General features: G+C 59.7%; 70 protein-coding genes and 6 pseudogenes (1 of these 76 running past the window's edge). 50 read left to right on the top strand and 26 right to left on the bottom strand.

Features of this window, described 5'->3' with window-relative positions:
* Together D3M70_RS32990 and ydcS are read right to left on the bottom strand one after the other, a co-directional pair.
* A partial coding sequence (locus D3M70_RS32990) for an ATP-binding cassette domain-containing protein (RefSeq protein ID WP_256659785.1) occupies positions 1–246 on the bottom strand: 246 nt, incomplete at its 3' end.
* 198 nt (positions 247–444) lie between these two features.
* On the bottom strand, positions 445–1,596 hold the full coding sequence (gene ydcS / locus D3M70_RS09895; RefSeq protein WP_120125583.1) for a putative ABC transporter substrate-binding protein YdcS: 1,152 nt from the start codon (positions 1,594–1,596) through the stop codon (positions 445–447).
* Positions 1,597–1,952: 356 nt separating this feature from the next.
* Between ydcS and D3M70_RS32985 the strand changes: the two are divergent.
* From D3M70_RS32985 to D3M70_RS09855, 10 genes and pseudogenes are all read left to right on the top strand, one after another.
* A pseudogene (locus D3M70_RS32985) lies at positions 1,953–2,063 on the top strand (DUF533 domain-containing protein); the annotation flags it as partial.
* Position 2,064: 1 nt separating this feature from the next.
* A partial coding sequence (locus D3M70_RS09890) for a tellurite resistance TerB family protein (protein ID WP_256659784.1) occupies positions 2,065–2,646 on the top strand: 582 nt, incomplete at its 5' end.
* Positions 2,647–2,999: 353 nt separating this feature from the next.
* Entirely contained in the window at positions 3,000–4,622 is a 1,623-nt protein-coding gene (locus tag D3M70_RS09885; RefSeq protein WP_120125582.1) for a methyl-accepting chemotaxis protein, read from the top strand.
* A gap of 9 nt (positions 4,623–4,631) precedes the next feature.
* Positions 4,632–5,168: a chemotaxis protein CheW gene (locus D3M70_RS09880; RefSeq protein WP_120125581.1), complete on the top strand. Its 537-nt coding sequence runs from the start codon at positions 4,632–4,634 to the stop codon at positions 5,166–5,168.
* Positions 5,165–6,466 carry a protein-glutamate O-methyltransferase CheR gene (locus tag D3M70_RS09875; protein ID WP_120125580.1) on the top strand — a complete coding sequence of 434 codons (1,302 nt, stop codon included), beginning with the start codon at positions 5,165–5,167 and terminating at the stop codon, positions 6,464–6,466. Before D3M70_RS09880 ends, D3M70_RS09875 begins: the two co-directional genes overlap by 4 nt.
* Positions 6,463–7,146, top strand: coding sequence for a chemotaxis protein CheW (locus D3M70_RS09870; RefSeq protein ID WP_120125579.1), 684 nt, complete (start codon positions 6,463–6,465; stop codon positions 7,144–7,146). The genes D3M70_RS09875 and D3M70_RS09870 overlap by 4 nt, the downstream gene beginning before the upstream one ends.
* Positions 7,143–7,518 (top strand): annotated as a pseudogene (locus D3M70_RS34130) (Hpt domain-containing protein); the annotation flags it as partial. The gene D3M70_RS09870 and the pseudogene D3M70_RS34130, both read left to right, overlap by 4 nt.
* A gap of 182 nt (positions 7,519–7,700) precedes the next feature.
* Positions 7,701–9,536: pseudogene (locus D3M70_RS09865) on the top strand (hybrid sensor histidine kinase/response regulator); the annotation flags it as partial.
* Entirely contained in the window at positions 9,533–10,543 is a 1,011-nt protein-coding gene (locus D3M70_RS09860) for a chemotaxis response regulator protein-glutamate methylesterase (RefSeq protein ID WP_120125577.1), read from the top strand. The pseudogene D3M70_RS09865 and the gene D3M70_RS09860, both read left to right, overlap by 4 nt.
* A 45-nt stretch (positions 10,544–10,588) precedes the next feature.
* On the top strand, positions 10,589–11,593 hold the full coding sequence (locus D3M70_RS09855; RefSeq protein WP_120125576.1) for a PleD family two-component system response regulator: 1,005 nt from the start codon (positions 10,589–10,591) through the stop codon (positions 11,591–11,593).
* 34 nt (positions 11,594–11,627) lie between these two features.
* On the opposite strand, the gene D3M70_RS09850 is transcribed toward D3M70_RS09855, so the two are convergent.
* Positions 11,628–13,748, bottom strand: a complete 2,121-nt coding sequence (locus D3M70_RS09850; RefSeq protein ID WP_120125575.1) for a hypothetical protein — start codon at positions 13,746–13,748, stop codon at positions 11,628–11,630.
* A 259-nt stretch (positions 13,749–14,007) separates the two neighbouring features.
* Between D3M70_RS09850 and prfB the strand changes: the two genes are divergently transcribed.
* The 7 genes from prfB (at position 14,008) to D3M70_RS09815 (ending at position 21,040) form a co-directional block, all read left to right on the top strand.
* Positions 14,008–15,103, top strand: a protein-coding gene (gene prfB / locus D3M70_RS09845) for a peptide chain release factor 2 (protein WP_120125574.1) whose coding sequence is annotated in 2 segments (ribosomal slippage) — positions 14,008–14,079 and positions 14,081–15,103 — 1,095 coding nt in all. Because the reading frame shifts where the segments join, the coding sequence is not laid out codon by codon here.
* Between the two features lie 115 nt (positions 15,104–15,218).
* Positions 15,219–16,721 (top strand): lysine--tRNA ligase, encoded by a 1,503-nt coding sequence (gene lysS / locus D3M70_RS09840; RefSeq protein ID WP_120125573.1) that lies wholly within the window; start codon positions 15,219–15,221, stop codon positions 16,719–16,721.
* Positions 16,722–16,993: 272 nt separating this feature from the next.
* Positions 16,994–17,725, top strand: a complete 732-nt coding sequence (locus D3M70_RS09835; protein ID WP_120125734.1) for a TetR/AcrR family transcriptional regulator — start codon at positions 16,994–16,996, stop codon at positions 17,723–17,725.
* A 42-nt stretch (positions 17,726–17,767) separates the two neighbouring features.
* Entirely contained in the window at positions 17,768–18,325 is a 558-nt protein-coding gene (locus tag D3M70_RS09830) for a hypothetical protein (protein WP_120125572.1), read from the top strand.
* A 28-nt stretch (positions 18,326–18,353) separates the two neighbouring features.
* Positions 18,354–19,631 carry a flavohemoglobin expression-modulating QEGLA motif protein gene (locus tag D3M70_RS09825; RefSeq protein WP_120125571.1) on the top strand — a complete coding sequence of 426 codons (1,278 nt, stop codon included), beginning with the start codon at positions 18,354–18,356 and terminating at the stop codon, positions 19,629–19,631.
* A gap of 180 nt (positions 19,632–19,811) precedes the next feature.
* The gene (locus D3M70_RS09820; protein WP_120125733.1) at positions 19,812–20,717 is read left to right on the top strand and encodes an alpha/beta hydrolase; all 906 of its coding nucleotides are present in this window, start codon (positions 19,812–19,814) and stop codon (positions 20,715–20,717) included.
* Positions 20,714–21,040 (top strand): hypothetical protein, encoded by a 327-nt coding sequence (locus tag D3M70_RS09815; protein WP_081565816.1) that lies wholly within the window; start codon positions 20,714–20,716, stop codon positions 21,038–21,040. Before D3M70_RS09820 ends, D3M70_RS09815 begins: the two co-directional genes overlap by 4 nt.
* Before the next feature lie 230 nt (positions 21,041–21,270).
* Here D3M70_RS09815 and D3M70_RS31915 read toward each other — a convergent pair whose 3' ends face one another.
* The 5 genes from D3M70_RS31915 to D3M70_RS09790 all read right to left on the bottom strand — a co-directional run bounded on the left by D3M70_RS31915 (position 21,271) and on the right by D3M70_RS09790 (position 23,907).
* Entirely contained in the window at positions 21,271–21,570 is a 300-nt protein-coding gene (locus tag D3M70_RS31915) for a hypothetical protein (protein ID WP_165869768.1), read from the bottom strand.
* Positions 21,567–21,695, bottom strand: a complete 129-nt coding sequence (locus D3M70_RS32980) for a hypothetical protein (protein ID WP_256659783.1) — start codon at positions 21,693–21,695, stop codon at positions 21,567–21,569. The genes D3M70_RS31915 and D3M70_RS32980 overlap by 4 nt, the downstream gene beginning before the upstream one ends.
* Positions 21,696–22,026: 331 nt before the next feature.
* A complete protein-coding gene (locus D3M70_RS09800) occupies positions 22,027–22,809 on the bottom strand; it encodes an OmpA family protein (protein WP_120125570.1) in 783 nt (260 codons plus the stop codon).
* 48 nt (positions 22,810–22,857) lie between these two features.
* Positions 22,858–23,283, bottom strand: a complete 426-nt coding sequence (locus D3M70_RS09795) for a DUF4398 domain-containing protein (RefSeq protein ID WP_120125569.1) — start codon at positions 23,281–23,283, stop codon at positions 22,858–22,860.
* 279 nt (positions 23,284–23,562) lie between these two features.
* Positions 23,563–23,907, bottom strand: a complete 345-nt coding sequence (locus D3M70_RS09790; protein WP_120125568.1) for a pilin assembly protein — start codon at positions 23,905–23,907, stop codon at positions 23,563–23,565.
* A 235-nt stretch (positions 23,908–24,142) separates the two neighbouring features.
* Here D3M70_RS09790 and ppc point away from each other — a divergent pair, with 235 nt between their 5' ends.
* From ppc to D3M70_RS09760, 6 genes are all read left to right on the top strand, one after another.
* Positions 24,143–26,779, top strand: a complete 2,637-nt coding sequence (gene ppc, locus D3M70_RS09785; protein WP_120125567.1) for a phosphoenolpyruvate carboxylase — start codon at positions 24,143–24,145, stop codon at positions 26,777–26,779.
* A gap of 284 nt (positions 26,780–27,063) precedes the next feature.
* On the top strand, positions 27,064–27,711 hold the full coding sequence (gene adk, locus D3M70_RS09780) for an adenylate kinase (protein WP_081565821.1): 648 nt from the start codon (positions 27,064–27,066) through the stop codon (positions 27,709–27,711).
* Between the two features lie 116 nt (positions 27,712–27,827).
* Positions 27,828–28,502 carry a tRNA (adenosine(37)-N6)-threonylcarbamoyltransferase complex dimerization subunit type 1 TsaB gene (gene tsaB / locus D3M70_RS09775; protein ID WP_120125566.1) on the top strand — a complete coding sequence of 225 codons (675 nt, stop codon included), beginning with the start codon at positions 27,828–27,830 and terminating at the stop codon, positions 28,500–28,502.
* A 221-nt stretch (positions 28,503–28,723) separates the two neighbouring features.
* Positions 28,724–29,014 carry a hypothetical protein gene (locus tag D3M70_RS32975; RefSeq protein WP_120125565.1) on the top strand — a complete coding sequence of 97 codons (291 nt, stop codon included), beginning with the start codon at positions 28,724–28,726 and terminating at the stop codon, positions 29,012–29,014.
* A complete protein-coding gene (locus D3M70_RS09765; protein ID WP_120125564.1) occupies positions 29,011–29,883 on the top strand; it encodes a DUF72 domain-containing protein in 873 nt (290 codons plus the stop codon). The genes D3M70_RS32975 and D3M70_RS09765 overlap by 4 nt, the downstream gene beginning before the upstream one ends.
* 39 nt (positions 29,884–29,922) lie before the next feature.
* Entirely contained in the window at positions 29,923–30,621 is a 699-nt protein-coding gene (locus tag D3M70_RS09760; RefSeq protein ID WP_120125563.1) for an extensin family protein, read from the top strand.
* A 124-nt stretch (positions 30,622–30,745) separates the two neighbouring features.
* On the opposite strand, the gene D3M70_RS09755 is transcribed toward D3M70_RS09760, so the two are convergent.
* Positions 30,746–31,372, bottom strand: coding sequence for an energy transducer TonB (locus tag D3M70_RS09755; protein WP_120125562.1), 627 nt, complete (start codon positions 31,370–31,372; stop codon positions 30,746–30,748).
* Positions 31,373–31,470: 98 nt separating this feature from the next.
* On the opposite strand from D3M70_RS09755, the gene D3M70_RS09750 reads away from it, so the two are divergent.
* A complete protein-coding gene (locus D3M70_RS09750; RefSeq protein ID WP_120125561.1) occupies positions 31,471–32,253 on the top strand; it encodes a class I SAM-dependent methyltransferase in 783 nt (260 codons plus the stop codon).
* Between the two features lie 51 nt (positions 32,254–32,304).
* On the opposite strand, the gene D3M70_RS09745 is transcribed toward D3M70_RS09750, so the two are convergent.
* Complete coding sequence (locus D3M70_RS09745; RefSeq protein ID WP_120125560.1) at positions 32,305–32,964, bottom strand: TetR/AcrR family transcriptional regulator; 660 nt, start codon at positions 32,962–32,964, stop codon at positions 32,305–32,307.
* A gap of 91 nt (positions 32,965–33,055) precedes the next feature.
* On the opposite strand from D3M70_RS09745, the gene D3M70_RS09740 reads away from it, so the two are divergent.
* The 3 genes from D3M70_RS09740 (at position 33,056) to D3M70_RS09730 (ending at position 38,697) form a co-directional block, all read left to right on the top strand.
* Positions 33,056–34,156: an efflux RND transporter periplasmic adaptor subunit gene (locus tag D3M70_RS09740; protein ID WP_120125559.1), complete on the top strand. Its 1,101-nt coding sequence runs from the start codon at positions 33,056–33,058 to the stop codon at positions 34,154–34,156.
* A 5-nt stretch (positions 34,157–34,161) separates the two neighbouring features.
* Positions 34,162–37,236 (top strand): efflux RND transporter permease subunit, encoded by a 3,075-nt coding sequence (locus D3M70_RS09735; protein WP_120125558.1) that lies wholly within the window; start codon positions 34,162–34,164, stop codon positions 37,234–37,236.
* Positions 37,237–37,329: 93 nt separating this feature from the next.
* Positions 37,330–38,697 carry a Fic family protein gene (locus D3M70_RS09730; RefSeq protein WP_120125557.1) on the top strand — a complete coding sequence of 456 codons (1,368 nt, stop codon included), beginning with the start codon at positions 37,330–37,332 and terminating at the stop codon, positions 38,695–38,697.
* Between the two features lie 132 nt (positions 38,698–38,829).
* Here D3M70_RS09730 and D3M70_RS09725 read toward each other — a convergent pair whose 3' ends face one another.
* The 7 genes and pseudogenes from D3M70_RS09725 to D3M70_RS09695 form a co-directional block, all read right to left on the bottom strand.
* A complete protein-coding gene (locus tag D3M70_RS09725; RefSeq protein ID WP_120125556.1) occupies positions 38,830–39,519 on the bottom strand; it encodes a DUF4197 domain-containing protein in 690 nt (229 codons plus the stop codon).
* Between the two features lie 37 nt (positions 39,520–39,556).
* Positions 39,557–39,955 (bottom strand): YbaY family lipoprotein, encoded by a 399-nt coding sequence (locus tag D3M70_RS09720; protein WP_120125555.1) that lies wholly within the window; start codon positions 39,953–39,955, stop codon positions 39,557–39,559.
* Positions 39,956–40,106: 151 nt separating this feature from the next.
* Positions 40,107–42,599: a glycerol-3-phosphate 1-O-acyltransferase PlsB gene (gene plsB / locus D3M70_RS09715; protein ID WP_120125554.1), complete on the bottom strand. Its 2,493-nt coding sequence runs from the start codon at positions 42,597–42,599 to the stop codon at positions 40,107–40,109.
* A 181-nt stretch (positions 42,600–42,780) separates the two neighbouring features.
* Positions 42,781–43,083, bottom strand: a pseudogene (locus D3M70_RS09710) (hypothetical protein); the annotation flags it as partial.
* Positions 43,084–43,172: 89 nt separating this feature from the next.
* Positions 43,173–43,982, bottom strand: a complete 810-nt coding sequence (locus D3M70_RS09705; protein ID WP_120125553.1) for a putative RNA methyltransferase — start codon at positions 43,980–43,982, stop codon at positions 43,173–43,175.
* Positions 43,982–45,133 (bottom strand): succinyl-diaminopimelate desuccinylase, encoded by a 1,152-nt coding sequence (gene dapE, locus D3M70_RS09700; protein WP_120125552.1) that lies wholly within the window; start codon positions 45,131–45,133, stop codon positions 43,982–43,984. Before dapE ends, D3M70_RS09705 begins: the two co-directional genes overlap by 1 nt.
* A gap of 98 nt (positions 45,134–45,231) precedes the next feature.
* Complete coding sequence (locus tag D3M70_RS09695; RefSeq protein ID WP_120125551.1) at positions 45,232–47,820, bottom strand: glycosyltransferase family 2 protein; 2,589 nt, start codon at positions 47,818–47,820, stop codon at positions 45,232–45,234.
* 356 nt (positions 47,821–48,176) lie between these two features.
* On the opposite strand from D3M70_RS09695, the gene tcdA reads away from it, so the two are divergent.
* Positions 48,177–49,001, top strand: coding sequence for a tRNA cyclic N6-threonylcarbamoyladenosine(37) synthase TcdA (tcdA, locus tag D3M70_RS09690; protein ID WP_165869767.1), 825 nt, complete (start codon positions 48,177–48,179; stop codon positions 48,999–49,001).
* Between the two features lie 90 nt (positions 49,002–49,091).
* Here the strand turns inward: tcdA and D3M70_RS09685 are convergent, their stop codons facing one another.
* From D3M70_RS09685 to D3M70_RS09670, 4 genes are all read right to left on the bottom strand, one after another.
* Positions 49,092–49,493 carry a SufE family protein gene (locus D3M70_RS09685; RefSeq protein ID WP_375232943.1) on the bottom strand — a complete coding sequence of 134 codons (402 nt, stop codon included), beginning with the start codon at positions 49,491–49,493 and terminating at the stop codon, positions 49,092–49,094.
* Between the two features lie 2 nt (positions 49,494–49,495).
* Positions 49,496–50,701, bottom strand: a complete 1,206-nt coding sequence (locus D3M70_RS09680; RefSeq protein WP_120125548.1) for an aminotransferase class V-fold PLP-dependent enzyme — start codon at positions 50,699–50,701, stop codon at positions 49,496–49,498.
* 65 nt (positions 50,702–50,766) lie between these two features.
* Positions 50,767–51,801 carry a 2,3,4,5-tetrahydropyridine-2,6-dicarboxylate N-succinyltransferase gene (gene dapD / locus D3M70_RS09675; protein WP_120125547.1) on the bottom strand — a complete coding sequence of 345 codons (1,035 nt, stop codon included), beginning with the start codon at positions 51,799–51,801 and terminating at the stop codon, positions 50,767–50,769.
* A 36-nt stretch (positions 51,802–51,837) separates the two neighbouring features.
* A complete protein-coding gene (locus tag D3M70_RS09670; protein WP_256659782.1) occupies positions 51,838–52,194 on the bottom strand; it encodes an ArsC family reductase in 357 nt (118 codons plus the stop codon).
* Between the two features lie 235 nt (positions 52,195–52,429).
* Between D3M70_RS09670 and D3M70_RS09665 the strand changes: the two genes are divergently transcribed.
* Positions 52,430–54,076: a Na+/H+ antiporter gene (locus D3M70_RS09665; protein ID WP_120125545.1), complete on the top strand. Its 1,647-nt coding sequence runs from the start codon at positions 52,430–52,432 to the stop codon at positions 54,074–54,076.
* Positions 54,077–54,158: 82 nt separating this feature from the next.
* Here the strand turns inward: D3M70_RS09665 and D3M70_RS09660 are convergent, their stop codons facing one another.
* From D3M70_RS09660 to map, 5 genes are all read right to left on the bottom strand, one after another.
* Positions 54,159–54,854 carry a M12 family metallopeptidase gene (locus tag D3M70_RS09660; protein WP_256659781.1) on the bottom strand — a complete coding sequence of 232 codons (696 nt, stop codon included), beginning with the start codon at positions 54,852–54,854 and terminating at the stop codon, positions 54,159–54,161.
* Positions 54,855–54,875: 21 nt separating this feature from the next.
* Entirely contained in the window at positions 54,876–55,046 is a 171-nt protein-coding gene (locus D3M70_RS32970; RefSeq protein ID WP_256659780.1) for a hypothetical protein, read from the bottom strand.
* Positions 55,047–55,174: 128 nt separating this feature from the next.
* Positions 55,175–56,371, bottom strand: coding sequence for a succinyldiaminopimelate transaminase (dapC, locus tag D3M70_RS09655; RefSeq protein ID WP_120125544.1), 1,197 nt, complete (start codon positions 56,369–56,371; stop codon positions 55,175–55,177).
* Between the two features lie 82 nt (positions 56,372–56,453).
* The gene (locus D3M70_RS09650; RefSeq protein ID WP_120125543.1) at positions 56,454–59,153 is read right to left on the bottom strand and encodes a [protein-PII] uridylyltransferase; all 2,700 of its coding nucleotides are present in this window, start codon (positions 59,151–59,153) and stop codon (positions 56,454–56,456) included.
* Between the two features lie 51 nt (positions 59,154–59,204).
* Positions 59,205–59,987 carry a type I methionyl aminopeptidase gene (gene map / locus D3M70_RS09645; RefSeq protein ID WP_120125542.1) on the bottom strand — a complete coding sequence of 261 codons (783 nt, stop codon included), beginning with the start codon at positions 59,985–59,987 and terminating at the stop codon, positions 59,205–59,207.
* A gap of 339 nt (positions 59,988–60,326) precedes the next feature.
* On the opposite strand from map, the pseudogene rpsB (D3M70_RS32965) reads away from it, so the two are divergent.
* The 21 genes and pseudogenes from rpsB (D3M70_RS32965) to kdsA all read left to right on the top strand — a co-directional run.
* Positions 60,327–60,653, top strand: a pseudogene (gene rpsB, locus D3M70_RS32965) (30S ribosomal protein S2); the annotation flags it as partial.
* Between the two features lies 1 nt (position 60,654).
* Positions 60,655–61,024: pseudogene (gene rpsB, locus D3M70_RS32960) on the top strand (30S ribosomal protein S2); the annotation flags it as partial.
* Positions 61,025–61,212: 188 nt separating this feature from the next.
* The gene (tsf, locus tag D3M70_RS09635; protein WP_120125541.1) at positions 61,213–62,076 is read left to right on the top strand and encodes a translation elongation factor Ts; all 864 of its coding nucleotides are present in this window, start codon (positions 61,213–61,215) and stop codon (positions 62,074–62,076) included.
* A 201-nt stretch (positions 62,077–62,277) separates the two neighbouring features.
* Positions 62,278–63,021, top strand: a complete 744-nt coding sequence (pyrH, locus tag D3M70_RS09630) for a UMP kinase (RefSeq protein WP_081565853.1) — start codon at positions 62,278–62,280, stop codon at positions 63,019–63,021.
* Complete coding sequence (gene frr / locus D3M70_RS09625; RefSeq protein WP_120125540.1) at positions 63,018–63,575, top strand: ribosome recycling factor; 558 nt, start codon at positions 63,018–63,020, stop codon at positions 63,573–63,575. The genes pyrH and frr overlap by 4 nt, the downstream gene beginning before the upstream one ends.
* Positions 63,576–63,592: 17 nt before the next feature.
* Complete coding sequence (gene uppS / locus D3M70_RS09620; RefSeq protein WP_120125539.1) at positions 63,593–64,348, top strand: polyprenyl diphosphate synthase; 756 nt, start codon at positions 63,593–63,595, stop codon at positions 64,346–64,348.
* Positions 64,348–65,166 (top strand): phosphatidate cytidylyltransferase, encoded by an 819-nt coding sequence (locus D3M70_RS09615; protein ID WP_120125538.1) that lies wholly within the window; start codon positions 64,348–64,350, stop codon positions 65,164–65,166. The genes uppS and D3M70_RS09615 overlap by 1 nt, the downstream gene beginning before the upstream one ends.
* The gene (gene ispC / locus D3M70_RS09610; RefSeq protein WP_120125537.1) at positions 65,163–66,353 is read left to right on the top strand and encodes a 1-deoxy-D-xylulose-5-phosphate reductoisomerase; all 1,191 of its coding nucleotides are present in this window, start codon (positions 65,163–65,165) and stop codon (positions 66,351–66,353) included. Before D3M70_RS09615 ends, ispC begins: the two co-directional genes overlap by 4 nt.
* Positions 66,354–66,446: 93 nt before the next feature.
* Positions 66,447–67,799, top strand: coding sequence for a sigma E protease regulator RseP (rseP, locus tag D3M70_RS09605; protein ID WP_120125536.1), 1,353 nt, complete (start codon positions 66,447–66,449; stop codon positions 67,797–67,799).
* A gap of 75 nt (positions 67,800–67,874) precedes the next feature.
* Positions 67,875–70,265 carry an outer membrane protein assembly factor BamA gene (gene bamA, locus D3M70_RS09600; protein WP_120125535.1) on the top strand — a complete coding sequence of 797 codons (2,391 nt, stop codon included), beginning with the start codon at positions 67,875–67,877 and terminating at the stop codon, positions 70,263–70,265.
* Between the two features lie 45 nt (positions 70,266–70,310).
* Positions 70,311–70,814 carry an OmpH family outer membrane protein gene (locus D3M70_RS09595; protein ID WP_062383122.1) on the top strand — a complete coding sequence of 168 codons (504 nt, stop codon included), beginning with the start codon at positions 70,311–70,313 and terminating at the stop codon, positions 70,812–70,814.
* Between the two features lie 4 nt (positions 70,815–70,818).
* Positions 70,819–71,874 carry a UDP-3-O-(3-hydroxymyristoyl)glucosamine N-acyltransferase gene (lpxD, locus tag D3M70_RS09590; RefSeq protein WP_120125534.1) on the top strand — a complete coding sequence of 352 codons (1,056 nt, stop codon included), beginning with the start codon at positions 70,819–70,821 and terminating at the stop codon, positions 71,872–71,874.
* Positions 71,875–71,986: 112 nt separating this feature from the next.
* On the top strand, positions 71,987–72,427 hold the full coding sequence (gene fabZ, locus D3M70_RS09585; RefSeq protein ID WP_120125533.1) for a 3-hydroxyacyl-ACP dehydratase FabZ: 441 nt from the start codon (positions 71,987–71,989) through the stop codon (positions 72,425–72,427).
* The gene (lpxA, locus tag D3M70_RS09580; protein WP_120125532.1) at positions 72,424–73,200 is read left to right on the top strand and encodes an acyl-ACP--UDP-N-acetylglucosamine O-acyltransferase; all 777 of its coding nucleotides are present in this window, start codon (positions 72,424–72,426) and stop codon (positions 73,198–73,200) included. Before fabZ ends, lpxA begins: the two co-directional genes overlap by 4 nt.
* A 2-nt stretch (positions 73,201–73,202) precedes the next feature.
* The gene (gene lpxB / locus D3M70_RS09575) at positions 73,203–74,339 is read left to right on the top strand and encodes a lipid-A-disaccharide synthase (RefSeq protein ID WP_120125531.1); all 1,137 of its coding nucleotides are present in this window, start codon (positions 73,203–73,205) and stop codon (positions 74,337–74,339) included.
* An 11-nt stretch (positions 74,340–74,350) separates the two neighbouring features.
* On the top strand, positions 74,351–74,992 hold the full coding sequence (gene rnhB, locus D3M70_RS09570) for a ribonuclease HII (RefSeq protein ID WP_120125530.1): 642 nt from the start codon (positions 74,351–74,353) through the stop codon (positions 74,990–74,992).
* Between the two features lie 71 nt (positions 74,993–75,063).
* Positions 75,064–78,585: a DNA polymerase III subunit alpha gene (dnaE, locus tag D3M70_RS09565; protein WP_120125529.1), complete on the top strand. Its 3,522-nt coding sequence runs from the start codon at positions 75,064–75,066 to the stop codon at positions 78,583–78,585.
* Positions 78,586–78,697: 112 nt separating this feature from the next.
* A complete protein-coding gene (gene accA, locus D3M70_RS09560) occupies positions 78,698–79,645 on the top strand; it encodes an acetyl-CoA carboxylase carboxyl transferase subunit alpha (RefSeq protein WP_120125528.1) in 948 nt (315 codons plus the stop codon).
* 65 nt (positions 79,646–79,710) lie between these two features.
* Positions 79,711–81,045, top strand: a complete 1,335-nt coding sequence (tilS, locus tag D3M70_RS09555) for a tRNA lysidine(34) synthetase TilS (protein ID WP_120125527.1) — start codon at positions 79,711–79,713, stop codon at positions 81,043–81,045.
* A 268-nt stretch (positions 81,046–81,313) separates the two neighbouring features.
* The gene (locus tag D3M70_RS09545; protein ID WP_120125525.1) at positions 81,314–82,945 is read left to right on the top strand and encodes a CTP synthase; all 1,632 of its coding nucleotides are present in this window, start codon (positions 81,314–81,316) and stop codon (positions 82,943–82,945) included.
* A gap of 15 nt (positions 82,946–82,960) precedes the next feature.
* Positions 82,961–83,064 carry the beginning of a 3-deoxy-8-phosphooctulonate synthase gene (gene kdsA / locus D3M70_RS09540; RefSeq protein ID WP_120125524.1) on the top strand. Its footprint extends 742 nt past the window's final position, so 104 of the gene's 846 nt are visible here — the first part of the coding sequence; the start codon lies at positions 82,961–82,963; the stop codon falls past the right edge of the window.

The following is an 83,064-nucleotide window of genomic DNA, read 5'->3' as shown; positions in this document are numbered from 1 at the left end:
GAACACGGTGTTCACATCGCGCGGATACGGCGGCAGGCCAGCGGCTTCTTCGCCATGAATGCGGATCGAACCAGCGCTGGGTTGCTCGAAGCCCGCGATCAGGCGCAGGCAAGTGGTCTTGCCCGAACCCGAAGGGCCGAGCATGGAAAAGAACTCGCCGTCCTTGATGTCGATGGAAACCCGGTCGACGGCCTTCACTTCGCCGAACTGGCGGGAAACGTGGGTGAACTGGACTGCAAGGGTCATGGTGAAAACCTCATTTGAAAGCGAACGCCGTCGCAGCGGGCTCGCCGGGTGACGCTGAATGCACAACTCAGATGTAGGAAGTCCCGGTAGGAGCGCGCTTGCCCGCGATGGCGATCCGTCTGTGACTTTGGCTGTGCTTGACACACCGCCATCGCGGGCAAGCGCGCTCCTACGGGTTATGCGGAACCCCGGAAGGCCTTAACGCCCACCCATGATCGCGATGTAGTCCTGGGTCCAGCGGCTGTACGGCACGTACTTGCCGCCCTCGGCCTGTGGGGTTTTCCAGAAAGCGATCTTGTCGAACAGGTCGAAACCGTTGGTGGCGCAACCCTCGGCACCCAGCAGATCACTGGATTTGCAGGCTTGGGGCACAACGGGCAGCGAACCGAACCAGGCGGCTACGTCGCCCTGGACTTTCGGTTGCAGCGACCAGTCCATCCACTTGTAGGCGCAGTTGGGGTGCTTGGCGTCGGCGTGCAGCATGGTGGTGTCGGCCCACCCGGTCGCGCCTTCCTGCGGGATGGTCGACGCTACGGGCTGTTTGTCGGCGACCAGGCCGTTGACCATGTAACCCCACGAACTGGACGCGGCGACACCTTCGTTTTTCACGTCGCTCATCTGCACGGTCGCGTCATGCCAGTAGCGGTGCACGAGAGGATGCTGAGCGCGCAACAGATCGAGCACGGCCTGGTACTGGGTTTCGGTGAGCTGGTAAGGATCTTCGATCTTCAGTTCAGGCTTGGCGGTCTTCAGATAAAGCGCTGCGTCGGCGATGTAGATCGGGCCATCATAGGCCTGCACGCGGCCCTTGTTCGGCTTGCCGTCCGGCAGGTCCTGCGGCTCGAACACCACGCTCCAGCTCACGGGCGGCGTCTTGAACACGTTGGTGTTGTACATCAACACGTTCGGACCCCACTGATAGGGCGTGCCGTAAGTCTGCTTGTTCACCGTGTACCAAGGGCCGTCCTTGAGGCGAGGGTCGAGGGTTTTCCAGTTGGGGATCAGATCGGTGTTGATCGGCTGCACACGCTTACCTGCCACCAGACGCAGCGATGCGTCGCCGGACGCCGTCACCAGGTCATAACCACCCTTGGTCATCAGACTGACCATCTCGTCGGAGGTGGCTGCTGTCTTGACGTTGACCTTGCAGCCGGTCTCCTTTTCGAAGCCGGTGACCCAGTCATACGCCTTGTCGCTTTCGCCCCGTTCGATGTAGCCCGGCCATGCCACGATATCCAGCTGGCCTTCGCCATCGCCCACAGCCTTCAGCGTTTCGGCCGCCTGCAAGGTGCCGCTGGCAAACAACGCGGTGATCACGGCGCTCAGGAGCGCGGTCTTTTGTACTGACATGGTGGGGTTCCCTCTTTTTCAAATTATGATCGGGGCAGTTTCGAACGGTGATCTGGTAAAGCGTGCTTCTTTCGCCTCAGAGCCTAGTGCCACACCCAGTTATCGACAAATTCTAAATGCTCAACGCAGCATTCGATTAATCGATGGCCCGCGCCCTGGGTGCGGTTGTTCCCGTGCAACCGGATCCACTCGCTCGGTTTGCTAGAATCAGGTGAGCGTATATCGTTTTTCTCGATGGTCTGCGAGGACCCATGATCGGCGCCGCAACATCTGGAAGCACACCTGAAAAGTGGTCGGGAGGACTTCGTCTTAACCTGCGGGTCGGATCGTTTATCCCGTTCTCAGGAGTTTTCCCAATGAATACCCGTGGCTTGCTCGATCAATTACTTAAATCCGGTCAGGACCTGCTGCAGAGCAAGACTGGCGGAGCAGGGCAATCAGGCTCTCAAGGTAATGCGGCACAAAGCNCTCGGTGGTTTCCTTTCAGGGGCCGGCGGCGGCGCACTGGCAGCGGGCGCCATGGGGTTACTGCTGGGCAATAAAAGTGCGCGAAAGATTGGCGGCAAGGCGCTGACTTACGGCGGGCTGGCAGCACTGGGCGTGCTGGCGTACAAGGCCTACGGTAACTGGCAGGCATACAAGGGGGAGGCGCCACAGACTGAGCCGCAGACCGTCGACCGCGTTCCCCCGGCGCAGGTCGAGCTGCACAGCGAAGCGATTCTGCGAGCCTTGGTGGCAGCAGCGAAAGCGGACGGACATGTCGATGTCAGCGAACGCCAACTGATAGAAGGCGAGTTCACCCGTCTGACAGGCGATCAGGACTTGCAGCAATGGCTGCATATCGAGCTGAACAAACCGCTGGACCCCGCCGAGGTTGCTCGATCCGCACGCACCCCGGAAATTGCCGCCGAAATGTACCTGGCCAGTGTAATGATGGTCGACGAAGAGCACTTCATGGAGCGCGCCTATCTGGATGAGCTGGCAAAACAACTGAAGATCGAACCGGGCCTGAAGCAGGAGCTGGAGAATCAGGTACGGCAGGTGCAGTGATCAGCCTGGGTCAGATGCTGCAATTTCTGACCATAGGTCGTACTGGTGGGGGGGGCTAGCTGGCGAACGCGGTGGACCCGATACCGCGATGACGACTCACCCACCGCTTTCGCCTGTGAGGCTTTTCCCATACCGAGTCGAATTCTTTGAATTCCTCGCCCATCAAGCAATCTTCCCAGATGCCGATAACGTGTCAGATATTTCTGATATATCTGCGCGTTATCGCGTTATCTATGTCGGAAACAGCCAGATTAATTGGTAAGGCACTAGGCTATACTCCGCTCGCTTCGGGCCGTCTGTCGGTCCGCTTCTTGAACCCGGTATTGCCGGTGTTGAACTCTTGAGGGCTGACTGTGAAGAACTGGACATTGCGTCAACGTATTTTGGCGAGCTTCGCTGTAATCATCGCCATCATGCTGCTGATGGTGGTTGTCGCTTTCAATCGGTTGCTGGTCATCGAGAAAAGCAGTGACGAAGTACGGCTCGATGCACTACCCGGCGTGTACTACAGCAGCACCGTGCGAGCTGCGTGGGTCGAAACCTACCTGCGGACCCAGCAATTGCTCGCCGAAGGTGAAGGGCGAAGCCTGACCAACGCCGAAGAAGACCAGTACAAAGAGTTCGAGGACCGGCTCCAGGCGCAGATCGCCAGCTACGAGAAAAGCATTTACGAGGAGTCCGATCGCCAGGATTTCACTCAGTTCCTGCAATTGCGCGAGCGTTATCAACTGGTCCTCAACGGTGTATTGGCGGCTTATCAAGGCGACAATTTTCCGCTGGCCAAGCGTATCTTCGCCGAGCAGGTCACGCCGGTGTGGTTCGAGGGCCGTAAAACCCTCAACGCCTTGAGCACCAAGAACAAAGTCATCGCCGACCGCGCCTCCGACGCCATTCATACGGCCGTCTCCAGCGCCAAGATCACCCTTGGCATCTCGCTGATTGTCGCCATTCTTGCCGCCGCTGCCTGCGGCCTGCTGTTGATGCGCACGATCCTGGCGCCGATGAACCGTATCGTGAGAATCCTTGAAACCATGCGTACCGGTGACTTGAGCAGCCGCCTGACGCTGGATCGCAATGACGAATTCGGCACGGTGCAGACCGGCTTCAACGACATGGTCACCGAGCTTGCCGCGCTGGTGTCTCAGGCTCAGCGATCCTCGGTTCAAGTCACGACTTCGGTGACCGAGATCGCCGCGACGTCCAAACAGCAACAGGCCACAGCCACCGAAACCGCCGCGACCACCACGGAAATCGGTGCCACCTCGCGGGAAATCGCCGCGACCTCACGCGACCTGGTGCGCACCATGAGCGAAGTCACCTCTGCCGCCGATCAGGCGTCGGTGCTTGCCGGTTCCGGCCAGCAGGGGTTGGCGCGCATGGAAGACACCATGCATTCGGTGATGGGTGCTGCCGATCTGGTCAACTCCAAGCTGGCGATCCTCAACGAGAAGGCCGGTAACATCAATCAGGTGGTGGTGACCATCGTCAAGGTCGCCGACCAGACCAATCTGCTGTCCCTGAACGCTGCCATCGAGGCAGAAAAAGCCGGTGAATACGGCCGTGGTTTTGCCGTGGTTGCCACCGAAGTGCGGCGCCTGGCCGATCAGACCGCCGTCGCCACCTACGACATCGAGCAGATGGTTCGCGAGATCCAGTCGGCGGTGTCGGCGGGTGTGATGGGCATGGACAAGTTCTCCGAAGAAGTGCGTCGCGGCATGTTCGAGGTGACCCAGGTGGGCGAGCAGCTTTCGCAGATCATTCATCAGGTTCAGGCGCTGGCGCCACGGGTGCTGATGGTCAACGAAGGCATGCAGGCCCAGGCTACCGGTGCCGAGCAGATCAACCAGGCGCTGGTGCAACTGGGCGACGCCAGCAGTCAGACCGTGGAATCCCTGCGTCAGGCCAGTTTCGCCATCGATGAGCTGAGTCAGGTGGCAGTGGGACTGCGCGGTGGCGTTTCGCGCTTCAAGGTCTGAGTCAGGGCCATGATCGAGCATTCAGCCAAACGCAGCGCCACGTTGGTGCCGAAGAACAAACTGTTTTTGCTGTTCCGGATTGGAACGGAGCGCTATGCGCTGGAGGCAACGGAAGTCGCTGAAGTGCTGCCCCGGTTGCTGCTCAAACCTATCGCCCATGCACCGCATTGGGTGGCGGGCGTTTTCGCCCATCGCGGGGTTGTCGTGCCGGTCATCGACCTCAGCGCCTTGACCTTCGGCCAGGTTGCCCAGGCCCGCACCAGCACGCGACTGGTGCTGGTGCATTACAGAGCCAGTGCCGCCCGAGCGCCGCAATGGCTCGGGCTGATTCTCGAACAGGCCACCGACACCCTGCGTTGCGCACCGAGCGAGTTCAAGGAATACGGACTCAATAACCGCGCCGCGCCGTACCTGGGGCCGGTGCGCGAAGACGAACTGGGCCTGCTGCAGTGGATCCGGGTCCAGGACCTGCTCAACGATTCGGTGCGCGAACTGCTGTTCCCGGAAAAGCCATTGAGCCTCGAGACATTTGAGGCGACGTCATGAGCGACGACGCGCGTTTTTTTGCATTCCTGAAAAACCGCATCGGTCTTGATGTGGCGTCGGTGGGCGCGGCCATCATCGAGCGTGCTGTCCGTCAGCGCTGCACCCTGTCCAAGTCCGCCGATCACGATGCCTATTGGCAATTGCTGCTGGGATCGCCTGACGAGCAGCAAGCGCTGATCGAGGCCGTGATCGTGCCCGAGACCTGGTTCTTCCGCTACCCGGAGTCCTTCGTCACCCTTGGCAAACTGGCAACGGCGCGTCTGGCGCAGCTCAATGGCGTACGCCCGCTGCGCATTCTCAGCCTCCCGTGCTCCACCGGCGAAGAGCCCTATTCGATCGCCATGGCCTTGTTCGACGCGGGCTTGCAGCCGCAGCAGTTCAAGGTCGAAGCCGTAGACATCAGTCCGCTGTCGCTCCAGCGTGCGCGCAACGGTGTATATGGCAAGAACTCGTTTCGCGGGGCCGATCTCGGGTTTCGCGAGCGGCACTTCAGCCAGGTCACCGAGGGCTATCGCGTCGAGGACCGGGTGCGCGAACGGGTCGGTTTCCAGGCCGGCAACCTGCTCGATCCGACCTTGCCCGTGGCCCAGTCCGCTTACGATTTCGTGTTCTGTCGCAATCTACTGATTTACTTCGATGTCGAGACCCAGAAACGCGGTTTCGAAGCACTCAAGCGCATGACCCGCGATGACGGCGTGCTGTTTATCGGGCCCGCTGAAGGCAGCCTGCTGGGGCGCATGGGCATGGCCTCCATCGGGATCGCTCAGTCATTCGCCTTCAGGCACCGCGCCGAACAGCCGCTCGAGCCTCTGTCTGTCGTGATGACAGCGCCGACACCCAGACCATTACCCGCCGAGCCGCTGCCGGGCGCCCGGCCGATGCCTTCACCCGGTCTTCGCCCCAGAAGCAGCGTTCGCCCGTTCGCCCCGTTGCCGCCGGCAACCCGCGCTGCGCTACCGCCGTCGCCTGCGGCGGGAGAAGCCGCGACACTGCTGGAAAGCATCAAGCGCCTGGCCAACGAGGGCAACAGCGTCGAGGCGAAAGCTGCGTGTGAGAAATACCTCAAGCACCATGAGCCGGTGGCCTCAGTGTTCTACTGGCAAGGTTTGCTGGCCGAGGTCGGGGGCGATGTCGCGGCGGCCCAAGGTTTCTACCGCAAGGCGTTGTACCTGCAGCCGCAACATCCCGAAGCGCTGGCGCAACTGGCCGCTTTGCTGGCGGCTCAAGGTGACAGCGCCGGTGCCCGCCGTTTGCAGGAACGCCCTGCTCGGGTGAACAAAGAAGGACGTAATCGATGACCGGCGTACACAGTGATTGGGTGAGCAGCGATGCCCAAGCCATCGACGATTGCTGGAACCGCATCGGCATCCATGGCGACCGGTCGTGCCCGTTGCTGGTCGAGCACATCCACTGTCGCAACTGCTCGGTTTACTCGGCCGCGGCCACGCGCTTGCTGGACCGCTACGCACTGGCTCAGGAGCAGCGAGTCTCGGTGCAGAGTGAGGAGCTGGCAAACGACGTCAAGACCCGCTCGATCGTGGTGTTCCGGCTCGGCGAGGAGTGGCTTGGCTTGCCCACCCGTTGTCTGGTCGAGGTGTCGCCGCTTCAAGCCATTCACTCCCTGCCTCATCAGCGATCCCGTGCGCTGCTCGGGGTGGCCAACGTGCGTGGTGCGCTGGTGGCTTGCCTGTCGTTCGTCGAACTGCTGGGGCTGGACGCCAGTGTTGCGCCGGCCAGCGCCGCGCGCGTCATCGCGCGCATGTTGATTGTCTCCGCCGAAGGTGGGCCGGTGGTAGTGCCGGTGGATGAAGTGGACGGCATCCATGCCATCGAAGCGCGCTTGCTGGACGCAGCGTCCATACCCGCGCAGAACACCAACGCCCGGTTCACTCGAGGCGTGGTGCAATGGAAAAATCGCAGCCTGCGTTTGCTCGATGAAGAACAACTGTTGTCCGCGGTCAACCGGAGCCTGACATGACGCCCGATCAGATGCGCGACGCCTCGTTGTTCGAACTCTTCACGCTGGAGGCCGAAGCGCAGACCCAAGTGCTGAGCGCGGGTTTATTGGCGCTCGAACGCAATCCGACGCAAGCCGACCAACTGGAAGCCTGCATGCGCGCCGCCCATTCGCTCAAGGGCGCAGCGCGCATCGTCGGAGTCGACGCGGGCGTCAGCGTGTCCCATGTCATGGAAGACTGTCTGGTCGAGGCCCAAGAGGGCCGTCTGCACCTCAAACCCGAGCACATCGACGCGCTGCTGATGGGCACCGACATGCTCATGCGCATTGCCACGCCGGGCGCGAGCAGCGTGGGGCAGGGGGATGTCGACGGCTACGTCGCGTTGATGAATGACCTGATCAAGCCCGGCGCCCGACCTGCCGCAGCGGCGCCGAATCTGGCACCGTCCATGGATGACCTGTTGCTGGCCAACGCGCAGTCATTGGTGGAGTCGGTGCAGTCCGCGCTCGGCCCCGCAGCGGGCAGCACATCCCTGGCCGAACAGCCATTTCCGGCTGACCTGTTATTGCCCGTGCCACCGACAACGCCGCCAGCGTCCGCCGAAAATGAAGATGCGCCAGCGCCCAAGCCCGAGCCCCGACAGGAACGTCGTGTGGCCGAAGGCGGTGAACGGGTGTTGCGGGTCACCGCCGAGCGTCTGAACAACCTGTTGGACCTGTCGAGTAAATCGCTGGTCGAGACCCAGCGCCTGAAGCCTTATCTGACCGCCATGCAGCGGGTCAAGCGTTCCCAGAGCGGCGCCAGCCGGGCGCTGGACAATCTTGAAGCGTTGCTCGACAGCAACGTCGATCCTGATGCGCAAAAAGCTCTAGAGGAAGCCCGCCGCCTGTTGAGCGAGGCTCAGCAGCTGGTGATTCAGCAGACCTCGGATCTGGACGAGTTCGGTTGGCAGGCCAGCCAGCGGGCGCAGTTGCTGTATGACACGGCCCTGGCCTGTCGCATGCGCCCGTTCGCCGATGTGCTGTCAGGGCAGGCGCGCATGGTGCGCGATCTCGGGCGTTCGCTGGGCAAGCAAGTGCGGCTCGAAATCGAAGGCGAGAAGACCCAGGTCGATCGCGACGTTCTGGAAAAACTCGAAGCACCGCTCACGCATTTGCTGCGCAACGCCGTCGATCACGGCATTGAATCCCCCGAGCAGCGAATCGCTGCGGGCAAGCCGGCAGAAGGCATGATTCAGCTCAAAGCGACACACCAGGCAGGTTTGCTGGTGGTGGGGCTGGTCGACGACGGCGCCGGTGTCGATCTCGAGCGTCTGCGTCGCAGCATCATCGCGCGCAAATTGTCCCCGGAAGAAACAGCGGCGCAGTTGAGCGAGGAAGAGCTGTTGAGCTTCTTGTTCCTGCCCGGCTTCAGCATGCGCGACACAGTCACCGAAGTGTCCGGTCGAGGCGTGGGGCTGGATGCGGTGCAGCATATGGTTCGACAACTGCGCGGCGGCGTCGAGCTTATGCAGCAAGCAGGTCTTGGCAGTCGTTTCCACATCGAGGTGCCGCTGACCCTGTCGGTGGTGCGCAGCCTGGTGGTGGAAGTGGGCGGCGAGGCCTATGCCTTCCCGCTGGCGCACATCGAACGGATGCGCGACGTGCAGGCCGACGAGATCGTGCAACTGGAAGGGCGTCAGCACTTCTGGCATGAAGAGCGGCACGTCGGGTTGGTAGCGGCCAGTCAGTTGCTCAATCGTCCGGCCAGCCAGAGCGGCGAGGATGTGCTCAAGGTCGTGGTCATTCGCGAGAAAGACGCTGTTTACGGCGTCGCGGTGGAGCGTTTCATCGGCGAGCGGACGCTGGTGGTGCTGCCGCTGGACCCGCGTCTGGGCAAGGTTCAGGATATCTCCGCCGGTGCGCTGCTCGACGACGGCTCGGCGGTGTTGATCATCGATGTCGAAGACATGCTGCGATCGGTGGAGAAGCTGCTCAATACGGGGCGTCTGGAACGTATCGATCGGCGCAATCGTCAGATGGACAGCCAGGCCCGCAAACGGGTTCTGGTGGTCGACGACTCATTGACCGTACGCGAACTGGAACGCAAGTTGCTGCTCTCCCGTGGCTACGAAGTGGCGGTGGCGGTGGACGGCATGGACGGCTGGAACGCGCTGCGTGCCGAGGACTTCGATTTGCTGATCACCGACATCGACATGCCGCGCATGGACGGTATCGAACTGGTGACTCTGTTGCGTCGCGACAGTCGTCTGCAGTCTCTGCCGGTGATGGTGGTGTCGTACAAGGATCGCGAAGAAGACCGTCGCCGGGGGCTGGATGCGGGCGCCGACTATTATCTGGCCAAGGCCAGTTTCCATGACGATGCGTTGCTCGACGCGGTCGTTGAGTTGATAGGAGATGCGCAAGGATGAAGATCGCCATCGTCAACGACATGCCCATGGCAGTCGAAGCATTGCGTCGTGCACTGGCTTTCGAGCCCGCGCATCAGGTGATGTGGGTGGCGAGCGACGGCCTGGAGGCGGTGCAACGCTGCGCCGAACTCACGCCGGACCTGATCCTGATGGATTTGATCATGCCGGTGATGGACGGGGTGGAGGCCACTCGACGTATCATGGCCGCCACGCCGTGCGCCATCGTGATTGTGACGGTGGATCGCGAGCAGAACGTGCATCGGGTGTTCGAGGCCATGGGCCACGGTGCGCTGGACGTCGTGGACACGCCGGCCATTGGCGCCGGCGACCCCAAGGATGCTGCCGCACCTTTGTTACGCAAGATACTTAATATAGGCTGGCTCATTGGTCAGCGTGACAGTCGCGTGCGCCCTGCGCCGCCGCCGTTGCGCGAAGCCGCCCAGCGTCAGGGACTGGTCGCCATCGGTTCGTCCGCAGGTGGCCCGGCAGCGCTGGAAGTGCTGCTCAAGGGGTTGCCGAAGCATTTCTCGGCAGCCATCGTGCTGGTTCAGCACGTGGATCAAGTGTTTGCCGCCGGGATGGCGCAGTGGTTGAGCAGTTCTTCGGGCCTGGACGTTCGACTGGCCCGTGACGGCGAGCCGCCGCAAAGCGGGGCCGTACTGCTGGCGGGGACCAATCATCATATTCGTCTGATGAAGAACGGCACCCTGGCGTATACCGCCGAGCCAGTGAACGAAATTTACAGGCCTTCTATCGATGTGTTCTTCGAGAGCGTGGCCAGCTATTGGAGCGGTGATGCAGTGGGCGTTCTGTTGACGGGGATGGGGCGCGATGGCGCACAGGGACTCAAGCTGATGCGCCAGCGGGGTTTCCTCACCATTGCCCAGAACCAGCAAAGCTGCGCGGTGTACGGTATGCCCAAAGCGGCCGCCGCTATCGACGCCGCCGTGGAAATTCGCTCGCTGGACACGATTGCACCTCGACTCATAGAGGTTTTCACCCAATGAATTTCCAGGTGATTTCACAGCCCGCCTGTGACCAGGAGAACCTGAATGCATGATTTGCAGCTGGACGATTTGAACGCCACGGATGAAAACGCTGCCATGGTGTTGCTGGTCGACGATCAGGCGATGATTGGCGAGGCAGTCCGGCGCGGGCTGGCGAATGAGGAAAACATTGATTTTCACTTTTGCGCCGACCCTCATCAGGCCATCGCCCAGGCGATCCAGATCAAGCCGACGGTGATTCTGCAGGACCTGGTGATGCCCGGTCTGGACGGTCTGACGCTGGTGCGCGAATACCGCAACAACCCGATCACTCGCGACATCCCGATCATTGTCCTCTCCACCAAGGAGGACCCGATGATCAAGAGCGCGGCCTTCGCGGCGGGTGCCAACGATTACCTGGTCAAACTGCCGGACAACATCGAACTGGTCGCGCGCATTCGCTACCACTCGCGTTCCTATATGACCTTGTTGCAGCGAGATGAAGCCTATCGCGCATTGCGTGTCAGTCAGCAGCAGTTGCTGGACACCAACTTGGTGTTGCAGCGCCTGATGAACTCCGACGGCCTGACCGGGCTGTCCAATCGCCGGCACTTCGACGAGTACCTGGAACTGGAATGGCGCCGCGCTATTCGTGAGCAGACCCAGCTGTCGCTGATGATGATCGACGTCGACTACTTCAAGGCCTACAACGACAACTTCGGCCATCTGGAGGGCGATGAAGCCCTGCGCCAAGTCGCCAAGGCCATTCGCGCCAGCAGCAGTCGTCCTTCGGATCTGCCGGCGCGATACGGCGGCGAAGAGTTCGCACTGGTGCTGCCCAATACGTCGCCGGGTGGCGCACGGCTGCTGGCGGAGAAACTGCGCCAGACCGTTGCCAGCATGAACATCCCGCACATCGCCCCAAGCGAAGGCGCCAGCCTGACGGTAAGCATCGGCCTGGCGACCATCGTCCCTCCGGTCGGCAGCCACAGCCGTCAGTTGATTCAGAGTGCGGATCAGGGCCTGTATGCGGCCAAACACAATGGCCGCAATCAGGTGGCGGTGGGGTAGGGCCGGACTAGCGTCCGGCCCCGGTGTTGCGGTTTTATGGTTGCTGTACGGCTTGGTCCGTGGCGCTGTAGCTGAAGGGGTTGCCATTGAACTTCGCCGGATCGAGCTTGATGACGGGTAACCACAACCCTCCCGTTCTGGCAGCATATTTCTGTTGATAAACCTTGGCTTCAGGCAGACCGGTTGCATTCAAATAGTAGAAAGCTTGCAGTGGCAACCGTGCAGGAACTCCAGTGGGCCAGATTTTGATCAGCAGCTCGTTCCAGGTGCTGTACATCACTGGCATCGGGTACTCGCGGGCTTTGAGACTTACCGCAAACTGCGCCGCATCCTGTGCACTCAGCGAGCACTGATGAGACGGATGTGTCAGTTTGCGGGTGTACGTGTTCCACCCTGCCAGGGTACCCGCGTTTACCCTGGCGCAGGTGCTGATGTCGACGAGGCTGGGCGCAGCCTTCCACGTTTCGACGTTACGTTGGTTTTCCCTGAGAAGAGCCCCTATGTCAGGCGTTGCGCCAAGCAGCTTCGCCAATTCCGGATCGGCGGCGAGCGGGCCGGTTTGGTCCTGGCTGTTCGTCAATCTTTCCACCAACGCATCATCGGCTTTGAGCCGGGCTGCCAATCCGGGATTAGCCGTTAGCGCATTGATCAACGCCTCGTTGGCTCTTGGCTGAAGTCCGCATCCATTCCCGGGCCTTCCCACCAGATCGGTCCAGGCATCATGAGGGTATGAACACAGATACTCGAAGTGTTTGCCTTGAGCAATTGCCTCCTCCTGAGTAAACAAGGCGAAACCGCTGTTTCGTGCAGGTAGCGAGACTTTTGAGTCTTTTCTCAAGTGCGAGAAGGAAATCGAACCTTTGCCGATCTGCGTGGGGCTTGGATCCCATGGGTCGTACGCTGCGTTTACCGTTCCTCGAGTGGTGACCCCATTGCAGTAATAGGACGGCTGGTTATTGGCGCATGATGCTGCGGTGTCGTTGTAACGGCGATTCAGGTCGTCGGCGATTTCTTCGCCTTTGGGCCGGGTATCGACGATTTCCAACGACAGCGCCGGTGATACGGCCAGATGCCCATCGCCTGTCCCGACGCTGGCGGTGACAGCGACCGTTTTGTCTTTTTCCAGCCGGACCTTGTCGTAAGGAATGGTGAATTCCAGCGGACGCGGGGTCTCGCCGATCGCAGGATGCGGTGTGTCATAAGCGGGGTCGCCCACCCAGCGGATGCCCACCGTATGCCCTGCCGCTATTCCGGGATAGGTGTAAGTCACTTTGAGGCCGTTGCCCATCAGGTTACGCAAATCGACGACTCCGTTCGCTGCGCCAGCGACGACAGGGGAGGTGCCTAACGTTCTCAAGATAACGTTGACCGGTGCCGGGTCAGAGGACTCACCCGCTTGTCCATCAAGCGTGACTTCGTAGCGCAGGTTCACGGGTGTGCCGAGGCTGGCTGCGACAGTCGCTTGTGGAATCGTGAACTCGAGCGGGTTGCCGTCCGGAGAGATTCGCAGCGGCGTATCGTATGAGGTCGTCCCTCGCCAAAGAACTTTGACGACCTGACCCTGGGCCATGGTGGGGTAATGCACACTGACCTTCAAATCTTCGGTGAGTGCGCCGATATCCACTTGATTATCCCCGATAGTGGGCAACGTAGGTTGGGGGTATTTCCCTGGCGCTGCGCCGCTGACCACCTTGAACGTCAGTGGCTGTGAGATCACCAGTGACTCGTTGGCTACGCCAACACTGGCGGTCACTACCGGCGACAGGTTGAGGTCCTTGACGACCGTGGCGTTGGGTATCTTGAATGTCACGGTCTTTTCCCCGCCTTTGACCGTGTGCACAGGGGCGCGGTACTGCTGAACGGCGCTGGTCCAATACAGGCCCATGGTGTGGCCGTCGGCGATTTCCGGATAGGTGACTTCAATGGTGGCGTCCGCTGCGCCTAATGTTTGCAGGTCCAGCTCATTATTGACAGCCTCGGCCAAAACAGGCGGCGGAGGCTTGGGTATGGCAAAGACGCTGCCCGCGCCGGAGAGCGCATTCGAGGGCGTGGCGCACTGGCAGGTGCAATTGCAGGTTTTCGTATCGGCTTGAACATTGGTTAACGCGCACAGAACTGCGAGTGCCGCGAGAATGAGCATTGGCAAGCGTGTCATGTGACCTCCATGTCGTTGGTCGTGATGTGTGGGTAATGACTCCTTGATTCAGTATGGGAACGCAGTTGTAATGCCCTATATTGATTCGCGATTGGGTCAATCGCGATTCGCTATGCGTGAAGTCGCCCGAGGGGCGGCGCTTGCCCCGATGGCTGGCCGTGAACTGATCAGGCCAGCGCTGCCCAACGGACTGCCACAGACGCTATGGCTGGGGTATACTCGCCGGCTTTGAAAATTTCGCCTGCGAGTGCTGCCCACCATGGAAATCAACCCGATCCTAAACAGCATCAAGGACCTGTCCGAGCGCTCCGAAGCCATTCGGGGGTATCTTTGACTACGATCACAAACATGATCGTCTGACCGAAGTAAACCGCGAGCTCGAAGATCCGGCTGTCTGGAACAACCCTTCGTACGCCCAGGAACTGGGCCGTGAACGCTCCCTGCTGGCGCAGATCGTCGACACCCTCGATGAAATGAGTTCCGGCCTGGCTGACGCCAGAGACTTGCTGGACATGGCCGTCGAAGAAGATGACGAAGGCGCGGTTGCCGATGTCGTCACGGAAGTCGACCGCCTGCGCGAGTCGCTGGAAAAACTCGAATTCCGCCGCATGTTCAGCGGTGAGATGGACCAAAACAACGCCTACCTCGATATCCAGGCCGGTTCCGGCGGTACCGAGGCGCAGGACTGGGCCAACATCCTGCTGCGCATGTACCTGCGCTGGGCCGACAAACGCGGCTTCGATGCGACCATCATGGAGCTGTCGGCCGGTGAAGTCGCCGGTATCAAGGGCGCTACCGTGCACATCAAGGGCGAATACGCCTTCGGCTGGCTGCGTACCGAAATCGGCGTGCACCGCCTGGTGCGCAAAAGCCCGTTCGACTCCGGCAACCGTCGCCACACCTCGTTCTCCGCGGTATTCGTGTCGCCGGAAATCGATGACAACATCGAAATCGACATCAATCCGGCAGACCTGCGCATCGACACCTATCGTTCATCCGGTGCCGGTGGTCAGCACGTAAACACCACTGACTCGGCAGTACGTATCACCCACGTACCGACCAACACCGTGGTCAGCTGCCAGAACGAACGTTCCCAGCACGCCAACAAAGACACCGCGATGAAAATGTTGCGGGCGCGTTTGTACGAGCAGGAAGTTCAGAAACGCAACGCGGCCTCGCAAGCGCTGGAGGACACCAAATCGGATATCGGCTGGGGTCACCAGATCCGCTCGTACGTGCTCGATGCCTCGCGCATCAAGGACCTGCGCACCAGCGTAGAACGCAGCGACTGCGACAAAGTGCTCGACGGCGACCTCGACGAATACCTGATCGCGAGCCTGAAACAAGGGCTGTAATCGCAACACCACTGTTGCCGGCCGGCGCGTCACCGTGGCGCAGCCGGCCTGCGATCCCCGTCGCCTGATTCAGGCTGGGCGGGGGTAACGAACCTGTGATGGAAAATCTAAAGACATGAGCGACCAACAACTCGACCCGCAAGCCCAGCAACAGGAAGAAAACGCCCTGATCGCCTTGCGCAAGGAAAAGCTTGCTGCCGAGCGCGCCAAGGGTAATGCCTTCCCGAACGACTTCCGCCGCGAGAACTACTGCAACGACCTGCAGAAGCAGTATGCGGACAAGACCAAGGAAGAACTGGCCGAGGCGGCGATTCCGGTCAAGGTTGCCGGTCGCATCATGCTCAACCGTGGTTCGTTCATGGTGATCCAGGACATGACCGGTCGCATCCAGGTCTACGTCAACCGCAAGACCCTGTCTGAAGATACCCTGGCCGCGGTCAAGACTTGGGACATGGGCGACATCATTGCCGCCGAAGGTACTCTGGCGCGTTCCGGCAAGGGCGACCTGTACGTCGAGATGACCTCCGTGCGCCTGCTGACCAAGTCACTGCGTCCGCTGCCGGACAAGCACCACGGCCTGACCGACACCGAGCAGCGTTATCGTCAGCGTTACGTAGACCTGATCGTCAACGAAGATGTGCGTCAGACTTTCCGCGTGCGCTCCCAGGTCATCGCGCACATTCGCAGCTTCCTGATGAAGCGTGACTTCCTGGAAGTCGAGACCCCGATGCTGCAGACCATTCCTGGCGGCGCGGCGGCCAAGCCTTTCGAAACCCACCACAACGCCCTGGACATGGAAATGTTCCTGCGTATCGCGCCTGAGCTCTACCTCAAGCGTCTGGTGGTTGGCGGTTTCGAGAAGGTGTTCGAGATCAACCGCAACTTCCGTAACGAAGGCGTTTCGACGCGTCACAACCCTGAATTCACCATGTTGGAGTTCTACCAGGCTTACGCCGACTACGAAGACAACATGGACCTGACCGAAGAGCTGTTCCGCGAACTGGCTCAGCTGGTTCTGGGCAGCACCGACGTGCCGTACGGCGACAAGGTGTTCCACTTCGGTGAGCCGTTCGCGCGTCTGTCGGTGTTCGACTCGATCCTCAAGTACAACCCTGAGTTGACCGCCGAGGACCTGAACGACATCGACAAGGCTCGCGCCATCGCCAAGAAAGCCGGCGCCAAGGTGCTGGGCTTCGAAGGTCTGGGCAAGCTGCAGGTGATGATTTTCGAAGAACTGGTCGAGCACAAGCTGGAGCAGCCGCACTTCATTACTCAGTACCCGTTCGAAGTGTCGCCGCTGGCCCGTCGCAACGACGACAACCCGAACGTCACCGACCGCTTCGAGCTGTTCATCGGTGGCCGTGAAATCGCCAACGCCTATTCCGAGTTGAACGACGCGGAAGACCAGGCCGAGCGCTTCATGGCTCAGGTGGCCGACAAGGACGCCGGCGACGACGAAGCCATGCACTACGACGCTGACTTCGTCCGTGCGCTGGAATACGGCATGCCGCCGACAGCGGGCGAGGGTATCGGTATCGACCGTCTGGTGATGCTGCTGACCAATTCGCCGTCGATCCGCGACGTCATCCTGTTCCCGCACATGCGGCCGCAAGCGTAAATGATGCAAAACAAGCCGCCTGAGCAGGGCGGCTTTTTTTTGTCCGTTGCCACCGACGACACCTGTAGGAGTGAGCTTGCTCGCGATAGCGGTCTTCCAGAGAACGCTGCATGGCCAGACACTCCGCTATCGCGAGCAAGCTCACTCCTACAGGGACGCGCGGTCTATTGTAGGAGCGAGCTTGTCCGCGACAGCGTCCGCGCAGGCACCGAGATTCCCTGAGCTACGCCCAATTCAATGACTCAAGAAAAGGAAAACCTGTCGTGAACCGCATGATCCCTCAAAAGGGAGCCGCTGGCCTTGCCACGGCAGTCGCACAGAGCGTTCAGTATCAAGGCCGCAAGGCGAGCCGACAGGGAAGCGAACAGCGCCGCCAGCAGATCCTCGACGCTGCCATGCGCATCCTCATCCGCGATGGCGTGCGTGCTGTGCGTCACCGTGCCGTGGCTGCCGAAGCGCAAGTGCCGCTATCCGCCACCACCTATTACTTCAAGGACATCGATGACTTGCTCACCGATGCCTTCGCCCAATACGTCGAACGCAGTGCGGCTTATATGGCCAAGTTGTGGACCAACACCGAAGCGCTGCTAAGGGAAATGGTTGCGCGCAACGATGGCAGCGCCGAAGCCCGTGCGCGTCTGGCCGATGAGATCGCACGCATGACCATGGAATACGTGCGCCATCAGCTGCAGACCCGTCGCGATCAGTTGATCGCCGAGCACGCGTTCCGCCTCGAAGCACTGATCAACCCACGCTTGGCGCCTTTGGTCAGTGCACATCAAGAGATACTGCTGCAGGGAAGTGCCCAGTTTCTCGAGGTGATGGGCTCTGCCCAGCCGCAACTGGATGCGCAAGTGTTGACGGGGATTATCGGCCGGATGGAATATCAGGGGCTGCTGGAGGGGCCGCGCCCCGAAGCAGACGAGGAAATGCTCGCTATTCTTACTCGCCAGATGCATCTGGTGCTGGGTACTGCCAGGCCGATGGCTGTGTGCACCGCATAATTTCAGGGCTCGATGTTCAAGGGCTCACGTTCAGGAGAAGCGATGAAAGTCTGGAGCGTCTTGCTCGCCTTGTCGTTCGCGCTGTTAAGCGGATGCCTGGTGACTTTCAAGGATCCGATTCCTACCAGCGATACCGCGCCGCCCAAGCTGCTCGGTACCTGGACCAGCAAGAACGCCTGGGGCGAACCGCTGGAGCTCGAGATCAGTCGCGCCGGCGCCAATCAGTACAAGGCGGTGAGCTACCGCAAGGGTGATCGCAAGAGTCGCGACGAATACACCTTCACCGTTTCCCGTCACGGCAGCCGCTGGTACCTGTCAGCGGCACTGCCGGAAAAGTACGGCGCCAACTACGTGATCGCCGGTTTCGACCTGGTGGACAACGACAATGCCGCCGACGAACTGGAGGTCTACGACCTGGACCTTGAACGCATCCAGCAACTGGTCGAGCAAAAGGTCTTCGACGGTCAGCCGATTGAAACCGAGAAGGGTGACGGCGTGCTGATCACCACCTCCATGGACAAGGTGTTCGCGTATCTGGACGACACCGCCAATTCCGACGTCTTTCTCAAGGCGGCTCAATATCAGCGCATGACCAAGTAGCGCTACCGGTTAATCAAAGGGGTACTGGGTGGACGATTACCAGCAGACCATTCGCGCGCTGTCCGACCGAATCGTGTTCGCGCAAACGCCGATCCGCGTACTCGACGCCGTGAAGTGGGACGACAGCATCCGCAAGAGTTTCCTTGCCGCCAAGGGCAAGCAGATGCCTGAAGTCGACAGGGCCTATTACGAGAGTCGCCCGCTGGGCTTTGACTCCGGGGCGTTGAAGCTGGAGTTCCAGAACATCGAGCGCGACATCACCCGGCAGTTGGGGCAATTCAACCCCGTTGGACAGATCATGCGCCGCATGTGCAAGGAATACCGCATGGTAATCCGCATGCTCGAGGCGCGGGGCACGCCGGACTTCGGGCTGATATCCCAGGAACTGTATGGCGCGGCATCCGATGCGTTTCATGCGGGGGATCCGACACTGGCCGATCTGGGTCTGATGTTGTCCGACTACCTGAACAACATCGCCGGGCGCGGAGACCTCAAGGATGAGCCCAAGACGCTGAACGCCAAAGATGCCGTCGCCATGCTGCAGAGCCGGCTCAATCGCACCTTTGGTGAGGCGGAAGAAACGATCCGCGTATTCGAGTCCGACGGAATCGTCGCCGACGCTGCGGCGGGCGCCGATTACATCAAGATTCGCAGTGACGCGATGTTCAACGAGCGGGATGTGCGCGCGCTCGAAGTGCATGAAGGTCTGGTGCACGTCGGGACCACGTTGAACGGTCAGAATCAGCCGATCTGCACGTTCCTCGCCAAAGGGCCGCCCTCGTCCACGGTGACCCAGGAAGGTCTGGCGATTCTCATGGAGGTCATCGGCTTCGCGTCCTATCCAAGCCGTCTGCGCAAACTCACCAATCGCACTCGCGCCATTCACATGGCCGAGGAGGGCGCCGATTTTCTGCAGGTGTTCGAGTTCTATCGCGAGCAGGGCTTTGGCATGCCGGAAAGTTACGGCAACGCGAGTCGCGTTTTCCGTGGCTCGGTGCCCAATGGGCTGCCGTTCACCAAGGATCTGTCCTATCTCAAGGGCTTCATCATGGTTTACAACTACATTCAGTTGGCCGTGAGAAAGGGCAAGCTGGAGCAGGTGCCTTTGCTGTTCTGCGGCAAGACCACACTCGAAGACATGCGCACCTTGCGGCAGTTGGTGGACGAGGGGCTGGTGGTGCCACCCAAATACCTGCCTGACCAGTTCCGGGACATGAACGCGTTGTCGGCGTGGATGTGCTTCTCCAACTTCCTCAATCATTTGAGCCTGGACCGGATCGAGGCGGATTACTCGAATATCCTCTGATCGCGCCAACTTCCCCAATCTGTAGGAGTGAGCTTGCTTGCGATGCGTTCTTCCCGATCAATGATGGTGTTTGCCGTACCGCCATCGCGAGCTCACGCCTGCAAGTGTCGTAACGTTCTGGAAAACTCGAATGAAAAGGGACATCGCTTGAAGCCTCTTCTCACATTGTTTCTGCTACTGATGCTCTCTGGATGCAGCGAATTGCTGTTCTACCCTGAGCGCGACGTGCCGCTGACCCCGGAAAAAGCCCATCTGGCCTACCGTGACATCACCCTCGTCGCCGCCGACGGCACCCGGCTCAATGCCTGGTTTCTGCCGGCAAAGGAGGGCGTGCCAGTCAAGGGAACGGTGCTGCACCTGCATGGCAACGGCGGCAACATGGCCTGGCATCTTGGCGGCAGTTGGTGGCTTCCTGAGAAGGGCTATCAGGTGTTGCTGCTGGACTATCGGGGTTACGGCCACTCTGAGGGCGACCCCAACCTCCCGGCGATTTACCAAGACATCGACGCAGCATTCGATTGGCTGAGCAAGTCGCCCGACGTGCAAGGCAAGCCCGTGGTGGTCTTGGGCCAGAGCATTGGCGGCGCCCTGGGCGTGCACTACCTGGCCGAGCACCCGCAACAGCGTTCGCGGGTCAAGGCCCTGGTGCTCGACGGCGTCCCGGCCAGTTACCGGGAAGTGGCGCGCTATACCCTCGGCACGTCCTGGTTGACATGGCCTTTCAAACGACCGTTGTCGTGGGTGATCCCCGACCGCGACAGCGCTATCAACGGCATCGCGCAACTCAAGGGCACGCCGATGCTGCTGTTCCAGAGCCTGGACGATACGCAGGTCCCGCTGTACAACGGCATCAGCCTGTATCAGGCCGCACCGCCGCCTCGGGTGTTGCAACTGACCCGCGGGCCTCACGTCCAGACCTTCGGCGACCCGACCTGGCGGGAGGTCATGGTCCGCTATCTGGACGACCCCCTGCATTTCAATGGCCTGCGGCGTTTGGCCGAGGTGCCCAATTATCCTGATCCTGATGCGAGCAAGAAACCTTCCTCTGCGCCATCGGAACACCCACCGGCAGAGAGTCCGCAATGAGTGACGAACGTAACGTGATCCCGCAGATTCTGACCGGGATCGGTTGTATTTTTCTGACGGTAGGGACCTTGTGGTACTACGGGTATCTGCATTTTGCCAAGCCGGAAGACGCGTTGCAGTTGAGTCAGTTCACGATGCTCAAGACGGTCCCGGGGGAGGATTACAAGGTCGCGCTGGAACCGGCACCGCAGGTGGCGCAGTGTGTCGAGGGGGTGATGGTGTTGTTCGATACCGAGCAGAAGGGGCTGACCGGGGTGTTGGTCAATGATCGCAAGCAGGCGGTGAGGTGCATGGGCCAAGAGACGCCTCAACAGGTGCAGTGAGGTTCTGGCTGCTTTTTTTGGGGGAGCTGAAGTTGTGGGTTTATCCGATATTGGTGGTGGTGCTGATGTTTTGGCTCTGGCTAACGCCAGATCTGTTTCGCCTTCGGCGAGTTACTTGAAAAGACACCAAGTAACCAAGTGTCCCTGCTCCTGGTTGGGTTCCTCCTTCGTCGGAATTCCCTCCCTCCGGCGACGCTCCGTGGGCCCGCGCCGAACGGACATCCATGTCCTTACGGCGCTCTCGCGGCATCCATGCCGCTCGGCCCACTGCGCGCCGCCTGCGTTCGGCCTGCACCCAAGTCGCGATTTTCTGGTGTCTGGACGATTGCGCGCTTAGAAGCAAAGGCAAAAGCAAAGGCAAAAGCAAAAGCAAAGGCAAAAGCAAAGGCAAAAGCAAAGGCAAAAGCAAAAGCAGGAGCGGGATCGGGCTGGGGTTTTCGATGCTCCCTGTAGCAGTCCGGCTTGCCGGCGGTGGCGATCTTGAAGACGTCACCGCCGGCAAGCCGGACTGCTACAGGTCCGATGCTCACAGCTCGTCGCGGGTGCGGGTGCGGGTGCGGGTGACCTTGATCTTCATGCGCAATAGTCCAGACACCACAAATCGCGACTTGGGTGCAGGCTGAACGCAGGCGGCGTGGAGTGGGCCGAGCGGCATGGATGCCGCGAGAGCCGCCCCCCGCCATGGATGGCGGATGGCGGCGGGCCCACGGAGCGTCGCCGGAGAGAGGGAATTCCGACGAAGGAGGAACCCAACCAGGAGCAAAGGCCCTTGGTTACTTGGGGCTTTTCCAAGTAACTCGCCGAAGGCGAAACAGATCTGGCGTTAGCCAGAACCAAAAACATCAGCGCCACCACAAATAACGGATCCTTACCCAATCCCTATCCATTCCCCCAAAAACCCCACCCACAAAAAAGCCCCATCTGATTAAACAGACAGGGCTTTTGTTTCAACGCGGCGGGCATGTCGCCTCACCGCTGATAGCCGATCACTGCATCGAAGAGCGCGGTGCGACCGGTTGGTTATCGTTGGAAATGGTCACTTCCACACGACGGTTCATGGCGCGGCCCGAAGCGCTGGCGTTGTCAGCGACCGGGTATTCCTTGCCATAACCCTGAGACACGACGCGGTCCATGCTGACGCCCATCTTCACCAGTGCCATGCGCACCGAGTTCGCACGACGTTCGGACAGCGACTGGTTATAGCTCGCCGAACCGGTGCTGTCGGTGTAACCCTCGACGATCACCTTGCGATCAGGGTTTTCCTGAAGGAACTGGGCCAGCTTGTTGACGTTGACCAGACCGCTGGATTTAAGCTCCGCCTTGTTCAGGTCGAACAGCACATCACCGAAAGTGACGAGGGTGCCGCGCTCGGTCTGCTTGGCGTTCAGGCTGTTCTGCAGCGCTTTGATCTGCGCATCGCGAGCATCCAGACGTGCCTGGGCACGTTGGGCAGAAGCGTTTTTCAGGTCGTTTTCAGCGGTCTTCAGATTGATGGTCTGCTTGGCCAGTTCAACACGCTGGTTGGTCAGGTAGGCCAGTTGATCGACTTTCTTCTCGTCGTCATGGTTGCGGAACGCGGCGTCTGCCTTGTCCAGCCATTCGCTGGCGTCCTTGGTTTCCAGAGCGGCAAGCTCAGTGGCTTTCGGATTGCTTTGCAGCGCGGAATAGTTGGTGCGGGCCTGTTCCAGGTTCACGTTAGGTTGCGAAGAGCAAGCGGCCAGACCAACGCTCAGGGCCAGCAGGGCAGGGATAAGTACTTGTTTACGCATAATAGTTTCGTCCTTTAAATCCAATGGCAATGCAGGAAATGCGGAGGGTTACTGGCCAGTCGGCTGGACTTGGCGCATGCCTTCTTCACGCAGTTCGTTGACGCCCTGACGTGCGTCCTGCACCGCTTTCTGTGCCTTGGCGGCCTGCGCTTTACGCTCGGCTACACGCGCATCCCATTCAGCCTGTTCGGCGTATTTACGGGCTTCGTCGTATTTCTTTTCCTGCATGGCAAGTTCGGCTTGCTTGAATTTGTCTTGGGCCGATTTCATTTCGACGGCAGCGTATTCGGTGCCGCCTGCAGTGACTGCTGCATTCACGGCAGATTGCGTGACCGCGTACTGCTCGCTTGGAGGATTGCCTGCGCAACCGGCGAGCAGGACGCTGGTGCCCAAGGCCAGCGCGGCCAGTTTAAGCCCGCGCAGGCCTTTGAACGTGGTTTTGGCAGTGCTGGTGTTCATGGTGGTCAACTCCATTTCGAAACTCCTGAAAACTAGATTGTTTCCACTTCAGTTTTCGGCCTGGCGGGTAGATGACGGGGTCAATCTCCGCTGCCATTTGTCGGCTTTTTCTGTAATGGCTAACTGCTCGGACATACGCGGTTTTTGAATAGTTCAGCGTTTTTTGTCCACCTGACTGGATGGTTTGTTACGCGTTGTAAATTTGACGCTGTGAAATTGGCGCGAAAAGAGACTCGCCGCCCCACATCCACGGGGCGGCGCCAAGCTCATTCAGATGCTGGCGCGACGTCGTTATCAGTGCTGCTGGCTGTCCTGCTGATCGGACAAATCCTGCAGAAAACGGCGAGACAGGGCGAGAAATCTGGGTGTCGGGCCGACGTCCTCGTAGAGGGGATCCCCTTCCTCATCCGTGGCGACGACATGTTGCCCCTGGATGTAAGGAAAACTGGCTTCCAGTTCTTCGAGCGCCGCGCCGATCAGTTCCCCTAGCAATTCTTCCGGCGAGCGTTTGGGGTACATTTCGGCAAGCGCAGCCAACCGGGCCGCGGCCTCGACATCCAGATGAACCGCATAGCCGGTCTTGGTCAGACGACCCTTGGCGGTCTGTTCCCATTGTTGCGCGAGTTCACGGATTTTCATAAAGACCTCTTCGTACACCCGCGTGATGGCGGGCTCAGGCGGATTTTTCGAACCCTCTTGGAGTTCGTTGATGAGACTAGCTTGCTCCCGGCAGATGTGAGGCAAAGGGTTGCGTAAGCGCATGAATTTGTCGCTCTATACACAGAGATAGAGGCAAAACTTACAAGGGCGTTCAGTTTCGGGTGATCGGACTGACTCAAGGCAGAACAAAAATAAGGCTGAAGGAGAGGGCTGGATGGCTGATATCGATGCACGATTGCGCGAGGACGTTCACCTGCTGGGTGAGCTGTTGGGCAACACCATTCGCGATCAGCACGGGGCTGATTTTCTCGAGAAGATCGAGCGTATCCGCAAGAGCGCCAAGGCCGGACGACACGGCACCACGCAAAGCACCGAACAGCTGAGTTCCAATCTGGAGGGCTTGGGCGAGGACGAATTGTTGCCCGTAGCGCGGGCCTTCAACCAGTTTCTCAACCTTGCCAACATCGCCGAGCAGTACCAACTGATCCATCGCCGTGATGACAGCAAGCCGCAACCGTTCGAGTCCCGTGTATTGCCTGAGTTGCTGGAGCGCCTCAAGCAGTCCGGGCAATCTCCAGAAGCTCTGGCCCGGCAACTGGGCAAACTGGAAATCGAACTGGTCCTGACGGCGCACCCCACCGAGGTTGCCCGCCGCACCCTGATCCAGAAGTACGACGCGATTGCCGCGCAACTGGCGGCCCTCGATCATCGCGACCTCAATCGTCTGGAGCGCGAACAGATAACAGAGCGTCTGCAGCGATTGATCGCCGAAGCGTGGCACACCGAAGAGATCCGCCGCATTCGACCCACGCCAGTGGACGAGGCGAAATGGGGTTTTGCGGTCATCGAAAACTCCCTCTGGCAGGCCATCCCCAACTATCTGCGCAAGGCCGACAAAGCCCTCCATGCTGCGACCGGTCTGCATTTGCCATTGGAAGCTGCGCCGATTCGCTTCGCTTCGTGGATGGGCGGCGACCGCGACGGCAACCCCAACGTGACCGCTGCCGTCACTCGCGAAGTGTTGTTGCTGGCGCGCTGGATGGCAGCGGACCTTTACCTGCGAGATGTCGATCAACTGGCCGCCGAGCTTTCCATGCAACAGGCCAGCCCTGCCTTGATGGCTGTCGCCGGAGACAGCGCCGAGCCCTATCGCAGCGTGCTGAAAAAACTCCGCGAACGCCTGCGAGCCACGCGCAACTGGGCCCACGCGTCGTTGAGCGTGACTCAGCCAGCGCCCGAGGGCGTGCTGCATAACAACCGCGATCTGCTGGAGCCGTTGCAGTTGTGTTTCCAGTCGCTGCATGAGTGCGGCATGGGTGTGATTGCCGATGGCCCGCTGCTCGATTGCCTGCGCCGCGCTGTTACCTTTGGCCTGTTTCTGGTCAAACTCGATGTGCGTCAGGATTCCACACGGCACAGTTCGGCCATGACCGAGATCACCGATTACCTGGGTCTGGGAAACTACAACGAATGGGATGAAGAGACGCGCATCGACTTCCTGCTGCGCGAATTGAGCAACAAGCGACCTCTGCTGCCAACGCATTTCAAACCCGCCGCTGATACGGCCGAGGTTCTGGCGACCTGCCGGGAAGTGGCCGCAGCGCCAGCTGCTTCGCTGGGTTCTTATGTGATTTCCATGGCGGGTGCTGCCTCCGACGTATTGGCTGTGCAACTGCTGCTCAAGGAAGCCGGATTGCAACGTCCGATGCGCGTGGTGCCGCTGTTCGAGACCCTGGCGGATCTGGACAACGCCGGGCCGGTGATCGACCACCTGCTCAGCTTGCCGGGATACCGCCTGCGGCTGCATGGCCCCCAGGAGGTGATGATCGGCTATTCCGATTCGGCCAAGGATGCAGGCACCACGGCGGCTGCCTGGGCGCAGTATCGGGCACAGGAAAAACTGGTGGACATCTGCCGCGCGCAGCAAGTCGAACTGCTGCTGTTTCACGGTCGTGGCGGTACGGTCGGACGCGGCGGCGGTCCCGCTCACGCCGCGATTCTGTCGCAACCACCAGGGTCGGTGGCCGGCCGTTTCCGCACCACTGAGCAAGGCGAGATGATCCGCTTCAAGTTCGGCCTTCCCGATATTGCCGAACAAAACCTCAACCTTTATCTGGCGGCGGTGCTGGAGGCGACTCTCCAGCCGCCGCCGATGCCTGAACCCGCCTGGCGCACGATGATGGATGAACTGGCGGCAGACGGCGTCACCGCCTACCGTGCCGTGGTGCGGGAAAACCCGGAGTTCGTGGAGTACTTCCGCCAGGCCACGCCCGAACAGGAGCTCGGCCGTTTGCCGCTGGGCAGTCGCCCGGCCAAACGGCGAGAGGGTGGCGTCGAAAGCCTGCGGGCGATTCCGTGGATCTTTGCCTGGACCCAGACGCGTCTGATGTTGCCGGCCTGGCTGGGCTGGGAAGACGCATTGAGCAAGGCGCTGACGCGAGGGCAGGGTGAACTGCTGGGGCAAATGCGCGAGCAATGGCCGTTTTTCCGCACACGCATCGACATGCTGGAGATGGTCCTGGCCAAGGCCGACAGCGATATCGCGCAGCTCTATGACGAACGTCTGGTCGAGCCGGGGTTGCAGCATTTGGGGGCGCATTTGCGCGACCTATTGTCGCAGGCGTGCGATGTGGTGCTCGGGCTGACCGGCCAGTCCCAACTGCTGGCCCACAGTCCGGAAACCCTGGAGTTCATCAGCTTGCGCAATACCTACCTCGATCCTCTTCATCTATTGCAGGCCGAACTGCTGGCGCGGTCGCGCAGTCAGGAGGTCAGTCTGGACAGTCCTTTGGTACAGGCGCTGCTGGTGTCTGTCGCAGGCATTGCCGCCGGCTTGCGCAATACCGGCTAAGGTGAAAAATCCCGCGAAGATGAGGGTGCAAGCCTTCATCTCGCGGTGCGTGGGGGATTGGCAACGACGCATCCCTCTAAAGTGGTGCGGGGTTCTACCAAAGTATTGATCGTTGGCAAGCTACTGGTTTTTCGCGGGTTGCTGCGACTTTTGGCGTCTTGTGCGGCATGAATCGGCTGTGTATCTTGATCAGCCTTTGGCCGTTGGGTCAGTTAAATTTTTAGCGATTGGCCCCATTTAGGCGAATCCGACGAAATCTCTATAAAAAATTGAGGAGCACAACAATGCGCGTGATTCTGCTGGGAGCTCCCGGGGCCGGTAAAGGTACTCAGGCAACGTTCATCACCAAGAAATTCGGCATTCCACAAATCTCCACCGGTGACATGCTGCGCGCAGCGGTCAAGGCGGGCACCGAGCTGGGTCTGAAAGCCAAGAGCGTCATGGACAGTGGCGGTCTGGTTTCCGATGACCTGATCATTGGCCTGATCAAGGATCGCCTGTCGCAGCCGGACTGCGCCAACGGTTGTCTGTTCGACGGCTTCCCGCGCACCATTCCTCAGGCTGAAGCGCTGAAGAATGCCGGTCTGGCGATCGATCATGTAGTCGAGATCAAGGTCGACGACGAAGAAATCGTCAAGCGTATTTCCGGCCGTCGTGTGCACGAAGGCTCGGGTCGCGTTTATCACACCGTTTTCAACCCGCCAAAGGTTGAAGGCAAAGACAACGAAACCGGTGAAGACCTCGTCCAGCGCAAGGACGATGTTGAAGAAACCGTTCGTCATCGCCTGTCGGTCTATCATGCGCAGACCGAGCCGCTGGTCAAGTTCTACCAGGAACTGCAAGCCAAAGACGGCACGCCAAAGTTCAGCAGCATTGCAGGCGTCGGCTCCGTTGAAGACATCACCGCCAAGGTGAACGCAGCACTGGACTGATCCTTCGATCAGCGCAGTGAACAACGGCCCGCTTGCGGGCCGTTGTTGTTTATAATGCCGCACGTTTGCGTACGACTCCTTACACCTCACTCTTTTGCATAACCGTGGAACCCCCGATGACGACCTTGCTGGCCCTGGACACCGCCACTGAAGCCTGCTCAGTCGCTTTGCTGCATGACGGCAAGGTGCTGACTCACTACGAGGTGATCCCGCGCCTGCACGCGCAGAAACTCCTGCCCATGATCAAGGACCTGCTGGCCGAGGCGGGCATTGGACTGTCAGCGCTGGACGCTATTGCCTTCGGTCGTGGGCCGGGTGCATTCACCGGCGTGCGTATTGCCATCGGGGTAGTGCAGGGGTTGGCGTTCGGTCTGGACCGCCCGGTGCTGCCGGTGTCCAATCTTGCAGTGTTGGCGCAGCGTGCGTATCGCGAGCACGGTGTCAATCAGGTTGCCGCAGCCATCGATGCGCGGATGGACGAGGTGTACTGGGGTTGCTATCGCCAGACCGCTGGTGAAATGAGGCTGGTGGGCGATGAAGCGGTTATGCCGCCGGAGCAGGCCGCATTGCCGGGCGACGCTTCGGGCGAGTGGTTCGGTGCGGGCACCGGTTGGGGCTATGCCGAGCGCATTGCGGTCATGTTGTCCGGTCAGGACGCCAGCATGCTGCCCCACGCTCAAGACTTGTTGACCCTGGGCACCTTCGCCTGGCATCGCGGCGAGGCCATCGTTGCCGATGATGCGCAGCCGGTTTATCTGCGCGATAAGGTGGCTACTCCCAAGGCACGTTAGTGGGCGCTGTCGATCCAGTTACTGAAGTACCGCTGCACTTCCCACACGCCCAATCTGCGACGCAAGTCACACCCATTACTACCGTTCGGCGACAAATCTGCATTTTCTGCCCGCTGGCTTTAAACGTTTTGCAATAACTGTGGTCTAGTTATCGTTCGCGTATTTGCTTAAGTGCGCAGCGTGAGACTAAATTGCCACTACAAGACGCCGAGTAAGCATCGATGCGGATTAATGGTCCTTCACAACGTTCGTACCCGATAAAGCGCAAGCCTCGTAAAGGCTCTGCGACGATTGATCATGCTTCCGAAGAGGTGATCGATGACGTTGAAGCAGTCCCTCAATCAGCTCGGCGGCAGACCGGCAGCACGGCGAACGTGCCTGCGCGTCAGCAAGACATCATTTTCCCTCGCGCCGTAAGTACTCGTGTGGCTCACGCGTTGAGCAGCTATCTGACGACATCCACGTTCGTCGACTGGGATCTTGAAGTCTCGGGGCTCGATCTTCACGTTTGAACGTCGCCAACCCGCCTTACTACATCGGTTGCCCGTCCTGGAGTGAAAACGCCTGGCGTCAGTCGCTGTACCCGCCCGACGCACGCAGCACTGATTTTCTCGAGCTCTACGCTCAAGTCTTCAATGCCGTCGAAGGCAACACCACCTTTTATGCCAGCCCCAAGGACACCACGGTGCAGCGTTGGGCGCAGGTCCTTCCCGAGCACTTTCGGTTTACCGCCAAGTTTCCCGGCGACATCACACACGCCGGGGATCTGCGCGAGCACCTGATCGCCGCCGAAAACTTCCTGCAACTGCTCGCTCCGCTCGGCGCGCGCGTTCAACCGCTGTGGCTGCAACTCCCGGCGACATTCACACCCAGTCGGCTGGGCGAGCTGGCGACGTTTATCGATGCGCTGGAAGGAAGAGCAGTAGCGGTCGAAGTGCGCAACATCGCGTTCTTCAACAAAGGCGAGGAAGAGCGAATGCTCAATCGTCTGTTGCTGGACCGTGGTGCAGAACGCATCTGCCTGGACTCAAGACCGTTGTTCAGCTGCATTTCTCGCGATCCGGCAGTCCTTCATGCGCAATCGAAGAAGCCGAAAGTGCCGCCCCGTCCAGCCGCACTCACCCAGTTTCCGCAGGTGCGCTTCATCGGGCGTCCAGAGCTGGACGCCAACGACAGCTTCGTCGAACAGTGGGCGCAGAAAGTCGCTGGCTGGATCGACGAGGGGCGCACACCCTATGTCTTTCTGCACACGCCGGACAACATCCAGGCGCCGGACCTTGCACGACGTTTCCATACGCAGTTGATGAAACTGCTGCCGGGGCTGCCTGAACTGCCCGAGCTCGATCGCGGGCCAGAAGTGGAGCAACTCGGGCTCTTGTGAGGTCGATAGGTGGACGCCTTCCAGTGAGCGGAAACCTTCATGCGCGGTTCTACCTTTATCCTTCTTCTGCTGCTGATCTGCGCCGGGATTGCCGTTTCGGTTTGGCGTGGCTGGATCGAGGTACCGGGTCGCTGGAATCCGTGGGCGCCGCTGGACGTGCGCGAAGCGCCCAACCTGCTGACCGCCTACAAACTCTCGCGTCTGCAGAATGATCCGTCACTCTGTGATCAGGCCCTGCAAACCTCGACCCTGCGTTACGCCCACCAGGCGGACAGCGGTCCGGACGCAAAATGCCCGTTGACCAACACGCTGCGTATTCAAGGCGGGGCGGTTGCGTTGAGCAGCAGCTTCCTGTCCAGTTGCCCGCTCGCCGTGGCCTACGCGCTGTTCGATATCCACGCGCTTCAGCCAGCGGCGCAGGAGGTGTTCGGGCAGAAGGTCACACAGATCGATCATCTGGGCAGCTTTGCCTGTCGCAACGTCTATAACCGCAGCGAGGGACGCCTCAGTCAGCACGCTTCGGCCAATGCGCTGGACATCGCAGGCTTTCGTCTTGCAGACGGGCGTCGGATTTCAGTGCTCAAGGACTGGAAGGATGACGGCGATGACGGGAGGTTTCTGAAGCTCGTCAGGGATGGGGCCTGCAGGCAATTCAATACGGTGCTCGGGCCGGACTACAACGCGGCCCACCGAAATCATTTCCATGTGGACATGGGGCGCTGGCGGGTGTGTCGATAGTTAACGGCCCCAAACCTGTAGGAGCGCGCTTGCCCGCGATGGCGTCTCGTCAGTCACCGCATGAGGAGGCAGATCCACAGCCATCGGGGGCAAGCGCGCTCCTACAATAGACAGTCAGTGCTGATTAAGCCGCGATACGCAGATTCTGCAAGACGATTGGCCTGGCCCAGCCATTGTCGAACGCCAGATGGCGCTGTTGTTCGGTCATCTCTTCGGCGCTGTAAGGCGTGGCAGGCTTGTCGGCCAGGTCCCATTCGAACTCGGCGATCGGCAGGAACAGAGGGCGAGGCTGAGGCCCTGGCCCCGGATCGACGCTGTCGTCATAAGGGTTGAGCACGGTTGGACGCACCCAACTGCTGTCGATTTCCAGGTTGCGCTGCTGCTCAATCATCTCGGCGGCGCTGAACGGCTCGGCGGGTTTGGCCAGATCCCATTCGAATTCGGCAATCGGCAGGAACAGTGGCTCAGGCGGAGCGATTTCCTTGTCCTGAACCGGGCATTCGCGCTGCTCGACGATCTTGCCCAGCGTCTGGGCGCCAGCGACAGGCTCGCCGGTCATGCTGTCCGTCGCTACCGCTGCGCTGTATTCAGGTATGGTGCCAGCGTTGTCATCGACCTGCTGAGCCATCGCACGGGCAAACGCGTCCTGCCAGAGCTGCGTGACGCCGCTCAGGGTTTCGGTATTGCGTACGCTGTAGTCACCTGCGTACGTCAAATAGCCTATCGAGGATGTTTGCTGAATGTCTGACATAAGCGCTCAGTACATGCCGTGGGTCTGGCAAAATGCCGGATACTTTCGTTATCGGCAGATGTTGCCAATCATTAAGAAATTTTGAGCGTGTGGAAACGATGAGCGAGCAACAGGCGGGTAGCCGCATCCGGGTCGAAACCTTGACTGCCGACGGCCAGCAAAAAGCCGCGCAATGGGCCGAGCGTCTGGGCCTGCCGCTGGAGGATGCCGAGGCGGATTTCGCCCTGCAAGTGAGCGATGATGGCTTGCAGCTACAACAGTTGGGGGATGACGTCCCGGGCCCTGTGCGAGTGGATTTCGTCGAAGGCAAAGCGGCACACAGAAGGTTGTTCGGCGGTGGCAGTGGGCAGATGATCGCCAAGGCCGTCGGCATAGCGCCCGGTGTTCGTCCCCGTGTTCTCGACGCTACGGCGGGGCTGGGCAAAGACGCCTTCGTGCTGGCGAGCCTGGGTTGCGAAATGAGCCTGATCGAGCGCCAGCCGATCATCGCGGCGCTGCTTGAGGACGGCCTGGCGCGTGGTGCTCAGGATCTGGATGTCGGTCCAATCATCGGTCAGATGCGGCTGCTGACCGGCAACTCCATCGAACTGATTCGCCAGTGGGAAGGCGAACCGCCGCAGGTCATTTACCTTGATCCGATGTTCCCCCATCGCGAGAAAACCGCGCTGGTGAAGAAGGAAATGCGCCTGTTCCGGCCCTTGGTGGGCGACGACATGGACGCCCCGGCGTTGCTTGAAGCTGCGTTGGCGCTGGCGACCCACCGCGTGGTGGTCAAACGCCCACGCAAGGCGCCGTGCATCGAAGGGGCAAAGCCCAGCTACGCGCTGGACGGCAAATCCAGTCGGTATGACATTTATCCGAAGAAGGCGCTGAAGGCGTAAGGCCGGCCGTATGTTGGCCAGTGGGAGCCAGCAAGCCGGCTGCCACAATGATCATTGGCCGCCGTCAGCTTTGTAAGCCTTCAAAAACAACCCCACCACCTCTTGAACGTGTCGCTCACCCGACTCGGCATCCGGCAGCTCTCCATTGCCGATCAGCAGGCGGAAATTGCACACGCCCTTGATCAGGCTCAAAAAGTGCCCCGCAGCACTGACCGGCGAATCGAAATGCAGCCCTTCGGTGTCGTTCACTGCGGTCAGAAACCGCTCCATTTCATGAAGGATGCGTTGGGGCCCCGCCTCGAAGAACACCTGTGACAGATGGGTGTCCTGAGTTCCCAGCGCAATCATCAGCCGATGCAAATCCAGCGACTCAGGGCTGTTGATCAGCGTTTGAAACCCTCTCGCAATACCCAGCAATACTTTTTCAACCGACGCATTGGGCACCCTGTCCACGAACAGTTCAGGAACTTGCTCTTCGCAGCGCGCCACGACGGCCGAGGAAAACAGCGTCTCTTTGTCATTGAAGTGGCTGTAAACCGTGAGCTTGGAAACCCCGGCCTCAGCGGCGACCGCGTCCATGCTGGTGCTGGCGTAGCCATTGCGCACAAAGAGGTTTTTTGCCGCATCCAAAATGGCCTGACGCTTGGCCAGATCCTTGGGGCGGCCCGGGCCGGTAGGCGAGGGCGCTTCGTTTAAATGATCTTCAGGCATATTCGTTTCATTAGTGGACTGTTCAGTTCGGTAATTTTTAATATACTCGCCAGTACAATTATTCCAAGCTCTCTTGCCAAGGTGCCTCACCATGTTTCGCGATGCCCTGTTCCTCGTCGTGCCTATCAGCCTGGTTTCGATACTGGCGGGTTGCGGTCAGGAAGTGTCCGTTCCGAGCACCGTGCGTCCGGCCATGGTAGTGCAACCGGTGCCGTCGTCCCAATCCATGGACAGTTACCCCGGTGAAGTTCGCGCGCGATTCGAGCCTGACCTGGCATTTCGTATTCCGGGCAAGGTCAGCAAGCGCCTGGTCGAGGAGGGGGAGCGGGTCAAGGCCAACCAGGCGTTGGCCGAACTCGATGCCCAGGATGTACGCCTTCAACTGGACGCCACTCGTGCACAGGTCGCTGCCGCCGAGGCGAACCTGCAGATGGTTCGCTCCGAACGTGATCGCTACAAGACGCTGATGGAACGGCAGATGGTCAGCAAATCCCAATACGACAACGCCGAAAATCTCTATCGCGCCGGTGAGGCTCGTCTCAGGCAGCTCAAGGCAGAGTTCACGGTCGCCGACAATCAGACCAGCTATGCCGTGCTTCGTGCGTCGCAGGACGGCGTAGTCGCCAAGCGCTTGGTGGAAGTGGGGCAAGTGGTCGCTGCCGGACAAACCGTTTTCACCCTCGCCGCCGATGGTGAGCGTGAAGTGTCGATCAGCCTCCCGGAGCAGAATTACGGGCGCTTCAAGATTGGCGACCCGGTGTCGGTCGAGCTGTGGACGCAACGCGAGCAGCGCTTTGCGGGTCGCATCCGTGAACTGTCCCCCGCCGCCGATCCTCGCTCACGTACCTTTGCTGCACGCATTGCCTTCGCAGGCGGCAAGGTGCCCGCCGAACTCGGCCAGAGCGCCCGAGTGTTCATTGCCTCTGAGCACAGCGTACCGCTGTCGGTGCCGCTTTCCGCCGTAACGGCCGAGAACGGCGCCACTTACGTCTGGCGTCTGCAAAGCGACAACACGCTCAAGCGCACGCCGGTCCAGATCGGCGCATACGGTCAGGAGTCGGTGCCGGTGCTCAGCGGTCTGCAAGCCAGCGACTGGGTGGTGGCCGCAGGTGTTCATGTGCTGCGTGAGGGCGAGCAGGTTCGTCCGGTCGATCGCAGCAATCGGGCGGTGAAACTGGCGGTTAAGGAGTAGGACCGATGCGTTTCAACCTTTCCGAATGGGCCCTGCGCAATCGGCAGATGGTCCTGTACTTGATGATTCTGCTGGCCGTCATTGGCGCGCTGTCCTACACCAAGTTGGGGCAAAGCGAAGACCCGCCCTTTACCTTCAAAGCCATGGTCATCCGCACGCTATGGCCGGGCGCCAGCGCTGAAGAGGTGGCGCGGCAGGTCACCGATCGCATCGAAAAGAAGCTGATGGAGACCGGTGATTACGAGCGCATCGTCTCGTTCTCACGACCCGGTGAATCTCAGGTGACGTTCATCGCACGCGATTCCCTGGTGTCCGCCAGGCTGCCGGAACTCTGGTATCAGATCCGCAAGAAGATCGGCGACATTCGTCAGACGCTTCCCGTTGGTGTGCAGGGTCCATTCTTCAACGATGAGTTCGGCACCACCTTTGGCAATATCTACGCGCTGACCGGCGAAGGGTTCGACTATGCCGTGCTCAAGGACTACGCCGACCGCATCCAGATTCAGCTCCAGCGAGTGAAGGACGTCGGCAAGGTCGAGCTGTTGGGCCTGCAGGACGAGAAGATCTGGATCGAGCTGTCCAACGTCAAGCTCGCCACGCTCGGACTGCCTCTGCAAGCTGTGCAGCAGGCGCTGGAAGCACAGAACGCCGTGGTGGCCGCGAGCTTCTTCGAGACGCCCAGCGAACGCGTTCAGCTTCGCGTCACGGGACGTTTTCAAACGGTCGACCAGATTCGTGCTTTCCCCATTCGCGTCGGCGACCGCACTTTCCGGATCAGCGATCTGGCGGACGTACGTCGAGGTTTCAACGACCCTCCCGCGCCGCGCATGCGTTTCATGGGCGAAGACGCAATCGGCCTTGCGGTGGCGATGAAGGACGGCGGCGATATCCTCGTGCTGGGCAAGGCGCTGGAAGGGGAGTTCGCCCGCTTACAGAACAACCTGCCGGCGGGGATGCAACTGCGCAAGGTCTCCGATCAGCCAGCGGCGGTGAAAACCAGCGTCGGCGAGTTCGTCCAGGTGCTCGCTGAAGCGCTGGGCATCGTGCTGCTGGTGAGCTTTTTCTCGCTGGGTGTGCGCACCGGGATGGTGGTGGCGCTGGCGATTCCGTTGGTGCTGGCCATGACATTCGCTTGCATGTATTACCTGGGCATCGGCCTGCACAAGATTTCCCTCGGTGCCCTGGTGTTGGCGCTGGGGCTGTTGGTGGACGACGCGATCATCGCCGTGGAGATGATGGCAATCAAAATGGAACAGGGTTACGACCGGCTCAAGGCCGCGAGTTTCGCCTGGACCAGCACCGCGCTCCCGATGCTCACCGGCACCCTCATCACGGCGGCAGGCTTTCTGCCCATTGCGACCGCGCAGTCGAGTACGGGTGAGTACACGCGCTCGATTTTCCAGGTGGTGACCATCGCCTTGCTGGCCTCGTGGGTGGCGGCGGTGGTGTTCGTGCCGTATCTGGGCGAGCGCCTGTTGCCGGATCTGGCGAAAATCCACGCCGCTCGGCACGGCTCAGGCCCTGATGCGCCAGACCCTTACGGCACACCGTTCTACAAGCGCGTACGGGGATTGGTTGGCTGGTGCGTGCGGCGGCGCAAGACGGTCATCGTCCTGACCATCGCCCTGTTCGTGTTGTCGATTGCCATGTTCCGTTTTGTGCCCCAGCAGTTTTTTCCTGCGTCGGGACGACTGGAGCTGATGGTCGATCTGAAGCTTGCCGAGGGCGCCTCACTGAGCAATACCACCGAGCAGGTCAAGCGCCTGGAAGCCATGATCAAAGACCACGCCGGCGTCGAAAACTATGTGGCTTACGTGGGCACTGGGTCCCCACGCTTTTACCTGCCGCTGGACCAGCAACTGCCCGCAGCCAGTTTCGCGCAGTTTGTGGTGTTGGCAAAAACCATCGAGGATCGGGAGGCATTGCGTATCTGGCTGATTCAAACGCTCGACGAGCAATTTCCGTCGTTGCGACCGCGTGTCACGCGTCTGGAAAACGGTCCTCCGGTAGGTTATCCGGTGCAGTTCAGGATCACCGGCGAGCACATCGACGCAGTGCGTGCGCTGGCCCGCAAGGTTGCAGCCAAGGTCAGGGAAAACCCCCATGTGGTCAACGTGCACCTGGATTGGGAGGAGCCGAGCAAAGTGGTCTACCTCAACGTCGATCAGGACCGCGCCAGGGCGTTGGGTGTGACGACTGCCGATTTGTCGCGCTTCCTGCAAAGCCAACTGACCGGCTCCAGCGTCAGCCAGTATCGAGAGGATGATGAACTGATCGAGATCCTCCTGCGCGGCACTGAGCAGGAACGGCATGAACTGGGCGGGCTCGCCAGCCTTTCGATTCCCACGGACAATGGCAGCAGCGTTGCACTGTCCCAGATCGCGACACTGGAATACGGTTTCGAGGAAGGCATCATCTGGCACCGGAATCGTTTGCCCAATGTGACCATTCGCGCCGATATCTATGGCAAGGAACAACCGGCCACGCTGGTCAATCAGATTCTCCCGACGCTGGACGGTGTGCGCGCCGAGTTGCCGGACGGCTACCTGCTGGAAGTCGGCGGGACCGTGGAAGACTCGACCCGAGGACAGAACTCGGTGAACGCAGGCGTGCCGCTGTTCATTGTCGTTGTGTTGACCTTGCTGATGATCCAGCTGCGCAGCTTTTCGCGCACCTTCATGGTGTTTCTCACCGCGCCCTTGGGGCTGATCGGCGTGACCCTGTTCCTGCTGATTTTTCGTCAGCCTTTCGGCTTCGTCGCCATGCTCGGCACCATCGCGCTATCGGGCATGATCATGCGCAATTCGGTGATTCTCGTGGACCAGATCGAACAGGATATCGCTGCGGGACTGGATCGCTGGCAGGCGATCATCGAGGCGACCGTGCGACGCTTCCGCCCGATCGTGCTGACGGCACTCGCGGCGGTGCTGGCGATGATCCCACTGTCGCGCAGCGTGTTCTTCGGGCCGATGGCGGTGGCGATCATGGGCGGCCTCATCGTCGCCACGGCACTGACGTTGCTGTTTTTGCCGGCGCTGTATGCGGCGTGGTTCAAGGTGAAGAAAGAGGAGGCGCTGTAGGCTTCGAGCCATGTCTCAAAATTGGATAATGTTGAGACATGTCTCGTCCGCTGGTGTATTGGTGTCTCAGTAATCACCAAAACTGAGACAGGCATGATCAAACCACCACCACGGCCCCTGCCGCCATGCGACGTGTTCCGCCAGTCTGCAGATAACCGTTTCTGGCAAGACCCCGCGCGCTATCTGGCGCTGCATACGCCGCTGGATCAGCACGGGCGCTATCTCCCTTACGACCAACTGCGCCACCGCTGGCCACCTGAACTCGATCCGCGCATCTGCTGGAGTCTGGTCAAGTCGGCGCGTTCGGCTCAGCAGTCGACGATTCTGATTTCAGAGGGCCCGACGTTCCGCTGCACCTATCTGCTGACGCCTCTGGCGCAGCGAGCGATTACGTGCGTTGACCGTCACACGACCATGGCCGCCCTGGAGCACATCAGCAGCCACATCGGCGAGAACGCCCATTTTCACTATCTGCTCAATGACCTGATCGAAGACGAAGCCATCAGCAGCAGCCAGTTGGAGGGCGCTGCGACGACGACCAAAGTTGCCAAGGACATGCTCAAACGCAATCGCCAACCGCGCACACCTGACGAGCGTATGATCATAGGCAATTTCAGACTGATGCAGTTCGCGTGGGAGAAGCGCACGGTGCCACTGAGTGTCGAACTCATTGCTGAACTGTACGCCGTAGGTGTCGGCGGGATTGACGACAGCAAGTACTCCCCCGGCATTTTCCGGCTGAACGATGACGTAGTGGTGCAGGACGGTGACGGCAACACGGTTCATGTACCGCCTCCGGCCGTGGGCCTGAAGGACCGGTTGCAGCGGTTGGCTGACTGGATCAACACGCCGCATCATGACCTGGAGCACGCTGACTATCTTCACCCGCTGATCAAGGCCATCGGTCTGCATTTCGCGGTGGGGTACGAGCACCCGTTTCGAGATGGCAACGGCCGAGTCGCACGTGCGCTTTTCTACTGGCATTTGTTCCGTCATGGCTTCTCTGCCTTTCGCTACATCGCGATAAGCGTTCTGTTGCGTAACGCGCCAATCAAATATGGAAGGTCGTATCTGCACAGTGAGATGGACGAAATGGATCTGACCTACTTCATCGACTATCAGTGTTCAATTGTCATGAGGGCGGTCAGCGATTTCCTGACCACCTACAAACAGACGGTGTCCGACGCTTTGAGTTTTGATCGTTGGCTGGAACAGTCAACGATGTTCGAAAAGCTTACCGATAAACAGAAAGCCATATTCCAGGTCGCGCTCAACGGCATTGACAAGGAGTTCACTGCGGTCAACGTCAAGGAGAACCTTGAGTGCTCTTACAACACGGCGTCAGCTGCGTTGAATGGTCTGGCGGCGCAGGGTGCCCTTGAAAAAAACAAGGTAGGCCGAGAGTGGGTGTTCACACTGCGCGACCGGCTGACACTTCGTCAGATGTTCCATGAGCAATAGGCGGGGTTGGTTGCCAGTGTTGCTTGGCCTCGTGGCCTGGCTGCACATCTGACTTCCAGGCCATGGCCCTGATAAAAAGCCCCGACGCCTAACAGCGCCGGGGCTTTTTCGTTTCAGGTGAACGGCGATGGATTACAGCGCCCCAAACACCTTCTTCGCCAGGCTTGTCGCCGCGGCGGCCGGGTTGGCGCGGATGCTTTCTTCCTGTTTGGCGATCATTTCGAACAGGCCATCGAGGGCTTTTTCGGTGACGTAACCTTCGACGTTCGCGTCCTTCGCGTCGACCACGCCAAGGGCTGCCGCTTGCCCTGCGAAAGCGTTGTATTTCTGTGCAAGGCCAACCTTGTCGGTGGCCTGTTTGACGATGGGCAGGAACCTGGCGCGGATCTGCTCGCGGCTGGATTTGTTCAGGTACTCGGTGGCAGAGTCCTTGCCGCCAGTCAGAATGCCCTTGGCGTCAGACACGCTCATCTTCTTCACCGCGTCGACCAGCAGCGCCTGGGCCTGTGGCACCGCAGCTTCGGCTGCCTGGTTCATGCTGGTTTCCAGTTGGTCCACCTGCGCACCCATGCCGAACTGCTTCATCTTGCTCGCGACCTTGCCGAGTTTGCCTGGCAGTTCGATGCGTACGTCCTTGTTGTTGCTGAAGCCTCCAGGCACGCCCAACTGCTTGACCGCGATCTGGGCGCCCTGTGTCAGGGCATCCTTCATACCGCCCGTGGCGTCCGATTGCGACAGGTCGTTCAGCGACAACGCGAAGGCACTGGCCGACAGCAGCAGGCCAGCACACAGGCCGGTGAACGAGAGAGAGCGAAGCAGCATGGATAACGTCCTTATGCGGAAATAGAAAAATCAGGGGCTAGCGCGCCGGGTTCAAACGAATCTTGACTGGCGGTTTTTCTTCCAGCGTCAGGTCCACGGTGTAGCGTTCGGTGCTGATCATCAGGAGTTCGCCATCGACTTCGATTCGCGCACTGACCGAATAGGTATGGCCCGGCTTGACCTGCTTCTGATCGTAGGTCAGGTGAAAGGGCAGCGGAACCTGGCCCTTGATCGGGCCTTTCTGACTGGCGAGGGTTTGGGCAGGCGCGTCGGCCAACGATACGTTCTGCAGGGTGACTTGCAAGGTGGCGGTTGGCGGCAGGGCCATGCGTTGCAAGTAGAACACCTCGCCATCGACGGTGCCGGGCGTGTTGTCCGGGGCGTGGGCGCAGGCGGCGAGGACCGTGGTCATGAGGGTCAGCAGTATGTGTTTCATCGTGTGTCTCCTTGTCGGACCGTGTTCAGGTCCGGGATGCATGAGGCGTCAGCTGCAGGAGTGAGCTTGCCCGGGATCGCGGTGCGTCAGTGCCCGCTGTAATGTCAGCCAGGTCCCATCGCAAGCTAGCTGACTCCTGCAACTATGGGAGTCAGGCATTCGGGCCCGTCTCTACGACCTCTTCATTGCGATGCAGTGCCACCTGGCGAATCGATAAACGTATTTCGGCAGGTAAAACCCGCTTGGCCGCGCCTTCAGCCAGTTCGCCTAACAGCTCGTGATACCCCAGCTTGCCGTTGTCGTCCTTGCGCAGCACACCCTGATCCAGCAGCGTTTGAATGAAGTGGCGGAACAGGCTCTTGTCGAAAAATTCCGGTGCATTCAAGCCATGCAGGATCGACAGGCGCTGAGCCATGATCGTGCACAGGTCTTCCAGCTCTTCCGCGGTGAGGGTGTGTTGGCCGCTGTTGAGCAGCAGCGAAATCGACATGTAGAAGCGCTGCAAGGTCTGGGCAATGGCCCGCGACAGCAGCGTCAACAGCACGAACTGGCGCGAGCTGGGTGCCGGACGCAGAAAGACGTCGTTCTCGAAGCGCAGCAGGCCGTGTTCGACGAGCGCCGCCAGCCATTGGTCGATCACCGCATCGAGTTCGTCCAGTGACCAGCGAATGAACAGCTCCGATTGCAGATACGGGTACAGCGCCCTGGCATAACGCAGGATCTGGTCGCGGCTCATGCGCGAGGAACTCTGGAAGAAACTCGCCAACAACGACGGCAGCGCGAAAATATGCAGCACGTTGTTGCGGTAATAGGTCATCAGAACGGCATTCTGCTCGTCCAGATACAAAATCTTGCCCAGCGCATCTTTCTGCTCGGACAACAAGTCCATGCCTTTCACGTGCTCGATCAACGCACGGCCATCGCCTTCCGGCAACGTGGTGTGCGGCGAGTAGGGCACGCTGCGCAGCAGGGTCAGATAAAGGTCCAGCACCCGCGCCAGGGCCTGATCGTCAAGCGCATGCTTGGGTGTGGACAGCAGTGCCAGCGCCACCAGGTTCACCGGGTTGATCGCCGCCGCTTCGTTCAGGTTTCGGGCAACCCGTTCGCCTAGCCGGTGGGTGGTCTCGTTGAGCCACGCCGGTTTGAATACCGGGCCCAGCGCCTGTGCGCGCCAGTCCGGTTGCTCATGGTCGAGGAAGTCCGCGAGTTTGATCGGCTCACCGAAGTTGACCGAGACCTGGCCGAAGCGTTGCTTGAGCGCCCCGATGACCTTGAAGATGTCGAAGATCGATTCCTTCTTCTTCGCTGCGCCGCGCAACTCGCCCAGATAGGTACGACCCTCCAGCACGCGCTCGTACCCGATATACACCGGCACGAAAACGATGGGCGTGCGTGAATTGCGCAGGAAACTGCGCAGGGTGATGGCGAGCATGCCGGTCTTGGGTTGCAGCATGCGACCGGTGCGCGAGCGTCCGCCTTCGACGAAGTACTCCACAGGGAAACCCTTGGTGAACAACGTGTGCAGGTACTCGTTGAACACTGCTGTGTAGAGCGGGTTGCCCTTGAAAGTGCGGCGCATGAAGAACGCACCGCCCCGGCGCAGCAGGCTGCCGATCACCGGCATGTTGAGATTGATGCCGGCGGCGATATGCGGCGGTGTCAGGCCGTTGCGGAACAGCAGATAGGACAGCAGCAGATAATCGATGTGACTGCGATGGCAGGGCACATAGATGATTTCGTTGCCCTGTGCGACGTTCTGCACCCCTTCGAGGTGGCTGACTTTGATCCCGTCGTAGATCTTGTTCCAGAACCAGCTCAGCACCACTTCCAGAAATCGGATCGCGGTGTAGGTGTAATCCGAGGCAATCTCGTTGCCATAGTGCAGGGCCTTTTCTCGGGCCTTGGCTTCGGGGATTTTCTCTCGGGCCGCTTCGTCGAGAATGGCCTGCTTCACCAGCGGATCGGCGAGAAGTCCCTTCACCAGATTGCGCCGGTGTGACAGGTCCGGGCCGATGGTGGCGGCCTTCAGATTGCGGAAATGCACCCGCAGCAGACGCTGAGCCATGCGTACGGTACGCTCGTAACCCTTGTTCTCGTCGACCAGCTCACGCAAGTGAATCGGCGCGGAAAACTGCACGCGGGTTTTGCGACCGAGAATCAGGATGGTGACGAATCGGCGCAGCCGCCCGGTGACGGCCCAACTGTCGGCGAACAGCAGTTTCCACGGGCTGTCTTCCTTGTCCGGCGATTGCCCCCAGAACACGCTCACCGGGATGATCTGCGCATCTTCGGCGGCGTTCTGAGTGACAGCGCCGACCAGACGTTCAAGGGTGGGCGGTGCGCCCCGTTTGTCCTGGCGGCCTAGCCAGTCGGGTTCCGGAGTCAGGTAGAAGAAGGCGGCAGGCTCTGCCAGATCACCGACGACCACCGGCAGTACGGGGCGTGGAAGGCCGGCCTTGCGGCATTCGGTGTCCAGGACCGCGAGATCGCTAAGGGAGGGATTCTGCAGCGCATAGAACACCGGGCGGCTGCGATCCAGATTGAGGGTGAACGACGATTGATTGATTGTCTCCGAGCGCACCCACAGGTACAGCAGGCGACGCACGGTGCCGAATACGAGACGGCGAAACGGGGAACGGGTCATACGAATTCTGCGCTAGGGGGACAACGCCCACGAAGCGGCCAGTTTGCCGGATATGGCGGGGATGGGCAAAGCGAGAGGGGAGCGGAGTACCGATCCGTTGCAGCCGGGCTTGCCCGCGGGGGCGATCTTGAGTGCGCCCCCGCCGGCAAGCCGTGCTGCTACGAGGTTTGGGTGTCGGGTATTACGACGTACGCCAGGTAATCTCTTCCTCACCGTCGGCACTGATGCGAATCCAGCGATCAGCGTCTTCGTCGCTTTCTTCCTCGACCCAGGTGCCCGGCGCACAGCGGACTTCGACGTTCATGGCGGCGAAGGCGGCGCGGGCGCAGGCGATGTCGTCTTCCCACGGGGTCTGGTCGCTGTCCAGACACAGGCTGTTCCACTTGCCCACGGCCTTGGGAATCCAGGTGACCGGAATGTTCCCGGCGGTGCACTTCCATGTCTGGCCTTTCTGTACCCATTCGCTGCAGGGACCGATGTCGGCNTAGATCTCGATATCGGGTTGGCGCATGGATGCCTCTTGAGTGTTCTGGAAAATCCATTCGCGGATTCAGTCGTTGTAAGTCTGAGCGGTCACTGCACAACGAAATAATCGTAGCGCATCGACACCGTGGTCTCGAACGGCTCTGCCTGTTCGATGACCTTTGTCCTGCGTTCGGCACTGGCGCGCCAGCCGTGGGGTGTCATAGCCAGCAGATTGGCGCGGGCCTGGCCGTCGACCAGCGTCAGCTTGAAGCGCAGTGTTTCGCTGTGTTGCAAGGTCATGCCTTCCGGGACCAGTGCCAGATGCTTGTCGTCAGCGTAATCACGAACTTCGTCGTACAGGCACTGACGCAATTCCATCAGGTGCTCGTTGGTCGGGCCGACGCGCATCAGGCCTCCGCCGGGGGAAAGCAAGCGCCTGGCCTCGGCCCAGTCCAGCGGGCTGAACACGCTGGCGATGAACTGGATGCTGGCGTCCGGCAGCGGCACGCGGGCCATGCTGGCGATCAACCAGGTCAATTGCGGATTGCGTTTGCAGGCACGCTTGACCGCTTCGCGGGAGATATCCAGCGCGTAACCGTCAGCGTGGGGCAGGGCCTGGGCGATCTGCGCGGTGTAATAACCCTCGCCACAACCGATATCCAGCCAGTGCGCAGGAGTACGTTCGGCGGCGAGTTCGGCCAGACGCTTTGCCACCGGGGCGTAATGCCCGGCATTGAGAAAGTCCCGGCGTGCCTCGACCATCGCCTGATTGTCGCCAGGGTCGCGGCTGTTCTTGTGCTGCACCGGCAGCAGGTTCAGGTAACCCTGACGGGCGCGGTCGAAGCGGTGGCCCACCGGGCACACCACACCGTTGTCCGCTGCGTCGAGCGGGGCTGAGCAGATCGGGCAGGTCAGCATCAGGCGAGCAACTTGACCAGCGTCTGGTAGTAGATCTCGGTCAACACGTCGAGATCGCTGGCCAGAATTCGCTCATTGACTTGGTGAATCGTGGCATTGACCGGGCCAAGCTCGACCACTTGTGTGCCCAGGGTTGCGATGAAACGACCATCCGAAGTACCGCCGCTGGTGGAAGCCTTGGTTTCGCGGCCGGTGACGTGCCTGATGCTGGCTGATACCGCGTCGAGCAGCGCGCCCGGTTCAGTCAGGAATGGCAGGCCCGACAGCGCCCATTCCACATGCCAGTCCAGCCCGTGCTTGTCGAGGATGTCGGCGACGCGCTTCTGCAGGCCTTCAACAGTGGATTCGGTGGAGAAGCGGAAGTTGAACACCGCTGTCAGATCACCCGGAATGACGTTGGTGGCGCCGGTGCCGGAATTCAGGTTGGAGATCTGGAAGCTGGTCGGCGGAAAGAATGCATTGCCTTCGTCCCAGTGTTCGGCGGCCAGCTCGGCCAGCGCTGGGGAGGCCAGGTGAATCGGGTTCTTCGCCAGATGCGGGTAAGCCACATGGCCCTGGACACCTTTGACTGTCAGGGTGGCGCCCAGAGACCCACGGCGCCCGTTCTTCACCACGTCACCGACCAGGGTTGTGCTCGAAGGCTCGCCGACGATGCACCAGTCCAGACGCTCCTTGCGCGCCGCCAGACGCTCGACCACCGCTTTTGTGCCGTGATGGGCCGGGCCTTCTTCATCGCTGGTGATCAGATACGCGATCTTGCCCTTGTGATTCGGGTACTCGGCGACGAAGCGCTCGGTGGCGATGATCATCGAGGCCAGGCTGCCTTTCATGTCGGCCGCGCCACGGCCACAGAGCATGCCGTTTTCATCGATCAGCGCGTCGAACGGGTCGTTCTGCCAGGCTTTCACGGGCCCTGTCGGCACCACATCGGTGTGACCGGCGAAGCACAACACCGGACCGTCCTGAGTACCGTGGGTCGCCCAGAAGTTATCCACATCCTCGATGCGCATCGGCTCCAGCATGAAACCGGCCTCGCCCAGGCGTTTCATCATCACGGCCTGGCAGTCAGCGTCAAGCGGCGTGACCGATGGGCGACGAATCAGGTCGCAGGCGAGTTGCAGGGTGGGCGAGAGGTCGGCTGGGGCTGTCATGGAAGGTCCGTAAGAGAAGCAGCGAGGCTAAAAAAGGGGGATATTCTAATGCAAAACGGCGACCCGAAGGCCGCCGTTTAGTACAGCGCACAATTGTTTCAGGCCGTGGCGGGCTCGGTCGACGCCTTGGGTTTGGGCAGCGACGACAGAAACGCCATGATCAGCGCGGCCAGATAGGGCAGCGACTGCACCAGCAACATGGTCACCCAGAAGCGCATGTCGTTGCTCGGCAAGCCTTGGACCAGGCAAATCCCCAACGCCGCGCCCCACAGCAACAGCATGATGAACAGCTCTTCACGCGCCTCGGAAATCGCTACCAGCAGGCCATGGCTGTCGGCGTTTTTCGGGGTGCGGAAGAACGGGATGCTGGTGGTGAAGAAACCGTACAGCACAGCCTTGGCGATGGTGTGCGACAGCGCCAGCCCCGCGAGCGCGGCGTAGAACGCATCCTTGAGGTTCACGCCCACGGCGCGACGGTACAGAAAGATGATCTTGCCAACCTTGAAGAAGAACAGCGCCAGCGGCGGGATCGCGAAAATCAGCAGCGGCGGATCGACCCGGTTGGGCACGATGATCATTGCCGACGACCACAGCAACGCACCCACGGTGAAGAAGATATTCATGCCATCGGCCACCCACGGCAACCAGCCCGCCAGAAAGTGATAACGCTGACCACGGGTCAGTTCAGTGTCCTTGCCGCGCAACAGGCTGGCCGCATGACGCTTGATGATCTGAATCGCGCCATAGGCCCAGCGGAAACGCTGCTTCTTGAAGTCGATGAAGGTGTCCGGCATCAGGCCCTTGCCGTAGCTGTTGTGGGCGTACGCCGCCGAATAACCCTTTTCGAACACGCGCAGGCCCAGTTCGGCATCTTCACAGATGCACCAGTCGGCCCAGCCCAGCTCCTCCAGTACCGAGCGGCGGGTCATGGTCATGGTGCCGTGTTGAATGATCGCGTCGCGGTCGTTGCGAGTGACCATGCCGATGTAAAAAAAGCCTTTGTACTCGGAATAGCACAGCTTCTTGAACGCGCTTTCGTGTTGGTCGCGGTAATCCTGCGGAGATTGCACCACCGCGATTTTCGGATCGGCGAAGTGCGGCACCATGTGCTTGAGCCAGTTGCGGTCGACGCAGTAGTCCGAGTCGATCACGGCGATGACCTCGGCGTCGGCTGCGGTGTGGGGAATCAGGTAGTTCAGCGCACCGCCCTTGAAGCCCGCCAGCGGCGCGACGTGGAAGAACTTGAAGCGCTCGCCGAGCAGCTCGCAGTGGGCCTTGACCGGTTCCCAGACCGCAGGGTCCTTGGTGTTGTTGTCGATCAGCAACACTTCGAAGTCCGGGTAATCCAGTGCGGCCAGCGCGTTGAGGGTCTGTTTGACCATCTCGGGCGGTTCGTTGTAGCAGGGCACATGCACCGATACTTTTGGCCTGTAGGCGGTGTCTGCTTCCACCGGCAGGAATTCGCGACGGCGCTTGTGCGTCCATACTGCTTCGGCCAGCTCATGGGCTTCGGTCAGCAGTACGATGAAAACCCCGAATGCGCCAAGTGCCAGCAAGCATCCTACGAGCAGGCTGAACCAGGTGCTGTATTGCTGACTGTAGTCGTAGCCGATCCACACCAGTACCGACCCGCAAAGAAAAGCAATGAATGTCAGAAAGGTACGACCGCGCTGGCGCAGGGCTGAGCCGTCGATCAGCAGCAGGGCCAGCGCCAGCATCGCCAATACTGCGGAACCGATGGCCAGCACGCGCCATTGAGGGATCGCGACGACCGGGCCTTCAAAGTTGAATTTCTGCTGCCGGGCCGCGTTGAATACGCCCCAGTAAGCACCCACTGAGCCTTCGTCGCTGGCCTTCCACGGTTGGTCGAAGGCTTCGATCACGAAGTAGTTGAAGCCTTGGCGGTTCAGCTTGTTGACCAGGGTGCGCAGGTAAATGGCCTGATCGGCCGGGGTCGCATCGGCACCGCCGCGCATATGGCCATTGCTCGGCCAGCCGACTTCCGACAGCAGCAGGGGCTTTTTCGGAAACATGCGCTTGAGCTCGCGCGCACGGTCGAAAACGAACTGCCCGGCCTTTTCCATCGGGATGTGCTCCCAATACGGCAGGATATGGGCGGCGATCAGGTCGACGTGCTTGCCCAACTCCGGATACTTTTCCCAGATGTGCCATTGTTCGGAGGTAGTGACGGGGACTTTCACCGCTGCGCGGACTCGGTCGAGGATGGCGATCAGGTCCTTGGGTTTGATTTCTTCGCGAAACAGCGCTTCGTTACCCACCACCACGCGGACTACGCTGCGCGTGGTGTTCGCCAGTTCGATGGCGGTGTTGATTTCACGTTCGTTACGCTCAAGGTCCGGGCTGATCCAGATGCCGAGGGTGACGCGCAGGCCAAATTCCTCGGCCAGTTTCGGGATGTCCTTGAGGCTGCCGTCCACCGAATAGATGCGGATGTTGTCAGTCTCTTTGCTCATCAGCTCCAGGTCCTGACGCATTTCATCGTCGGACGGATATTGATCCTTCTGCGGGTTCTGGCCGAGACGGAAAGGGGAGTAGGAAAAACCGGAGATTTGTTCGGGCCAGTTGGGGGCGGTGACCGGGCGGTTGATCAGCGCCCAGAAACCGGTGAACAGCGCGGCGATCGCCACGACGACAACCAGGTTAAGTCCAAATTTACGCGATGGCATAGGTACTTCAGGTTCCAAGAGGGGAACGGGGGAGAGGCCGACAGACGTCGGCCAGCACGACCTTTGGCAACCGACAAAGATTGAAGTTCTATTGCTGGAAAAATGTAGTCCGCTTCGCCTGTTAAAGTCGGTTGCTGTCCATTTTCTATAAGACCAAACGTCCCCTGTGGGCCGGCTTGCTGGCGAAAGCGGTCGACCAGCTACAAAAAATTCGCCTGACACACCGCCTTCGCCAGCGAGCCGGCTCCCACAAGAGGCGATCGTCATCCTGATTTTCTGACCAAAAACCTGCAACCAACAGCTGTCCCAAACTCAAGCACGGCCTATAATGCGCGCCGGTTTTTGGGGTATTGGTCATGAGCACAGAAGATCCGCGGTTTGCTGGGGTTGCCCGGCTGTACGGCGTCGAAGGCCTGGAGCGGTTGCGCGCCGCTCATGTGGCGGTGGTTGGCATCGGCGGCGTGGGTTCGTGGGCGGCCGAAGCCATGGCTCGCTGCGGCGTGGGCGAGATCTCGCTGTTCGACCTGGACGACGTCTGCGTCAGCAACAGCAACCGCCAGCTGCATGCCCTGACCAGTACCGTCGGTCGTCCCAAGGTCGAGGTCATGGCCGACCGTCTGCGGGAAATCAACCCGGATTGTGTCGTGCATGCCGTGGCCGATTTCGTCACTCGCGAAACCATGGCCGAGTACATCACCCCGAACATCGACTGCGTGCTCGACTGCATCGACAGCGTCAACGCCAAAGCAGCGCTGATTGCCTGGTGCAAGCGTCGCAAGATCCAGATCATCACCACTGGCGGCGCGGGCGGGCAAATCGACCCAACCCTGATTCAGGTCTGCGACCTCAACCGCACGTTCAACGACCCGCTGGCCTCGAAAGTGCGCTCGACCCTGCGCCGGGATTACGGCTTTTCGCGGACGGTCACACGTCACTACAGCGTGCCCTGCGTGTTTTCCACCGAACAGCTGCGCTACCCGAAACCGGATGGCAGCATCTGTCTGCAGAAGAGCTTTGTCGGCGATGGCGTGAAGCTTGACTGCGCTGGCGGGTTTGGCGCGGTGATGATGGTCACTGCGACCTTCGGCATGGTTGCGGCCACCAAGGCGGTGGAGAAGATCGTTGCTGGCGTTCGACGCCCGTCGGACAGGGTCAAGGCAAAAGAATCCGTTCAACCCTGATTCGGCTTTGCTGACTCTGTAGCAGTCCGGCTTGCCAGCGAGGCATATTCAGGATCCCTATCGCTGGCACGCCGGACTGCTACAGGGATTTCAGCTGTCTGCCAAACCACGCATCTTCTGCAGCACGGCATTAAGACCATTACTGCGCGACGGCGACAGCTGGCGGCTCAAGCCCAATTGCTTGAACCAGTCCGTCAGGTCGACCTGTTGCAGCTCCTGCGCCGACAGGCCGTTGACGCGCGTCAGCAGTAGCGCGACCAACCCGCGAATCAATCGCGCATCGCTGGCTGCTCGAAACTGCCAATGCCCGTCGATGACATCGCCCAGCAACCAGACCTTGCTTTCGCAACCATCCACCAAGTGATCATCGATTTTTTCTTCGTCGGTCATGGCCGGCAAACGTTCGCCCCACTGCATCAGCAGGCGTGCGCGCTGTTCCCAACTGAGCGAGGCGTTGAAGGTTTCCAGGGCGGTGCGAGCATCACCGGGCATGTTCACTGCAGCAACTCCAATGCCTGATCCAGCGCGTTGAAAAAACGCTTCAGATCGTCGGAGTCGTTATACAGCCCCAGTGACACGCGAATGGCACCGGACAAGCCCAGTCCGCTGATCAGCGGAATCGCGCAATGATGGCCCGCGCGCACGGCAATGCCTTGCTCGGTCAGCAAGTGCGCCAGATCTGCGTTGTGCACACCTTCGACCACGAAACTGGCCAGCGCCGCCTGCGGATTGCCCACCAGTTGCACGCCTTCGCGTAGCGTCAGTCCGGCACGCAGCTGCTCGTGCAACCGCGCTTCATGTTCGGCGGCGGCGACCTGGTTGACGCCGTTCAGGTAATCCAGCGTCGCGCCCAGCCCGATGACCCCGGAAACAGGCGGCGTTCCGGCCTCGAAACCCAGCGGGGCAGGGCGAAACGTTGCATCGTGATAACCGGCCTGAAGCACCATTTCGCCGCCGAACTGCCAATGGCGCAATTGTCCCAGTGCCTGATGCCGACCGAACAACACGCCAACACCGTCCGGGCCGTACAGCTTATGGCTGGAGAACACATAGAAATCGCAGCCCAACGCCTGCACATCGTGGCGGCCATGGACCACGCCCTGTGCGCCGTCAACGACCGTAAGCGCGCCTTGGGCTTTGGCCAGCGCAACCAGTTGCCTGACCGGTTGCCAGGTACCCAGCACGTTGGACAACTGACTGACCGCCAGTAGTCGTGTTCGCGAAGTGATCAGGTTGGCGGCTGCGTCGGTATCGATCACGCCTTGTGCAGTCAGCGGCAGTACGACCAGTTTCAGCTCGCAGCGTCGGGCCAGTTGTTGCCAAGGCAGCAGATTGGCGTGGTGTTCCAGCGCACTGATGACGATCTCGTCGCCCGCCTGAAACAGATGCTCCAGGCCATACGCCAGCAGATTGAATGCGGATGTGGCGCCGTGAGTGAACAGCACTTGCCCGGATGGGCCTGCGTGCAACCACTCGGCAGCCTTGTGGCGAGTGTCCTCGAACGCCTGCGTGGCCATGGCGCCGGGCAAGTGCTGGGCGCGATGTACGTTGGCTGCACCATTGGCGTAGTAATGCGCCAGTGCGTCGATCAGGGCTTGAGGTTTTTGCGCGGTGGCGGCGCTGTCCAGATAGGTCTGGCCTTGCCGTTCAAGGGCGTCGAGGGCAGGGAAGTCAGCGCGCCAGGGAGAATTGAGGGACATGACATTCAGGCTCTTTGAAGAGGGTTCGGGCCTTTTGGAGGGCCCGAATCCTTACGCGGCATCGATCAATTGTGAGCGTGCAGCGCTTCGTTCAGCTCGATGGCCGACTTGTGGGATTTGCATTCCACGGCGCCGGTTTGCGAGTTGCGACGGAACAGCAGGTCAGGCTGACCAGCCAGATCACGGGCCTTGAGGACCTTGACCAGCTCGTTCTTCTCATCGAGCAGCGCCACTTTGGTGCCTGCTGTGATGTACAGACCCGCTTCGACGGTGTTGCGGTCGCCCAACGGAATACCGATACCGGCGTTCGCGCCAATCAGGCAGCCTTCGCCGACCTTGATCACGATGTTTCCGCCACCGGACAGGGTGCCCATGGTCGAGCAGCCGCCGCCCAGGTCGGAGCCCTTGCCGACGAATACACCCGCCGATACGCGGCCTTCGATCATGCCCGGGCCTTCGGTGCCACCGTTGAAGTTGACGAAGCCTTCGTGCATGACCGTGGTGCCTTCGCCGATGTACGCGCCCAGACGCACGCGAGCGGTGTCGGCGATACGCACGCCGGCCGGCACAACGTAGTCGGTCATTTTCGGGAATTTGTCTACCGAGAACACTTCCAGCAGCTCACCTTTGAGGCGGGCTTCCAGCTGGCGCTCGGCCAGTTCACCGAGGTCGATCGCGCCCTGGCTGGTCCAGGCCACGTTCGGCAGGAGCGGGAACACACCGGCCAGGCTCAGGCCGTGTGGCTTGACCAGGCGATGAGACAGCAGGTGCAGCTTGAGGTACGCCTCAGGCGTGGAAGTCAGGGCGGCGTCTTCGGCCAGTACGGTGGCGACCAGCGGCTTGTGGCTCTCGGCCAGACGGGTCAGCAGCGCAGCTTGTGTGGCGTCGACCGGTTTCAGCGCTTCGGCCAGCTTCGACGCCAGATCGGTGTTGAAAGCGATGGCCTGGTTGCCACCGGTATAGCCCAGGATTGGCGCGACGGCTGCGACGATTTCAGCCGACGGGTTGAGCAGGGGCAGGGCGTAGAAAACTTCCAGCCAGGTGCCTTGACGGTTTTGAGTGCCAACGCCGAAGGCCAGGCTGAAGAGAGAAGTGGACATGCTGTTACCTCTTTAAACTTTAAATGGCTATCTCAATCAGGCGATAGCTGCTGCGTACAGTTCGGGTTTGAAGCCAATCAGGGTCTTGTCGCCGAGATCCAGCACGGGGCGCTTGATCATCGATGGCTGGGCGAGCATCAATTCGATCGCTTTATCCTGGTCGAGATCGGCTTTCTGCGATTCGTCCAGTTTGCGAAAGGTCGTGCCGGCGCGATTCAATACGGTCTGCCAGCCGTGCTCGTTGCACCACTGGGTCAAGTGTTCGCGGTCGATGCCCTGGGTTTTATAGTCATGGAAATCGTAGCTCACCGGTTTCTCGTCGAGCCAGGTGCGAGCCTTCTTCATCGTGTCACAGGCTTTGATCCCGTAAAGGTGCAACTTTTTATCTGCCATGAGCTTGCCTCCTTTTGGAGATGCGTAGAAAAACGGTGACGGATTATGCCACGTACAAACTGCTTGGGCGCGGGCCGAGGGTGTTTTGTAAAATGTCCAACGTATCAATTGCAGTGGCTAAGACGTATGTATGACGACCGGTCGCTAGCTTAAACCGCTAATATGGCACTTCGACGCTGCATGCGGGTCTGCTCCCAAGTGTCAGTCACACGTCGTTTGTTCGGGGAATTACGCAATGCAGACAGCCTATACCGTCCTTATCTTGTTGACGCTGGTAGGTGTCTCCCGATTGCTGGCCCGAGTCATCCCGTTGCCTTTGCCCTTGGTGCAGATTGCCGCAGGGGCGTTGCTGGCCGTGCCGACGCTGGGACTGCATGTCGCGCTGGACCCCGAACTGTTCCTTTTCCTGTTTCTTCCTCCGCTCTTGTTCTCCGACGGTTGGCGCATGCCCAAGCGTGATTTCTGGCGCTATCGCGGGCCAATTCTGACCATGGCTGTCGGGCTGGTGATTTTCACGGTGATCGGCGCCGGTTATTTCATTCACTGGTTATTGCCTTCTATTCCGTTGCCCGTCGCGTTCGCCCTGGCGGCTGTTCTTTCTCCGACGGACGCCGTTGCTGTATCTGCCATCGCTCAGGACCGTCTGCCAGCGCCAATCATGCGACTGCTGCAGGGCGAAGCGTTGATGAATGACGCTTCGGGCCTGGTCACGTTCAAATTCGCTCTGGCTGCGGCGATAACGGGGGTGTTCTCGCTTACCGATGCGAGCCTGACGTTCATCCTGGTTGCCTGTGGCGGTCTGGCCGTGGGCGTGATTCTGAGCTGGCTGGTAGGGCGCTTTCGCAGCTGGATGATTACCCGTGGCTGGGACGATCCTGCCACTCATGTGGTGTTCATGTTGCTGCTGCCCTTCGCCGCTTATGTGCTTGCCGAAAGGCTTGAGGTGTCCGGCATCCTGTCAGCGGTGGCGGCGGGGATGATGCAGAGCTGGGTGGATCTTCTGCCGCGCCAGACCAGTACCCGGTTGCTCAATCGCAGTGTCTGGACGCTGCTGGAATTTGCCTTCAATGGCTTGATCTTCCTGCTGCTGGGCCTCCAGTTGCCAGACATCATCAGTGCCGTCACTCATCACGAGGTGACGCTCTGGCCGACGTTGCTCTGGCGGTGCCTCGACGTGTTGGCAATTTTTGTGGTGCTGGCCGTGCTGCGCTACGTCTGGGTCCGCAGCGTCGGGGGCTTGATGATGCAAGTCCGGCGCTGGCGAGGTCATGGCGACGATACGCTGGCATTGTCGTCGCGTTCTTCGCTGCTACTGACCATTGGCGGCGTGCGCGGTGCGGTGACGCTGGCCGGTACCTTGTCGGTGCCGATGCTGATTTCCGCTGGCGTCGACTTTCCCGAGCGTGACCTGCTGATTTTCATTGCCGCCGGAGTGATTCTGCTGTCACTCGTATCGGCCAGTGTCTGTCTGCCTCTGTTGTTGCGGGGGCTGGTCAGCGAGCCGGATCTGCGGCTCAAGCGCGAAGTGCGAGACGCCTGGAAGCGCACCGCCGAGGCCGCGATCCAGACGCTGGAAAATCAGGAAATCCCGGGCGCTGCCGGCTCGACCGATGCGGCCCAGGCCGTGCTGGCGACGGAGGTGAAGTCGCACATCATGTCCGAGTACCGCCACCGTCTGGAGATATTCAACGATACCGCCGAAGCGCAGGCGCTTGCGTTCCAGATGGACCAGCTTGAAAAGCGCATGCGCATCAATGCCCTGCGCGCACAGCGGCTGGAGCTGTACCGACTGCACCGTCATGGCGAAATTGGCGATGACGTGCTGAGAATCGTGCTGGCAGAACTTGACCTCAACGAGGCCAATCTGGCCCCGTCGAAGTGAAGGGTTCAATTGCCAGAGCTTTCAGTCGGATTGGTGTGAGCCCTGGGATAAATCTGGCGAATCGTCTCTTTATTGCCTTGGCTCAGTTGGGAGTTCCAGCCGACCCCCCAATCGCCAACGTTAATGGCCCGCGTGAGTTCGGGCGTTCTCCATAAATAGTACTCATGAACGCCTTGTCCCTGGCGCTGAGGGTCTTGCCGGTGTTGTCTATCCTGAAGTCGCCGACCGTGAGTTTCTGGGGCACGTTGTAATGCATCACGGACTCGGGGTCGTACTCGGTATACGAGAAATCCGCAGCCTCATAACGGTCCAGAATGTTCTTGCGCACGAAGGCCTCGCTATGTCCGCTGGCCGCGTATTCCTTCAATACCTTTTGTTCGTTCCACGGAATGTTGGCATTCGGGTGCTGGTGTTCGTGTTCGGCCCCCAATGCATGACCGAATTCGTGCAGAACAATGCGTTCGAAGTCCGGGGCCAGAAAGGGGCGGATGTCGAACATTGCAAATGACCGCCCTTGCTGCTTGATCAGCTTCTGGGTATCGATCAGGCGGGTCAGGTCGAACCCCATCGTGGGCAGGTCCTGACGGTGGTACGCCAGCAGGATGTCGGTGCCGACCGCGCTCCAGTGGAGGTTCTGGTTGAGCGTGATCCTGATCTCGGCATCGCCCGTAGTCACCAGTTCGAACTTCAGGTTGGCATGGGGGAGCCAGCCTGAGGCAGCGTCGAAGAAGATCTGCTGCAGATGGGCAGGTGTTGGGCTTAGAAAACGGATCCTCAATGTTCTGCCACGCGCCCAGTATTAGGTGAACGAGGCTACGATGCGTGCAGTGCGGTCGGGGGGCTCCTGATGGTCTGTCAGGTAGCTGGGGGTTATTGCCGCGTTGGCCGGGTTTTCCTTGACTGCCACGTTAAACGCGGCTTGCAGATCAGGGTGGTGACTGGCATTGCAGAGGTGAAGCGCGGTTTTCAATGTCGGTATCCTTTCGTGAAAAGGTCGTGCCTGGGTAACAGGCGATCCTTGAGTTCACGAAAGGTTATGCGAGCTGTCCGTCAGGCAGGTGGTGCATAAATATTTTCCTGACGGATTTTCCGGTCGCTTCAGCGGTTTTCCACGAACCCTCGAATTCGCTTTGCCGCTTCTATGCACTCGGCCAGCGGTGCGACCAGTGCCATGCGCACACGGCCTGCTCCAGGGTTGAACCCCTCGACGTCCCGGGACAGGTACGAACCCGGAACTACAGTCACGTGCTCGGCAACGAACAGGTCGCGGCAGAATTTCGCATCGTCGCAGCCGACATTCGGCCACAGGTAGAAACCGCCGTCGGGGCTCTGTACGTCCATCACCGGCGAAAGGATGTTCAGGACTGCTTCGAATTTCTCGCGGTACAGGTCGCGGTTGGCGCGGACATGCGCCTCGTCATTCCACGCAGCGATACTGGCCAGCTGTGTCTGAACCGGCATCGCGCAACCGTGGTAGGTGCGGTACAGCAGGAACGCTTTGAGGATCTCCGCGTCGCCAGCAACGAAGCCGGAACGCAAGCCTGGCAGGTTCGAGCGCTTGGACAGGCTGTGGAAGACCACACAGCGTTTGAAGTCCTGGCGACCCAGTTCGGCGCAGGCGCTGAGCAGGCCTGGTGGTGGCGTGTCTTCGTCGAAGTACAGCTCGCTGTAACACTCGTCGGCGGCGATCACAAAGTCATGTTCGTCAGCCAGCGCGATGAGCTTCTTGAGTGTTTTGACCGGAATCAGTGCGCCGGTCGGATTGCCGGGTGAGCACAGGAACAGGATCTGACAACGCTTCCAGATATCAGCCGGGACCGCATCGAAGTCCGGATTGAAGCCATGTTCCGCCAGGCAGGGCAGATAATGAGGCTTGGCACCGGCCAGGAACGCCGCACCTTCGTAGATCTGGTAGAACGGGTTCGGGCTGATGACCAGGCCGTCATCGCTGCGATTGACCACGGTCTGGGTGAAGGCGAACAGTGCTTCGCGGGTGCCGTTGACCGGCAGCACGTTTTTGTTCGGATCCAGCCAGCCTTGGGGGACACTGAAACGGCGTTCGCACCAGTGGGCGATGGCTTCGCGTAGCGCAGGTATGCCTGCCGTAGTCGGATAGACCGCCATCTGATCGAGGTTGTCCGCCAGCGCTTTGGCCACGAAGTCAGGCGACTTGTGCTTCGGCTCGCCGATGGACAGGGCAATCGGCCGTTTGTCCGGGTTTGGTGTGACATCGCCGAGCAGGGCGCGAAGTTTTTCGAACGGGTAAGGCTGCAGCTGTTGCAAAGCGTTGTTCATGGGCAATCGGTCTCAGAGAGCGGGGCGCCTTCGGATAGGGATGGCGCCGTTTATCGAGTCTTCAGTCGGGGATCTGGAACGTTTAAATGCTGATGCGCAGCTCGCTGCCGGGTTCTACGTTGACGCTGAGCTGCTGCACGATCGCGTCCTGCAGACGGCTGCACAGTTGCGGGTCGGAAAGCGGCTGGTTGTTCTCGTCGGTCAGGAAGAACACGTCTTCCACGCGCTCGCCGAGGGTCGCAATCTTGGCGTTCTGCAACGAAAGGTCGAACTCCAGAAAGATCTTGCCGACGCGTGCCAGCAGGCCGGGGCGGTCCGGAGCGCTCAGTTCGAGCACGGTCACTGGACGTTGCGCATCGTTGGAAATCGTCACCACCGGCGCAAAGGCAAAGTGCTTGAGCTGGCGCGGTACGCGACGCTTGATGATGGTCGGGTAGTCATCAGGGTTGCGCAACGCTTCGGTCAGGCCATCGCGAATGGCTTTGATCCGTTCGGGATTCTCACCGATCGAACCGCCGTCGCTGTCGAGCACGATATAGGTGTCGAGGGTGAACTGGCTGGTGGAGGTGATGACTCGAGCGTCATGAATGTTCAGGTTCAACTGGTCCATCGCGGCAACGGTCACGGCGAAGAAATCATGCTGATCGGGCGCATAAATGAAGATCTGAGTGCCGCCTTCGAATTCGCGCTGCGTCGTTTCCTTGATCAATACCAACGGGCCGCCATCAGCCGGTTGCTGCAGGATCGCATCGCTGTGCCAAGCCACATCGCCAGCGGTATGGCGCAAGAAATAGTCGTCTCCCAGCTGCGACCACAGCTGCTCTACGTCGTCCGGGTCCGTGCCGCTGCGCACCAGAATATCCAGCGCGGCGCTTTGCGTGCGGCGAATCTGCTCTTCGCGATCGACCGGGTTCTCCAGACCGCGTTTGAGCGCGCGCTTGGTCTCGGTGTAGAGCTGACGCAACAGGCTCGCACGCCATGAATTCCAGAGCGTCGGGTTGGTGGCGTTGATATCGGCGATGGTCAGCACGTAGAGGTAATCCAGGTGCACTTCATCGCCAACGAACTGGGCGAAATCATGGATCACCTGTGGATCGGAAAGATCCTTGCGCTGAGCGGTGGTGGACATCACCAGGTGGTTCTGTACCAGCCAGACGATCAGTTGGGTATCCCAATGGGGCAGGTGATGGCGAATACCGAACGCTTCGGCGTCGACGGCACCCAGCTCCGAGTGATCGCCGCCACGACCCTTGCCGATGTCGTGGTACAGGCCGGCCAGATAAATCAGTTCGGGCTTGGGCAGCTTTGCCATGAGCTTGCTGGCGAGCGGGAATTTCTCCGACACCTGAGTGTACTGAAGCTTACGCAGATGTTTGATCAGGTTCAGCGTGTGGGCATCGACGGTATAGATGTGGAACAAGTCATGCTGCATCTGACCGACAATATGCCCGAACTCAGGGAGGTACAGGCCGAGAATGCCGTATCGGTTCATTCGCCGTAGATTGCGATGGATGCCGATCTCGCATTTGAACAGCTCGATGAACAGACTGGTGTTGCGGATATCGTTGCGGAAATCGTCGTTGATCAGGTGCCGATGCTCACGCAGCAGACGAATGGTGTCAGCGCGCACACCCTTGATTTCCGGTCGTTGCGCCATCAGCACGAAGATCTCCAGCATCGCGAAGGGCGTGCGCTTGAAGACATTCGGGTTGGTCGCTTCGATGTAACCGTCATGCAGCTGGAAGCGCGAGTTTATCGCTTCAGTGACGCTGCCTTGATCGTCGGCGAGAATCTCTTCCTCGAAGTGTTGAATGATCAGATCGCTCAGTTGGGCGATGCTCATGACCACGCGATAGTACTTCTGCATGAAGCGTTCTATGGCCAGTTTGGCGTCGCTGTCCTGATAACCCAGCAGGCGGGCGATGCTGGTCTGGTAGTCGAACAGCAAACGGTCTTCGGAGCGGCCGGCGAGCATGTGAAGGGCATAACGTACCTTCCACAAAAACTCCTGAGAGGAGGCCAGCAGCGCGTTTTCGCTTTCCAGCAAGAAACCTTGATCGGCCAGAGCGTGCAAGTTCAGGGTGCCGTATTGGCGGCGTGCGACCCAGAGAATCGTCTGGATATCACGCAGTCCGCCCGGTGAGCCTTTGACGTTAGGCTCAAGATTGTATTCATGGTCGAAATACTTGTGGTGACGGGTGTGCTGCTCGGCGCGTTTGGCGAGGAAGAACTCCTTGCTCGGCCACATTTCACGGGTGCTGGTCACGTCGAGCATGCGTTGACGCAGGTGCTCGGGGCCCGCAATCGTGCGGCTTTCCATCAGGTTGGTGATGACCGTCAGGTCCGCGCGCGCTTCGGTGGCGCATTCATCTACCGAGCGCACGCTCTGACCGACTTCCAGGCCGATGTCCCACAGCAGGGTCAGAAAGCGTTCGATGGAATCGCGGAAAACTTCATGGTCGGCGCTGTCCAGCAAGATCAGCAGGTCGATGTCCGAATAGGGGTGAAGCTCGCCGCGACCGTACCCGCCCACCGCCAGCAGTGCGATGTCAGCGTCTTCGCTCCAGTCGAACTGCTCCCAGGCCTGTTGCAGGATGTTGTCGACGAACCAGGCGCGGTCCTCGATCAGGCGACGAATTTCGCGACCCGACTTGAAACGCTCGTCAAGCACCTCTCGGGCCTGACGGATGGCTTTCTTGAAGGCGGCGATGGGGCTCGCCTTCAAGGCCAGTTCGGCCTGGAACTGGCCGCGATCAAACAAATCTGGGTCCACCTGCGGCATCGAACTGCTTTCCTTCTATCTATATCGGCCGGGTAAATGGCTGCGTCGCGATCAGGCCGAGGTGCGGGCGATGGTATCGTCGCTGCGCAGGGTGAAGATCTCGTAGCCTGAGGCGGTCACCAGGATGGTGTGCTCCCACTGTGCCGACAGCTTGCGATCCTTGGTGATGGCTGTCCAGCCGTCGCCGAGCAGGCGGGTGTCGGCCTTGCCCTGATTGATCATCGGTTCAATGGTGAAGGTCATGCCTTCCGTGAGCATCATGCCGGTGCCGGCCTTGCCATAGTGAAGGACCTGGGGTTCTTCGTGAAACACCTTGCCGATGCCGTGGCCGCAGTATTCGCGAACGACGGAAAAGCCGTTTTTCTCGGCGTGCTTCTGGATCACTTCACCGATATCACCCAGATGCGCGCCCGGCTTGACGATTTCGATGCCTTTATACATGCACTCCTGAGTGATCTTCGACAGCCGTTCTGCCCACTCTGGCACTTTGCCTACGTGGAACATCTTGCTGGTGTCGCCGTGGTAACCGTCCTTGATCACGGTGACGTCGATGTTCAGCACGTCGCCTTCCTTCAGGGGCTTCTCGTTCGGGATGCCGTGGCAGACGACATGATTGATCGACGTGCAGATCGATTTCGGGAAACCCTTGTAATTCAACGGAGCCGGAATGGCTTTCTGCTCGTTGACGATGTAGTCATGGCAGATACGGTCCAGCTCATCGGTGGTGACGCCAGGCTTGACGTACGCCCCGATCATCTCCAGTACCTCGGCGGCCAGGCGGCCGGCGATACGCATCTTCTCGATGTCTTCAGGGGTTTTGATGGTAACGGTCATACAAGGCTCTCTCGGCGCGGTCGGGCCGCAGCTAAACACGGAAAAAACGCGATTCTACCAGACCACCGCCGGGCCGGTTATCATCGCGTCCTCATACAGAAGCTGGCAGGCTACGCGGCCAGGTCGCGCCTAGGTCGTAAAAGCCTCGAAAAAACAGGATCTTATTCCGGGTTCCGTTATTCCGACTTTTGTGATATAAAATGCGCCGCTTTACGGGGTATGCCCCGCAAGCACTAACCCACACACGTGTCGACACGATGACCTGGGTGCCCTCGGCTCAAGCCGTTGGTTGGTCATTGGGATACGTGGAGGCCTAACCCGACTTATCAAGGAACTATCATGTCCCAAGTCAACATGCGCGATATGCTGAAGGCCGGTGTGCACTTCGGTCACCAAACCCGTTACTGGAATCCGAAAATGGGCAAGTACATTTTCGGCGCGCGTAACAAGATCCACATCATCAACCTTGAAAAAACCCTGCCTATGTTCAACGAAGCTCTGACTTTCGTTGAGCGCCTGGCTCAGGGCAAAAACAAGATTCTGTTCGTCGGCACCAAGCGTTCCGCTGGCAAGATCGTTGCTGAAGAAGCAGCACGTTGCGGTTCGCCGTACGTCGATCACCGCTGGTTGGGCGGCATGCTGACCAACTTCAAAACCATCCGTGCTNTACTTTCTCCAAGCTGACCAAGAAAGAGGCGCTGATGCGTTCTCGCGATCTGGAAAAGCTGGATCGTAGCCTGGGTGGTATCAAGGACATGGGCGGTCTGCCAGACGCGCTGTTCGTTATCGACGTTGATCACGAGCGCATCGCGATCACCGAAGCCAACAAGCTGGGTATCCCGGTCATCGGCGTTGTCGATACCAACAGCAGCCCGGAAGGCGTTGACTACATTATCCCAGGTAACGATGACGCCATTCGCGCCATCCAGCTGTACATGGGTTCGATGGCTGACGCTGTTATCCGTGGTCGCAACAATGTTGCTGGCGGCACCGACGTTTACGTTGAAGAAGCTCCAGCGGCATCGGTTGAAGGCTGAGTAGCAAACGCCTAGCGTTTACTCAGTACGCAAAAAGGGGGCTTGGCCCCCTTTTTGCCACCTCGAAAACCATCTGGCGTTGCCATCGATCTTATTGTCATGTGCAGCGGTCACCATGGATTTTCAAGAATTTGAACGCCCGCCCGGCGGGTGGAATGGTTGAAGACCTATCCAAGAGGATTTTGAAAATGGCAGAGATTACTGCAGCGTTGGTCAAAGAACTGCGCGAGCGTACCGGCGAAGGCATGATGGACTGCAAAAAGGCCTTGACCAAGGCTGGCGGCGACATCGAAAAAGCAATCGACGATATGCGTGCTTCGGGCGCAATCAAGGCAGCCAAGAAAGCAGGCAACATTGCTGCTGAAGGCGCCATCGCAATCAAGGACAACGGCAAGCGCGCTGTCCTGATCGAAGTCAACTCCCAGACCGACTTCCTGGCTCTGCAGGACGACTTCAAGAACTTCGTCGCTTCCAGCGTCGAAAAAGCTTTCGATCAGCAGGACGTCACTGTTGAGCAGTTGATCGAAGCTCAGGAAACCGAGCGTACCGCGCTGGTTGCCAAAGTAGGCGAAAACGTCAACATCCGTCGTCTGGCGCGTGTTGAAGGCGACGTGCTGGGTTCTTACCTGCACGGCAACAAGATTGGCGTTGTTGTGGCTCTGAAAGGCGGCGACGCTGAACTGGCCAAAGACATCGCCATGCACGTTGCTGCCAGCAACCCCGAGTTCCTGCTGCCTTCCGACGTTTCGGCCGAAGCGATCGAGCGCGAGAAGAATGTCTTCCTGCAACTGAACGAAGACAAGATCAAAGGCAAGCCTGCCGAAATCGCCGAGAAGATGGTTCAAGGCCGCATCACCAAGTTCCTGGCTGAAGCCAGCCTGGTAGAGCAAGCGTTCGTCAAGAACCCGGAAATCAAGGTCGGTGAACTGGCCAAGAAAGCCGGCGCTGAAATCGTTTCGTTCACCTACTTCAAAGTAGGCGAAGGCATCGAGAAGCCAGTCGACAACTTCGCTGAAGAAGTCGCTGCTCAAGTGGCTGCAAGCAAGCAATAAGACGGTTCTCCGACTGTCGCCCCAAAGAGGCTGCCCGCTCACGCGCGCAGCCTCTTTGTCAAAGCGGCAGGAGGAATTTGTTTTTTCCGGATGTGGCTCGCAAGGCTGCAATTCCCGGAGCGAGTAGCCTAGAGTTAGCGCAGGCTGAAAGCAGCTCGTAGCTCACAAGATTTTTTTTAAACGCCGCAGGAGAGATTCGCAATGGCTCAGCAGGGCAGTGGATATCAAGCTCGCTATAAACGCATTCTACTCAAGCTTAGCGGCGAGGCCCTGATGGGGTCGGAAGAGTTCGGCATTGACCCGAAAGTGCTGGATCGCATGGCGCTTGAAGTAGGTCAGCTGGTTGGAATCGGTGTCCAGGTCGGTCTGGTCATCGGCGGTGGCAACCTGTTCCGCGGCGCTGCCTTGAGTGCGGCCGGCATGGATCGGGTCACGGGTGATCACATGGGCATGCTGGCCACTGTGATGAATGCCCTGGCAATGCGTGACGCGCTCGAGCGTGCCAATATCTCGGCCATCGTGATGTCGGCAATCTCCATGGTGGGTGTGACCGACCACTATGATCGTCGCAAGGCCATGCGTCACTTGAATGCCAAAGAAGTCGTGATTTTTGCGGCGGGTACTGGCAATCCGTTCTTCACCACTGATTCGGCTGCCTGCTTGCGTGCGATTGAAATCGACGCCGACGTCGTACTGAAGGCAACCAAGGTCGATGGTGTGTACACTGCCGATCCATTCAAGGACCCGCATGCCGAGAAGTTCGATCATCTGACTTACGATGAAGTGCTGGATCGCAAGCTGGGCGTAATGGATCTGACGGCCATCTGCCTGTGCCGTGATCACAAGATGCCGCTGCGTGTCTTTAATATGAACAAGCCCGGTGCACTGCTGAATATCGTGCATGGCGGGGCTGAAGGAACTTTGATCGAGGAAGGTGCACAATGATCAATGAAATCAAGAAAGACGCTCAAGAGCGCATGCAGAAATCCATCGAATCCCTGAACCATGCGTTCGGTCAGATTCGTACCGGTAAGGCCCACCCCAGCATTCTGGGCAGCGTGATGGTGCCGTACTACGGCGCGGACACTTCCATTACCCAGGTAGCCAACATCACGGTTAAAGACTCGCGCACCCTGCAGGTCGTCGCGTTCGAGCGCAACATGCTTGGCGCGGTCGACAAGGCCATCCAGAGTGCGGGTCTGAATCTCAACCCGACCAATCTCGGCGAAATGCTGCTGATCTCCATGCCGGCGCTGACCGAAGAAACTCGCAAGGGCTTCACCAAGCAGGCGCGTAGCGCAGCTGAGGACGCTCGCGTTGCGGTGCGCAATATTCGCCGCGATGCACTGGGTGACCTCAAGAAGCTGGTCAAGGACAAAGAAATCAGCGAAGCCGAAGAGCGTCGTGGCACTGCTGACATCGATAAGCTGACCAAGGAATTCGAGGCCCAGATCACCAAGGCCACGGACGAAAAAGAAAAAGACCTGATGGCCGTATAAGGGGTCAGGAAGCTTTCATGGAAAAGACAAAGCTGGCTGTGCCGTCGTCGGTACCGCGTCATGTCGCGATCATCATGGATGGGAACAATCGCTGGGCAAAAAAGCGTCTGTTGCCGGGTGTGGCGGGTCACAAGGCTGGCGTGGATGCTGTTCGGGCGGTCATTGAGGTATGCGCCGAGGCCAAGGTCGAGGTGCTGACGCTGTTCGCCTTCTCCAGTGAGAACTGGCAGCGTCCCGCCGAAGAGGTCGGGGCGTTGATGGAGTTGTTCTTTACCGCCCTGCGCCGCGAGACCAAGCGGCTGAACGAGAATGGCATCAGCCTGCGGATTATCGGTGATCGGTCCCGGTTTCATCCCGAGCTGCAGGCTGCGATTCGCGAGGCGGAAGCACAGACTGCCGGTAACAGCCGCTTTGTTCTGCAAATCGCCGCCAACTACGGTGGTCAGTGGGATATCGCTCAGGCTGCGCAGCGGCTCGCCCGTGAAGTTCAGGCCGGGCATCTGCGTCCTGACGACATCACTCCGGAGTTGCTGCAGACCTGTCTGGCAACAGGCGATCTGCCTTTGCCTGATTTGTGTATCCGGACCGGTGGCGAGCATCGCATCAGCAATTTCCTGCTGTGGCAGCTGGCTTATGCCGAGCTGTACTTCTCCGACCTGTTCTGGCCGGACTTCAAACACGATGCCATGCGCAATGCGCTGGCCGATTTCGCTTCGCGCCAACGCCGCTTCGGGAAAACCAGCGAGCAGGTAGAAGCTGGAGCCCGTGCTTAATGCTCAAACAACGAATCATCACAGCGCTGATCCTGGCGCCGCTTGCTCTCTGCGGCTTCTTCCTGCTCGAGGGTGGCAGCTTCGCGCTGTTCATTGGGGCGGTGGTTGCGCTGGGAGCGTGGGAGTGGGCGCGTCTGGCGGGGCTTGAGGCCCAGTCTGTTCGCGTGTTCTACGCGGTCGTTGTCGCCGTACTGCTGTTTCTGCTTTATCTGTTGCCGGGTCTTGCACCGTGGGTTCTGGTGGCGGCCCTGATCTGGTGGCTGACGGCGACCTGGCTGGTTTTGACGTATCCGGAGTCCAGTGAACACTGGTCCAGCGTCATTTATAAGCTGGCGATCGGCCTTCTGATCCTGCTCCCGGCCTGGCAAGGGCTGGTGCTGATCAAGCTGTCTCCATCGGGTAACTGGCTGATTCTGGCCGTGATGATCCTGGTGTGGGGTGCAGATATCGGCGCTTATTTTTCCGGCAAGGCGTTCGGCAAACGCAAGCTGGCCCCTAAAGTCAGTCCGGGCAAGAGCTGGGAAGGGTTGTATGGCGGTCTGGCGACCTGTCTGCTGATAACTGCGGCAGTGGGTGCGTATCGCGGCTGGTCCTTCGGTGAAATTCTTTTTGCGCTGATCTGCGCCGCGATCGTGGTACTGATTTCCGTGGTGGGCGACCTCACCGAGAGCATGTTCAAGCGCAAATCCGGGGTAAAGGACAGCAGCAACCTGCTGCCCGGTCATGGTGGCGTGCTTGATCGCATCGACAGTCTGACGGCTGCGATTCCGGTTTTCGCTTTGCTGCTGTGGGCTGCAAAAGACTGGGGCGTGATGTGAGTAAGCCTCAACAGATTACCGTTCTGGGCGCTACCGGTTCGGTTGGCCTGAGCACGCTGGACGTTATCGGGCGTCATCCTTCGCGCTATCAGGTCTTTGCCTTGACCGGCTTTACTCGCCTGGCCGAGTTGTTGGCGCTGTGTGTGCGTCACACCCCGCAGTACGCCGTTGTGCCTACAACGGTCGCAGCGCGTCAGTTGCAGGATGACCTGCGCGCTGCCGGTCTCGACACCCGCGTTCTGGTGGGGGAGGGCGGTCTTTGCGAAGTCAGCGCGCACCCACAGGTCGATACCGTGCTCGCTGCCATCGTCGGTGCTGCCGGTCTGCGACCGACCCTGGCTGCGGTGGAGGCGGGCAAGAAGGTCCTGCTGGCCAACAAGGAAGCCCTGGTCATGTCGGGTGCCCTGTTCATGCAGGCCGTTCGTCGCAGCGGGACGGTGCTGCTTCCGCTGGACAGCGAGCACAACGCGATCTTTCAGTGCTTGCCTGGTCACTACGCCAACGGTCTGACTCAAGTCGGCGTACGGCGGATATTGCTGACGGCTTCGGGTGGGCCGTTTCGCGAGACGCCGATGGCGGACCTGGAGCATGTGTCCCCCGAACAGGCCTGCGCTCATCCCAACTGGTCCATGGGGCGCAAGATTTCCGTGGACTCGGCCAGCATGATGAACAAGGGCCTTGAACTGATCGAGGCCTGCTGGCTGTTCGACGCGCCGCCGTCCCGTATCGAGGTGGTGGTCCATCCGCAGAGTGTGATTCACTCGATGGTCGATTATGTCGATGGTTCGGTGCTGGCACAGTTGGGCAATCCGGATATGCGGACGCCTATCGCTCATGCGCTGGCCTGGCCAGAGCGGATCGATTCGGGCGTTGCGCCGCTGGACCTGTTCAGTATTGCGCGCCTGGATTTCCAGGCTCCAGACGAATTGCGCTTCCCTTGCCTGCGTCTGGCGCGGCAAGCTGCGGAAACCGGCGACAGTGCGCCGGCTGTGCTCAACGCGGCCAACGAGGTTGCGGTCGCGGCGTTTCTGGATCGGCGTATTCGTTATCCGGAGATCGCGAGTATGATCGACGAGGTGTTGAACCGGCAGCCCGTGGTCGCGGTAGGCGAGCTGGAAACGGTCTTTGAGGTTGATACCAGGGCGCGCGCGCTGGCTGAGCAATGGCTCAGCCGAAATGGGCGTTAAGCGGAAAATGCCAGGAAGCAGAGATACATCGATGTGGGCGAAGCGGCGTTCTTCACCTGCCCACAACGCAGAATCGGTACCCGGAGAACAGCGATGAGTGCGCTTTATATGATTGTCGGCACCCTGATTGCCCTGGGTGTGCTGGTGACCTTTCACGAGTTCGGTCACTTCTGGGTGGCCAGGCGTTGTGGCGTCAAGGTTTTGCGGTTCTCGGTCGGCTTCGGTATGCCGTTGTTGCGCTGGACGGATCGCAAGGGCACAGAGTATGTGGTCGCCGCCATTCCGCTGGGTGGCTACGTGAAAATGCTCGACGAGCGCGAGGGTGACGTGCCCGCGGAGTTGGCGCATGAGTCCTTCAACCGCAAGTCGGTTTATCAGCGCATCGCTATCGTTATTGCAGGGCCCGTCGCCAACTTTTTGCTGGCCATTGTATTTTTCTGGATACTTGCCATGTTGGGCAGCCAGCAAGTGCGCCCCGTCATTGGCGGCGTCGAGGCGGGCAGTATTGCCGAAAAGGCGGGCCTGACTTCCGGCCAGGAAATCGTATCGGTCGATGGTGAATCCACTACCGGCTGGGCTGCCGTCAATCTTCAGCTCGTGCGTCGACTGGGTGAAAGCGGCACCATTGCATTAAAGGTGCGCGAGCAAGGCTCGGACGTCGAAACGCCGCGCTCGCTGGCGCTAGATAACTGGCTCAAGGGCGCGGATGAGCCTGATCCGATCCGTTCGCTGGGCATTCGCCCCTGGCGCCCCGCGTTACCGCCTGTTCTTGCTGAGCTCGATCCGAAGGGGCCAGCACAGGCTGCGGGCCTGAAAGCGGGCGATCGGCTGTTGGCCCTTGATGGGCAGCCGCTCAATGACTGGCAGCAGGTGGTGGATTCGGTTCGTGTCCGTCCTGATGCAAAGATTTCCCTGAGTGTCGAGCGTGACGGTGCGACGATCGATGTGCCCGTTACCTTGATTGCCAAGGGTGAAGGGAAGGCTGCCACCGGGTATCTGGGTGCAGGCGTAAAAGGTGTCGACTGGCCACCTGAAATGCTTCGCGAAGTCAGTTATGGCCCGCTGGCCGCCGTGGGAGAGGGGGCACGACGCACATGGACCATGAGCGTGCTGACCTTCGATTCGCTGAAGAAAATGTTGTTCGGCGAGCTCTCGGTAAAAAACTTGAGCGGACCGATAACCATTGCTAAAGTGGCGGGCGCTTCGGCCCAGTCAGGTGTAGGTGACTTCTTGAATTTCCTTGCTTATCTGAGCATAAGCCTGGGGGTTCTCAATTTGCTGCCCATTCCAGTGTTGGACGGGGGGCACTTGCTGTTTTATCTGATCGAGTGGGCGCGTGGTCGTCCGCTGTCGGAAAAGGTACAGGGCTGGGGGGTTCAGATCGGGATAAGTCTGGTGGTCGGAGTCATGTTGCTCGCACTGGTCAACGATCTGGGACGACTGTAAAAGCTACGCTGAATTGTGAATCTGCCGCATTTTGCGGCAGTTTGTTTATTGCCAGTTGGAATAAGAAAGGACTTCATGAAACGTCTGCTGCTAACTGCGGTTCTTGCCGTACTGATGATCGCCGAAGTTCACGCCGAGTCCTTCACTATCTCCGATATCCGTGTCAACGGCCTGCAGCGGGTGTCCGCCGGCAGCGTCTTTGGTGCGCTGCCGTTGAACGTGGGTGAACAGGCCGATGACGCGCGTCTTGTCGACGCCACTCGCGCGCTGTTCAAAACCGGATTCTTCCAGGATATCCAGCTGGGCCGTGACGGTAATGTTCTGGTCATCTCTGTGGTCGAGCGCCCGTCTGTTTCGAGCATCGAGATCGAAGGTAACAAGGCGATCACCACTGAAGACCTGATGAAAGGTCTCAAGCAGTCGGGGCTGGCAGAAGGCGAGATTTTCCAGCGTGCAACCCTGGAAGGCGTTCGTAACGAGCTGCAGCGTCAGTACGTCGCTCAAGGCCGCTATTCGGCGGAAGTCGCCACTGAAGTCGTTCCACAGCCGCGTAACCGCGTGGGCCTGAAGATCAACATCAATGAAGGCGCGGTTGCCGCGATCCAGCACATCAACGTGGTGGGTAACTCGGTGTTCCCCGAGCAGGATCTGGTAGACCTCTTCGAACTGAAGACCACCAACTGGCTCTCCTTCTTCAAGAACGACGACAAGTACGCCCGCGAGAAACTCTCCGGCGACCTGGAACGTCTGCGTTCGTATTACCTTGATCGCGGCTATATCAACATGGATATCGCCTCGACCCAGGTGTCCATCACGCCTGACAAGAAAAGCGTGTACATCACCGTCAACATCCATGAAGGCGAGAAGTACAGCGTCAAGTCGGTCAAGCTGACTGGTGACCTCAAGGTCCCTGAAGATCAGATCAAGTCGCTGCTGCTGGTCAAGCCTGGTCAGATTTTCTCGCGCAAGGTCATGACCACCACGTCCGAGCTGATCACCCGTCGTCTGGGTAACGAGGGCTATACCTTCGCTAACGTCAACGGCGTGCCCACCCCGAACGATGAAGATCACACCGTAGACATCCTGTTCGCTGTCGATCCGGGCAAACGTGCCTACGTCAACCGCATCAACTTCCGTGGCAACACCAAGACCGCGGACGAAGTGCTGCGTCGCGAGATGCGTCAGATGGAGGGCGGTTGGGCTTCCACTTATCTGATCGACCAGTCCAAGACCCGTCTGGACCGTCTGGGCTTCTTCAAGGAAGTGAACGTCGAAACACCTGCGGTGCCGGGCACCGACGATCAGGTCGACGTCAACTATGCCGTGGAAGAGCAGGCATCCGGCTCGATCACCGCCAGCGTCGGTTTCGCACAGAGCGCCGGTCTGATCCTCGGCGGTTCCATCAGCCAGAACAACTTCCTGGGTACTGGTAACAAGGTCAGCATCGGTCTGACCAAGAGTGAATACCAGACCCGCTACAACTTCAGCTATGTCGATCCGTACTTCACGCCAGACGGTGTGAGCCTCGGCTACAGCGCTTTCTACCGCAAGACCAACTACGACGACCTCGACGTTGACGTGGCAAGCTACTCGGTGGACAGTCTGGGCGCCGGTATCAACATGGGCTACCCGATCAGCGAGACCTCGCGCCTGAACTTCGGTCTGTCTGTGCAGCAAGACGAATTGAGCACAGGGACCTATACCGTCGATGAAATTTTCGACTTCATCGACAAGGAAGGCGACAGCTTCACCAACTTCAAGGCGTCCGTTGGCTGGTCCGAGTCGACCCTGAACAAAGGTACGCTGCCAACCCGTGGTCACTCCCAGAGCCTGACGCTGGAAACCACGATTCCTGGCAGTGATCTGTCGTTCTACAAACTCGACTACCGCGGCCAGTTGTTCCACCCGATTACCAGTAACACCACGCTGCGTCTGCACTCCGAGCTGGGCTACGGTGACGGTTACGGTTCGACCTCCGGTCTGCCGTTCTACGAGAACTACTACGCCGGTGGTTTCAACTCGGTGCGTGGCTTCAAGGACAGCACGCTGGGCCCTCGCAGTACGCCTAGCCGTGGTGAGGGTAACCCGGGTGGCCGCCCGGGAACCCTGGCTGACCCGGATCAGGATCCGCTGCCGTTCGGTGGTAACGTGTTGATCACCGGTGGTGCCGAGATTCTGTTCCCGCTGCCGTTCATCAAGGATCAGCGCTCGCTGCGTACCTCCTTGTTCTGGGACGTCGGTAACGTTTTCAACACCAACTGCGACAATGCCAAGACCTCCCTCAGTGGTGAGAAGATCCAGTGCAACGGCCCTGAGCTCTCGGGTCTGGCAAGTTCCGTCGGTGTCGGCGTGACCTGGATCACTGCATTGGGCCCGCTGAGCTTCGCGTTGGCGATGCCGGTGAAGAAACCAGACAACGATACCGAAACCCAGGTCTTCCAATTCTCTCTCGGTCAGACCTTCTAAGGGTCTGATCACTGATAACGACAACGGATTTGTAGGAGTTACATTGTGCGCAAGTTGACCCAATTGGCATTGCTGGCCACGGTTCTGATCGCAGGCCCGGCATTTGCTGACATGAAAATCGCCGTTCTGAACTACCAGATGGCATTGCTCGAATCGGACGCTGCCAAGAAGTACGCAGTCGACGCCGAGAAGAAGTTCGGTCCCCAACTGACCAAGCTCAAGGCTCTGGAAAGCAGCGCCAAAGGGATTCAGGATCGCCTGGTAGCCGGTGGCGACAAGATGGCTCAGCCTGAGCGCGAGAAGCTGGAACTGGACTTCAAACAGAAAGCCCGTGACTTCCAGTTCCAGTCCAAGGAGCTGAACGAAGCCAAGGCCGTTGCTGACCGCGAGATGCTCAAGCAACTGAAGCCGAAGCTGGACTCGGCCGTTGAGGAAGTGATCAAGAAAGGCGGTTACGATCTGGTCTTCGAGCGCGGTGCCGTGATTGACGTCAAGCCACAGTATGACGTTACTCGCCAGGTCATCGAGCGCATGAACCAGCTGAAGTAACTTCATGACTGCGACTATCACACTCGGTCACCTGGCCGAGTTCCTGGGTGCCACGCTTCGTGGCCCGCAGGACAAGGAAATCACCGGACTCGCTACCTTGCAGGAAGCGGGTCCAGGTCAGGTCAGCTTTCTGGCCAATCCCCAGTATCGAAAGTTTCTCGCGAACACCCATGCCGCTGCCGTGCTGCTCAAGCCAGCAGACGCGGACGGTTACGCGGGAGATGCCCTGCTGGTCGCAGACCCCTACCTGGCCTACGCCCGCATTTCCCATCTGTTTGACCCCAAACCCAAGTCCGCTGCAGGCGTTCATCCGACTGCCGTTGTGGCCGAGGACGCTTTCGTCGACCCTGCCGCCAGCGTTGGCGCGTATGCGGTAATCGAGAGCGGGGCGCGGATCGCCGCAGGCGTGACCATCGGGGCTCATTGCTTCATTGGCGCACGCAGCGTGATCGGCGAGGGCGGCTGGCTTGCTCCTCGCGTAACGCTTTATCACGACGTCCGGATCGGGCAGCGTGTTGTGATTCAGTCCGGGGCAGTGCTCGGCGGTGAAGGCTTCGGCTTCGCCAACGAGAAGGGTGTCTGGCAGAAAATCGCTCAGATCGGTGGCGTGACGATTGGCGACGATGTGGAAATTGGTGTGAACACCGCCATCGACCGCGGTGCCATGGACGACACCCGTATTGGTAACGGCGTAAAACTCGATAACCAGATCCAGATCGCGCACAACGTGCAGGTGGGAGATCACACCGCCATGGCAGCCTGCGTAGGCATCTCCGGCAGCGCCAGGATTGGCAAGCATTGCATGCTTGCAGGCGGGGTCGGCCTGGTAGGGCACATCGAAATCTGTGATGGCGTGTTCATCACCGGCATGACCATGGTGACCCGTTCGATTACCGAGCCTGGTTCCTATTCTTCAGGGACTGCAATGCAGCCCGCGGCCGAATGGCGCAAGAGTGCGGCGCGTATACGCCAGCTCGATGACATGGCTCGGCGGCTGCAGCAGCTAGAAAAGATTGTCGAGGCAGTGACCTCAGGCGGTAAAGCGTCATCTGATGGCTGATACTTTTTTCTTATCAAGTGTGCAAAGCCGATAAACTGCCTCCTTGATTTGCTAGAGGAGTGCTGCGCATTCGTCGCGCACTCCCAATCTTTACTACAGGCTTCCTCTCGAAATGATGGACATCAACGAAATTCGCGAATATCTGCCCCACCGCTACCCGTTCCTGCTCGTGGACCGTGTGGTGGAGTTGGATGTTGAGAATAAGAGCATTCGTGCCTACAAGAATGTCAGCATCAATGAGCCCTTTTTCAACGGCCATTTTCCTGCGCATCCAATCATGCCAGGCGTGCTGATCATCGAAGCCATGGCGCAAGCCGCCGGCATCCTTGGCTTCAAAATGCTTGACGTGAAGCCTGCTGACGGCACTCTGTATTACTTCGTGGGCTCCGACAAGCTGCGCTTCCGTCAGCCAGTGCTGCCGGGCGACCAACTGATCCTTGAGGCGAAATTCATCAGCTGCAAGCGTCAGATCTGGAAGTTCGAATGCCAGGCCTCGGTAGACGGCAAGCCGGTCTGCTCCGCAGAAATCATCTGTGCGGAACGTAAACTATGAGTTTGATTGACTCTCGCGCAATCATCGATCCGACAGCCATCCTGGCTGACAATGTGGAGGTCGGCCCGTGGTCGATCGTCGGGCCCGGTGTGGAAATCGGCGAGGGTACGGTCATTGGTCCGCACGTGATTTTGCGCGGCCCGACCAAGATCGGCAGAAACAATCACATCTACCAGTTTTCATCGGTGGGTGAGGACACGCCTGACCTGAAATACAAAGGTGAGGCCACGCGTCTGGTCATCGGTGATAACAACGTGATCCGTGAAGGCGTCACGATTCACCGTGGCACCATTCAGGACCGTGCCGAGACCACGATTGGTGACAACAACCTCATCATGGCCTACGCCCACATCGGGCACGACAGCGTCATTGGCAATCACTGCATTCTGGTGAACAACACTGCTCTGGCCGGCCATGTTCATGTGGCTGACTGGGCGATTCTGTCGGGTTTCACCCTCGTTCATCAGTACTGCCACATTGGCGCCCACAGCTTTTCAGGCATGGGTACTGCGATCGGCAAGGACGTCCCGGCGTTCGTTACCGTTTTTGGCAACCCGGCTGAAGCCCGGAGCATGAATTTCGAGGGCATGCGTCGTCGCGGTTTTTCGGATGATGCGATCCACGCGCTGCGTCGTGCCTACAAGACGGTCTACCGTCAGGGACTCACGGTCGAGCAGGCGGTGGTCGAGCTGGCCGAACCTGCTGCACAGTTCCCGGAAGTCGCTCTGTTCCTTGATTCCATCCAGAACTCGACCCGCGGCATCACCCGCTAACCATGAGTGCCTTGCGTATAGCGCTGGTCGCCGGAGAAGCTTCCGGCGACATCCTGGGCTCCGGCCTGATGCGCGCCATCAGGGCCCGCCATCCTGACGCGCAGTTCATCGGCGTCGGCGGTCCGCTCATGGAAGCCGAGGGTATGTGCTCCTATTTCCCTATGGAGCGCTTGTCGGTCATGGGCCTGGTGGAAGTACTTGGGCGTCTCAAGGAACTGCTGGCGCGACGCAAGTTGTTGATCCAGACCTTGATCGATGAGAAGCCCGATGTGTTCATCGGCATCGATGCCCCTGATTTCACCCTCAATATCGAACTCAAACTGCGCCAGGCCGGGATCAAGACCGTTCACTACGTCAGCCCCTCCGTCTGGGCGTGGCGCCAGAAGCGTGTACTGAAGATTCGCGAAGGCTGCGATCTGATGCTCACACTGCTGCCGTTCGAGGCGCGGTTCTACGAAGAGAAGGGTGTGCCGGTGCGTTTCGTCGGGCATCCATTGGCTGACACCATTCCTCTTGAAGCTGACCGCATGGCGGCCCGTGCCGAGCTGGGTTTGGGCGAAGAGCCGGTCGTGGCGCTGATGCCTGGCAGTCGCGGCGGTGAAGTCGGACGCCTTGGCGCGCTGTTCTTCGATGCTGCGCAACGGCTGCTGGCCCAGCGCCCGAACATCCGTTTCGTGTTGCCGTGCGCCAGCCCGCAACGTCGCGTGCAGATCGAACAGTTATTGCAGGGGCGCGAGCTGCCACTGACGCTGCTCGACGGCCGCTCTCATGTCGCACTGGCGGCCTGCGATGCAGTCTTGATCGCGTCGGGCACGGCCACGCTGGAAGCCTTGCTCTACAAACGACCGATGGTGGTTGCCTATCGTCTGGCGCCGCTGACCTACTGGATACTCAAGCGGATGGTGAAGAGTCCGTACGTGTCGTTGCCGAACCTGTTGGCCCAGCGTTTGCTGGTCCCTGAGCTTCTGCAGGATGCGGCGACCGCCGAGGCCCTGGCCGATACTCTGCTGCCACTGCTGGACAATGGCGCGGAACAAACTGCCGGCTTCGATGAAATTCACCGAACCTTGCGTCGCGATGCATCCAATCAGGCGGCCGAAGCGGTTCTGAGCCTGATCGGTGCGTCGCCTTCACGATGAGTACGCAATCAATGCAAATGGGTCTGGACTTCAATCTGGTCGAGGATCTGGTCGCCGGTGTCGACGAAGTGGGTCGCGGTCCGCTGTGTGGTGCCGTGGTGACCGCAGCTGTGATCCTCGACCCGAAACGCCCCATTCTGGGTCTTAACGATTCGAAAAAGCTTACTGAAGCCAAGCGCGAGAAGCTGTTCGACGAAATTTGCGAAAAGGCCCTGTGCTGGCATATCGCGCGGGCGGAAGTAGAAGAGATCGACGAACTGAACATCTTGCACGCCACCATGCTGGCCATGAAACGTGCGGTGGAAGGTTTGCTCATTACGCCCAAACTCGCGTTGATCGACGGCAACCGCTGTCCTCAGTTGTCGGTGCCCAGCGCCCCGGTAATTCAGGGGGATGCGCAGGTGCCGGCCATTGCGGCCGCGTCGATTCTGGCGAAAGTCAGCCGAGATCGCGAGATGGCGGCGATGGAACTGATCTATCCCGGCTATGGCATCGGCGGTCATAAAGGCTATCCGACGCCTGTGCATCTGGAGGCGCTCGCCCGGTTGGGGCCAACGCCGATTCACCGTCGATCCTTCGCGCCTGTGCGTGCAGCGTACCAGGCGCGTGAAATGATGATTTCCACGTCCTTCACGTCGCTGCCGCTCAACTGATCTCGGGCTGATGTTTTCATGAGAGGCCGGTACAATCCGGCCTTCGTTTTCTGTGCGCTATAGGATCACCCATGCCGGCTTCTTTCGTTCATCTACGCCTGCACACCGAATACTCGCTGGTTGACGGCCTGGTCCGGGTCAAGCCGCTGGTCAAGGCGCTGGCGGGCATTAACATGCCCGCAGTGGCGGTGACCGATCAGCACAACCTGTGTTCGCTGGTGAAATTCTATAAAGCGTCCATGGGCGCCGGCATCAAGCCGATCTGTGGGGCGGACATCTGGCTGGCAGGACGCGATCGCGATGCGCCACTCAGCCGCATGAGCCTGCTGGTGATGAACCCTAAAGGCTATCTGAACCTCACCGAGCTGATCTCCCGCGGCTTCATGGAGGGCCAGCGCAATGGCCAGGTCGTCATCGAGCGTGAGTGGGTTGCTGAGGCCAGCGAAGGGCTTATTGCCTTGTCGGCGGCCAAAGAAGGCGAGATCGGTATGGCCCTGCTGGGCGGCAATCCAGCCGAGGCCGATGAGCTGCTCAAAGAATGGATGGGCGTATTTCCGGACCGTTTTTACGTCGAGGTCCAGCGCACCAGCCGCATCAACGACGAAGAGCACCTGCACGCAGCCGTTGCGTTGGCCGATCGCCACGGCGCGCCGCTCGTCGCGACCAACGACGTGCGCTTCATCAAGCAGGAAGATTTCGAAGCTCACGAAACCCGCGTGTGCATCGGCGAAGGCCGAGCGCTGGACGACCCGCGTCGCTCCCATAACTACAGCGATCAGCAGTACCTGAAAAGCGCCGAAGAAATGGCCGAGCTCTTCAGTGACCTGCCCGATGCCTTGGCCAACACCGTCGAGATCGCCAGACGCTGCAACATCGAAGTCAAACTGGGCACTCACTTTCTGCCCAACTTCCCGATCCCCGATGGACTTACCATCGACGAATACTTCCGCAAGGTTTCGTTCGAGGGGCTTGAAGAACGTCTGGCCGTTTTGTGGCCGAAGGAAACCACGCCTGACTACGAAGAAAAGCGGCAGGTCTACATCGATCGCCTGAATTTCGAGCTGGATATCATCATCCAGATGGGGTTCCCAGGTTACTTCCTGATCGTTATGGACTTCATCCAGTGGGCCAAGAACAACGGCGTACCGGTTGGCCCTGGCCGTGGCTCGGGTGCGGGATCCCTGGTGGCCTACGTGCAGAAGATCACCGACCTCGATCCGCTGCAGTATGACTTGCTGTTCGAACGCTTCCTCAACCCGGAGCGGGTCTCGATGCCCGACTTCGACGTCGACTTCTGCATGGACGGCCGCGACCGCGTGATCGAGTACGTTGCCGACAAGTACGGCCGTAACGCGGTGAGTCAGATCATTACCTTCGGTTCCATGGCTGCGAAGGCGGTGGTTCGGGACGTGGCGCGGGCGCAGGGTAAATCTTTCGGCCTGGCGGATCGTCTGTCCAAGATGATTCCGTTCGAAGTCGGCATGACCCTGGAAAAGGCCTACGAGCAGGAAGAAATCCTGCGCGACTTCCTCAAGACCGATGAAGAGGGCGCGGAAATCTGGGAGATGGCGCGCAAGCTCGAAGGCGTCGTGCGTAACGTCGGCAAGCATGCCGGTGGTGTGGTGATCGCGCCGACCAAACTGACCGATTTCGCCGCTATCTATTGCGATGAGGAAGGCAGCGGTCTGGTGACCCAGTTCGATAAGGACGACGTGGAAGCAGCGGGCCTGGTGAAGTTCGACTTCCTGGGATTGCGGACGCTGACGATCATCGACTGGGCGATGAAGACCATCAATCGTGACCGCGCCAAGGTCGGCGAAGAGCCGCTGGATATCGCATTCATCCCGCTGGATGACGCACCGACCTACGATCTGCTGCAAAAAGCCGAAACCACGGCGGTCTTCCAGCTTGAATCCCGCGGCATGAAAGAGCTGATCAAGAAGCTCAAGCCCGACTGCCTCGAAGACTTGATTGCACTGGTAGCCCTGTTCCGTCCGGGGCCACTGCAATCGGGCATGGTGGATGACTTCATCAACCGTAAGCACGGTCGTGCCGAGCTGTCGTACCCGCACGTCGATTACCAGTACGAAGGCCTCAAACCTGTTCTCGCACCGACGTACGGGATCATCCTGTACCAGGAACAGGTGATGCAGATCGCCCAGGTGATGGCAGGTTATACCCTTGGCGGTGCGGACATGCTCCGCCGCGCCATGGGTAAGAAAAAACCCGAGGAGATGGCCAAGCAGCGCGGCGGTTTCATCGAAGGCTGCAAGACCAACAATATCGACCCTGATCTGGCGGGTAACATTTTTGACCTGGTGGAGAAATTCGCCGGTTACGGCTTCAACAAATCTCACTCCGCAGCCTATGGTCTGGTTTCGTACCAGACCGCCTGGCTCAAGAAGCACTACCCTGCGCCGTTCATGGCAGCGGTACTGTCGGCGGATATGCACAACACCGACAAGGTCGTGACCTTGATCGAGGAAGTGCGGACCATGAAGCTGCGCCTCGATGCGCCCGACGTGAACAACTCCGAATTCAAGTTCACGGTGAACGACGAGGGCCGTATCGTTTACGGCCTCGGCGCGATCAAGGGCGTCGGCGAAGGCCCGGTGGAGGCGATCACCGAAGCGCGTCAGGCGGGGCCATTCAAGGATCTGTTCGATTTCTGCGCACGTATCGACCTTAAACGGGTCAACAAGCGCACATTGGGCGGGCTGATCAACAGCGGAGCGCTGGATCGTCTGGGGCCGTTCTTTTTCGAGGAACCCAAACAGTATCAAGCCAACATCGACCGCAACCGCGGCGTGCTGCTGGCTGCTCTGGAAGAGGCGATTCAGGCCGCCGAACAGACTGCGCGCAGCCACGACAGTGGCCACGCCGACCTGTTTGGCGGCTTGTTCGTCGAGGCGGACGCCGATGTTTATGCGAACCATCGTACTGCCAAGGAGGTCACTCTCAAGGAGCGGCTGCGCGGCGAGAAGGAAACGCTTGGTCTGTACCTGACCGGTCACCCTATCGACGAATACGAAGGTGAGATTCGACGCTTTGCCCGGCAGCGGATCGTCGATCTCAAACCCGCGCGTGACACTCAGACCGTTGCCGGCCTGATCATCGCGTTGCGGGTCATGAAGAACAAAAAGGGCGACAAGATGGGTTTCATCACCCTTGATGACCGCTCCGGACGTATCGAAGCGTCGCTGTTCGCCGATTCGTTCCACGCAGCCCAGTCGCTGCTGCAGACGGACGCGATGGTGGTGGTGGAAGGTGAGGTCAGTTCCGATGACTTTTCAGGTGGCCTGCGTTTGCGAGCCAAGCGCGTCATGAGCCTGGAAGAAGCTCGTACAGGCCTTGCCGAGAGTTTGCGTCTGACCGTGCGTAGCGAGGCGCTCAAGGGCGATCGTCTACGCTGGCTGGGCGACCTGTGCAGGAAGCACCGGGGAGCGTGTCCGATCACGCTCGATTACACCGGGCAGGAAGCCCGCGCGTTGCTGCAGTTCGGCGAAGCGTGGCGAATCGATCCCGCTGACAGCCTGATTCAGGCGTTGCGTGACCAGTTCGGACGAGAGAACGTCTTTCTGCAGTATCGTTGAAAGCTGCTTTCAAGAACTTTTAAACTCGACCCTGAGCCGCCAGATCCTTTAAGGTATGGCGCTTATGGATCAACCGGCCGGCCTCTTGGCCGTCGACCCAAGACGGATGCCTATGAACCCGAATTTTCTGGATTTCGAACAGCCGATTGCTGACCTGCAAGCCAAGATTGAAGAGCTGCGTCTGGTAGGCAATGACAACTCGCTGAACATCGGCGACGAAATCTCTCGACTGCAAGAGAAGAGCAATACGCTCACCGAAAGCATTTTCGGCAACCTGACCAGTTGGCAGATCGCGCGCATGGCGCGTCATCCGCGTCGTCCGTATACGCTGGATTACATCGAACACATCTTCACCGAGTTCGATGAGCTGCACGGGGACCGCCATTTTTCCGATGACGCTGCCATCGTTGGCGGTGTTGCCCGTCTGGACAATCAGCCCGTGATGGTGATCGGTCACCAGAAAGGCCGCGAAGTGCGCGAGAAGGTGCGTCGCAACTTCGGCATGCCGCGTCCTGAAGGCTACCGCAAGGCGTGCCGCCTGATGGAGTTGGCCGAGCGCTTCAAGATGCCGATCCTGACTTTCATCGACACCCCCGGCGCCTATCCGGGCATCGACGCCGAAGAGCGCAACCAGAGCGAAGCGATTGCCTGGAACCTGCGTGTCATGGCGCGCCTGAAAACTCCGATTATTGCCACCGTGATCGGTGAAGGCGGCTCGGGCGGTGCGTTGGCGATCGGTGTCTGCGATCAACTGAACATGCTGCAATACTCCACCTATGCAGTCATTTCGCCGGAAGGCTGCGCATCGATTCTGTGGAAGACTGCCGAGAAGGCGCCGGACGCTGCTGAAGCGATGGGCATCACTGCCGACCGCCTGAAGGGTCTGGGCATCGTCGACAAGGTCATCAGCGAGCCACTGGGTGGCGCGCACCGTGACCCGGCCGCAGCCGCAGCGTCGATCCGCGAAGAACTGAGCAGCCAGTTGGCAATGCTCAAGAAGTTCAACAACGACGAACTGCTGGCTCGCCGTTACGAGCGCCTGATGAGCTACGGCGTTTGATCGGAGTCTGTATCTGATCGAAGCTTTCTTCGAGGTCCGGCCAGCGGTTGAGCAGGTTCCAGAGCATGACCAAGCCGGACATCAAGAAAGAGTTATCCAGTCGACTGTTGTCGCGCCTGTCCCCCTGGCGTGACGCAGCCGGTTGGCGCATTGCCTTCTCCGGTGGCCTGGATTCCACCGTCCTGTTGCACCTGCTGGCCGATCTGTCGCGGCATCAGCGCATTCCTCCCTTGAGCGCAATCCACATTCATCACGGTTTGCAGGCCGTCGCGGCCTCGTGGCCAGGGCATTGCCGTCAGATGTGCCAGATTCTGGGGGTGCCGTTGCAGGTGATCGACGTTCAGGTATTGCCGGGCGCGAGCCTTGAGCGGGCTGCCCGAGATGCGCGTTACGCCGCGTTCAATGACGTGTTGCAGATGGGAGAGGTATTGCTGACGGCCCAGCATCGTGACGATCAGGCTGAAACCCTGATGTTCCGTTTGTTGCGTGGCGCGGGCGTGAAAGGACTGGCGGCGATGCCGTCGCAGCGAAAACTCGGCAAAGGCGATCTGTTCAGACCGTTACTGGACGAGCCGCGTGCGCTTCTTGAAGCCTATGCCAGGCAACAAGGGTTGAGCTGGATCGAGGATCCAAGCAACAAGGACAGCCGGTTTTCCCGCAATTATCTTCGCAACCATGTCCTGCCGCTGCTGACTGCGCGCTGGCCGCACGCCATGGCGAGCATGACCCGTAGCGCTGCCCATCTGGCCGAAGCCCAGGTTTTGCTCGATGAGCTGGCATTGCACGACCTCGCGCAAGCCGACAGCCCCTGTCCATGGCCGTGGCTCGATCTGCCGTCCCTGGAGCTGGCGCCCCTTGAGGGGTTGTCCGCCGCTCGTCAGCGCAATGCCTTGCGCCACTGGCTGGGAGCGCTGACCCGTTTGCCCGACAGCGATCACTGGGCTGGCTGGGATTCGTTGCGCGATGCGGGCCCCGATGGGCGGCCGATCTGGCGCCTGGCTGATGGCCAACTGCACCGCGCTGAAGGCCGTATCTGGTGGCTTTCGGGCATCTGGCTCAAGGATGTTGTCGGCTCCCAACACTGGTCCCTGGCTTCCCAGCCCCTGCAGTTGCCGGGCAATGGCATGCTGCACATTCTCGGGGAAATTCCGCGCGGCGGTCTGCATGTTCACTACCGGCAGGGGGGCGAAGTGCTCGATGTGCCCGACCGCGGCCGGCGAGACCTCAAGCGTCTGCTCAACGAAAAAGGCGTGCCGGTCTTTCTGCGCGGCCGATTGCCGCTGTTGTATCGGGGCGAGCGGCTGTTGGCGGTTGCCAATCTTCCCGGACTCGACGCCGACCCCCGTGGCGACTGGCGATTGCACTGGCAGCCACCGACGAATGACCACAGTTTGAGATGAGAGCCCGTTTCCGGTAGACTACGCTCCCTTCTTGATACAGCTTATGTCGATCCTTTCGGAACGACGCAAGTTGCCGATTACCAGCCAGTCTTTACTGGGCGATTCTCAAAATGTGGCGAGCAATGGACAGGTCCGATTCCGACCAGTCACTTCCAGCGCGGCAATTTCAGAACTGCATCGAAAGATTTGCAGGTCATCGGGGGCTTCGGCCTTCCTTCGCTTTCCCCGGCGGCTCTGACCGCTTTAACGCAGACTTCTAGGGTTTTTCATGACGCGCTACATCTTCGTCACGGGCGGTGTTGTTTCTTCATTGGGGAAAGGCATTGCCTCGGCTTCATTGGCGGCCATCCTGGAGGCGAGGGGACTTAAGGTCACCATGCTCAAGCTGGACCCCTACATCAACGTCGATCCGGGCACCATGAGCCCGTTCCAGCACGGTGAAGTGTTCGTCACCCACGACGGCGCCGAGACCGACCTGGACCTGGGTCACTACGAGCGTTTCATTCGCACCACCATGACCCAGAACAACAACTTCACCACCGGCCGTGTGTACGAACACGTCCTGCGCAAAGAGCGCCGTGGTGATTATCTGGGCGCGACCATTCAGGTGATCCCGCACATCACCGACGAAATCAAGCGTCGCATCATCAAAGGTGCCGGCGACGCCGACGTGGCCCTGGTCGAGATCGGCGGCACCGTCGGTGACATCGAGTCGCAGCCGTTCCTCGAGGCCATCCGTCAGCTTCGCGTCGAAATCGGCGCCAAGCGCGCCATGCTGATGCACCTGACACTGGTGCCGTACATCGCCACCGCCGGCGAAACCAAGACCAAACCGACGCAGCACTCGGTCAAGGAATTGCGTTCCATCGGCCTGCAGCCTGACGTACTGATCTGCCGCTCCGACCACCACGTCGACATGTCGTCGCGTCGCAAGATCGCGCTGTTCACCAACGTTGAAGAGCGTGCGGTGATTTCGCTGGAAGACGCCGACACCATCTACAAGATTCCCGGCATGCTGCACGCACAGGGTCTGGACGATTTCGTCGTCGAGCGCTTCGGCCTGCAATGCAACAGTGCTGACCTGTCCGAATGGGACAAGGTGGTCGATGCCAAGCTCAATCCTGAGCATGAAGTCACCATCGCCATGGTCGGCAAGTACATGGAACTGCTGGATGCGTACAAGTCGCTGATCGAAGCGATGAGTCATGCCGGCATTACCAATCGCACCAAGGTCAACCTGCGTTACATCGATTCCGAAGACATCGAGAATCAGGGCACCGGCCTGCTGGAAGGCGTGGACGCCATTCTGGTTCCGGGCGGTTTTGGCCTGCGCGGCGTGGAAGGCAAGATCACTGCCGTTCAGTTCGCCCGCGAAAACAAGGTTCCGTACCTGGGTATCTGCCTGGGCATGCAAGTGGCCGTCATCGAGTTTGCCCGTAACGTGCTGGGCTGGACAGACGCCAACTCCACCGAGTTCGATCGCACCAGTCCGCACCCTGTGGTCGGTCTGATCACTGAGTGGGAAGATGCCACCGGCGCCGTTGAAACCCGCACCGAAGCTTCCGATCTGGGCGGCACCATGCGTCTGGGCGCGCAGGAGTGCCAACTGGAGCCAGGCTCTCTGGTACATGACTGCTACGCCAAGGACGTCATCGTCGAGCGTCATCGTCATCGCTATGAAGTGAACAACAACCTGCTGCCGCAGTTGATCGAAGCCGGCTTGAAGGTTTCCGGCCGTTCCGGCGACGGCGCGCTGGTCGAAGTGGTCGAGTCCAAGGATCATCCGTGGTTCGTGGCTTGCCAGTTCCACCCTGAGTTCACTTCCACGCCTCGCGATGGTCACCCGCTGTTCAGTGGCTTCGTCAAGGCAGCGCTGGCTCAACATCAGAAGAACGCCTGATAGGGAATTCATTACATGGCACAGAAAATCATCCGCGTAGGTTCCATCGACATTGCCAACGACAAGCCAATGGTCTTGTTCGGCGGCATGAATGTCCTGGAGTCGCGGGACATGGCCAT

Origin of the sequence: Pseudomonas sp. LS-2, from assembly GCF_003605735.1 — a bacterium.
In the GTDB taxonomy this organism is placed as follows: Bacteria; Pseudomonadota; Gammaproteobacteria; order Pseudomonadales; family Pseudomonadaceae; genus Aquipseudomonas.
Note: the sequence above shows the minus strand (reverse complement) of the source record. Positions and strands in the feature narration are given on the sequence as shown.

Bases quoted from the DNA above. Each gene is read 5' to 3' on its own strand.
- ydcS (WP_120125583.1), bottom strand. From the start codon at position 1,596: ATGTCAGTACAAAAGACCGCGCTCCTGAGCGCCGTGATCACCGCGTTG.
- D3M70_RS09880 (WP_120125581.1), top strand. From the start codon at position 4,632: ATGATCGAGCATTCAGCCAAACGCAGCGCCACGTTGGTGCCGAAGAAC.
- D3M70_RS09875 (WP_120125580.1), top strand. From the start codon at position 5,165: ATGAGCGACGACGCGCGTTTTTTTGCATTCCTGAAAAACCGCATCGGT.
- D3M70_RS09870 (WP_120125579.1), top strand. From the start codon at position 6,463: ATGACCGGCGTACACAGTGATTGGGTGAGCAGCGATGCCCAAGCCATC.
- D3M70_RS09860 (WP_120125577.1), top strand. From the start codon at position 9,533: ATGAAGATCGCCATCGTCAACGACATGCCCATGGCAGTCGAAGCATTG.
- D3M70_RS09855 (WP_120125576.1), top strand. From the start codon at position 10,589: ATGCATGATTTGCAGCTGGACGATTTGAACGCCACGGATGAAAACGCT.
- D3M70_RS09850 (WP_120125575.1), bottom strand. From the start codon at position 13,748: ATGACACGCTTGCCAATGCTCATTCTCGCGGCACTCGCAGTTCTGTGC.
- lysS (WP_120125573.1), top strand. From the start codon at position 15,219: ATGAGCGACCAACAACTCGACCCGCAAGCCCAGCAACAGGAAGAAAAC.
- D3M70_RS09835 (WP_120125734.1), top strand. From the start codon at position 16,994: ATGATCCCTCAAAAGGGAGCCGCTGGCCTTGCCACGGCAGTCGCACAG.
- D3M70_RS09830 (WP_120125572.1), top strand. From the start codon at position 17,768: ATGAAAGTCTGGAGCGTCTTGCTCGCCTTGTCGTTCGCGCTGTTAAGC.
- D3M70_RS09820 (WP_120125733.1), top strand. From the start codon at position 19,812: ATGCTCTCTGGATGCAGCGAATTGCTGTTCTACCCTGAGCGCGACGTG.
- D3M70_RS09815 (WP_081565816.1), top strand. From the start codon at position 20,714: ATGAGTGACGAACGTAACGTGATCCCGCAGATTCTGACCGGGATCGGT.
- D3M70_RS32980 (WP_256659783.1), bottom strand. From the start codon at position 21,695: ATGCCGCTCGGCCCACTCCACGCCGCCTGCGTTCAGCCTGCACCCAAG.
- D3M70_RS09800 (WP_120125570.1), bottom strand. From the start codon at position 22,809: ATGCGTAAACAAGTACTTATCCCTGCCCTGCTGGCCCTGAGCGTTGGT.
- D3M70_RS09795 (WP_120125569.1), bottom strand. From the start codon at position 23,283: ATGGAGTTGACCACCATGAACACCAGCACTGCCAAAACCACGTTCAAA.
- D3M70_RS09790 (WP_120125568.1), bottom strand. From the start codon at position 23,907: ATGAAAATCCGTGAACTCGCGCAACAATGGGAACAGACCGCCAAGGGT.
- ppc (WP_120125567.1), top strand. From the start codon at position 24,143: ATGGCTGATATCGATGCACGATTGCGCGAGGACGTTCACCTGCTGGGT.
- adk (WP_081565821.1), top strand. From the start codon at position 27,064: ATGCGCGTGATTCTGCTGGGAGCTCCCGGGGCCGGTAAAGGTACTCAG.
- tsaB (WP_120125566.1), top strand. From the start codon at position 27,828: ATGACGACCTTGCTGGCCCTGGACACCGCCACTGAAGCCTGCTCAGTC.
- D3M70_RS32975 (WP_120125565.1), top strand. From the start codon at position 28,724: ATGCGGATTAATGGTCCTTCACAACGTTCGTACCCGATAAAGCGCAAG.
- D3M70_RS09760 (WP_120125563.1), top strand. From the start codon at position 29,923: ATGCGCGGTTCTACCTTTATCCTTCTTCTGCTGCTGATCTGCGCCGGG.
- D3M70_RS09755 (WP_120125562.1), bottom strand. From the start codon at position 31,372: ATGTCAGACATTCAGCAAACATCCTCGATAGGCTATTTGACGTACGCA.
- D3M70_RS09750 (WP_120125561.1), top strand. From the start codon at position 31,471: ATGAGCGAGCAACAGGCGGGTAGCCGCATCCGGGTCGAAACCTTGACT.
- D3M70_RS09745 (WP_120125560.1), bottom strand. From the start codon at position 32,964: ATGCCTGAAGATCATTTAAACGAAGCGCCCTCGCCTACCGGCCCGGGC.
- D3M70_RS09740 (WP_120125559.1), top strand. From the start codon at position 33,056: ATGTTTCGCGATGCCCTGTTCCTCGTCGTGCCTATCAGCCTGGTTTCG.
- D3M70_RS09735 (WP_120125558.1), top strand. From the start codon at position 34,162: ATGCGTTTCAACCTTTCCGAATGGGCCCTGCGCAATCGGCAGATGGTC.
- D3M70_RS09730 (WP_120125557.1), top strand. From the start codon at position 37,330: ATGATCAAACCACCACCACGGCCCCTGCCGCCATGCGACGTGTTCCGC.
- D3M70_RS09725 (WP_120125556.1), bottom strand. From the start codon at position 39,519: ATGCTGCTTCGCTCTCTCTCGTTCACCGGCCTGTGTGCTGGCCTGCTG.
- D3M70_RS09720 (WP_120125555.1), bottom strand. From the start codon at position 39,955: ATGAAACACATACTGCTGACCCTCATGACCACGGTCCTCGCCGCCTGC.
- plsB (WP_120125554.1), bottom strand. From the start codon at position 42,599: ATGACCCGTTCCCCGTTTCGCCGTCTCGTATTCGGCACCGTGCGTCGC.
- D3M70_RS09705 (WP_120125553.1), bottom strand. From the start codon at position 43,982: ATGCTGACCTGCCCGATCTGCTCAGCCCCGCTCGACGCAGCGGACAAC.
- dapE (WP_120125552.1), bottom strand. From the start codon at position 45,133: ATGACAGCCCCAGCCGACCTCTCGCCCACCCTGCAACTCGCCTGCGAC.
- D3M70_RS09695 (WP_120125551.1), bottom strand. From the start codon at position 47,820: ATGCCATCGCGTAAATTTGGACTTAACCTGGTTGTCGTCGTGGCGATC.
- tcdA (WP_165869767.1), top strand. From the start codon at position 48,177: ATGAGCACAGAAGATCCGCGGTTTGCTGGGGTTGCCCGGCTGTACGGC.
- D3M70_RS09685 (WP_375232943.1), bottom strand. From the start codon at position 49,493: ATGCCCGGTGATGCTCGCACCGCCCTGGAAACCTTCAACGCCTCGCTC.
- D3M70_RS09680 (WP_120125548.1), bottom strand. From the start codon at position 50,701: ATGTCCCTCAATTCTCCCTGGCGCGCTGACTTCCCTGCCCTCGACGCC.
- dapD (WP_120125547.1), bottom strand. From the start codon at position 51,801: ATGTCCACTTCTCTCTTCAGCCTGGCCTTCGGCGTTGGCACTCAAAAC.
- D3M70_RS09670 (WP_256659782.1), bottom strand. From the start codon at position 52,194: ATGGCAGATAAAAAGTTGCACCTTTACGGGATCAAAGCCTGTGACACG.
- D3M70_RS09665 (WP_120125545.1), top strand. From the start codon at position 52,430: ATGCAGACAGCCTATACCGTCCTTATCTTGTTGACGCTGGTAGGTGTC.
- dapC (WP_120125544.1), bottom strand. From the start codon at position 56,371: ATGAACAACGCTTTGCAACAGCTGCAGCCTTACCCGTTCGAAAAACTT.
- D3M70_RS09650 (WP_120125543.1), bottom strand. From the start codon at position 59,153: ATGCCGCAGGTGGACCCAGATTTGTTTGATCGCGGCCAGTTCCAGGCC.
- map (WP_120125542.1), bottom strand. From the start codon at position 59,987: ATGACCGTTACCATCAAAACCCCTGAAGACATCGAGAAGATGCGTATC.
- tsf (WP_120125541.1), top strand. From the start codon at position 61,213: ATGGCAGAGATTACTGCAGCGTTGGTCAAAGAACTGCGCGAGCGTACC.
- pyrH (WP_081565853.1), top strand. From the start codon at position 62,278: ATGGCTCAGCAGGGCAGTGGATATCAAGCTCGCTATAAACGCATTCTA.
- frr (WP_120125540.1), top strand. From the start codon at position 63,018: ATGATCAATGAAATCAAGAAAGACGCTCAAGAGCGCATGCAGAAATCC.
- uppS (WP_120125539.1), top strand. From the start codon at position 63,593: ATGGAAAAGACAAAGCTGGCTGTGCCGTCGTCGGTACCGCGTCATGTC.
- D3M70_RS09615 (WP_120125538.1), top strand. From the start codon at position 64,348: ATGCTCAAACAACGAATCATCACAGCGCTGATCCTGGCGCCGCTTGCT.
- rseP (WP_120125536.1), top strand. From the start codon at position 66,447: ATGAGTGCGCTTTATATGATTGTCGGCACCCTGATTGCCCTGGGTGTG.
- bamA (WP_120125535.1), top strand. From the start codon at position 67,875: ATGAAACGTCTGCTGCTAACTGCGGTTCTTGCCGTACTGATGATCGCC.
- lpxD (WP_120125534.1), top strand. From the start codon at position 70,819: ATGACTGCGACTATCACACTCGGTCACCTGGCCGAGTTCCTGGGTGCC.
- fabZ (WP_120125533.1), top strand. From the start codon at position 71,987: ATGATGGACATCAACGAAATTCGCGAATATCTGCCCCACCGCTACCCG.
- lpxA (WP_120125532.1), top strand. From the start codon at position 72,424: ATGAGTTTGATTGACTCTCGCGCAATCATCGATCCGACAGCCATCCTG.
- lpxB (WP_120125531.1), top strand. From the start codon at position 73,203: ATGAGTGCCTTGCGTATAGCGCTGGTCGCCGGAGAAGCTTCCGGCGAC.
- rnhB (WP_120125530.1), top strand. From the start codon at position 74,351: ATGCAAATGGGTCTGGACTTCAATCTGGTCGAGGATCTGGTCGCCGGT.
- dnaE (WP_120125529.1), top strand. From the start codon at position 75,064: ATGCCGGCTTCTTTCGTTCATCTACGCCTGCACACCGAATACTCGCTG.
- accA (WP_120125528.1), top strand. From the start codon at position 78,698: ATGAACCCGAATTTTCTGGATTTCGAACAGCCGATTGCTGACCTGCAA.
- tilS (WP_120125527.1), top strand. From the start codon at position 79,711: ATGACCAAGCCGGACATCAAGAAAGAGTTATCCAGTCGACTGTTGTCG.
- D3M70_RS09545 (WP_120125525.1), top strand. From the start codon at position 81,314: ATGACGCGCTACATCTTCGTCACGGGCGGTGTTGTTTCTTCATTGGGG.